General features: G+C 66.8%; 104 protein-coding genes and 2 tRNA genes (2 of these 106 only partly in view). 56 read left to right on the forward strand and 50 right to left on the reverse strand.

Annotated elements, in window-relative coordinates:
* The 8 genes from bglB to U1872_RS01355 all read right to left on the reverse strand — a co-directional run.
* A protein-coding gene (gene bglB, locus U1872_RS01320; protein WP_332791075.1) for a beta-galactosidase BglB crosses the window boundary here: on the reverse strand, positions 1 to 869 show its 5' portion. 247 nt of this gene lie to the left of the window's left edge; 869 of the gene's 1116 nt are visible here — the first part of the coding sequence; it begins with the start codon at positions 867 to 869; its stop codon lies beyond the left edge, outside the window.
* Entirely contained in the window at positions 870 to 2099 is a 1230-nt protein-coding gene (locus U1872_RS01325; RefSeq protein ID WP_332791076.1) for a glycosyl hydrolase 53 family protein, read from the reverse strand.
* Positions 2096 to 5113, reverse strand: coding sequence for a glycoside hydrolase family 35 protein (locus U1872_RS01330; RefSeq protein ID WP_332791077.1), 3018 nt, complete (start codon positions 5111 to 5113; stop codon positions 2096 to 2098). The genes U1872_RS01325 and U1872_RS01330 overlap by 4 nt, the downstream gene beginning before the upstream one ends.
* A complete protein-coding gene (locus U1872_RS01335) occupies positions 5106 to 5420 on the reverse strand; it encodes an L-rhamnose mutarotase (RefSeq protein WP_332791078.1) in 315 nt (104 codons plus the stop codon). Before U1872_RS01335 ends, U1872_RS01330 begins: the two co-directional genes overlap by 8 nt.
* A gap of 86 nt (positions 5421 to 5506) precedes the next feature.
* Entirely contained in the window at positions 5507 to 7012 is a 1506-nt protein-coding gene (locus U1872_RS01340; RefSeq protein WP_332791079.1) for a rhamnogalacturonidase, read from the reverse strand.
* Between the two features lies 1 nt (position 7013).
* Positions 7014 to 7775 (reverse strand): L-rhamnose 1-dehydrogenase Lra1, encoded by a 762-nt coding sequence (gene lra1 / locus U1872_RS01345; protein ID WP_332791080.1) that lies wholly within the window; start codon positions 7773 to 7775, stop codon positions 7014 to 7016.
* A 29-nt stretch (positions 7776 to 7804) separates the two neighbouring features.
* Positions 7805 to 8608: an IclR family transcriptional regulator gene (locus U1872_RS01350; protein ID WP_332791081.1), complete on the reverse strand. Its 804-nt coding sequence runs from the start codon at positions 8606 to 8608 to the stop codon at positions 7805 to 7807.
* Positions 8609 to 8749: 141 nt separating this feature from the next.
* Complete coding sequence (locus U1872_RS01355) at positions 8750 to 12046, reverse strand: TonB-dependent receptor (RefSeq protein WP_332791082.1); 3297 nt, start codon at positions 12044 to 12046, stop codon at positions 8750 to 8752.
* A 310-nt stretch (positions 12047 to 12356) separates the two neighbouring features.
* Here U1872_RS01355 and U1872_RS01360 point away from each other — a divergent pair, with 310 nt between their 5' ends.
* A complete protein-coding gene (locus tag U1872_RS01360; RefSeq protein ID WP_443025327.1) occupies positions 12357 to 14264 on the forward strand; it encodes a rhamnogalacturonan lyase in 1908 nt (635 codons plus the stop codon).
* A 5-nt stretch (positions 14265 to 14269) separates the two neighbouring features.
* On the opposite strand, the gene U1872_RS01365 is transcribed toward U1872_RS01360, so the two are convergent.
* From U1872_RS01365 to U1872_RS01380, 4 genes are read right to left on the reverse strand one after another with little or no spacing between them, the layout of a single operon-like run.
* Positions 14270 to 15574, reverse strand: coding sequence for an oligogalacturonate lyase family protein (locus tag U1872_RS01365; protein ID WP_332791083.1), 1305 nt, complete (start codon positions 15572 to 15574; stop codon positions 14270 to 14272).
* A 27-nt stretch (positions 15575 to 15601) separates the two neighbouring features.
* Positions 15602 to 16591, reverse strand: coding sequence for an alpha/beta hydrolase (locus U1872_RS01370; protein ID WP_332791084.1), 990 nt, complete (start codon positions 16589 to 16591; stop codon positions 15602 to 15604).
* Position 16592: 1 nt separating this feature from the next.
* The gene (locus U1872_RS01375; RefSeq protein ID WP_443025296.1) at positions 16593 to 17819 is read right to left on the reverse strand and encodes a rhamnogalacturonan acetylesterase; all 1227 of its coding nucleotides are present in this window, start codon (positions 17817 to 17819) and stop codon (positions 16593 to 16595) included.
* Complete coding sequence (locus tag U1872_RS01380; RefSeq protein WP_332791085.1) at positions 17810 to 18610, reverse strand: rhamnogalacturonan acetylesterase; 801 nt, start codon at positions 18608 to 18610, stop codon at positions 17810 to 17812. The genes U1872_RS01375 and U1872_RS01380 overlap by 10 nt, the downstream gene beginning before the upstream one ends.
* Positions 18611 to 18805: 195 nt before the next feature.
* Here U1872_RS01380 and U1872_RS01385 point away from each other — a divergent pair, with 195 nt between their 5' ends.
* Positions 18806 to 19456: a DUF6250 domain-containing protein gene (locus U1872_RS01385; protein ID WP_332791086.1), complete on the forward strand. Its 651-nt coding sequence runs from the start codon at positions 18806 to 18808 to the stop codon at positions 19454 to 19456.
* 11 nt (positions 19457 to 19467) lie between these two features.
* Positions 19468 to 22188: an exo-rhamnogalacturonan lyase family protein gene (locus U1872_RS01390; RefSeq protein ID WP_332791087.1), complete on the forward strand. Its 2721-nt coding sequence runs from the start codon at positions 19468 to 19470 to the stop codon at positions 22186 to 22188.
* 30 nt (positions 22189 to 22218) lie between these two features.
* Here the strand turns inward: U1872_RS01390 and U1872_RS01395 are convergent, their stop codons facing one another.
* From U1872_RS01395 to U1872_RS01410, 4 genes are all read right to left on the reverse strand, one after another.
* Positions 22219 to 23865, reverse strand: coding sequence for a TPM domain-containing protein (locus tag U1872_RS01395; RefSeq protein ID WP_332791088.1), 1647 nt, complete (start codon positions 23863 to 23865; stop codon positions 22219 to 22221).
* Between the two features lie 10 nt (positions 23866 to 23875).
* On the reverse strand, positions 23876 to 24646 hold the full coding sequence (locus U1872_RS01400; protein ID WP_332791089.1) for a DUF3667 domain-containing protein: 771 nt from the start codon (positions 24644 to 24646) through the stop codon (positions 23876 to 23878).
* A 293-nt stretch (positions 24647 to 24939) separates the two neighbouring features.
* Positions 24940 to 25025, reverse strand: a tRNA-Leu gene (locus U1872_RS01405).
* A gap of 9 nt (positions 25026 to 25034) precedes the next feature.
* The gene (locus U1872_RS01410; protein WP_332791090.1) at positions 25035 to 25172 is read right to left on the reverse strand and encodes a hypothetical protein; all 138 of its coding nucleotides are present in this window, start codon (positions 25170 to 25172) and stop codon (positions 25035 to 25037) included.
* A gap of 62 nt (positions 25173 to 25234) precedes the next feature.
* Here U1872_RS01410 and U1872_RS01415 point away from each other — a divergent pair, with 62 nt between their 5' ends.
* Positions 25235 to 27838, forward strand: coding sequence for an ATP-binding protein (locus U1872_RS01415; RefSeq protein WP_332791091.1), 2604 nt, complete (start codon positions 25235 to 25237; stop codon positions 27836 to 27838).
* Positions 27835 to 28143 (forward strand): hypothetical protein, encoded by a 309-nt coding sequence (locus U1872_RS01420; RefSeq protein WP_332791092.1) that lies wholly within the window; start codon positions 27835 to 27837, stop codon positions 28141 to 28143. Before U1872_RS01415 ends, U1872_RS01420 begins: the two co-directional genes overlap by 4 nt.
* Before the next feature lie 93 nt (positions 28144 to 28236).
* Here the strand turns inward: U1872_RS01420 and U1872_RS01425 are convergent, their stop codons facing one another.
* The 5 genes from U1872_RS01425 to aroA all read right to left on the reverse strand — a co-directional run bounded on the left by U1872_RS01425 (position 28237) and on the right by aroA (position 32893).
* Positions 28237 to 28515, reverse strand: coding sequence for an integration host factor subunit beta (locus U1872_RS01425; protein ID WP_332791093.1), 279 nt, complete (start codon positions 28513 to 28515; stop codon positions 28237 to 28239).
* A 166-nt stretch (positions 28516 to 28681) separates the two neighbouring features.
* Positions 28682 to 30415 (reverse strand): 30S ribosomal protein S1, encoded by a 1734-nt coding sequence (rpsA, locus tag U1872_RS01430; protein ID WP_133188650.1) that lies wholly within the window; start codon positions 30413 to 30415, stop codon positions 28682 to 28684.
* Positions 30416 to 30654: 239 nt separating this feature from the next.
* The gene (gene cmk, locus U1872_RS01435) at positions 30655 to 31302 is read right to left on the reverse strand and encodes a (d)CMP kinase (RefSeq protein ID WP_332791094.1); all 648 of its coding nucleotides are present in this window, start codon (positions 31300 to 31302) and stop codon (positions 30655 to 30657) included.
* A complete protein-coding gene (locus U1872_RS01440) occupies positions 31299 to 31547 on the reverse strand; it encodes a CBU_0592 family membrane protein (protein ID WP_332791095.1) in 249 nt (82 codons plus the stop codon). The genes cmk and U1872_RS01440 overlap by 4 nt, the downstream gene beginning before the upstream one ends.
* On the reverse strand, positions 31547 to 32893 hold the full coding sequence (gene aroA / locus U1872_RS01445) for a 3-phosphoshikimate 1-carboxyvinyltransferase (RefSeq protein WP_332791096.1): 1347 nt from the start codon (positions 32891 to 32893) through the stop codon (positions 31547 to 31549). The genes U1872_RS01440 and aroA overlap by 1 nt, the downstream gene beginning before the upstream one ends.
* A gap of 137 nt (positions 32894 to 33030) precedes the next feature.
* Here aroA and U1872_RS01450 point away from each other — a divergent pair, with 137 nt between their 5' ends.
* Both U1872_RS01450 and U1872_RS01455 read left to right on the forward strand, forming a co-directional pair.
* Positions 33031 to 33348 carry an FYDLN acid domain-containing protein gene (locus U1872_RS01450; RefSeq protein WP_133191968.1) on the forward strand — a complete coding sequence of 106 codons (318 nt, stop codon included), beginning with the start codon at positions 33031 to 33033 and terminating at the stop codon, positions 33346 to 33348.
* 122 nt (positions 33349 to 33470) lie between these two features.
* Positions 33471 to 33546: transfer RNA gene (locus tag U1872_RS01455), tRNA-Ala, on the forward strand.
* A gap of 96 nt (positions 33547 to 33642) precedes the next feature.
* Here the strand turns inward: U1872_RS01455 and U1872_RS01460 are convergent.
* Positions 33643 to 36213, reverse strand: coding sequence for a TonB-dependent receptor (locus U1872_RS01460; RefSeq protein WP_332791097.1), 2571 nt, complete (start codon positions 36211 to 36213; stop codon positions 33643 to 33645).
* Between the two features lie 200 nt (positions 36214 to 36413).
* Here U1872_RS01460 and U1872_RS01465 point away from each other — a divergent pair, with 200 nt between their 5' ends.
* Complete coding sequence (locus tag U1872_RS01465) at positions 36414 to 36581, forward strand: hypothetical protein (RefSeq protein ID WP_332791098.1); 168 nt, start codon at positions 36414 to 36416, stop codon at positions 36579 to 36581.
* A gap of 13 nt (positions 36582 to 36594) precedes the next feature.
* Here the strand turns inward: U1872_RS01465 and U1872_RS01470 are convergent, their stop codons facing one another.
* Positions 36595 to 37884 (reverse strand): MFS transporter, encoded by a 1290-nt coding sequence (locus tag U1872_RS01470; RefSeq protein WP_332791099.1) that lies wholly within the window; start codon positions 37882 to 37884, stop codon positions 36595 to 36597.
* Positions 37885 to 38019: 135 nt separating this feature from the next.
* Here U1872_RS01470 and pgsA point away from each other — a divergent pair, with 135 nt between their 5' ends.
* From pgsA to U1872_RS01485, 3 genes are read left to right on the forward strand one after another with little or no spacing between them, the layout of a single operon-like run.
* On the forward strand, positions 38020 to 38586 hold the full coding sequence (pgsA, locus tag U1872_RS01475) for a CDP-diacylglycerol--glycerol-3-phosphate 3-phosphatidyltransferase (RefSeq protein WP_332791100.1): 567 nt from the start codon (positions 38020 to 38022) through the stop codon (positions 38584 to 38586).
* A 3-nt stretch (positions 38587 to 38589) separates the two neighbouring features.
* Positions 38590 to 38847: a molybdopterin converting factor subunit 1 gene (gene moaD, locus U1872_RS01480; RefSeq protein ID WP_332791101.1), complete on the forward strand. Its 258-nt coding sequence runs from the start codon at positions 38590 to 38592 to the stop codon at positions 38845 to 38847.
* Positions 38844 to 39278, forward strand: coding sequence for a molybdenum cofactor biosynthesis protein MoaE (locus tag U1872_RS01485; protein ID WP_332791102.1), 435 nt, complete (start codon positions 38844 to 38846; stop codon positions 39276 to 39278). Before moaD ends, U1872_RS01485 begins: the two co-directional genes overlap by 4 nt.
* On the opposite strand, the gene U1872_RS01490 is transcribed toward U1872_RS01485, so the two are convergent.
* Together U1872_RS01490 and U1872_RS01495 are read right to left on the reverse strand one after the other, a co-directional pair.
* Positions 39275 to 39916 (reverse strand): fasciclin domain-containing protein, encoded by a 642-nt coding sequence (locus U1872_RS01490; RefSeq protein ID WP_332791103.1) that lies wholly within the window; start codon positions 39914 to 39916, stop codon positions 39275 to 39277. The genes U1872_RS01485 and U1872_RS01490 overlap by 4 nt on opposite strands.
* Before the next feature lie 77 nt (positions 39917 to 39993).
* On the reverse strand, positions 39994 to 40893 hold the full coding sequence (locus U1872_RS01495) for a hydrogen peroxide-inducible genes activator (RefSeq protein ID WP_332791104.1): 900 nt from the start codon (positions 40891 to 40893) through the stop codon (positions 39994 to 39996).
* Positions 40894 to 41037: 144 nt separating this feature from the next.
* Here U1872_RS01495 and U1872_RS01500 point away from each other — a divergent pair, with 144 nt between their 5' ends.
* Positions 41038 to 41580 carry a peroxiredoxin gene (locus U1872_RS01500; RefSeq protein WP_332791105.1) on the forward strand — a complete coding sequence of 181 codons (543 nt, stop codon included), beginning with the start codon at positions 41038 to 41040 and terminating at the stop codon, positions 41578 to 41580.
* A gap of 130 nt (positions 41581 to 41710) precedes the next feature.
* Positions 41711 to 42232 (forward strand): alkylhydroperoxidase, AhpD family, encoded by a 522-nt coding sequence (gene ahpD / locus U1872_RS01505; protein WP_332791106.1) that lies wholly within the window; start codon positions 41711 to 41713, stop codon positions 42230 to 42232.
* Between the two features lie 2 nt (positions 42233 to 42234).
* Here ahpD and U1872_RS01510 read toward each other — a convergent pair whose 3' ends face one another.
* Positions 42235 to 43017 (reverse strand): sulfite exporter TauE/SafE family protein, encoded by a 783-nt coding sequence (locus tag U1872_RS01510; RefSeq protein WP_332791107.1) that lies wholly within the window; start codon positions 43015 to 43017, stop codon positions 42235 to 42237.
* Positions 43018 to 43150: 133 nt separating this feature from the next.
* Between U1872_RS01510 and epsC the strand changes: the two genes are divergently transcribed.
* Both epsC and U1872_RS01520 read left to right on the forward strand, forming a co-directional pair.
* The gene (gene epsC / locus U1872_RS01515) at positions 43151 to 43831 is read left to right on the forward strand and encodes a serine O-acetyltransferase EpsC (RefSeq protein WP_332791108.1); all 681 of its coding nucleotides are present in this window, start codon (positions 43151 to 43153) and stop codon (positions 43829 to 43831) included.
* Positions 43831 to 44172 carry a DUF2794 domain-containing protein gene (locus tag U1872_RS01520; protein ID WP_332791109.1) on the forward strand — a complete coding sequence of 114 codons (342 nt, stop codon included), beginning with the start codon at positions 43831 to 43833 and terminating at the stop codon, positions 44170 to 44172. The genes epsC and U1872_RS01520 overlap by 1 nt, the downstream gene beginning before the upstream one ends.
* Before the next feature lie 75 nt (positions 44173 to 44247).
* Here the strand turns inward: U1872_RS01520 and U1872_RS01525 are convergent, their stop codons facing one another.
* The 9 genes from U1872_RS01525 to U1872_RS01565 form a co-directional block, all read right to left on the reverse strand.
* Positions 44248 to 45147 (reverse strand): SDR family NAD(P)-dependent oxidoreductase, encoded by a 900-nt coding sequence (locus U1872_RS01525; protein WP_332791110.1) that lies wholly within the window; start codon positions 45145 to 45147, stop codon positions 44248 to 44250.
* 173 nt (positions 45148 to 45320) lie between these two features.
* Positions 45321 to 45674 carry a hypothetical protein gene (locus U1872_RS01530; RefSeq protein WP_332791111.1) on the reverse strand — a complete coding sequence of 118 codons (354 nt, stop codon included), beginning with the start codon at positions 45672 to 45674 and terminating at the stop codon, positions 45321 to 45323.
* An 82-nt stretch (positions 45675 to 45756) separates the two neighbouring features.
* Positions 45757 to 46449, reverse strand: coding sequence for a phosphate regulon transcriptional regulator PhoB (gene phoB / locus U1872_RS01535; RefSeq protein ID WP_332791112.1), 693 nt, complete (start codon positions 46447 to 46449; stop codon positions 45757 to 45759).
* Positions 46450 to 46485: 36 nt separating this feature from the next.
* On the reverse strand, positions 46486 to 47178 hold the full coding sequence (gene phoU / locus U1872_RS01540; protein ID WP_332791113.1) for a phosphate signaling complex protein PhoU: 693 nt from the start codon (positions 47176 to 47178) through the stop codon (positions 46486 to 46488).
* Positions 47179 to 47183: 5 nt separating this feature from the next.
* On the reverse strand, positions 47184 to 47954 hold the full coding sequence (gene pstB, locus U1872_RS01545) for a phosphate ABC transporter ATP-binding protein PstB (RefSeq protein WP_332791114.1): 771 nt from the start codon (positions 47952 to 47954) through the stop codon (positions 47184 to 47186).
* Positions 47951 to 49165 carry a phosphate ABC transporter permease PstA gene (gene pstA / locus U1872_RS01550; protein ID WP_332791802.1) on the reverse strand — a complete coding sequence of 405 codons (1215 nt, stop codon included), beginning with the start codon at positions 49163 to 49165 and terminating at the stop codon, positions 47951 to 47953. The genes pstB and pstA overlap by 4 nt, the downstream gene beginning before the upstream one ends.
* A gap of 106 nt (positions 49166 to 49271) precedes the next feature.
* Positions 49272 to 50642, reverse strand: a complete 1371-nt coding sequence (gene pstC, locus U1872_RS01555; RefSeq protein WP_443025297.1) for a phosphate ABC transporter permease subunit PstC — start codon at positions 50640 to 50642, stop codon at positions 49272 to 49274.
* A 51-nt stretch (positions 50643 to 50693) separates the two neighbouring features.
* On the reverse strand, positions 50694 to 51710 hold the full coding sequence (locus tag U1872_RS01560) for a substrate-binding domain-containing protein (protein WP_332791803.1): 1017 nt from the start codon (positions 51708 to 51710) through the stop codon (positions 50694 to 50696).
* Positions 51711 to 51834: 124 nt separating this feature from the next.
* Positions 51835 to 53070, reverse strand: coding sequence for an ATP-binding protein (locus U1872_RS01565; protein WP_332791116.1), 1236 nt, complete (start codon positions 53068 to 53070; stop codon positions 51835 to 51837).
* 79 nt (positions 53071 to 53149) lie between these two features.
* Here U1872_RS01565 and U1872_RS01570 point away from each other — a divergent pair, with 79 nt between their 5' ends.
* From U1872_RS01570 to U1872_RS01585, 4 genes are read left to right on the forward strand one after another with little or no spacing between them, the layout of a single operon-like run.
* Positions 53150 to 53542 carry a hypothetical protein gene (locus U1872_RS01570; protein WP_332791117.1) on the forward strand — a complete coding sequence of 131 codons (393 nt, stop codon included), beginning with the start codon at positions 53150 to 53152 and terminating at the stop codon, positions 53540 to 53542.
* Between the two features lie 4 nt (positions 53543 to 53546).
* A complete protein-coding gene (locus tag U1872_RS01575; RefSeq protein WP_332791118.1) occupies positions 53547 to 53834 on the forward strand; it encodes an HPr-rel-A system PqqD family peptide chaperone in 288 nt (95 codons plus the stop codon).
* The gene (locus U1872_RS01580) at positions 53831 to 54691 is read left to right on the forward strand and encodes an HprK-related kinase A (RefSeq protein ID WP_332791119.1); all 861 of its coding nucleotides are present in this window, start codon (positions 53831 to 53833) and stop codon (positions 54689 to 54691) included. Before U1872_RS01575 ends, U1872_RS01580 begins: the two co-directional genes overlap by 4 nt.
* The gene (locus U1872_RS01585) at positions 54676 to 55752 is read left to right on the forward strand and encodes a nucleotidyltransferase domain-containing protein (RefSeq protein ID WP_332791120.1); all 1077 of its coding nucleotides are present in this window, start codon (positions 54676 to 54678) and stop codon (positions 55750 to 55752) included. The genes U1872_RS01580 and U1872_RS01585 overlap by 16 nt, the downstream gene beginning before the upstream one ends.
* Here U1872_RS01585 and U1872_RS01590 read toward each other — a convergent pair.
* Positions 55744 to 56418, reverse strand: coding sequence for an HAD-IA family hydrolase (locus U1872_RS01590; RefSeq protein ID WP_332791121.1), 675 nt, complete (start codon positions 56416 to 56418; stop codon positions 55744 to 55746). The two genes, U1872_RS01585 and U1872_RS01590, sit on opposite strands and share 9 nt — an antisense overlap.
* Before the next feature lie 62 nt (positions 56419 to 56480).
* Between U1872_RS01590 and glmU the strand changes: the two genes are divergently transcribed.
* From glmU to U1872_RS01625, 7 genes are all read left to right on the forward strand, one after another.
* Positions 56481 to 57830, forward strand: coding sequence for a bifunctional UDP-N-acetylglucosamine diphosphorylase/glucosamine-1-phosphate N-acetyltransferase GlmU (gene glmU / locus U1872_RS01595; protein ID WP_332791122.1), 1350 nt, complete (start codon positions 56481 to 56483; stop codon positions 57828 to 57830).
* A gap of 25 nt (positions 57831 to 57855) precedes the next feature.
* A complete protein-coding gene (locus U1872_RS01600) occupies positions 57856 to 58221 on the forward strand; it encodes a ribbon-helix-helix protein, CopG family (protein ID WP_332791123.1) in 366 nt (121 codons plus the stop codon).
* Complete coding sequence (locus U1872_RS01605) at positions 58218 to 58598, forward strand: type II toxin-antitoxin system VapC family toxin (protein WP_332791124.1); 381 nt, start codon at positions 58218 to 58220, stop codon at positions 58596 to 58598. Before U1872_RS01600 ends, U1872_RS01605 begins: the two co-directional genes overlap by 4 nt.
* Before the next feature lie 15 nt (positions 58599 to 58613).
* Positions 58614 to 60437 carry a glutamine--fructose-6-phosphate transaminase (isomerizing) gene (glmS, locus tag U1872_RS01610; protein ID WP_332791125.1) on the forward strand — a complete coding sequence of 608 codons (1824 nt, stop codon included), beginning with the start codon at positions 58614 to 58616 and terminating at the stop codon, positions 60435 to 60437.
* Entirely contained in the window at positions 60434 to 61324 is an 891-nt protein-coding gene (locus U1872_RS01615) for an ROK family protein (RefSeq protein WP_332791126.1), read from the forward strand. Before glmS ends, U1872_RS01615 begins: the two co-directional genes overlap by 4 nt.
* A gap of 92 nt (positions 61325 to 61416) precedes the next feature.
* On the forward strand, positions 61417 to 63321 hold the full coding sequence (locus U1872_RS01620; protein ID WP_332791127.1) for an EAL domain-containing protein: 1905 nt from the start codon (positions 61417 to 61419) through the stop codon (positions 63319 to 63321).
* Positions 63321 to 65198: a CHASE4 domain-containing protein gene (locus U1872_RS01625; protein ID WP_332791128.1), complete on the forward strand. Its 1878-nt coding sequence runs from the start codon at positions 63321 to 63323 to the stop codon at positions 65196 to 65198. The genes U1872_RS01620 and U1872_RS01625 overlap by 1 nt, the downstream gene beginning before the upstream one ends.
* Here the strand turns inward: U1872_RS01625 and U1872_RS01630 are convergent.
* Together U1872_RS01630 and U1872_RS01635 are read right to left on the reverse strand one after the other, a co-directional pair.
* Positions 65195 to 65644, reverse strand: coding sequence for a vgr related protein (locus tag U1872_RS01630; protein ID WP_332791129.1), 450 nt, complete (start codon positions 65642 to 65644; stop codon positions 65195 to 65197). The genes U1872_RS01625 and U1872_RS01630 overlap by 4 nt on opposite strands.
* A complete protein-coding gene (locus tag U1872_RS01635; protein ID WP_332791130.1) occupies positions 65641 to 66078 on the reverse strand; it encodes a copper chaperone PCu(A)C in 438 nt (145 codons plus the stop codon). The genes U1872_RS01630 and U1872_RS01635 overlap by 4 nt, the downstream gene beginning before the upstream one ends.
* 164 nt (positions 66079 to 66242) lie before the next feature.
* Between U1872_RS01635 and dnaK the strand changes: the two genes are divergently transcribed.
* A complete protein-coding gene (gene dnaK, locus U1872_RS01640; protein ID WP_332791131.1) occupies positions 66243 to 68141 on the forward strand; it encodes a molecular chaperone DnaK in 1899 nt (632 codons plus the stop codon).
* A 139-nt stretch (positions 68142 to 68280) separates the two neighbouring features.
* On the forward strand, positions 68281 to 69399 hold the full coding sequence (dnaJ, locus tag U1872_RS01645) for a molecular chaperone DnaJ (RefSeq protein WP_332791132.1): 1119 nt from the start codon (positions 68281 to 68283) through the stop codon (positions 69397 to 69399).
* Here dnaJ and U1872_RS01650 read toward each other — a convergent pair.
* Together U1872_RS01650 and purB are read right to left on the reverse strand one after the other, a co-directional pair.
* Positions 69396 to 70619, reverse strand: a complete 1224-nt coding sequence (locus U1872_RS01650; protein WP_332791133.1) for a cytochrome P450 — start codon at positions 70617 to 70619, stop codon at positions 69396 to 69398. The two genes, dnaJ and U1872_RS01650, sit on opposite strands and share 4 nt — an antisense overlap.
* Positions 70620 to 71011: 392 nt before the next feature.
* A complete protein-coding gene (gene purB / locus U1872_RS01655) occupies positions 71012 to 72328 on the reverse strand; it encodes an adenylosuccinate lyase (RefSeq protein WP_332791134.1) in 1317 nt (438 codons plus the stop codon).
* A 220-nt stretch (positions 72329 to 72548) separates the two neighbouring features.
* On the opposite strand from purB, the gene U1872_RS01660 reads away from it, so the two are divergent.
* The gene (locus tag U1872_RS01660; RefSeq protein ID WP_332791135.1) at positions 72549 to 72998 is read left to right on the forward strand and encodes an EF-hand domain-containing protein; all 450 of its coding nucleotides are present in this window, start codon (positions 72549 to 72551) and stop codon (positions 72996 to 72998) included.
* An 11-nt stretch (positions 72999 to 73009) separates the two neighbouring features.
* Here U1872_RS01660 and radC read toward each other — a convergent pair whose 3' ends face one another.
* Positions 73010 to 73693 carry a RadC family protein gene (radC, locus tag U1872_RS01665; RefSeq protein WP_332791136.1) on the reverse strand — a complete coding sequence of 228 codons (684 nt, stop codon included), beginning with the start codon at positions 73691 to 73693 and terminating at the stop codon, positions 73010 to 73012.
* Positions 73694 to 73880: 187 nt separating this feature from the next.
* Here radC and U1872_RS01670 point away from each other — a divergent pair, with 187 nt between their 5' ends.
* The 6 genes from U1872_RS01670 (at position 73881) to U1872_RS01695 (ending at position 76824) form a co-directional block, all read left to right on the forward strand.
* Entirely contained in the window at positions 73881 to 74165 is a 285-nt protein-coding gene (locus tag U1872_RS01670) for an AtpZ/AtpI family protein (protein WP_133188849.1), read from the forward strand.
* On the forward strand, positions 74162 to 74944 hold the full coding sequence (locus U1872_RS01675) for a F0F1 ATP synthase subunit A (RefSeq protein ID WP_332791137.1): 783 nt from the start codon (positions 74162 to 74164) through the stop codon (positions 74942 to 74944). Before U1872_RS01670 ends, U1872_RS01675 begins: the two co-directional genes overlap by 4 nt.
* Positions 74945 to 75004: 60 nt before the next feature.
* On the forward strand, positions 75005 to 75217 hold the full coding sequence (locus tag U1872_RS01680) for a F0F1 ATP synthase subunit C (RefSeq protein WP_010164404.1): 213 nt from the start codon (positions 75005 to 75007) through the stop codon (positions 75215 to 75217).
* A 16-nt stretch (positions 75218 to 75233) separates the two neighbouring features.
* A complete protein-coding gene (locus U1872_RS01685; RefSeq protein ID WP_332791138.1) occupies positions 75234 to 75728 on the forward strand; it encodes a F0F1 ATP synthase subunit B family protein in 495 nt (164 codons plus the stop codon).
* Entirely contained in the window at positions 75721 to 76275 is a 555-nt protein-coding gene (locus U1872_RS01690) for a F0F1 ATP synthase subunit B family protein (RefSeq protein ID WP_332791139.1), read from the forward strand. Before U1872_RS01685 ends, U1872_RS01690 begins: the two co-directional genes overlap by 8 nt.
* A 225-nt stretch (positions 76276 to 76500) precedes the next feature.
* Entirely contained in the window at positions 76501 to 76824 is a 324-nt protein-coding gene (locus U1872_RS01695) for a hypothetical protein (RefSeq protein ID WP_332791140.1), read from the forward strand.
* Positions 76825 to 76865: 41 nt separating this feature from the next.
* Here the strand turns inward: U1872_RS01695 and U1872_RS01700 are convergent, their stop codons facing one another.
* A complete protein-coding gene (locus U1872_RS01700; protein WP_332791141.1) occupies positions 76866 to 77195 on the reverse strand; it encodes a hypothetical protein in 330 nt (109 codons plus the stop codon).
* A gap of 92 nt (positions 77196 to 77287) precedes the next feature.
* Between U1872_RS01700 and uvrC the strand changes: the two genes are divergently transcribed.
* The gene (gene uvrC / locus U1872_RS01705; protein ID WP_332791142.1) at positions 77288 to 79213 is read left to right on the forward strand and encodes an excinuclease ABC subunit UvrC; all 1926 of its coding nucleotides are present in this window, start codon (positions 77288 to 77290) and stop codon (positions 79211 to 79213) included.
* 15 nt (positions 79214 to 79228) lie between these two features.
* On the opposite strand, the gene U1872_RS01710 is transcribed toward uvrC, so the two are convergent.
* Together U1872_RS01710 and U1872_RS01715 are read right to left on the reverse strand one after the other, a co-directional pair.
* Complete coding sequence (locus U1872_RS01710; protein WP_332791143.1) at positions 79229 to 80650, reverse strand: hypothetical protein; 1422 nt, start codon at positions 80648 to 80650, stop codon at positions 79229 to 79231.
* Positions 80651 to 80862: 212 nt separating this feature from the next.
* Complete coding sequence (locus tag U1872_RS01715) at positions 80863 to 81060, reverse strand: hypothetical protein (RefSeq protein ID WP_332791144.1); 198 nt, start codon at positions 81058 to 81060, stop codon at positions 80863 to 80865.
* Between the two features lie 359 nt (positions 81061 to 81419).
* Here U1872_RS01715 and U1872_RS01720 point away from each other — a divergent pair, with 359 nt between their 5' ends.
* Together U1872_RS01720 and U1872_RS01725 are read left to right on the forward strand one after the other, a co-directional pair.
* A complete protein-coding gene (locus U1872_RS01720) occupies positions 81420 to 81659 on the forward strand; it encodes a hypothetical protein (protein ID WP_332791145.1) in 240 nt (79 codons plus the stop codon).
* An 80-nt stretch (positions 81660 to 81739) separates the two neighbouring features.
* On the forward strand, positions 81740 to 82624 hold the full coding sequence (locus tag U1872_RS01725; protein ID WP_332791146.1) for a bestrophin family protein: 885 nt from the start codon (positions 81740 to 81742) through the stop codon (positions 82622 to 82624).
* A gap of 19 nt (positions 82625 to 82643) precedes the next feature.
* On the opposite strand, the gene U1872_RS01730 is transcribed toward U1872_RS01725, so the two are convergent.
* Positions 82644 to 83642: a 2-hydroxyacid dehydrogenase gene (locus U1872_RS01730; RefSeq protein ID WP_332791147.1), complete on the reverse strand. Its 999-nt coding sequence runs from the start codon at positions 83640 to 83642 to the stop codon at positions 82644 to 82646.
* 96 nt (positions 83643 to 83738) lie between these two features.
* Between U1872_RS01730 and U1872_RS01735 the strand changes: the two genes are divergently transcribed.
* From U1872_RS01735 to U1872_RS01755, 5 genes are read left to right on the forward strand one after another with little or no spacing between them, the layout of a single operon-like run.
* Entirely contained in the window at positions 83739 to 84242 is a 504-nt protein-coding gene (locus U1872_RS01735; protein ID WP_332791148.1) for an SH3 domain-containing protein, read from the forward strand.
* Positions 84239 to 84706, forward strand: a complete 468-nt coding sequence (locus tag U1872_RS01740) for a GNAT family N-acetyltransferase (protein WP_332791149.1) — start codon at positions 84239 to 84241, stop codon at positions 84704 to 84706. Before U1872_RS01735 ends, U1872_RS01740 begins: the two co-directional genes overlap by 4 nt.
* A gap of 42 nt (positions 84707 to 84748) precedes the next feature.
* Positions 84749 to 85504 carry a prepilin peptidase gene (locus U1872_RS01745; RefSeq protein ID WP_443025299.1) on the forward strand — a complete coding sequence of 252 codons (756 nt, stop codon included), beginning with the start codon at positions 84749 to 84751 and terminating at the stop codon, positions 85502 to 85504.
* Entirely contained in the window at positions 85501 to 85953 is a 453-nt protein-coding gene (locus U1872_RS01750; protein WP_332791151.1) for a hypothetical protein, read from the forward strand. The genes U1872_RS01745 and U1872_RS01750 overlap by 4 nt, the downstream gene beginning before the upstream one ends.
* 21 nt (positions 85954 to 85974) lie before the next feature.
* Positions 85975 to 87387, forward strand: a complete 1413-nt coding sequence (locus U1872_RS01755) for a coniferyl aldehyde dehydrogenase (RefSeq protein WP_332791152.1) — start codon at positions 85975 to 85977, stop codon at positions 87385 to 87387.
* Positions 87388 to 87518: 131 nt separating this feature from the next.
* Here the strand turns inward: U1872_RS01755 and U1872_RS01760 are convergent, their stop codons facing one another.
* From U1872_RS01760 to hppD, 4 genes are all read right to left on the reverse strand, one after another.
* Positions 87519 to 88127 carry a DUF1989 domain-containing protein gene (locus tag U1872_RS01760; protein ID WP_332791153.1) on the reverse strand — a complete coding sequence of 203 codons (609 nt, stop codon included), beginning with the start codon at positions 88125 to 88127 and terminating at the stop codon, positions 87519 to 87521.
* Positions 88124 to 88831, reverse strand: coding sequence for a guanitoxin biosynthesis heme-dependent pre-guanitoxin N-hydroxylase GntA (gntA, locus tag U1872_RS01765; protein ID WP_332791154.1), 708 nt, complete (start codon positions 88829 to 88831; stop codon positions 88124 to 88126). The genes U1872_RS01760 and gntA overlap by 4 nt, the downstream gene beginning before the upstream one ends.
* A 64-nt stretch (positions 88832 to 88895) precedes the next feature.
* Complete coding sequence (gene hmgA, locus U1872_RS01770; protein ID WP_332791155.1) at positions 88896 to 90179, reverse strand: homogentisate 1,2-dioxygenase; 1284 nt, start codon at positions 90177 to 90179, stop codon at positions 88896 to 88898.
* 193 nt (positions 90180 to 90372) lie between these two features.
* A complete protein-coding gene (gene hppD, locus U1872_RS01775) occupies positions 90373 to 91449 on the reverse strand; it encodes a 4-hydroxyphenylpyruvate dioxygenase (protein WP_332791156.1) in 1077 nt (358 codons plus the stop codon).
* A gap of 76 nt (positions 91450 to 91525) precedes the next feature.
* Here hppD and U1872_RS01780 point away from each other — a divergent pair, with 76 nt between their 5' ends.
* From U1872_RS01780 to U1872_RS01840, 13 genes are all read left to right on the forward strand, one after another.
* The gene (locus tag U1872_RS01780) at positions 91526 to 91978 is read left to right on the forward strand and encodes a MarR family winged helix-turn-helix transcriptional regulator (protein WP_332791157.1); all 453 of its coding nucleotides are present in this window, start codon (positions 91526 to 91528) and stop codon (positions 91976 to 91978) included.
* Between the two features lie 72 nt (positions 91979 to 92050).
* Positions 92051 to 94120 (forward strand): malate synthase G, encoded by a 2070-nt coding sequence (locus U1872_RS01785; RefSeq protein WP_332791158.1) that lies wholly within the window; start codon positions 92051 to 92053, stop codon positions 94118 to 94120.
* 136 nt (positions 94121 to 94256) lie between these two features.
* Positions 94257 to 96254, forward strand: coding sequence for an autotransporter assembly complex protein TamA (locus U1872_RS01790; RefSeq protein ID WP_332791159.1), 1998 nt, complete (start codon positions 94257 to 94259; stop codon positions 96252 to 96254).
* Positions 96254 to 100498: a translocation/assembly module TamB domain-containing protein gene (locus tag U1872_RS01795; RefSeq protein ID WP_332791160.1), complete on the forward strand. Its 4245-nt coding sequence runs from the start codon at positions 96254 to 96256 to the stop codon at positions 100496 to 100498. The genes U1872_RS01790 and U1872_RS01795 overlap by 1 nt, the downstream gene beginning before the upstream one ends.
* Before the next feature lie 114 nt (positions 100499 to 100612).
* The gene (locus U1872_RS01800; RefSeq protein ID WP_332791161.1) at positions 100613 to 102097 is read left to right on the forward strand and encodes a flavin-containing monooxygenase; all 1485 of its coding nucleotides are present in this window, start codon (positions 100613 to 100615) and stop codon (positions 102095 to 102097) included.
* Between the two features lie 150 nt (positions 102098 to 102247).
* Positions 102248 to 102883, forward strand: a complete 636-nt coding sequence (locus U1872_RS01805; RefSeq protein WP_332791162.1) for a CerR family C-terminal domain-containing protein — start codon at positions 102248 to 102250, stop codon at positions 102881 to 102883.
* Positions 102880 to 104085: an HlyD family secretion protein gene (locus U1872_RS01810; RefSeq protein WP_332791163.1), complete on the forward strand. Its 1206-nt coding sequence runs from the start codon at positions 102880 to 102882 to the stop codon at positions 104083 to 104085. The genes U1872_RS01805 and U1872_RS01810 overlap by 4 nt, the downstream gene beginning before the upstream one ends.
* 1 nt (position 104086) lies before the next feature.
* The gene (locus tag U1872_RS01815) at positions 104087 to 105703 is read left to right on the forward strand and encodes a DHA2 family efflux MFS transporter permease subunit (protein ID WP_332791164.1); all 1617 of its coding nucleotides are present in this window, start codon (positions 104087 to 104089) and stop codon (positions 105701 to 105703) included.
* Positions 105700 to 107175 (forward strand): efflux transporter outer membrane subunit, encoded by a 1476-nt coding sequence (locus tag U1872_RS01820; RefSeq protein ID WP_332791165.1) that lies wholly within the window; start codon positions 105700 to 105702, stop codon positions 107173 to 107175. Before U1872_RS01815 ends, U1872_RS01820 begins: the two co-directional genes overlap by 4 nt.
* A gap of 36 nt (positions 107176 to 107211) precedes the next feature.
* Positions 107212 to 108378 (forward strand): acetylornithine deacetylase, encoded by a 1167-nt coding sequence (gene argE, locus U1872_RS01825; RefSeq protein ID WP_332791166.1) that lies wholly within the window; start codon positions 107212 to 107214, stop codon positions 108376 to 108378.
* A gap of 626 nt (positions 108379 to 109004) precedes the next feature.
* Complete coding sequence (locus U1872_RS01830; protein ID WP_332791167.1) at positions 109005 to 110174, forward strand: EAL domain-containing protein; 1170 nt, start codon at positions 109005 to 109007, stop codon at positions 110172 to 110174.
* 202 nt (positions 110175 to 110376) lie between these two features.
* On the forward strand, positions 110377 to 112695 hold the full coding sequence (locus tag U1872_RS01835) for an ATP-binding protein (protein ID WP_332791168.1): 2319 nt from the start codon (positions 110377 to 110379) through the stop codon (positions 112693 to 112695).
* Positions 112696 to 112755: 60 nt separating this feature from the next.
* The gene (locus U1872_RS01840; RefSeq protein WP_332791169.1) at positions 112756 to 113145 is read left to right on the forward strand and encodes a response regulator; all 390 of its coding nucleotides are present in this window, start codon (positions 112756 to 112758) and stop codon (positions 113143 to 113145) included.
* Here the strand turns inward: U1872_RS01840 and U1872_RS01845 are convergent.
* Positions 113142 to 113391: the end of a class I SAM-dependent methyltransferase gene (locus tag U1872_RS01845; RefSeq protein WP_332791170.1), read on the reverse strand. Its footprint extends 599 nt past the window's final position; only the last 250 of its 849 coding nucleotides appear in the window; the start codon falls outside the window, past its right edge; its stop codon occupies positions 113142 to 113144. The two genes, U1872_RS01840 and U1872_RS01845, sit on opposite strands and share 4 nt — an antisense overlap.

Raw genomic sequence — 113391 nt, forward strand, 5'->3', positions numbered from 1 at the left:
AACCCAGCCGTCGCCGACGCCTCGAGATAGCTGGTCGGATCGACGATCAGCGTGTGCCACAGGCCCGTCGCGGGGTCCTGCGTCTCGGCGAGCGTCTTCACCTGTGCCGCGAGCGTGTCGATCAGGAAGGTGCGCAGCGCGTCGCCCTGCGGCAAATCGAGGATCTCGATGATCTCGGGGATCGCAATCGTCACCCAGCAATTGCCGCGCGCCCACAGCGCCTCGGCGAAATTGTGCCGGCCGTTGAAGTCCCAGCCGTGGAACCACAGCCCGGTCTTCTTGTCGAACAGATATTTGATGTGCACGAGGAACTGCCGCTTGGCTTCCTCGACATAGTGCGGGCGGCCGAGCAGCAGGCCGATCTTGGCGAGCGGCAGCACCGACATCATCAGCGTGTCGTCCCACATCTCGCCGGGATTCTCGTCATTGTAGACGATGTGCTGGAAGCCGCCTTCCTCGGTCTTGGGCAGGCCGTCGGGCGCCATCAGCCACTCGGCCCAGGTGTCGAGATAGGGGATGTAGCGCGGGTCGCGCTCGAGCTCGTACAAATAGGCGAGCGTGATGAACGGCGCCATCGTGTTGATGTTCTTGGTCGGCGTGCCTTCGACGAAGCGATCCTCGAACCATTGCTTGATGATCGCGAGCGCGGTGCTGTCGCCGGTCTGCTCGTAATAGCGCCACATCCCGAACAGGCCGACGCCGTGCGTCCATTCCCAGCCGGCCCAGCCCTTGGTGTCGATGATGCGCCCGTCTTCGAGATGGAGCAGGAACTCGCCGGTCTCGTCCTTAATGTTGACGAGATTGTCCATCAGTCGGGCGATCGCGGCGGTCACGTCTGCACGCGGCACGTCGTGGGTAAGGGCGGCCAATTAACTTCTCCTGGTGGGAAGGCGCACGGGCTTCAGACCGTAATCGTGCGCCATGGTGCGATAGAGGGTGCGGAACTGGGGATCCATGTCGTATCGGCCCTGATGGCCGTCGGGCGGCGTCTGGGTCGGCACGCCGGACGCGGCGCCGGGGGCTTCCGCGGCGTTGATGCCCTGGCTTAGCAGATCGGGGCGGGCGCCTTCGCCGGCGGGCTGGCCGTCGTGGCGGAAGATCGCTTCCTGGTGGCGCGTCGGCTCCCAGATATAGCTGCCCCAACCGTGCGGCGCGGCGTGGACGAGATCGTTGAGATAGCGTTTGCGCGCGGAATATTCCAACGCGAGGAAGCCGAGATCGGGATAGGCCTTGGCGAATTCGGCGAAGGTATGCTGCCAGTCGCCCTGCGCCGCTTGCTGGTAGCAGGAGAAGCCGATGGCATCGGGGCGGACGCCGCGCTGGAGCAGGTTGTCGGTCCAGTAGTGCGTGATCGGCCAGTGGCGGCCGAGATGGTTGTGCAGCACCACCTTGGCGCGCGGTGCCGCAGCGCGCGCGCCGGCGATACCCGCCTTCAGCAGCGCGGCGAACTGGTCATAGCCGCCCGCGCCGGCAGCATTGAGATGCACGCCATCGGTCTGCGGGTTGCCGGTCGGAATGGTCAGCGGCACGCGGCCATCGGGCCAGAGCATGCCGAAGGTGGTCTCGTTGCCGATCACCACCATGTCGGGCGCGGCCCCGCCGCGGACGAGCGCGGCGATCGTGTCGGCGGTATAGGCCCCGACGCGCTCGACCAACCGGGGAAACGGCAGGTCGGCCCAGGCGGCGGGTTTCGTCTGCTTCTGCGGATCGGCCCAGTCGTCCGAATAGTGCAGCGTCAGCGAGAAATGGAAGCCGGCGGCCTTGATGCGGCGGCCGAACGCCAGCGTCTGCTGCAGGTCGCACCATGGCCCGCCGGGCTTGCGCTTGCTGTAGCCGTTGGCGGGATCGACGAAGGTGCGCAGCTTGATCGCATTGAACCCGGCATCGGCGAGGATCGCGAGCGGGTCGCGTTGCCGCCCATCCTGCCAATAGGTCGCACCGACCGCCTCGTCTTCGGGGATCCACGAGACATCCGCGCCGATCAGATAGGGCCACGGCCGCGCCGCCCCGGCAGCGAAGGCCGGGCGCGCCATCGCCGCGAGCGCGGCTGCACCGGCGATGCCGCCGAAGCCCCGCCGGGTGACAAGCGCGTCGCTCACCGCAGCTGGTCCGGCCGGCTGGGCGCGGCGACCATCTGCACCGGCACGCCGCCCTTCACGCTGCGCAGCGTGACGAGCTTGACCTGTTCGAGCGCATTGCCCGCCGCGCCATCCGACGTGACGGCGAGCGCGATCGTGTTGGCGCCGTGATGGTTGAGGATGCCCTCGGGGATCGGGAAGACGCGCTGCGGGCCGACATGCGCGATGAACTGGCCCATGTTCCAGCCGTTGACGAACAGCAATGCACGATAGCGCGCGACCGAGCGCGGCGTGGTGGTGTCGCCGAACGTGACCGCGACGGTCGTGTCCTGCGCCTTGGGCACGTCGAGCGTGAAGCGTGTGCGGTACCAGGTGGTGCCAGCGGTCGTCGTGGCGGCGGGCAGCGTCGCCGTGGTCCAGCGCGCGTCGTCAAAGCCGGGCAGATGCCAGCCCATCCGCTCGCCATATTGGCCGCCATTGTTGGCGGCGCCGCGCGCGGGATCGGGGAGATCCTCGCCGCCTTGCTTGCCCTGGATCTTCCACGCGATCGGCACGGCGAAGCTGCGTCCGCCCGGCGCCTCGAGCGAGGCCGAAACGAGCCCGCGCGCTTCCTTGTGGAAATCGTCGGAGTCGAGGTCCCAATTGTGCCCGTTGTTGCGGACCATGATCGACAGCACATGCTCGCCCGGCGCCTGCGCGGCGGCGGGGAGGTCGAAGCGTGGCGCGGCGGTGGTGATCGGGCGCGGCAGGCCGCCGGGAAGCTCGTCCTGGCCGACCAGCTTCCCGTCGAGGAACACCTGCACCACGCCCGCGCCGCCGCCGCCGTAGAACAAGGCCAGCTGTCTGGCGTCGGGCGTGCCGCTGAAGCGGCCGCGATACCAGACATCGCCGTCGTGGAAGCCGTACGCGTCCATCACGAGCGTCGGCTCGCCGTCGGGCTTGGCGGTGGTGGTGGCGGAACCGCGCCGGTCGATCGCCTGCCACCCGCTGTCGTCGAAATCGGGGCGCGCTTCGGCCGTCCCCGCAGCAACGCGCCAGTTGGTGAGGACCGGGAGGGTAACCGGGGCGGGGCCGGCGAGCGGGCGCGCCGCGCGACGGCTGCCGATCGCGCTGGTCTCGAGCGGCACCGTGACGCCGTTCCAGCGCACCGAGGTGAGCCGTGCGGGCGTCCACAGTTCGAGCGGCGTGGCCTCCTTCGTATCGCCGCTCAGCGCGAGCGTGGCGCCGTTCGCATCGGCGCTACGAACGAGCGCGGGGCCGCGGACGAGCACCGGGCCGGCGGCGGTATCGCGGCGCCAGTAGCGCACGCCCTCGGCCTCGTCGGCGAGCAGCAGCGTTAGCGGCGGCCGGCCGCCACCGGTGATCCGCACGACGCTGCGCCCAGCGAGCGTGTAGGTCAGCTTGAGATCGCCCTTGGCGGCATCGAACGCGCTGGTGGCGGCGCCCTCGAGCACTTCCACCTTCGGCGCCGATGCATAGCGCAGCACGGTCTCGTTCGCTTCGCCCGCGCGACCGTAGAGCAGCAGCAGGTCGCGGCCATCTGCGGTCAGTGTCGCCTGCAGCTCGGAGGTCGAGTAAACGAGCCGCTGGCCGCCGAGCGTAACCCCCGCGAGCAGCCACTTCGCATCGAAGCCGTTGAGCCGCATCGGAAAGCTGTACGCGCCGTCGGGCAGGTTCGCGGCGACGGTGAAGCTGTCGTCGCCCTGGCCGTTCGACGGCTTGTGCGTGACCATCAGGAAGCGCGCGTCGGTCTGCGGGTTGCGGTCGTGATAGACCTGCACATTGGGCGACGAGACCGTCACGGCGCCGGCCGGGACCATGCCGGCGAGATCGGGCACCGCGGCGATCATCCCGCCGAGCTGCTTCATCTCCTCCGCCTTTTCGCGCAGCTCGCGCGCCTCGGAAATCGCCGAGCCGTAATCGTAGCTGGTGAACACGACGGGCGCGGGCAGCCAGCCCCAGCTCGTGCCGCCATAGCCCATGTAAAAGCTCTGGATGTCGATGCCGTTGGCGAGGTTGGTGCCGTAGAAAACCCGCTGGAAGCGCTTGCCGCGCTGGATCGCGTTGCAGTCGTAGCCGCCGTTCGACCCCCAATAATCGAACCAGCCGCCGCCGAATTCGGCGAGGAAGGCGGGGGTGTCGGGCGAGGCGGACGCGCCGCCCTTGGCGCCCCCCGGGCCGTAATAGCCCCAATCGGGCGCGGCCGACCCGCGTGTCGGCTTGCCCGCGACGGTGCAGGTGCCGCCGGGATAACCATCGAACGCGTAGAGATCGTTGGGGCCGTGGACGACGTTTTCGACCTTGGACGTTTCAGGCACCCAATAGCCGTTGCGGCCCTGGTCGTTGTGGAACAGCGGAACGGTGATGCCGTCGGCGCGTGCCTTGGCGGCGAGATGGTCCATGTAGCGGCGCTGCGCCGGCGTGGTCATCGCCAGCTCGTTCTCGATCTGGTGGAGGATGACGGTGCCACTATGGCCCTTGCCGTCGCCGTTGATCTGGTGCCGCGCGACGATCGCGTTGATCCGCGTCAGCCATTCGTCGGCCGCGGCGAGATAGGCGGGGTCGTCGGTGCGGGCGCGCCCCTTCTGGTTGACCAGCCAGCCGGGGAAGCCGCCGCGCGACAGTTCGGCATTCACATACGGCCCGGCGCGGGTGATGACGTAGAGCCCTTCCTCCGCCGCCATGTCGAGCACGCGATCCATGTCGCGGATACCACTGAAATCGTACACGCCCTGCTTGGGCGAGTGATAGCCCCAGTCGAAATAGAGCGCGACGGTGTTGAACCCGCTCGCCTTCATCTTCTGCAGCACGTCGCGCCACAGATCGGGCGAGGGCAGGCGGAACGGGTGGAACTCGCTCGACCAGATGATGCGGCGCTGGCCGTCGATCATCAGCGAGCGCGCGTCGTAGCTGACGCGGCCGAAGGTCTTGACGGGGGCCTGCAGGTTCTGCGTCGGGCGCGCGACTTGCGCTCCGGCAGGAGCGGCAAGCGCGATGGCGAGCGCGGCGATCGAGCGCGCGGGGCGCTTACGCATGATGGAAGATCAGCGGCAATGCCCATTCCTTGGGGCGATTGTCGGGCTCGACTTCCATCAGCGGCGCCATGTAATCCCACCAGCGCTTCATCACCGGATGATCGGGCAGCGCATCGCGCTTGCTGTCTGCGCGGACGCGCAGCACGGCGAACAGGCTCAGCGTCTGCTCGTCGAGGAAAATCGAATAATCGTAGATGCCGCTCTCGGTCAGCAGCGCGGAGAGCTCGGGCCAGATCTCGTCATGGCGCTTGCGATATTCGTCGAGAACGCCGGGCTTCAGCTGCATCTTGAACGCATGGATCGACACAGCCTTCTCCCTCTCCGGCCATTATATGGCACCGATTTGTATTATTTGGTACCGTCGAATGCGGGGAAGGTCAAACCCAAAGCGCGTCAGAGTGGGCTGTCGTGCACGCTCAGCCGTTCGACGTCGTCGGCGAGAAAACGCGGGCGGGCGTCGGGCGTGGCGGTGGCCAGCCGCATGCCGTCGATGGTGATGTCGCGCGCATGGCGCAGCCACAGGCCCCAGGCGGGCAAGGTCCCAAACATGCTCGGTTCGGGGTAGGCGGAGGCGTGTTCCTCCGGGCGGCGCGCGGCGTTCTCGGCGGTGCCGCCGCCGCGATAGGTGAGCGCGATGTTACGCAGCGTGACATGCTCGATCGGATGGCCGGGCAGGCCCGCGAGCGCGGCCGGGTAGCGGTGGTCGATGCCGGTCGCGGTGACGTCCTCGATCGTGACGTCGCGGATCGCGCCGATGCCGGTGCCGGCGGGCCCGCGCCGTCGATCGCCGAGCCGCAGGAACAGCGGCGCGGTGGTGACGTCGGTCATCGTCAGGCGGCGCGCGACGATCTGCTCCATCACCCCGCCGTCGACCGTCTCGAGCGCGAGACCGCGGCACTGCGTGAAGCTGCAATCCTCGATCCGCACGTTGCGATAGCCGCCATTGCTCTCGGTCCCGAGCTTGATCCGCCCGGTGACGCGGTCGCGATCGGGCGCGAGTTCCTGCGTGGTGCGGCGCGTGCCGTCGAGCAGCGTGCCGAGATCGAAGCCCGAGACGGCGCAGTGGCGGATGACGATGTTCTCGGCCGCGACGGCGTGGCCGAGCGCATAGCTGCTCTTGACCACGATCGCGTCGTCATTGGGGGTGTTGACGCGGCAGCGCTCGACCACGACGTCGCGCACGCAATCCAAGTCGATGCCGTCGCGATCGGTGTCGATCGTCAGGTCGCGGATCGCCAGCTTGCGCGTGCCGGTGGCGAGGATCGCGAAATGGCCGCACTGGCGCATTGTGAACCCCGACAGCACGATGTCGCGACCGTTCTTGAGCGCGATCGCCTTGTTGCCCTGGCCGTTCATCGCCGCGGTGGCGGGTTCGAACTGGTCGATCTGGCGCTGGCTCATGCCCTGCATCGACAGCGGGCGCTCGCCGGTTTGCGCCTTCCAGCGTGCGCCCGGGCCGTTTCTGGTAAGTCCAGCGCCGTCGATCAGCCCGGGACCGGTGATCGCCACCTCGGCAACGTCGTCGCCCCAGATGAGGCTGTTGTGCCAGTGGCTATGGCCGAAATCCTGGTAGAGCTGCTCGACCCCGGACTCGGGCAGGTCATAGCTGCCGGGGTGCCGTGCGGGATCCGCCGCTTCGATGATCGCGCCCTCGGCGAGCTGGAGCGTGACCTTGCTCTGCAGTCGGATCGAGAAGCAGAGATAGCGCCCCGGCGGGACGATCACGGTTCCGCCGCCCGCCGCCGCGACAATCGCGGCGTTGAAGGCAGCGGTGTCGAGCGTTCGCCCGTCGCCGCGCGCGCCGAAGCGGCGCACGTCGAACAGGCGCGCGGCATGCGCCGGGAAGGGGAGCGCGGCCGCCATCAGGCCCAAGGCCAGGTCGCGCCGCGTCCAGTTCATCTCACTGCAGGTTCACGTACGCGCCGCCATCGACCAGCAGCGAGGCGCCGGTGACATATTGCGCGAGGTCGGAGGCAAGGAACACCGTCGGCCCGACGAGATCGTCGGGCTGGCCGAGCCGGCCGAGCGGGATGCGGCTTTCCATATAGTCGCGCTTCTTGGTGTCGGCGAGATCGTCCTTGTTGATGTCGGTGAGGATCGTGCCGGGGAAGAGCGAGTTGCAGCGGATCTTGTGCTTGCCGAGCGCGATCGCGACCGACTGCATCAGCGAGTGGAGCCCGGCCTTGGTCGGCGTGTAGTGCGTCTGATACTCGCCGCCGACCAGCGCCGAGATCGACGACATCGCGATGATCGAGCCGCCATCGCCTTGCTTGACCATCTGGTTGGCGGCGGCCTGCACCATGAAATAGGCGCCGTGCAGATTGACCTGCATCGTCCGCTCGAAGGTCTCGACGGGCATGTCGAGAAAGGCGTGGAACGGGCAGATGCCGGCATTGTTGACGAACACGTCGACCCGCCCGAGCGCGGCGACCGCCTTGGTGACGAAGTCGTTCGCGGTCTTGGGATCGGCGACATCGCCCTGGATCGCCACGCCCTTGCGGCCGAGCGCCTCGATTTCGGCGACCGCGCTTTCGGCACCTGCCACATCGCGCGCGAAGTTGAGCGCGACGTCGGCGCCGTGCCGCGCACAGCCGATCGCCACTGCGCGGCCAATCCCGGCCGATGCACCGGTGACGAGCACCGTCTTGCCTGCGAGTAACATGCTGGTCTCCTGGGGGTACGAAGGAAGGGTCAGGCGTCGGCGGGGTCGAAGCCGAGTTCGCGGCTGATCGCCATCGCCACCGCGCAGACGTCGTCGGTTAGCGTCGTCATGCGGTCGTCGCTCATATATTGCGCGGCGCTCGACACGCTGATCGCGCCGACGATGTGCTTGCCGGCATCGCGGATCGGCGCGGCGACGCAGCGCACCTGATCCTCATTCTCCTCGAGATCGAACGCGCGACCGCGGCTGGCATAGCCCGACATGCGCTCGAACCACACGGCGGGGTCGACGTGCGGTGCGCCGTCGGCCTGGTCGGCGGCGAAACGCTCGCGCCAGTAAGCGGGCGTGTGGTCGATGATCAGCGCCTTGCCGAGGCCGGTCGACGTCAGCCGCTGGCGATCGCCGATCCGGCTCGAGATGGTGATGCGGCGGCGTCCGGGCACCTTGTCGAGATACAGCGCCGAGTCGCCGTCGAGGATGCCGAGATGGACCGTATCCTCGGTCGCCGCGGAAAGCTCCTCGAGATACGGCCGCGCGACCTGGACGAGATCGGCCTGCGCTTGCGCCAGCGTACCGAGCAGCAGCAGTTTCGGCCCCAGGCGATAGCCGGCGCGCGGGGTGAAGGCGAGGTAGCCACGATCGACCAGCGCCGACAGCAAGCGGTGCGTCGTGCTCTTGGTGAGGTCGAGCTTGACCGCGAGTTCGCTCAGCGTGAGCACTTCGTGGCTCACCGCTTCGATCAGGTCGAGCCCGCGCATCAGCGTCTGGCTGCCGGCGCCGACGGCGGGGCCTGCGGTTTCGGGCATTTCGGTGTCGATGATCGAGGCGTTCATGTCCATCCCTTAGAATGTCGCGCCGTATGTTGGCAATCGACCAGCCAGTGTCGGTCCGGGTCGGCTCCCCGTAAAAGGCGGCTGGCCAACCGCGAGGATAGCCAGCCGCAGGGGGGGAGGAAAGGTGCTCCGGCGTGCGGCCTAGAATTTCAGCTGGACGCCGGCGAACAGGCGCTGGCCGGGATAGTAGACTTCCGACGTGCCGATGCCCTTGATGTAAGAGCGCGAGTACGCCTTGTTGATGTTCTGCATCTCGAAGAACACGCTCGAATGGTATTTCGGCATGCGGATCGTGATCTTGCCGTCGAGATAGCCCTCGGCCTGGCGGTAGTTCGGCAGGTTGCCGTTGGTCGAATCCGCGATCGTGACGAGCCAGTCCGAACGGTAATTGTAGCTCAGTCGCGCGTTGAGGAAGCCCTTGTCGTAGAAAATGCTCGCATTGTACGTCCATTTCGACAGGCCGGGATATTCGTTGAGCGGCGCTCCGGTCGCCGCATTCGTCAGATTGGTCCGGATCGCGCGCGCCCAGGTGAGGTTGCCCGAAGCGCCCAACCCGCTGAAGATGCCCGGCAGGAAGGTGAAAGCGGTTTGCGCGCTCGCCTCGACGCCGTCGAGCAGCGCGCCGAAGCCGTTGATCGGCTGACGCACCGTGTAGAGCGTGCCGTCCTGGAACAGGTCGACGTTCGACTGCGTCACGTTGGGGATGACGAAGCTCGACTCATACTTCTTGTAATAGCCCAGGCTGAGCAGCGTATCCTTGTTGGGATACCAGGCGAGGTTGGCCTCCCACTGATCGGCGCGATACGGTTGCAGCCGCGGATTGCCCGCGGTGCAAACCTGCGCGCCGGCCGCGGCGAGCGTCTGGTCGTCGAGGCAGTTGATGTTGGGCACCAGATCAGTCGGCGCCGGACGCGCGAGGTTCTTCGCCCAGTTGGCGCGCAGCACCAGATTGGGCGTGAACTCGAGCGCCAGATTGAACGCCGGCAGGATGTCGGTGTAGCTGTTGCGCAGGGACAATTGCTGGGCGGCCAGCGTTACAGTCTCGGTCCCGCCGGTCGCGGTGCGGCGCGTGATCCGGCTGACGTTGGTGCCCGTCCCGGCGTCCTTCGTATGGAGATAGCGCACCCCGCCATTGCCGGTCAGGCGCATCCCGAACACCGTCGTGTCGAGGTTGTATTTCAGATAGCCCGCGAAGATCGTCTCGTCGATCTTGACGCTCGGGATCTGCGGCAGGCCGTCGGCGAAACGGACGGTCGCCTGGTTGAACTTCGACAGATCGTAATATTGCCCTAGCACCGCGGTGTTGAAATTAGGCACTGCGATCCGCCCCGGTGCGCTCGACGGCACGACGCTTAGCCCGGTGAACAGCGGTGCGCCGCCGCTCAGCCCAGTATTGCCGGTGACGAGCGTCTGATATTCGGCCTGGGTGATATAGAAGGTGTTGCCGTTGCGCCGGACGGGGACGGTAGAATTGACGCGGTCGATCACCGTGGTGAACGACTGGTTGTTGTCGGTCTGATACACCAGGGGCGTGGCGCCCGGCGCCGAGAGCAGGCGGAAGCCGCCGTTGGTGTAATTCAGGAACGCCTGCTTGCGATACTGGCCGCCGAATTCGATGCTCTTGATCGGCCCCAGATTGGTTTTCCAATCGACGTCGAGCTTGGCCTGGTTTTCGCTGTTGTTGAGGTCCGACGGACGATATTGCACGGTCGGGCCGGCCTGGCCGGTGTTCCCCGGGCGGCTGGTGTCGGTGTAGATGTTGGGATCCGCCGGGTTGATGTTGGTCGGATAGATGAACACCGGCAGGCCGAGATCGTTACGACGATCGACGCCGATGCCCGATACGCCGGTCGAATAGGCCACCAGGTTGGTGTTGTTGATCGTGCTCGCTTCGCTGCGCGACAGCAATAGATTGACCTGAAACCGGTCGAGCTTCCATTCCGCGCCGCCGAGGTAATATTTCGATTTCTGCTTATAATCGAAATCGCGGCGCTGGACGCCGAGGATGTTGCTCGAGCCGTTGTAGTTCGGCGCGGCGGCGGTGCCGATGTTCACCGAATTAAGTGCGTTGGTCCAGCTCGTGACGACATGGTTGGCGTCGACCGTTGACGTGCCGCGCGTGATCTGCGGGCGCGAGGCGCCACCCGCGGCGTTGGTCGCCAGCGCCGCGTCGGTCTGGAAACGCTCGAAGCGCGACGTGTCGATCGAGTAGTTGGTGTCGGACAGACGCTGGTCGCGGTTGTTGATCTGCGCTTCGCCGAACACCCGCAGATTGTGCGCGACTTCATATTGAACCGAGAAATCAGCCGAGATGCGTTTGTCGCGGCGGACGAGGTTGCGATAGCGGACTGAGGTCGGGATCCAGTCGAAGAACTGGTTCTCGCACGCCAGCCGGTTGGCCGTCGCGGCCGAGGCGGTGTTGCCGGTCACCCCGGCGCAGCTCGCATAGGTGTTGTTTGCGGCGTAGGTCGGGTTTGCGACGGTCTTGGTGTCGGTCCGGTCGAAATCGGCGAAGCGATTGAACTGGGTGTTGCTGATGTAATCCTGGCGCGTGGTCTTGTCGTCGTAGGTGACGTTGAGCAGAACGCCGAGCTTGTCGGTGAAGAGGTGCGGCGTGCCGAGCACGATCGTGCCCCGCGGCCGCCAGTCCTGCGTCGTGTCGAGATGTTGCTCGGAGAAGACGATCGTGCCCAGCGGCTTCTTGAGCTCGAGCGGCTTGCGCGTCTCGACCGATACGGTGCCGCCGATGCCGCCCTCGGTCAGATCGACCGAATAGCCCTTGTAGACGTCGATCGACTTGACGAGTTCGCTGGCGAGTTCGCGGAAGTCGCCCGCGCGCGTGCCGCCGGCCGAGGCCTGACTGACGCCGTTAATTTCGACGCGGTTGAGCTCGGGCTGGACGCCGCGGATCGACACCGCGACGCCTTCGCCGAAATCGCGCTGGAGCTGGACGCCGGTAATGCGCGACAGCGAGTCACCGATATTCTTGTCGGGGAAGCTGGCGATGTCATCGGCAACGATCGAGTCGACCACCGTGCCGGCGTTGCGCTTGCGGTTGATCGCCGACTGCAGCGAGGCGCGCGTGCCGACGACGACGATGTCCTGCGCGGTCGCGTCATCGGGGCTGGTGCGCCCGGCGATGGTGGGATTGTCCTGCGCCGACTGCGTCTCGACCGGCGGCGACACGTCGCCCGAGCGGCGGTCGGGCGTCGCCGGCTCGACCGTGGCGGAGGAGGGGGCGATGGTCTGGTCGTTCTGCGGCGCGGTCTGCGGCTGCGGCTGGACCGGGGGATTGGGCGTGGTGGACTGGGGCTTGGCAGTCTGGGGCTGCGCGGTCTGCGCCTGGGCGATCGCGGGCAGGACGCAGCCAAGCGTCAGCGCGACGACCGAGGTGGTGCGGAAAAGCTGGCGACGCGGTGCCGAACGAGTAGTGGTCATGATAATCCTCCCCCTGAGGCGTCCTGGCTTTTCGAGCCATTTGAACGTCCTGTTATGATCTGATGCTGCTTCAGGTATGCCGCGCGCTGCCGAGGCGGCGCGTATCGAACCGGCGTTCATGCATGCGTTGGCCGTGTCACGTCATCCCCTCTCGTGCGGCGCGGTTCTTGCCGTCGCCATCGCTTGTTCCGTCTAACATCCACATTGTGGATCGCTGTTCCGTTCTATGTTGCCATTTGGTGAAATGCAATCATAATTGTTGAGATATGGCGAGGCCGACCGTCGCCAATGGAGAGACAGGATGATCCGGATGCGCAGCTATTATTGGGCAAACGTGGCGCTTTGCGCCGTGGCTGCAACGGCAGCAGCGGCCCCGCCGCCACATGCGATGGAGAAGCTCGATCGCGGACTCGTCGCGACGCCCGCGAAGGGTGGCGGCTGGCTGGTCAGCTGGCGCCTGCTGTCGAGCGATCCGCGCGCGGTCGCGTTCGACGTCTATCGCGACGGCCGCAAGATCACGCCGCGCCCGGTGACCGATGCCACCGCCTTCGTCGACCCGCAGGGCAGCGCCGGCGCGCGCTACACGCTGGCGGTCGCGAACGGCGCCCCCGAGAAGCGGCCTGCCTTGATGGCGCCCAATGGCTATCTGTCGATCCCGCTCACCCCGCCGCCTGGCGGTACGACCCCGGCTGGCGAGGCGTATAGCTATACCGCCAACGATGCCGGCGTCGGCGATCTCGACGGTGACGGCCGCTATGAGATCGTGCTGAAGTGGGATCCGACCAACAGCCACGACAACAGCCAGGCTGGCTATACCGGCGATGTGTTCGTCGATGCCTATACGCTCGAGGGCAAGCGGCTGTGGCGGATCGACCTGGGCAAGAACATTCGCGCCGGTGCGCACTACACGCAGTTCCAGATCGCCGACTATGACGGCGACGGCCGCGCCGAGATTGCGATGAAGACCGCCGACGGGACCGTCGACGGCACCGGCGCGGTGATCGGCGACGCCACGGCCGACTGGCGCGAGCATGGCGGCGAAGTGCCGCAGCCCGACCACACCGGCGCGAAGGTGCTGGCCGACGGCAGCAAGGTCGCGCCGCTGGTCGGGCGGATCCTCAAGGGGCCCGAATATCTCACCGTGTTCGACGGCCGCAGCGGCCGCGCGCTCGACACCAAGCCCTATGATCCGCCGCGCTATCCCGGTGGCAACCCCACCTTCGAGCAGCTGCGCGACACGTGGGGCGACGGCTATGTCAACCGCGCCGACCGCTTCCTCGCCGGCACCGCCTATCTCGACGGGCAGCATCCCAGCATGGTGTTCGGCCGCGGCTATTATGCGCGAACCGTCGTCGCGACCTGGGATTTCCGCGCCGGCAAGCTGGTCAAGCGCTGGACCTTCGATTCGTCGGCGCCGGGCAATGGCGACTATGCCGATCGCGGCAATCACCAGCTCAGCATCGCCGATGTCGACGGCGATGGGCGCGACGAGGTGATCTACGGATCGATGGCGCTCGACGATGACGGAAAGGGGCTGTGGACCGATCCGCTGTTCCACGGCGATGCGATGCACGTCGCCGATCTCGACCCGACGCGGCCCGGCCTTGAGAAATGGGGCGTGCACGAGCAGGTCAAGACCAATGGCGGGATCGGCTCGGCGCTGCTCGACGCGCGGACCGGGCAAGTGCTGTGGAGCAAGCCCGCCGACACCGACACCGGCCGCGGGCTCGCCGCCGATATCGACCCACGGCATGTCGGGGCCGAATTGTGGGGCTCGAACAGCCGCGACCTGTTCGACGTGAAGGGCAATGCGATCGGCCCGGCGCCGCGCCAGACCAACTTCGCGCTCTATTGGGATGGCGATCTGCTGCAGGAACTGCTCGACAAGACGACGATCAGCAAATGGGACTGGAAGACCGCCACCGCCTTCCCGCTGCTGTCGCCCGAGGGACTCGCGTCGAACAACGGGACCAAGGCCACCCCGGCGTTGCAGGCCGACATATTGGGCGACTGGCGCGAGGAAGTGGTGTGGCGCACCGCCGACAATCGCGAATTGCGGATCTACGTCACGCCCTATCCGACCCAGCATCGGCTGGTCACGCTGATGCAGGATCCGGTCTATCGCGCCGGGGTGGCTTGGCAGAACACGGCGTATAACCAGCCGCCGCACCTCGGCTACTTCCCCGGCAGCCTGACGCCGTCCGAAACGGCGGAATAGGCCCGCTACCGCGCCTTGTCGGTGGCGACGGCGTAGATCGCCGCCTTGCCCTCGATATTGGCGCGGAAGAACAGCCAGCGGCCATCGGGCGAGAAGCGCCCGTTGGGCTCGAGCTTGTAATCCTGCTTGGCAAGATCGACGAGCTTTTCGGTCGCGAAGGTACCCGGCGCGATCAGCGCGCCGGCATTGTCGGCATGGATGCCCGCGACGTCGGCGATCGCGCGCGGGCGGAACAGGTACATATATTTGCCGTCGGGCGCGTGCGCGACCATCTCGGGATCGCCACCGTCACCCGAGAACAGCGTCTGGTCGGCGGACACGTTGTAATGCACCGACCATTCGTTGCGCTCGAGGTGGAACCAGCGGCGCTGGGCGGTGGCGACGTCGTAGCCGGCGAGCCAGAAATCCTCGCCGCGCGGGGTCTGCAGATCATACCAGATCGTCTTGCCGTCGGGTGACCAGAATTCGTGTCCGGCAATCTCCATGTTCATCGTGCGCGTGTGGATCTTGGTGTTGCGGCTACCGTCGGTGCGGACGGTCCAGATGCGGTCGACCTTGTGCCACGGGCCTTCGTGGCAATACATCAGCAGCGTCGGATCGGTCGGCGAGAATTGCAAATGGTTGAGCCAGTCGGTCGCGGTGACGATCGTGCGGCGCGCGCCGGTCTTCACGTCGAGCGTGAAGATCTCCATCGGGATTTTCGCCTCGAGCCGGTCGTTGAGGCGCACTTCCTTGGCCTCGGCATAGGGCAGCGGTTTGCCGTCGGGGCCATTGGCGGCATAGGCGGCCTGGTCGGTGCGCGGGTCGTGGCCGGCGGTGCCGGGCTGGAGCTCGACCGGGCGCGTGGTGAACTGCCCGGCGAGCAGCGTTTCATCGGCGTTGATCGTGTCGATCTGGCTGCCGCGCGGCACCTCGGCGATCTTGCGCACCACGCCTGTATCGATGTCGGCAGCCGAGATGGTGACGGGGGCGTCGGGCTTGCTGCGGTCGGTCTCGGAGAAATAGGCGCTGCGCGTCTTGTGGCCGGCGAACAGCAAGCGGATGCCGCGGCGCTTGAGCACGGTGCGCAGCGTCCACGTCTTGAGGTCCATCGCCTGGATCCCCTCGGTGGTCGAGTAGAGCATCGTGTCGCCGTTGGGCGTATAGGCGTTGTAATTGAAGTAGAGTGCGTAGTTCCCGGGTGCATCGGTGATGCGGACGATCTTGTGGCCGGTCTTGGCATCGACCCAGCTCTTCATATCGGCGGTCTGCGCGGCGGCGGGCGCGGCGAGCAGGGCGAGCGGCAGGAGCGCCGCGACGGTCATACGCATGGTCATTTCCTTGGTCGTGGCGTCGGGTCAGGCGGGCCAGCCATGCTCCCCGGCCCAGTCGGCGAACATCTGCTGCCATGGGACGATCGTCCCGTCGCGACGCTTGGCGGGCGGGCCGTGGCCGCCTTTTTCGAACACCATCAGCGATGCCGGGACCTTCGCGGCGTGCAGCGCCTCGATCATCAGCAGGCTGTTCTTGAACGGGACGGCCGGATCGTCCGCGTTGCAGGCAATGAAGGTCGGCGGCATGTCGGCGGGCAGGTCGATCTGCGCCGAGTAGCGGCGCTGAAAGTCGGCGCTGGTAGCGTTGGCGCCGAGCAATTCGCGGCGTGACTGCGCGTGGACGCCCTCGTCGAACATCGTGATGACGGGGTAGAACAGCCCGGCGACGGTCGGCGTCGCCGACAGCCGATCCGTGGCGTCCTGCGGATCGTAGACGGCGAGCGTCGAGCGTGCCGCGAGCCTGGCCGCCACATGGCCGCCCGCCGAAAAGCCGGTGATTGCGACGCGCGCGGGATCGACCGTCCAGCGCGTGCCCGCGCCCGCGCGGATCACGCGCATCGCGCGCTGCGCGTCCTGCAACGCGACATCGGCCCCCGCCGCCCAGCCATCGTGCGGCAACCGGTAGAGCAGTTCGAACGCGGTCACGCCGCGATCGGCGAACCATTGCGAGATCGCCCCGGGGTTGCGCCCGACCGCGACGCGGACATAGCCGCCGCCCGGGCAGATCAGCACAGCGGCGCCATTCGGCCGGGCAGGCTTGAGTACGCTCAGCATCGGCATCGCGACATGCGGCCAGGCGATGTCGTCGGGCCCTCCCGTCGGTGAGCGCTTGACCCAGGCGTCGGTCACCTTGGTCTGCGCGGCACCGGGTGGCGCTTTCGGCCAGAGCGGAAAGCGCTCGACCGTGCCGCTGCCGACGCGCGCGCCTGCGCCGACACCGGGATCCTGCGCGAAGGCGGGCAGGGGCAGGCTCGCGGCGAGTCCACAGGCGAGGAACGTGCGGCGTGAGGTCATGTCAGCTTCCGTCGGGTCGAGTGGTGTCGTGGGCGATACTGGGCGCAACGCGGAATGTCGCGGGATCGGGCGGCTGGACCGGATCGAACGCCCGCAAATCGGGCGCGAGATGCGCGGCGAGCGGGAGCCCGGCGTCGGCTATGCCCTTGGCGACGCTGCGTGCGAGTACCCAGGCGCCGTAATTGTCGTGATGCGTCGCGTCCTTTCCGCCGTCGTTGAACGCCAGCGGCGCGCGCTGAGGGCCGAGCGCTTCGTAGAAGGCGATGCTCGCGGTGTTGAGATCGATCACCGCGACCTGCTGCTCGGCACCGACCGCCTTCACCGCCGCGACATAGTCGGCGAGCGTCGACTTGATCTTGGTGCCGCTCCACATCCGGCGATCGGGCGAGGTGACGAGCACCGGCGTGACGCCGCGGCGACGGAACTCGGCGATCCAGGTGCGCAGATAGGCGCGATAGGTCGTCTCGGCCGCGGCATAGGTCTGCGGCCAGTTCGCCTTCTGGTCGTTATGGCCGAACTGGATGAACGCCCAATCGCCGGGCTTCACCGCTTCGAGCACCTTGGCGAAGCGCAGTTCGGCGATGAACGATTTGAGCGTCTCGCCGCTCTCGGCGTGGTTGGCGATCGCGATGTCGGGCTTGAAGAAAGCGGGCAGCATCTGCCCCCAGCTCGCGGCGGGTTCGGCGCCCTGATCGGTGACGGTCGAATCGCCGAGCAGGAAGATGGTCGGCACCTGCACCGGCGCGATCGCGATCGCGGTGACGCCGGGATGATCGCCGAGGATCTCGAGCGTGAGCTTGTCGTCCCAGCTGAACGAGCCCCGCTCGCGCGGCTTGAGGAGCAACGCAGTTCCGCCGGGCGCGTTGAGCGGCGGGGGGACGAGCGCGGCGTTGCGGACGTTGACGATGAAGCTGCGCGTGATGCTGCGCCCGGCAGGCACACGCACTGCATCGAGCATCAGCCGGCGCGACTCCGCCTTGATCGTCGTCTCGGTCGCCTGTTTTGGCAGGCCGAGCGTGACCGTGACTCTGTAGTTCCCCGGCGTGGCAGCGACCGAGAACAACCGCGTCGAACCGGGTTCGTAGCCGAAGCCGTCGGCATAAGCGTGATCGGGGGCGACGGACGTCGCGTCGGGCGCGGCCTTGCCGGCGAGCGTGAAGCTGCGCGTCTGCGCGTGCGCGGGAAGCGCCACGGCGAGGCTCAATGCGAGACCGGCGATCAGGCGCAAGACGGGCCGCCGGCGGGCGTCGTGCGGGTGAGCGCGGGGACGTGCGGCGTGACGTAGCGAGACACGGGCAGCTTGAGTGCGTGCAACTCGACCGCGATCAGGTCGGCGACATGGCGCGCGCCGAGTTCGCTGAAATGCGTGTTGTCGTGCACGCCGGTGGGATAGCCCGGCGCCCCGGCGCTGCCGTCATAATGAAGGTAATAGGCCGCTGCCGCCTGTTCCCCGAGCGCCTGCACCATCGCCTCGGACAGCTTGCCGAGATCGATCAGCGGCGTGCGCGTGTCGCGCGCGACCTGGCGCGCGGCATTGGCATAGAGTGGGTAGGTTTGCTGCTCGATCCCGTCCTTGAAGTCGCGGCGCGCGACGGGGGTGAGGATCACCGCTTTCGCGCCGGCCGTCTTCGCCACGGCGAGGAAGCGGTGGAGGTTGGCGATGTACTGGTCGACCGTCGTGTAGCGTTCGGGCTTGTCGGCGCTCTGATCGTTATGCCCGAACTGGATCATCAGCGTGTCGCCCTTCCGCAGGTCGGCAGCGATCTTGTCGAGGCGGCCTTCGCGGATGAAGCTGTTGGTGCTGCGCCCGCCGATCGCACGGTTCTCGACTGTGACATTGGGCGCGAGCGCACAGCGGAGCATCGTCCCCCAGCCCGATTGCGGATATTTGTCGGGCTTATAGTCCTGCGCGGTGGAATCGCTGGCGATGAAGATACGCAGCGGCGGCGGCGCTTTCGCACCGATCGCTGGCACCGTGGCGATGGCCAGCAGCGCGCTCAGCAGGACTCTTGCCTTCATGGCACCCTCTCACTTTCCTCTTTGTCCCGCATCATGCGATCTCATTCCACAAATCGCAATGACTCTTATAGTGCCGGATCGGGCTCGTATTTCCATAATATGACATAAGCCAATATAGTGCGGGACTGGCTTGGCAAACCAGCGCCCGCTGTCCTATGCTCGCGCGGACGCTACGCAAAGGCGGGGAGAGAGGATATGAGGAGCGCAAAGCTACTCGGCAGCATCGCCGCGCTGACGCTGCTCGGCGCCGCGCCCCAGACTTCGCTCGACAATTGGCGGATCGAGGCCGAATCGCCGGCTGCTCACGTCACCGAACGCGGCGGTGTGATCGACATCGACACGCCAAAGGGCCTCACCCTGTGGTGGACCCGGCCGATCACCGCGCCGACGACGATCCGGTTCGAGGCGATGGCGGTGTCCGCCGGCGGCGCCAACGACCAGGTCAGCGACCTCAACGCCTTCTGGATGGCGACCAACCGCGACGGATCGTCGGTACTGACCACGCCGCGCTCGGGCGCCTTCGCCGGCTATGACGACCTCATCACCTATTATGTCGGGATCGGCGGCAACCGGAACAGCACGACGCGCTTCCGCCGCTATATCGGCGTGCCCGGCAACCGCCCGATCCTGCCCGAGCATGACAAAGCCGCGCCCGCCGCGATGCTCGTCGCCAATCGCTGGACGCGGATCGCGCTGATCGCCGACGGCCGCACGGTCGCGGTCGAGCGCGACGGCAAGCGGCTGTTCACGCTCGACGACACCCGACCCTACACGCGCGGCCATTGGGGCCTGCGCACCACGTGGAGCCACCTGCGCATCCGGCGCGTGTCGGTGACGCACCGTTGATGGAGAAAGACATGCTGAATCGACGCGAGACGCTCAAGGCGGCTTTGCTCGGGAGCGGCGTCGCGCTGCTGCCGGCGCGGTTGGGCGCGGCCCCGGTTGCGGCGTTTCAGGTAGCGCCGGTGCGCTGGATCGACGGCGCGACGCCCGCGCTCCAGCCGGGGCAGACCTTCGGCGTCGCCTGGCCGCGCGGCGCGGTCAAGCGCGGCACGGCGCTGAGCGTGACGGCGCGAGACGGCACGCCGGTCCCGTCGCAGGGCTGGACCACCGCGAGCTGGCCTGACGGCTCGATCAAATGGAGCGCGCATGCGATCCCCGCCGACATCGCGCCCGAAGGGCTGAGCGTCACGCGCGGCCGCCCCGCGATGCCAGCCCGCCCCGTCCGCGTGACCGAGAGCGCCAATGCGGTGATAATCAGCGTCGGCGATCTGCAATGGCGCATCGGCAAGTCCGGCGCGGCATTGGTCCAGCAGGCGAGTGTTGCCGGTCGGGCGGTGCTCGGCCCCGTCACCCTCATCGGCGCAGCGCGGACCGAGCCGCTGCACGGCACCGACCTGCCCTTCGCGGGCCGGATCGAGCGCGTTACCGTCGAGCAGACCGGCCCGGTACGCGCGGTCGTGAAGATCGAAGGCGCGCACATATCGGGCGAGCGCCGCTGGTTGCCGTTCGTCGTGCGGCTCTATGCCTATGCCGGGTCGACCGGGTTGAGGATGGTGCACAGCGTGGTGTTCGATGGCAGCGCGTCGAAGGACTTCGTCTCGGCGCTGGGCGTGCGCGCGAGCGTGCCGGTGAAGGACGCCGCGCTCCACGATCGCCACGTGCGCTTCGCCACCGACGCGCAATTCTTCGCCGAAGGGGTACGCCCGCTTACCGGGTTGCGGCGTGACCCCGGAATGGCGTTCAAGGCGGCGCAGATCGCTGGCCGCGCGGTCCCGCCGCTCGACACGATGGCCAAGGCCGTGCGCGCGACGCTCGAGCGGATCCCCGCCTGGGGCGACTTCCGGCTCGAGCAGCCGACCGCCAATGGCTGGGCGATCACCAAGCGGACCGCGCCCGAGCAGGGCTGGATCGACGCCGACGAAGGGCGTCGTGCACCGGGGCTGGCGTATGTCGGCTCGCCGCAGGGCGGCGCGGCGCTCGGCGTGCGCTATTTTTGGCAGCGGCATCCGACCGCGCTGCACATCGACGGCGCGACCGGCGACGCCGCCGCGCTGACGGCGTGGCTTTGGTCGCCCGAGGCGGCGGCGATGGACATGCGGCCGTATCACGGCACGATGGGGATGGAGCGCTTCGACGCGCAGAACGAAGGCCTGGCGGTCACCTACGAAGATTACGAACCCGGCTGGGACGATGCCGCGGGGATCGCGCGGACCAGCGAGCTGATGCTGTGGGCGTTCCCGGCAACGCCCGACAGCGCACTGCTGCGCGGGCTCGCGACGATGCAGGCCGAGCCGCCGCAGTTGATGGTCGCACCCGCCCACCTCCACGCCGCGCAGGTGTTCGGCGACTGGGGCCTGCCCGACCGGTCGACCCCCAACCGCGCCGCGATCGAGAACCAGCTGAGCAATCTCGTCGATTTCTACGCCGGCGAAGTCGATCGCCGCGCCTGGTACGGTTTCTGGAATCACGGCGACGTGATGCACACTTATGACAGCGACCGGCATCGCTGGCGCTACGACATTGGCGGCTTCGCGTGGGACAATAGCGAGCTCTCGCCCGATTTGTGGCTGTGGTACCAGGTGCTGCGCACCGGCGACGCGAAGACCTGGCGCTTCGCCGAGGCGATGACGCGCCACACCGGCGAGGTCGACGTCTATCATAGCGGCCGCTTCAAAGGGATGGGGACGCGCCACGGCGTGCAGCATTGGAGCGACAGCTCGAAGCAGCCGCGCGTCAGCAATGCGAGCTATCGCCGGCCGTTTTACTACCTCACCGCCGACGAGCGGGTCGGCGACCTCCTCCACGATCTGGTCACCTCGGACCAGACGCTGACCACGGTCGAGATCGGGCGCAAGGTGCCGAACGGGGCGAAGAAGCCCGCGCTGCCGGCGGGGACGATCGAGATGACCTTCGGCACCACCTGGTGCCCGCTCGCCGCCGCGTGGCTGACCGAATGGGAGCGGACCGGCGACGTGCGCTGGCGCGATCGCGTGACGGCGGGGCTCGACAGCATCGGGCGGCTGCCCAAGGGCTGGATGACGGGGAGCGCGCCCTTCGACATGGCGAGCGGACGCTTCCTCGATCAGGGGCGCGGCATCCAGTTCTCGCATCTCAACGCCGTGTTTGGCGCGGTCGAGGTCAGTTCGGAGCTGATCCGCCTGTTTGACGTGCCGCGTTATCGCGCCGCATGGCTCGACTATTGCCGTTGGTACAATGCGCCGCAGGGCGATTATCTTGCCAAGTTCGGCGCCCCGTTCGGCCCGCGCAACCTGCGCGAGGGGCATTCGCGGCTCACCGCTTATGCGGCGTTCGAGGAGAAGGATGCGGCGCTCGCGACGCGCGCCGCGGACGAGTTCTTGTCGGGGGATGCCGGGCTCGGTACCTGGCCAGCCGATCCGCGGCATCGCGTCGACGGAATACTCGAATGGCCGGGGGTTTCGACCAACGCCGCGGCGCAATGGGGGCTCGCGGCGATCCAGAATCTCGCACTGGTGCCCGAAGCACTCGATCGCGCGACGATCACCGCCCCCGACGCGCCGGGGCGGCGGCGGCACGGCGACGCCGGGCGGGATTGAACGTGCAGCGGATACCGCCGCACCGCCGGATCAAAGCGGGTCGTAGCTGAAGGTCCATAGCGCCGACGCCTGCCGGTCCCGGTCGCCGCGCCGCTGCAGCCGACCGACCACCGTGTAGCGCTGGTTCAGCCGGATCGCGCCCGACGGCATCAGCCCGGCGGTTTGCGGGGCGATGTACAGGATCATCGGGTAGCCATCGTCGGTTCGCAGGCTGACCGCTTTGTAGCGCAGCGGGCCGTTGACGATCGCGGGGGTGACCTGGCCGATTCCCTGTGGCGGGTCGAGGCTGGTCACCTTCCCGCTGATCCGCAACAGATTGCCGAGCGGTTGATCCACTGCGTCGTTCCACGGGCGCTTGGTTCGCGCGCGCTCGGCCGCGATCTGGTCGAAATGCTGGCTCAGTTGGCCAAGCGTCTGATATTGGATCGTCCACTTGGTGTTGCGCACGTTGGCCAGCGTCAGATTGAAGACGTTGAACAGAGTGTCGGTCCAGCCCTTGCAGCCATCGGCATCATCGCAATAGCCCCAGCCCTGGTCGATCCAATCGAGCAGCATCTTCTTCGGATTGGAGAATTCGGCTTCCTTGGCGAACCCAGGCCCGAACGCGACGGCCGCTTGATGCTGGCGCGGCGCGACCACGGCGACGGCGCCGTTGCCGACATCGAGCTTGCCGACGCGCAACTGGCGCATCATCGCCCAGGCATAGTCTTCCGCCGATAAGCCATGCAGGTCGTTGACGACGAGGATGGTGAATTCTGCGCCGACATCCTTGGCCAGCGCGTACAGCTGCTGGTCCATCGCGCGTGCGCGGGTCGGGTCGAGCTTGCCGGTCTCGTCGACGATGAAGCGACCATATTTGAACGGTGTCGAACCGGGCGCGGGCAAGGTCTGGCTGATTGCGCTGGCTACCGCTGGTGACGGTGCTGGGGTTGAAACAGGGGTTGGCGCGGCCGGGGATGCGGCCGGCGGCGCAGCCGGGGATGCGGTGCCGGCACCACTGCCGCAATCGCGCCGCCCCTGTTGCTGGCAAGCCTGGTTCCAGCCATCGCGGATCGCGTTTGCGCGGGTATTCTTGTCGGGATGCGTCGGGGTCCCGTGCGCCGTGCCAACCGCCAGGATCATCTCGGTGGCGGCAGTTTCGGGCGCGCCCATCTTGGCCAGGATGAAACCCGAGAATTTGTCGGCCTCGAGCTCGATCTCCGGCCGGCTGCCGCCCGCCACGATCGTGTGGCCCGACAGATGATGCGCGATCTCGTGCGCCAGGATGCTGGTCGGGCCCCACGGATCGCCCCCGACGAGCTTCATCGCGGTCCGCATGAAGTCCGGGTTGAAGGCGATCACGCGGCGCGGGACGCGGTTCTGGTCGAGCATGATCAGCGCCGCGGCGTTCGGCACCGGTCCGGACACGACGACGAAGTTCGCCGGCAGGCCGGTGAAATCCATGATCCGCTTGACCGCGACCTGGCATTCCTGTGGTGCGCCGTCGCTGATCGCCGCAGGATCGGCGGTGACGGGACGTCCGTCGTAGGAACAGGCCTGCAGCGTCGAGGCGATCGCCTCGACCTTTTGTCCGCCGGACAATTGGGTCGTGCTCGCCGACGTCTGCGCGGGCTTGCCGCACCCGGCGAGCATAGCGGGCATTAGCAGGGCGGTAGTCGCAAGAAAACCTTTGCGCATGGCACACTCCTCAGGCTGATCGAGTGACGATCCACAGAATCGCCGCGGCGTAGAGGCGCAGCAGCGACCAGCTGGTGACGCCATAGACAAGGCAGGCCAGCCCGAGGCGCGGCCAATCGTGGCGAAGCCGCAGCTGGAAAAACTGGACGTAGGCGAGGCCGACGATGCCGAATTTGACAGCATAAAGATAATAAGACGACATCCGTTTGTGCAGCAGGATGAAGTCCGGCGTGTGCCAGATGAGCGTCGGCAGCAGGTTGAGGATGACGAACGCCAGGATCAAATTCTGGCAGCAGACCGCCAGCACCGCGTGCTCGGTCGGGTTGTAGCCGAGACGACGGCCGAACCCGATCCAGCTCCCCACGAAAATCGCGACGATGCCGAGCGTGAAGCTCCAATTGCCATAGGCGATCACCCGCGCCGCCATGCGATCGACGTCGCCGTTCCGGCCGGCGAACAGAAAATGCTGAAAGTATTGGCTGGCCGCAAGGACGACGAGCAGGATGGCGACCAGCGCCACCAGCAGTTTCAACGGGTGCATCTGCGACGACCGCTTGCCGCGCACATAATCGCGCGCGACACGTCCGGGCGAGGCGATTAGCCGCCAGAGCGTCGTGACGCTGTCTTTTTCGAACAACCGCAGTCGCTCCCAGCTCTCCTTCGCGATGTCCTTTAGGGTCAGCCGCCGCGCCGCCTTCTGGCCGCAGTGTGCGCAATAGCGGGTCGATCGGGGCCGCTCGCAATTACGGCAGATCTGCGCGTCGAACCAGGCCGTCGACATCGGAACGTCGAGCGTCGATTTCCGATCTGCTGATCCTGCTCCCCGCATTTGCGCTCCCGACCTTCCGGTCATCAACGCTCTTCTCGCGCGCGAGTTGCCAGCTACGCGCAAGGAGCGCGCGGTGGATCGGAGAGCAGGGAGGTGCGGTGTCGAAGGGCCGAACGGACCTGGCCACTTGTTCGCGAGCCTTAGCGGTGTCGCGCCCCGCCGCCGTTTACGGTTCTGTCGGAACGAGCCGGACCACAGGCGCCGCCTGCGCGAAGACGCTCGGGATCGATCACGGTTTGCCCGAGTGGTGCGGACGGCGGGACTCGAACCCGCACACCCTGAGGGCGAGGGATTTTAAGTCCCGTGCGTCTACCAATTTCGCCACGTCCGCCAACCACAATCACGCTGTCATGCGGATCTGGGCCGCGTGATACGGGCTGGCGATCGCGCAGACAAGACCCAGCGCCATGCCGTCGGCGCGTGCGGTTTCGTACTCGCCGACGGCATGGCGCAAGATGGGTAGCAGCGTCCGCGCCAAATATGGCCGATCTGGACTAAAAGCGCTATGGTCCGCGCTCTGCCGGTTCGAGGGGTACCGTCGTGGAAGAAACCGATCGCGATGCGGTCCGTGCGATCGATCCTGCGGCGAAGGCGCCGCGGGCGTCGTCGCTTGACCTGCTGCCGCAAAGCCAGGCTGCGTTTCTGCAGATGGCCGAGCTTACCAGCGATCTGATCGGGCTTTGCGATGCGGACGGGAGGCTGCTGTACCTCAATCCAGCCGGGCGGCAACTGATCGGGGTCGCGGACGCCGATATCTTTCCAATGCGGTTGAGCGATTATGTCGTGCCGGAGCAACGCGCGCTCGTGGCGGCGACGATCATCCCGACCGCCCGCCGCGACGGCATGTGGGCGGGCCCGATGCAAATCGTCAATCGAACCACCAACCGGATCGTCGATGTCGCGCGTTCGACCTTCGTCACCCGCGACGAGAGCGGGTCGGTGGTTGGGTTCGTATCGGTGATGCGCGACGTAACACAGGCGAGCGAAGCGCAGGAGCGCTTGCGGCGGCAGGGCGAGATGTTCGAGGCGCTGATCGCCAACAACCCGTTCGGTGTCTATCTCGTCGATGCCGACTTCACCTTGCGGGTCATCAGCCGTGGTGCGCGGCGGGTGTTCGAAAACATCGCCGACCCGATCGGCCGCAATTTCGAGGACGTGCTGCGAGCGCTCTGGACCGAACCGTTCGTCAGCGAGGCTATCGGCCACTTTCGCGACACCTTGCACAGCGGCAGGCCCTATGAGTCGCGCCCGACGGTCCAGCAGCGCTCCGATATCGAAGCGCGCGAAGCCTATGACTGGCGGATCGAACGCATCACGCTGCCCGACGATCGGCACGGCGTCGTCTGCTATTTCTACGACCTGACCGAACGCGACGAATGGAGCCGGAAACTGGCCCACCGCGAAGCGCAACTGCGGGACCTCGCCGTCGATCTGGAACGTCGTGTCCGGGCGCGAACCGCTTCGCTCAATCAGGCTAACGAGCGCCTGACCGCCGAGATCGAGCGCCGCGAGGCGCTGCAGGCCGCGCAGCTGCAGAGCCAGAAGCTGGAGGCGGTCGGCCAGCTGACCTCGGGGATCGCGCACGATTTCAACAATATCCTCGGTGCCGCGATCGGTGCTTTCATCGTCATCCAGAACCGCAGCGCCGATCCGCGCGTCCAGCAGGTGGCGCAGATGGGCAATCGCGCGATCGAGCGGGGTGCCGCGCTGGTGCGTCAACTGCTCGCGTTCGCGCGGCAGCAGGACGTCGTGCCACAGTCCGTCGACCTCGCCGCGGCGATTCGCGAGATTTCGGATCTGATCGCGCACGGCGTGCGGGGCAATGTCGAACTGACCGTCACCTGCGCGCCGAATGTCTGGCCCGCGCTTGCCGATCCGGCACAGCTGCAATCCGCGCTGCTCAACCTCGCCAGCAATGCCAGCGACGCGATGAATGGAACGGGGCATTTGCGGATCACCGTCACACGCAGTCCCGCGTCTGCGCCGGAGCATCCCGTCGAACTGGCTGGGCGGGACGCTGTGCTGGTCTTGGTGGCGGATGACGGGCCGGGGATGGACAGCCGCACGCTGCAGCGCATCACCGAACCCTTCTTCACGACCAAGGCACGCGGCAAGGGCACCGGTCTCGGGCTGGCGATGGTGCAGCGGTTCGTCCAGCAATCGCTCGGGGCGTTGCGGATCGAAAGCCGGGTCGGGCAGGGAACGACATTCTCGATCTATTTGCCGCGCGCCAACGACGTGGCAGACGGCGCGGCGGGTGGGCCCGCTAGCGCTGAAGACGCGATGGTCGGACCCGGCCGATCGCACGAGACCGTGCTGATCGTCGATGCCGACAGCGATCTCTGCGCGGTGCTCGCCGAGGGTCTGTCCGACGACGGGTTCGAGGTTATCGTCGCGACCGATCCGGCGGGCGCGCGCGATGCACTGCGGACCCGGGCGATCGACGCGGTCGTCGCCGACGTCGATATGGTCGCACCCGATAATCGAGCGGCGGTCCTTTGGCTCCGTGCCGAGCGACCCGATCTGGCGTGCCTGTTCACCTCCGCGAACGGCACTGCGGCGACGCTCGAGAGCGAGGCCGTATTGCCCAAACCCTTCACCCCGGCGCTGCTGCGCACGGCGCTTCGCAGCCTGCTGGTCGCGCGCGATCGGCGCGCGACCGATGCCGAGCGGCTCGATCGTCTGGCACGTCGTCTGCAATCGGAGTGCACCCGGTCGCTGCTCGCACATTGGCGCGCGATTCGGTCGAAGGACGACGTACCGCCGTTCGCCACGTTCGCGATCGACGCCTGCAGTGAACCGCACCGTATCGTGGTGCTGGACGTCGATCTGGGACGCGTGCCGATCGACTTCACGGTCACCGCGGTCGGCGACGCACTGTCCGCCGCGGCACCGGGCGGCGCCACCGGCGCTTCCGAGCTGGCGATCAGCGGCAGTGACGATCTGGCCGCGCAGGAGGCGGCCTATCGCCGCTGCGCGCTGACCGGCAAGCCGTCCTACGAATATGCACGGATCGACTTGGGTGACGGCAGCCCCGAAACGTTCGAGCGGTTGCTGCTGCCCTTTTCCTCGGATGGATCGGCGGTCGATCGCATCGTCGGCGCCGTCGTCTTCGACCAATCCCCACTGGAGTCGCCGTCATGATCGAGAACGATGTCGCGGCGCCCGGGTTCGACGATCCGCGGCTGGCAGAGCGGATGGAAGCGCTACCCCATGCGGTGGTCGATACGCTGCCGTACGGCGCGATCCGGCTGCGCGCCGATGCGACGGTCGCTTATTACAGCGAAGCCGAACGTCGCCTGTCGGGCTCGGGCGAGCGGCGTCGACTGGGCCTTGATTTCTTCAGCAAGATCGCACCGTGCATGGATACGCCGGCCTTCCGCGGCCGCGTCGAGCGCGCGCGCGGCAGGCCACGTAAATCTCGAATTCACCCATGTCGGGGATTTTGAGGACCGCGACCGCATGCTGAGCGTCCGCGTTCAATCTGCCAGCGACGGCGGCTATTGGATATTCCTGCGCCGCGAGGACTAAGTCCCTCGACCTCACACGTTGAGATTTGCGCGCATTTCCTTGCCGGGCTTGAAATAGGGAACACGCTTGGCCTCGACATCGACGAGTTCGCCGGTACGCGGATTGCGGCCGGTGCGGGCATCGCGCGCGCGGGTTGAGAAAGCGCCGAAGCCGCGCAGCTCGACACGGCCACCCTCGGCGAGGCGTTTGGTAATCTCATCGAAAAAGGTCGTGACCAGAGCCTCGATGTCGCGCAGCGACAAGTCGGGATGTTCGGCCGCCAATGTCTGCACAAGTTCTGATCGGATCATCGTACGCTTCCTTAAACCCAACGGAGATCATCCAAAACGCAGGATGATACGTCCACATCGGCTTGATCTACAGCAAGTCTAGCATGGAGATAGGCAGGAAACGACGGAAAAAAGGCGGCGGAGCGATCAACTTAACCTCGATCGCTCCGCCAGTTACCCATAATGGTTATTTCTTGGCGTCGGCGCCCTGCGCCTTGAGCGCTGCACCCAGGATGTCGCCCAGCGACGCGCCCGAGTCGGACGAGCCATACTGTGCAACGGCCTGCTTCTCTTCGGAGATCTGCATGGCCTTGATCGAGAAGGTCGGCTTCTTCGAACGATCGAAGCCGGTGACCATCGCATCGAACTTCTGGCCGGTCTGGAACCGCTCCGGACGCTGCTCGTCGCGATCGCGGCCGAGGTCGGTGCGCTTGATGAAGCCCGTCGCGCCGTCGTCGCCGACCTGCACTTCGAGACCCGCATCGCGGACTTCGAGCACGGTGACCGTGACGATGGCGTTCTTGTTGAGGCCCGATGCCGCTGCCGAGATGCCGCCGGCTGCAACGCCGCCTGCTGCCGGTGCGCCACGCTCGAGCTGCTTCATGCCGAGCGAGATACGCTCCTTCTCGGCGTCGATGTCGAGCACGATGGCCTGAACCATCTCGCCCTTGCGATGCAGGTTGAGCGCGTCCTCGCCCGAAACGCCCCAGGCGATGTCGGACATGTGGACCATGCCGTCGACGTCGTTGTCGAGGCCGATGAACAGACCGAATTCGGTCGCGTTCTTGACTTCGCCTTCAACGGTCGAACCGATCGGATGCGCTTCTGCGAAGGCCTCCCACGGGTTGCTGATCGCCTGCTTGAGGCCGAGCGAGATGCGGCGCTTGTCGGGATCGACCTCGATGACCACGACGTCGACTTCCTGCGAAGTGGAGACGATCTTGCCGGGATGGACGTTCTTCTTGGTCCACGACATTTCCGAAACGTGCACCAGGCCTTCGATGCCCGGCTCGAGCTCGACGAACGCACCATATTCGGTGATGTTCGTGACGCGGCCGGTGAGCTTGGCACCAACCGGGTACTTCGCGGCTGCACCTTCCCACGGATCGCTCTCGAGCTGCTTCATGCCGAGCGAGATACGCTGCGTGTCCTTGTTGATGCGGATGATCTGAACCTTGACGGTATCGCCAATGTTGAGAACTTCCGAAGGATGGCCGACGCGCTTGTAGCTGAGATCGGTGACGTGGAGCAGGCCGTCGATGCCGCCGAGGTCAACGAATGCACCATAATCGGTGATGTTCTTGACGACGCCGTCGATGATCTGGCCCTCGGCGAGCGACAGGATGAGGCCCGAACGCTGCTCGGCGCGGGTCTCTTCGAGGATCGCGCGACGCGACACGACGATGTTGCCGCGCTTGCGGTCCATCTTGAGGATCTGGAAGGGCTGGGGGATGTCCATCAGCGGGGTGACGTCGCGCACCGGGCGGATGTCGACCTGCGAACCCGGCAGGAAGGCCACGGCGCCGTTGAGGTCGACCGTGAAGCCGCCCTTGACGCGGCCGAAGATGACGCCCTCGACGCGTGCCGTCTTGGCGAATTCGGTTTCGAGCGTGTCCCATGCGGCTTCGCGGCGAGCGCGGTCGCGCGACAGCATCGCTTCGCCGTGCACGTTCTCGACGCGGTCGACGAACACTTCGACTTCGTCACCAACCTTGAGATCGGCCTTCTGGCCCGGCATCGCGAATTCGCGAAGCGGAACGCGGCCTTCGGACTTCAGACCGACGTCGATGACGGCCAGGTCGTTCTCGATTGCGGTGACGGTGCCCTTGACGACGCGGCCTTCGAAGCTGTCGGCACCGCCGAGAGTCATTTCGAGGAGGGCGGCGAAATCGTCGCGGGTTGGGTTTGGCTGAGTGGCCATAAAGAGATGGGATCCTAAATCATTGTTCCGGCCAGCCGGTTGTCTCCGGCGGTCTTGGCCTATGTGTCGGAACAGCCGAATGCCGGGCCGACATCCGCCGATTGCTGCGGGCGGAGGGGCAAATCGCGTGAATGCGAAAAGGGCGCGAGAGGACATGCCTGTCGCGCCAGCCTCCGCGAGCACCGCTCGCCGGACGGACGGTCCTTAGCGCAAGCGCGGGAAGGGGGCAAGGTGGGGCGCTAGGATGTGCGCCCGGATTCGACCCTCGATTCGACCCTGGATTCGACGATGTCGATCGCGCGCTGGACCGATGCCTCGATCGACAGGAAGCTCGTATCGAGAAATGCCGAATCGTTGGCGGGAACCAGCGGCGCGTTCGAGCGGGTCGAATCGCGCAGATCGCGCGCGCGGATGTCGGCGAGCACCTTGTCGATGCTGATCATCGATCCGTTCGCGCGCAACTCGGCGTGGCGGCGCTTGGCGCGGATGTTGGGCGTCGCGCGGATAAACAGTTTGGCGTCGGCATCGGGCGCGATCACCGTGCCGATGTCGCGCCCGTCTAGCACCGCGCCGCCCGGCTGATAGGCGAAGCGCTTCTGGCGGTGGAACAAGGCGGCCCGCACCAGCGGATGCGCCGAGACGACCGACGCAAGCGAGCCGATCGCATCGCTGCGCAGCACGGGATTGTCGAGCAGCGAATCGTCGAAATCGCACGCGGCGACCGCATCGGCCTCGATCGCGGGGTCGAGTTCGAGCTTTGCGACATTGGCGGCGACCGCACGATACAGCAGCCCGGTGTCGAGGTGCGGCAGGCCATAATGCCGCGCCAGCGCGCGGGCGATCGTGCCCTTGCCCGACGCGGCGGGTCCGTCGACGGCAATGATCATCGGCGTGTGCCCAACGTGCGTACCAATCCTATGAGGGCGATCGCGGCCCAGGCGAGTTCCAGGGCGAGCGCAGGCAGATTGTAGTTGACCATCAGCGACACCGCCAGCAGCGATGCGCCGAGAAAATTCAATCCGTTCGACAGCAGGTTCGGCGCCGCGTTGCGCAGCGTCTGATAGGCGAAGCCGGCGAGGATCGTCACCGCACCGACGAAGCCGATGATGTCGGCGCTTTGCGAATCGATCATCACGCGCCGCCCTGCAAATGGGCGATCTGATCGAAGAAGGCGGGATAGCTGGTCGCTACCGGCGAGGCATCGTCGAGCGTGATCCCGCCGCCGGCATTCCCCTTGCGGCAATGCAGCGCGGCGACCGCCAAGCTCATCGCGATACGGTGATCGAGCAGCGTCGCGATCGTCGCACCACCGGGCAGCGGGTCACCGCCGGTGCCGTCGATGATCATGCCGTCCTCGACCTCCTCGACGCGCGCGCCGATCGCGCCGAGCGCGGCAGCCATCGCGGCGATGCGATCCGATTCCTTGACGCGCAGCTCGTCGGCGCCGCGTGCGACCGTTCGCCCGCTGGCGAAGGCCGCGGCGACGAACAGCACGGGATATTCGTCGATCATGCTCGGCGCGAGGTCGGGCGGGATATCGATGCCGGTGAGCGCGGCGTGGCGGACGCGCAAATCGGCGACCGGCTCGCCGCCGACTTCACGCGGGTCGAGCTCCTCGATGCTCGCGCCCATCAGGCGGAGCGCAGTGAACAGCCCGGCGCGCGTTGGGTTGAGGCCGACATTCTCGACCACCACGTCCGATCCCGGCACGATCGTCGCAGCGACGACGAGGAAGGCGGCCGACGAGGGGTCGCCCGGCACCACGATCTGTTGTGGCTTGAGTTCGGCCTCGCCGGTGATTTCGATGATGCGGCCCTGCGGCGAGGGTTCGACCGTCACGGTCGCGCCGAACCCGCGCAGCATCCGCTCGCTATGGTCGCGCGTCGCGATCGGCTCGATCACGCGGGTGATGCCCGGCGTGTTGAGCCCGGCGAGCAGCACGGCCGACTTCACCTGCGCCGAGGCGACGGGGAGCGTGTAGGTGATCGGGATGGCGGGGCACAGGCCGCGCAGCATCAGCGGGAGGCGCCCGCCCGGGCTCGCGGTCACGTCGGCGCCCATTTGCGACAGCGGCGTGATGACGCGCCCCATCGGCCGCTTCGACAGCGAGGCGTCGCCGATGAAGGTCGCGGTGATCGGGTGGCTCGCGACCAAGCCCATCAGCAGCCGCGTCGAGGTGCCCGAATTGCCCATGTCGAGCGCCGTTGCCGGCTGCAGCAGCCCGCCGACGCCGACGCCGTCGACGCTCCACACGGCATCGTTGCCGCGCGTGATCGTCGCGCCCATCGCGCGCATCGCGGCCGCGGTTGCGAGCACGTCCTCGCCTTCGAGCAGCCCTTCGATCCGGCTGGTGCCGACCGCCAGCGCGGAGAGCATCAGCGAGCGGTGGCTGATCGACTTGTCGCCCGGCACGCGGACGCGGCCGGTAAGCGGGCCGGACGGTTGGATTTCGCGGCGGTCAGGGGTAGGGTGTGTCATCGGGCGTGCGCTTTGACAGTGCGCTTGCGCTATGGCAAGGCGCGCACCACTTTGCGGCCCAACGGGTTGCGAGACCCCAATTCCTATCAGCCCATGGCCGCGAGGCCTGCCGGCTCAACAAAAAGGTCTATCGGCATATGATCCAGCCGGAATGGGGCACGAAGCGTACGTGCCCGAAATGCGCCACCCGTTTCTATGACCTCGGCAAGGACGATCCCGTCACCTGCATCAATTGCGGTGCGCATTGGGAGCCCGAGCCGATCCTGAAGTCGAAGCAGCCGCTGCCGTTCGAGCAGGCCAAGCCCGAGCTGGTCAAGAAGGATGACGATCTCGCCGGCGACGATGAGGATATCGACACCGGTGAGGACGAGGAGCCCTCGCCCGACGACGAGGTCGATCTCGGTGGCGACGACGATCTCGGCGTGGAAGCGCCGCAGAGCGAAGACGAGCATTGATCCACAGCTAATTGAAGTTTTTATGGCAAGCGGCTCTCAGATCGCTTGCCAAGGGTGCGTCGCCTCGGTAGGGGCGACGCCTTCCCGCAGAGAACCCGGTTTCGGGTCTCTACAAAATCGATGGGGCCGTAGCTCAGCTGGGAGAGCGTTCGCATGGCATGCGAAAGGTCAGGGGTTCGATCCCCCTCGGCTCCACCATTTTGCAAAGGCGACGACAGGTCGCTCTTCACGCCATAATTTGGATCTCGTCGATGGTGGCGCTGGCTCCGTCGGACGCAATCCCCGCTTGAAACCTCAGAACAGTTTGCGTGCGCCGAACCGGATCGAGCGTCCGAGCGGATCGAGATAGGCGGACTGGAAGCGATTGGGCGTCGTGCCGGTCGCGTCGCGCACCGCGATCCGATCGTTGAGCAGATTCTCGACCGTGAAATGCAGCGTCATCTGCTTGCTCCACGGACGCGCCACGACCTTTGCCAGATCGAGCGTCGTGTAGAACACCAGCCAAGTGCGACCAGAGAAGCGCAGGTCGGAGGCAGCCAGCGTGCTGCGAATCCGCGTGGGCCCTTGCAGGCGGCTGTACACCCCCAGATTGAAGGCGCCGTAACTCCCGCCGATCGTGCCGTCGACATCCCAGCGCGGACGCCCACCGGTGCCGTCGATCGTCGCGCCATCGAGCAGGTCGAGCGCCGGCGTGCCATCGCGTAGCACCAGCCGATCTTGCAGCCGGTAATTGCCGGTCAGGCTGACGAACAGCATCGGGCGCGGTTTTGGCGGTGGCGGCGGCGGTGAGGTCTTCGTCGGTGCCGGCGCAGGCGGCGGTGCGCGGCCGAGTGCGGTCTGCAGGTTGAGTGTCATACGCAATTTCCGATCGGTCTCGCGCGCGAGATTGACCGGGCGGAGATCGACGCTGACCAGCGCCCCGCCGGAGTCGCGCACGTACAGCCCCGGAAAGGCGGCCTGGAAGGCTGGCGTCAGGCTACCGAGCATCGCCGACTGGTTGTCAATCTTCACATCGAGATAATCGACGCCGAGGCGCAGTTCCTTGCTCTTGATCGGCTTGATCGCGATGCCGATCGTCGCCGTCTGGCGCCGCTCGGGCCGCAGCGCGGCATTGCCGCCGACGATGCTGGATACCAGCACGCTCGTTCCGGCCGTAAAATCGAAGAACGGCGTGTTCGGCGTCGTGAAAGTCGGGCTGACGAGCAAGGCGATCGCGGGCGGCGTCCGCGTGTCGGTGATCGATCCGGTGATCTGCAGTGGCGCGACGGGCGCCCAGGTGAAGCCGTAATTGGAACTGAGCAGGCGCCCGAACCGCGAGACGGCGGAAACGCCGATCATCCCGCTCAGCGACATCTGCCCGAGAAAGGGCAGCACGCCCTCGCTGGCGGAGGCGAGCGGGACGACGGTGTTGACACTGGCCCCGCCGATCGCGCGGTTGAGCGACGTGCCGTCGGGCGAAGCGCCGCTACCCCGCACGCTGCTCGAGGATCGGGTGTAGTCGGCCGAGACCGTGAGTTGCGCATCGCCGGCCGGAAGCCGGGCGAGCGGGCCGTTGACGACCGCCTTGGTCGCGACCGTATTGGTCGACGTCCGGCTGTTCGCGACGAGCCGTTGCCGCGCGCTGGCGGCATCGAGCGGGGTGAGCGGATCGCTCCCCGCGGTTACGACAGCCTGGAGTGCATCGAGCGGAACGCCATTTTCGGACCGCGCACGGCTCGCCACCCGGTCGTAGCCGGTGGTCACGCTCCACGACCAGCGCCGCATGCTGCCCTGGAGCGTCGTCCCGGCGTGCAGCGTGAGCGCGCTGGTAGCTTGATGGAGCACGACGCCCGGAAAGGCGCGATACAGCAGTACCGGGCTCGAAAAGGGCAACACGCCCGTGCCGGCGGGAACGTCGAGCACGCCGCTCGCCAGGCCGCTGAGGCCGCTGCTGCGGTCGGCCTGGAAGGAGAGGTTGATCGAACCGTCGAGCTTGCGGCCGAGCGGCGAGGCGAGCGTGCCTTCTGCCTGCACGGTGTCGGTGCGGTTCTGCAGGCTGCGATAGGCGCCAATGTCGGTGATCGCCTGGCCCGGGCCGACATAGCTGGCGAGCTGCTGGCGTGCGGCCGCATCCTGGGGCAGCGCGGCGACCGTGACGGGGCGGCCGGCGAGCCGGTCGAGCGCGGGATCGATGCTCGCGCCGGTTCGTCCGCCGACATTGCCCGCGGCGGCGAAGAGTGTGTCGGGATCGGGCACGATCGCGCGCTGACTTTGCAGCAGCGGGTCGAGGTGCAGATAGGAGGCGCGGACCGCGGCGCGCCGCGGCCCTTCGATTCGGGTCGCGCTGAGCTCGGCATATTGGGTGCCGCCACCGCCCTCGGTGGTCGAGCCGCCGTTTTGCTGCAGCGTCAGCGAGCGGAAATGCTTCTTGGTGATGAAGTTCATCACGCGCATCGTGGCCGGATAGCCGAAGCGCGCGGCTTCCTGTTCGGGCAGGATCTCGACACGCTCGATGGCTTCTGGCGGTAAGCTCCAGATGTCACCGCCACCCGAAGTGCGGCGCCCGTTGAGCAGCATGACGGGTTCGCTGCCATTTCCCGCGGTCGTCAGGCCCTTCAAGCGCTTGACGAGGTCCCCCATGTTGGTCACGCCGAGCGACGACAGGGTCGTGCTGTCGAGCACGGCGAGCGGCTCGACCGTGCCGATCGCGGTGCCTGCGACGCGCTGCGCGGTGATGACGATATCGGGGCCGTCGGCTTTGGTAGGCGCGGGCGCTTCGCCCGGCGGGACGTCCTCGCGAACGCTGGTCTGCGTCAGGCATGCTCCGGCGGGGCTGGTGGCGAGGGCAAGAAGGAGCGAGGGCCAGCGTAAGGTTGAACTTTGCACGCACGTCCCCCGGTTGCGCGCCGAGATGGACAGCGACTGGCCAGGCCAAGTCTGGCCATAAAACCTTGACCTAATTGTGACAATTTGTGCTGACGTCGCGGGTGACGTCGCGGGTGACGTCGCGCCGCCGTCCCGAAATTAGACGGAGCGGCGACAAGAAGGACGCAGCGAAATCGTGAACGTGGCGTTAACCTGTTGCTATGATTCGTACCGCAACGCTCGCCGCGCCCAGCGCCCGCCATCCCTTTCGTCAGGCGTTCGTCGAGTCGACGATCGAGCGCGCGCGCGTTCGCGACGACAGCGACGTGCGGCTGTTCGCGCTGAGCTTCGCTGCGTTCTTCATCTGCTTCTACACCTTCATCTTCTGAAGGCCGACGCGGCTCAGTCGCAGGCGAGGTGGAGCTTGTAGGCGAGCCACGCCGAGATCGGGCACATCGCCGCGACCACCAGCAGCGTATTCTCGGGCGAGACACCAGCGATGGCGAGGCCCTGCACGCCGATCGCGCCCACCGTCATCGCGCCGGCATTGACGACATTGTTGGCAGCGACCGTCCGCGCGGTCTGGTCCTTGGCCACCGTGGTGGTGAGGAAGGCATAGAGCGGCACGACGAACATGCCGCCCGTCACCGCGATCCCGACCAGAGAGAGGATGACCAGCGCCGCCCGCGGCGTCTGGATGAAGGTCATCACGTCGTAGAGCGTGCCGACCGGCGCCGCCGGCCACGAGCGGCACAGGAACGAGAAGGCGACGATGAAGCCGCCCATCGCCAGCACCGAGGCGGGGCCGTATTTGGCCGAGGTATGCCCCTTGAGCAGCGCGTTGATCAGCACCGAGCCGACCGCGACACCGACCGAGAACAGCGCAATCATCAGCGTCAGCACATGCTTGTCGGCGGTCAGCACGTTCTTGGCGAGCGGGTTGAACACGATGATCAGCACCGCGCCCATCGTCCAGAAGAAGCTGATCGCGCAGATCGCGAGGAACAGCCGGCGGATGTGCATCGTCCCCGAGATCAGCCGCCACGACGAGGTGAACGGATTGTAGCTGATCACCAGCTCCTTGCCTTCGCGCAAGGCGGGCGGAACCTGCAGCGAGACGACCCAGCCGATCCCGGCGATCACCAGCACGGCGATCGCGGCATGCTGCACCGCCATGAAGCCACCGAGTACGGTGCCGAGCAGAATCGCGAGATAGGTCGCCGATTCGACCAGGCCGGTGCCGCCGAGCACTTCATCCTCGTGCAGATGCTGCGGCAGGATCGCATATTTGATCGGACCGAAGAACGCCGAGTGGACGCCGAGCAGCAGCACCGCTGCCAGCATCAGGATCAGGCCGGCGGTGGTATAGCCGTTCCACGCGATCATCAGGCCCGCAGCACCGAGGATCATGATCCCGATTTCGGCGGTCTTCACCAGCCGTATGATCTTCGCCTTGTCGTGCGTATCGGCCAATTGCCCGGCCAATGCGGACAGCAGGAAGAAGGGCAGAATCCCGATCGCGGTGGCGAACGCGGTAAAATTCTGTTCGAGTTTGGGGTCTGCGAAAATCTTGTAGATCGCGAACTGGACCATCACGGTCTTGAAGAGATTGTCGTTGAGCGCGCCCAGAAACTGAGTGACGAATAACGGCAAAAATCGGCGCTCTTTCAGCAAGCCGAGCGCATTGAGCATGGTGTGTTCACGGCCTCGATATGGCAGAATGAAGGCTGCCATAGACTAGGCGGTATGGCACCAGCAACCCGCTTGTCGCCGCAAGCGGCCCGCAGCGGGCTTTCGCCGGGGCGATCAGGCGGGTAGAGCGGTGCCGTGCTGACCCTGCCCAACCTGCTCACCTTGTCGCGGATCGTCGCGGTGCCCCTGCTGGCCTGGTTCCTGTGGTGGCCCGGCTGGTCCGATGGCTACGCCGTCGGATTCATCCTCTATTGCCTGATGGGGATCACCGATTATTTCGACGGCTATCTCGCGCGGGCGCAGGGCACGGTGTCGAAACTCGGGGTTTTCCTCGATCCGATCGCCGACAAGATCATGGTCGCCGCGGTCATCCTGTTGCTCGTCGGCACGCGCGACGGCGAGCCGGCGGTGATCCAGGGCGTCCACCAGATCGCGGCGCTGGTCATCCTGCTGCGCGAGATCGCCGTCTCGGGACTGCGCGAATTCCTGGCGCAGCTGCAGGTTTCGGTTCCGGTCTCGCGCCTCGCGAAATGGAAGACGACGCTGCAACTCGTCTCGCTCGGCGCGCTGATCCTCGGTGGTGCGGTGCCCTATGCGCCGTGGGTCGGGCAAGTCGGGATCGGCACGCTCTGGCTCGCCGCTGCGCTCACGCTGATCACCGGGTGGGATTATCTGCGCGTCGGCCTCAAGCATATGGACTGACCCGTGACGATCGAGATGCTCTATTTCGCCTGGGTGCGCGAACGGATCGGCGTCGGCGCCGAGCGCGTGACGCCCCCCGCCAGCGTCGTGACCGTTGCCGACCTGGTCGACTGGCTGGGGGCCGACAGCGCGCCACACGCCGACGCCTTTGCCGACCGCACGCGGCTGCGCGCCGCGCTCGACCAGACCTTCGTGCCGCTCGACACTCCGCTCGGCGCCGCACGCGAAGTCGCGATCTTTCCGCCGGTGACGGGCGGATGATCACCGTATCGCCAGCGCGAATCGACGTCGCACAGGAATATGCCGCGATCATGACGAGCGGGGTGGGGGGGATCGCGACCTTCGTCGGTCTGGTCCGCGCCGACGACGGGGTCGCGACGCTCGAGCTCGAACATTATCCGGGGGCGACCGAGGCAGCGCTCGTGGCGCTGGCCGACGAGGCGATTCGGCGCTGGTCGTTGATCGACGCGCGGATCACGCACCGGGTCGGGGTGATGGTGCCGGGCGATATCGTGGTGTTCGTCGCGACGGCGTCGGCGCATCGGGCGCCCGCGCTGGAGGCCTGCGCCTTCCTGATCGATCGGTTGAAGACCGAAGCGCCGTTCTGGAAGAAGGAAACGCGCGACGGCGCGCCGCGCTGGGTAGAGCCGCGCGGCAGCGACGATGCCGCCGCCGCGCGGTGGAAGGATTAGCCGAGCTTCGGCAGAACCACGCCGTTGACGACGTGGACGACGCCGTTCGACTGCTTGACGTCGGGCGTCTCGACATAGCTCTTGTTGCCGTTGACGTCGGTCAGCTGCACGCCGCCGCCGACCAGTTCGACGATCAGCGGCTCGCCCTCGACCGTGGTCAGCGAGAGCTTGCCGCCGGGGGCCGCCTTCACCTTGGTCTGGATGTCGGCGAGCGTCAGCGTGCCCGGCACGACATGATAGGTCAGCACCTTGGCGAGCGTCGCCTTGTTCTCGGGCTTGAGCAACGTGTCGACCGTGCCGGGCGCGAGGCGCGTGAAGGCGTCGTTGGTCGGCGCGAAGACGGTGAACGGACCCGGGCCCGACAGCGTCGTGGCGAGGCCAGCTGCCTTCACCGCGGTGACGAGCGTGCTGAGGTTGGGCGCGGCCGATGCGTTGACGGCGATCGGCTTGGTCGCGTCCATCGCGACGCCGCCGACCATCGGATTGGCGCCCGGTGCGGTCGCGGCCGGTGCTGCCGTGGCCGGCATCTGCGCGGCGGGGGCTGCCGGAGCGGCTGGCGTGGTCTGGGCGGTCGCTGCGGCACCGAGCGCGAGGGCGCCGGCCATCGCCGACAGATACAGGTTGGTCTTGAAGGTCATCCCGGTTCTCCATTGGATTGGGGCAAACCCTGAACGGGCAAGCTCCCTAAATACGGTTCAGGAGCGAAATGGTTTCGTTACACGGCGTCGGCCAGCGCGGTGGCGAGCAACTGGAAGTCTTTCTCGCGCGGCGAACCGCGCCGCCAGACCAAGGCGATCTTGCGCGACGGATTGGCGGCGTCGAGCGGCCGGGCGACGAGACTGGTGTGGTCGAGAATGCCCGCATTGAGCGCCATTTCGGGTAGCATCGTCAGCCCGAGGCCGTTGTCGATCATCTGCACGATGGTGTGGAGCGAGGTGCCGAGCATCGTCGCCTCGGCGCGCAGTTCGGGGCGCGCGCAGGCCGACAGGGCGTGGTCCTTGAGGCAATGGCCGTCCTCGAGCAGCAACAGCCGCGTCTCGTCGATCTCGGACGGCGGCATCGCGCGATCGACATTGCCCATCTCCCCGGGCTGGCCGGCGACGAACAGGCGATCGTCGAACAGCGTCTGCGATGCCACTTCGCCGCACGCGTAGGGGAGGGCGAGCAGCACGCAATCGGCGCGGCCGTGGTGCAGGCCCTCGCACGCCGCACCGCTTGGCTCCTCGCGCAGGAACAGCTTGAGGTCGGGATAGTCGCGGCGCAGGCGCGGCAGGATACGCGGCAGCATGAAGGGGGCGATCGTCGGGATGACGCTCATTCGCATCTCGCCCGACAGCGGGCGTCCAGCGGCGCGCGCCATGTCGCCGAGTTCCTCGGCCTCACGCAGCACGCGCCGCGCCTTGTCGGCGATCCGGTCGCCGAGCGGGGTGAAGCGCACGACGCGGCGGGTGCGCTCGACCAGCGTCACGCCGATCAGCGTCTCGAGCTCGCGAATCCCCGCCGACAGCGTCGATTGCGTGACGAAACACGCCTCCGCCGCACGGCCGAAATGCCCGTGGTCCTGCAGCGCCGCGAGATACTGTAATTGCTTCAGGGTCGGCAGGTAGGTGGCCATTTATCGCTCCACTCGATCACCCGGCGACAAATAACCCATTGGATCGATAAGAACAGTCCCTATATGGAGCCTGCAACGAGACGGCGTTCAGCGCCGCGCATGAGGATGTCCGACGAGGCCCCAATTTTTCAGGAGGCCCACGACATGTTGACCATCGGCGACAAGCTCCCCGACTTTACCGTTCCCGTCCAGCAGGGCGTATCCGCGCTCCCCGCCGGTGAGACGCTCAGCCAGGATGCCTTCCCGGGCAAGTGGAAGGTGCTGTTCTACTGGCCGAAGGATTTCACCTTCGTCTGCCCGACGGAGATCGTCGGCTATGCCGGCCTCAAGGGTGACTTCGAGGATCGCGACGCCGTGCTGATCGGCGCGTCGACCGACACCGCACACGTCCACCTCGCCTGGCGCAAGTCGGACCCCGATCTCGCGGCGGCCGATTTCCCGTGGCTCGCCGACAATGGCGGCGTGCTCGCGGCACAGCTCGGCATTCTCGACAAGGACGAGCATGTCGCGTTCCGTGCGACTTTCATCATCGATCCGGACAACATCATCCAGGCGGTGCAGGTCAACGGCCTGAACGTCGGCCGCAACCCCGCCGAGACGCTGCGCGTGCTCGACGCGCTGCAGACCGACGAGCTGTGCCCGTGCAACTGGAACAAGGGCGACGACGTCCTCCAGGTCGCGGCGTAAGCGAAGTCCCCCTCCCGCTTGCGGGAGGGGCTAGGGGAGGGCGTGTCAGCAGACGCGCCCTCCCTTTCTATGTCAGGCCCTCCCCCAACCCCTCCCGCAAGCGGGAGGGGAGCTAGAAAGTAGACCCCCCATGTCGCTCAAGGATTTTGCCGGGACGCTCCCGGATTTCGCCAAGGATATTCGCCTCAACGTCGGCTCGCTGCTCAACGAAGCGCATCTGCCCGACCAGCAGAAGTTCGGCCTGTTCCTGTCTTGCGCGCACGCCACCGGCTACAAGCCGCTGGTCGATGCGACCGAGGCCGAAGTCGCCGCCAAGCTGACGCCCGAGGCCGCAAATGCCGCGCGTGCGGCCGCTGCCGTGATGGCGATGAACAACGTCTATTATCGCTTCACGCATCTGGCCGCGAATGCCGAATATCAGACGATGCCGGCCAAGCTGCGGATGAACGTGATTGGCCAGCCGGGGATCGACAAGGTCGATTTCGAGCTGTTCAGCCTCGCCGTCAGCGCGATGAACGGCTGCGGCATGTGCATCGACAGCCATGAGCAGATCCTCAAGAAGGCCGGCGCCAAGGCCGAGGCGATCCAGACCGCGGTGCGGATCGGCGCCGTGATGAAGGCCGTCGCGACGGTCCACGCCGCGCTCAACTGACGCTATTTGGCGAGCGCCGCCCAGATCGAGTAGGCGCTCGTCACCGTCAGCAGCACGCCGACCATCGCCATCAGCAGCCGGGCGGGCACGCGCTTGGCGATCACCGCGCCGAAGGGGGCGGCGAGCAGCCCGCCCAGCAGGAGGCCGAGCGTCTGCAGCGTGAACGCGCCGAGCCCGAGCGTCGCGATGAAGGTCGCCGAGATCGTCGCGGTGAGGAAGAATTCCGACGTGTTGACCGTGCCGATCGTGGTGCGCGGCACCGATCCCTGCGCGAGCAGGTTCGACGTCACCACCGGCCCCCAGCCGCCGCCGCCGACCGCATCGAGGAAGCCGCCGACCAGGCCGAGCGGTTCGATGATCGTGGGCTGCCGGGGCTTCACCGTGCCGCGATAGGCGCGGTAGAGCAGGTACAGCCCCATCAGCGAGAGATAGGCCATCACGAACGGCCGCGCGACCGACCCGTCGATGTTGCTCAGCACATAGGCACCGAGCACGCCGCCGAGCATGCCGGGGATGACCAGCCGGCGAAACAGTCGCCAATCGACGTTGCGATGCGCGATATGGCTGATCCCCGAGGCGGCGGTGGTGAAGGTTTCGACCGCATGGACGCTGGCCGAGGCGAGCGCGGGCGGCATGCCGAGGAACACGACGAGCAATGTGTTGTTGATCACCCCGAAGGCCATGCCGAGCGCGCCGTCGACGATCTGCGCGGCAAAACCGATCGCGATGAACGGCAGCATGACCGCGAAGATCGCGGCGAAATCGAGGGTCGCAAGGTTCGGCATGGCTCCGGAATTGCCGGTTCGTCCTTATCCTACAAGAAAGATCGGGTTTGTTCTTGCAAAGTTCGCGGCGGGACGCGCCTTTAATTCGCCGGGCCGAGGGCCTAGATAAGCGCCCAGATAAAGGGGACACCGCATGATGGGACGATTGGTCGCCTATCTCGATTCGATCAAGGCCCGCGATCCGGCACCGCGTTCGCGGCTCGAGATCCTGACCTATCCGGGCGTCTGGGCGCTCGGCTATCACCGCATCGCGCACCGGCTGTTCAAGGCGCGGCTGTTCTTCCTGGCGCGCGCGGTGAACCATTTCTCGCGGCTGATGACGGCGATCGACATTCATCCCGGCGCGACGATCGGCCGCAATTTCTTCATCGACCATGGCTTCGTCGTGATCGGCGAGACGGCGGACATCGGCAACAATGTGACGATCTACCAATGCGTCACGCTCGGCGGCACCAGCCCCGACAATGGCGTGGCGGGCAAGCGCCATCCGACGCTGTGCGACAATGTCATCATCGGCTCGGGCGCGCAGGTGCTGGGGCCGATCACGCTCGGCAAGGGATCGCGCGTCGGTGCCAATGCGGTCGTGACGCGCGACGTCGTCGAGGGCGCGGTGATGGTCGGCATCCCGGCGCGCGCGACGATGGTCGAGGGCGGGCAGAAGCCGGTCGAATTCCTGGCGTACGGGACGCCGTGCAGCGAGATGTTCGATCCCGCGACGCAGAAGGTCGAACTGCTGCGCTGCGAGCTCGAGACGATGCGCAAGCGGCTCGATGCGTTGCTCGCCGAGCCCCGCGAGGAGCGCGACCGCGCCTGATGGGGACGGTTACCCCTTTCCCCAGTCCGCGCGGCGTGACGACCCAGATCGGGTTCGAGCGGCTCGAGCTCAACCGGATCCTCGATCTTTACGGTCGGATGGTCGCGGCGGGGATGTGGCGCGACTATGCGATCGACCTCGGTGCCGACGCGGCGGTGTTCGCGGCGTTCCGGCGCGCGGCCGAGCGGCCTGAGTTTCGTGTCGAGAAACGCCCGGCGCTGCGCAACAAGCAGGGGCAATGGGCGCTGATCGGCGAGCATGGCGTCGTGCTCAAGCGCGGGCATGAGCTCGGGCCGGTGCTGGCGCCGGTCGAGCGGCGGTTGATGAAGCTGGTCGACTGAGCGCTCGATACAGAAAATATGCTTCCCCGGCTTTCGCCGGGGAAGGGTCTAGGATCGCGCCAGCCCGCGCTCGGCTCAGCCGCCCTGCAGCTTCTTGAGGATGCTCATCGACTGCTCGGCGCCGTTCTGCGGGGTCATCTCGCCAGTGCGGTCGGTGATCTCGGCCCAGTGCGCGGCGATGCCCTCGGGCGAGAGATCGTCGCCGCTGAGCAGCTTGCCCTGCGTCAGCGTGACATAGGCGGCCTGGAATACGCCCGCACCCGCGCCGATGATCATGTTGGTCGGCGCGTCGTCCGACACGAGGTACAGCGCGGCGGGTGCGACCTTCTCGGGCGCGAAGGCGGCGAACGCCTCAGCCGGGAACAGGTCCTCGGTCATCCGCGTGCCGGCGGTCGGCGCGATCGTGTTGACCTTGATGTTGTTCTTGGCGCCCTCGATCGCGAGCGTCTTGGTGAGGCCGGCGAGGCCGAGCTTGGCCGCGCCGTAATTGGCCTGGCCGAAATTGCCGTAGAGCCCGGTCGACGAGGCGGTCATCAGGATGCGGCCGTAATTCTGCGCGCGCATCGTCTCCCACACCGCCTTGGTGCAATTGGCCGAGCCATTGAGGTGCACGTCGACCACGAACTTGAAGTCGGTCGGCTCCATCTTGGCGAAGCTCTTGTCGCGCAGCACGCCGGCGTTGTTGATCAGGATGTGGACGCCGCCCCAGGCTTCCCTGGCCTTGGCGACCATCTCGACCATCTGCTCATATTCGGTGACGCTGCCGCCATTCGACATCGCATCGCCGCCTGCCGCCTTGATTTCCTCGACGACCTTCAGCGCCGCATCGGAATGGCCGGTGCCATCGCGCGATCCGCCGAGATCGTTGACCACGACCTTCGCGCCACGTCGCGCCAGCTCGAGCGCATAGGCGCGGCCGAGGCCGCCGCCGGCACCGGTGACGATCGCGACCTGATCATCGAAACGAATGGACATGGTGGCTTCTCCTACTGCTTTGCTCCGCGTCGTAGGCGATTGCGGGGGCGGTGCAAGAGGGGGCGACGGCGGCGATCCGGCGCCATCCGGGCGCGAAAAAGCCGACGCAGCGAGATTCCGCTACGTCGGCCTTGGTCGAGGGAGGCGGCGGCGCCTGTGCGCCGCCGTCCGCATTATTTGCGCTTGTGGCGCGTCATCTTCTTCGAGCCGCCCATGCCGCCCTTGTCGATGCACTGATCCTTCACGGTGCGCGAGCAGGGGGGATATTCGCCGGTCGCCGGCATCGGTGCCGACGGCGTTGCCGCCGAGGCGTTTGCGGCGGGCGTCGTCGTCGGCTGCGCCATCGCCGGAGCGGCCGGCTGCGCCATCGCGGGATCGGCAGCAGGTGCAGGCTGCGCCATCGCGGGATCTGCGGCCGGGGCCGGCTGCGTCATGGTCTGGTCGGGGGTCGCCGGGGCGGGCGTGGTCTGGGCAAGGGCCGGCATTGCGACGGCAGCGGCGAGCGCCGCAAACATCATGACTTTCATACGGGGTCTCCTGCAAACGGGCAGCTTTGCGTGCTGCTCGGGTCGTCCAACGCACGTTTCCCCGCATGGGTCCAAAATTTCTTTACGCTCCCGAATCGAGTGCGTAGCCGGCCGAACGCACCGTGCGGATGATGTCGGGCTTGTCGCCGATGTTGATCGCCTTGCGCAGCCGGCGGATGTGGACGTCGACCGTCCGGCTCTCGATGTCGCTGTCATGCCCCCATACCGCGTCGAGCAGCCGCTCGCGCGAGAACACCCAGCCGGGATGTTCGAGGAAGTGCTTGAGCAAGCGGAATTCGGTCGGCCCGAGCGGGATGACCTCGCCCGAACGGCGGACCTTGTGGCCGACGGTGTCCATCTCGATGTCCGAATAGGTCAGCTGCTCGCCCGCCAGCGCGGGGCGGACGCGGCGCAGCACCGCGCCGACGCGCGCGACGAGCTCGCGCGGGGAGAAGGGCTTGGTGACATAATCGTCGGCGCCGGTCTCGAGCCCGCGCACGCGATCCTCTTCCTCGCCGCGCGCGGTGAGCATGATGATCGGCACGTTCGCGGTCTCGGGCATGCGGCGCAGGCGGCGGCACACCTCGATCCCCGACAGACCCTCGACCATCCAGTCGAGCAGGACGATGTCGGGGGTCTTCTCCTTGGCGAGCAGCAACGCTTCCTCGCCGTCCGGGGTCTGCGTGACCTCGAAATCCTCGCGCTTGAAGTGCCAGATCAGCAGCTCCGCGAGCGCCGCATCATCTTCCACCAGCAACATTTTGGCCCGGGCCATATCGTTCACTCCGTACAAAGGCAGTCAGGTAGAGACTCAGGTCGTGGGTAGGGCGCCGCGGTCGCGCTCGGCCATGTGGCGGCCGGTCGCTGCGAAATGGACCATCTCGGCGATGTTGGTCGCGTGATCGCCGACGCGTTCGAGATTCTTGGCGATGAACAGCAATTGCGTGACCTGGCCGATAGTCTTGGGATTTTCCATCATGTGGGTGACCAAGACGCGGAACAGGCTGTTGTAGAAATCGTCGACCTGGCGGTCGCGCTCGCACACTTCGATCGCGGCGTGCGGGTCGCGCGCGGCAAAGGCATCGAGCGCGTCGCGCACCATCTGCACCGCCAGCGCGGACATCGCGGGGAGCACCGAAAGCGGTTCGATCTCGCCGTGATTCTCGATCATCGGCACGCGCTTGGCGATGTTCTTGGCATAATCGCCGATCCGTTCGACCACGCCGGCCATCTTGAGCGCGGCGACGACCTCGCGCAGATCGTCGGCGAGCGGCGCGCGCAAGGCGATGATCCGGACCGCGAGCGCCTCGACCTCGAGCTCGAGCGCGTCGATCGCCTTGTCGCCCGCGACGATTGCGCGCGCGCCCTCGAGATCATGGTGGCGCAGCGCATCCATCGCGGCGGCGACGGCATGCTCGGCCAGGCCGCCCATCTGCGCGATGAGCCCGCGCAGCTGGCCGATGTCCTGATCGAAGGCAGTGACGGTGTGGGTGTTCACGGGCATGTCCTTTAGCCGTAGCGGCCGGTGATATAATCCTTGGTGCGTTCCTGCCGAGGATTGGTGAAGATGTCGGACGTCGCGCCATATTCGACGAGGCTACCGAGGTGGAAGAAGGCGGTGCGCTGCGACACGCGCGCCGCCTGCTGCATGTTGTGCGTGACGATGACGATCGCGTAGCGGCCCTTCAGCTCGTGGATCAGTTCCTCGATCTTGGCGGTGGCGATCGGATCGAGCGCCGAGCAGGGCTCGTCCATCAGGATCACCTCGGGATCGACCGCGATCGCGCGCGCGATGCACAGCCGCTGCTGCTGGCCGCCCGACAAAGCGGTGCCGCTGTCGGTCAGCCGATCCTTGACCTCATCCCACAGCCCGGCGCGGCGCAGCGATTGCTCGACGATCTCGGCGAGCTGCGCCTTGCTGCCGGCGAGGCCGTGGATGCGCGGGCCGTAGGCGACATTCTCGAAGATCGACTTGGGGAACGGATTGGGCTTCTGGAACACCATCCCGACGCGCGCGCGCAGCTGCACCACGTCCATCGCGGCATCGTAGATATTCTCGCCGTCGAGCGTGATGTCGCCCTCGACCCGCGCCGAGGCGATCGTGTCGTTCATGCGGTTGAGGGTGCGCAGGAAGGTCGATTTGCCGCAGCCCGACGGGCCGATCAGCGAGGTGACATGGTCCTGCCCGAAATCGAGCGAGACGTCGTCGATCGCCTGCTTGGCGCCATACCAGACGTTGACGTGATGCGCGGAGATTTTGGACGAATTGGGAATGCTCACCAGCGGGTCTCGAATCTGTTGCGGAGGTAGATCGCGAAGCCGTTCATCGCGAGCAGGAAGACGAGCAGGACGATGATCGCCGCGCTGGTCTTCTCGACGAAGCCGCGATCGATCTGATCGGACCACAGGAAGATCTGCACCGGCAGCACCGTCGACGGGTCGCTCAGCCGGTCGGGGGGCGAGGCGATGAAGGCGCGCATCCCGATCATCAGCAGCGGCGCGGTCTCGCCGAGTGCGCGCGCCATGCCGATGATCGTGCCGGTCAGGATGCCGGGAAGCGCCAGCGGCAGGACGTGGTGGAAGACGACCTGGATCGGGCTCGCGCCGACCCCCAGCGCGGCATCGCGGATCGACGGCGGCACTGCCTTGATCGCGTTGCGTCCGGCGATGACGATCACCGGCATCGTCATCAGCGCGAGCGTCAGCCCGCCGACGATCGACGCCGAACGCGGCAGCCCGAAGGTGCCGAGGAACACCGCGAGCCCGAGCAGGCCGAAGATGATCGAGGGGACCGCCGCGAGATTGTTGATCGAGACCTCGATCAGGTCGGTCCAACGGTTCCGCGGCGCATATTCCTCGAGATAGAGCGCGGAGAGCACGCCGACCGGGAAGGCGATCAGCAGCGTCACCAGCATCGTGAACAGCGACCCCTTGAACGCCCCCCAGATCCCGGCGCGGGTCGGATCGTTCGAATCGGACGCGGTCAGGAACGGCATGTTGAACGCGGTCGAGATCGCGCCGCGCGCACCGAGTTTGGCGACGATCGCTTCGGACAGCGGGTCGCCCTGGCGCTTGGCGGCGACGTCGATGATGTCGGCGGCGGGCACCCACAGCGTCGTGCGGCTGCCCAGCAGTGCGGGATCCTGCTTCAGCGCCGCGCGCAGCGTGAGCCATGCGCCGTCCGACAGCCAGCGGTCGCCGTCGCGACCGAAGGCGGCGCGCGCGGCATCGTCGGTCAGCCCTTGGATATTGGCGTTCGAAAGCGCGAGATCGGCACCCGGACCGCGCAGTTCGGCTGGGGTCAGCCCGAGCCGGGCATGGGCGAAATCGACCGGGAGCGCGATCCGCGTCTGCAGGAACCCGCTCGCGCCATTGTAGACCATCGTTACCAGCAGCACGGCGAGGAACCCCGCCGACAACACGACCGCGGCGAGCCCGAGCAGGCGAAAACGGCGCTCGGACGCATAGCGGCGGCGAATGCGGCGCTGCATCGACTGCGTCCGCCAATCGGTCGGCGCACGCTCGGCCTTGCCGCTGGCGGTGGTCGCGACACCGGGGACGAGCCCGCTCAGGGTGGGCCCAGCCTGTCCTGAAACGTCACTCATAGGCTTCGCGATACCGTTTCACGACCGTCAGCGCGACGATGTTGAGGAGCAGGGTGATGACGAACAGCGTGAGCCCGAGCGCGAAGGCAGCGAGCGTCTTGGGGCTGTCGAACTCGGCCTCGCCGGTCAGCAGGTCGACGATCTGCTTGGTGACCGTGGTCGCGCTGGCGAAGGGATTGAGCGTGAGCGTGGCGACGCCGCTGGCCGCCATCACCACGATCATCGTCTCGCCGATCGCGCGGGACACCGCGAGCAAGACGCCGCCGACGACGCCCGGCAGCGCGGCGGGGAGCAGCACGCGGCGGATCGTCTCGGACGAGGTCGCGCCCATCGCCAGGCTGCCGTCGCGCATCGCGCCGGGCACCGCGGCGAGCGAATCGTCGGCCATCGAGGAGACGAACGGGATGATCATCACCCCCATCACCAGCCCCGCCGCGAGCGCGCTTTCCGAACTCGCCCAGGTCACCCCGATCGACACCGCGAAATCGCGCACCGCCGGCGCGACCGTCAGCGCGGCGAAATAGCCGTAGACAACGGTCGGCACACCGGCGAGCACCTCGAGGATCGGCTTCATCCAGCGGCGTGCGCGCGGCGTGGCATATTGCGTGAGGTAGACCGCGCTCATCAGCCCGAACGGGATCGCGACGAGCATCGCGATCACCGCGCCGATGAAGAAGGTGCCCCAGAACAACGGCACTGCGCCGAGCGTCTTGCCCGGGTCGGCCGGGTCGATCACCTGCGGGCTCCAATGCGTGCCCAGCAGGAAGTCGCCGATCGGGACGACACTGAAGAAGCGCCACGATTCGAACAGCAGCGACGCGACGATCCCCATCGTCGTCACGATCGCGATCAGCGAGGCGGCGAGCAGGCACGCCATGGCCACGCGCTCGATCCTGCTGCGCGCGCGGAAATCGGGGCGGACGCGCGTATAGGCATAGCCGCCGGTCGCGAAGACGAGCAGCAAGGCGACGACGGTGCCGATCCAGTCGTTGCGCGCCTGCGCCGCGGCATAGGCCGGCGCGAGCTTCTGCGAGAGCGGGTTGAACGCGCCATAGCTGTTGCCCGCCGCGAGGCTGCGCGCCTCGGACAGCACCGCCGCGCGATCGAAGCCGGGCGGGGGCAGCTGCGCGGCGGCGGGGTCGCGCAGCACGCGGTCGGTGACCAGCGCGGGCGAGGTCGTTGCCCAGACGCACAGGAACAGGGCGGCGGGGAGCACCGTCCACAGCGCGACGAAGCCGCCGAAATGCGACGGCAGCGAACTGAAGCGCGCGGTGCTGCCGCGCCGGAAGCTGACGGCGCGCATCCGTGCCGTCAGCCAGCCGATCAGGCCGAGCCCCACGATGACCAGGGAAAGAGCGAGCATGGACAAGAAGAGGGTTTCGACTTCGCGTTCGAGGTAGGAAAAAGGCTTTGGTCAGAGCAGCTTGGACGGATCCAGCGAGATTTCGTCCTTGACGATCCTGGCGCTGCGCGTGCGGACGTCGTCGGGCGCGGCGATCAGCCCCTTGGCGACGAGCGGCCCCTTGGCGTCCCACGACGCGGCGTAGAGCGATAGGAACTCGCGCAGGCCCTTGATCGCGCCAAGATGCGCCTTCTTGACGTAGAGGTAGAGCGGCCGCGAGCCCGGATAGGCGCCGCGCGCGATCGTCTCGTAGGTCGGCTCGACCCCGTTGATCGGCACGCCGTTGAGCTTGTCCTTATTCTCCTCGAGATAGGAATAGCCGAAGATGCCGATCGCATTGGGGTTGGACTGGAGCTTCTGGACGATCAGATTGTCATTCTCGCCGGCGTCGACATAGGCGCCGTCCTCGCGGATCGCGGTGCACGCCTTGGCATAGCCGGCGGCATCCTTTTCCTTCATGTCGGCGAGCGCCGGCGTGATCGCATCGCACCCCTTGGCGAGGATCAGCTCGGCGAGCGCGTCGCGCGTGCCGCTGGTCGAGGGTGGCCCGTAGACCTGGATCGGGATCGCCGGGAGTGCCGGATTGACGTCCTGCCAGGTCTTGGCGGTGTTGGGCCGGCCCAGCGGCGCGGCGGCGAGCGCCTTGTAGAGATCGACCGCGGTCAGCTGGAGCTTGGGCCCGTTCTTCGATTCGGCGAAGGCGATGCCGTCGAGGCCGACCTGCACCTCGAGGATGGCGTCGACGCCATGCTGCTTGCAGGAGACATATTCGCTCGCCTTCATCCGGCGCGAGGCGTCCTCGATGTCGGGATGCGCCGCGCCGACGCCGGCGCAGAACAATTTCATGCCGGCGCCCGTGCCGGTCGATTCGATCGCGGGCGACTTCATCCCCGGCGTCTTGTTGATGAGCTGTTCGGCGATGAGCGTGGTGAACGGGAAGACGGTCGAGGAGCCGACCACGGTGATATGATCGCGCGCGCCGGCGCCGCCGCCATTGGCCTGGTCATGGCATGCCGAGAGCGCGAGCATGGCCGCGCCGCTTGCCGCAAGGACGCGTATCGTATCGATCCGGATCACTCGATTCTCCCGTCGGGCACTGGGCGGCCCCCAGTTCCGCTACCACCCCGACCGAACCGCCTGTGTGACACTCACGTTACCGTTTGATGACAGCGCCTCCCGGGGCGTGCACCGGCAGCATCACGGTCACGGTCGTCCCCGTGCCGACGACGCTGGCGACATCGAGCCGGCCGCGATGGCGCTCGACGATGTGCTTGACGATCGCGAGCCCGAGGCCGGTGCCGCCGGCGGCGCGGCTACGGCCGGGGTCGACGCGGTAGAAGCGCTCGGTCAGCCGCGGGAGATGTTCGGGCGCGATGCCGTCGCCTTCGTCGGTCACGCTGATCCGCACCATCCCGGCCGGATCGCGCCACAGCCGGATCGCGACGGGCGTGCCGGCGCGGCCGTATTTCATCGCATTGCCGACGAGGTTGTGGAGCACCTGACTGAGCTGGGCACGATCGCCGGTCACCGACGGCACGCCGAGATCGACGTCGGCGACGATGTCGGCGCTGCGCGCATGCTGCGCATCGAGCAGTTCGGAACGGACCTCGCCGATCAGCGCGCCGAGATCGACCGCGGTCGCGGGGAGGCGATATTTCTCGGCCTCGATCCGGCTGAGCGAGATGAGGTCCTCGACGAGCCGCTGCATCCGGCGGGCCTCGTCGAACATGATCTTGAGGAAGCGCCCGCGCACCTGCGGATCCTCGCCGGCCTTGTCGTCGCCGAGCGTCTCGATGTAGCCGAGGATCGAGGCGAGCGGGGTGCGCAGCTCGTGGCTGGCGTTGGCGACGAAATCGACGCGCATCCGCTCGGCGGCATAATTGCCGGTGCGATCGATCAGCTGGACGATGCGCTGCCCGCCCGAGGCGCCGCGCACGTGCATCTCCCAATGCTGGTCGAGCGTGCCGACGCCGACCAGCGTGGTCGGCTCCGATGGCGTGAGGGGGAGCGGGCTGGCGAGCCGCTCGGCGGCGCCAGGGTGGCGGATCGCCACGCGCACGTCCTCGCCGACGATATGCTTGCCGAGCAGGCCCAGCGCGACGGCATTGGCGTGGGTGACGCGCCCGTCGGCGACGATCAGCACGGGTTCGACGATCGCTTCGATCACGTCCTGCAGATCGGGTAGCGCCGAGGCGGCGAGGGTCTCGACGTGGCGCGGCGTCTCGATCGGCCCGTCGCCGGTGCCCGTCGCGACCAGCGCCGCGGCGATCCCGCCGACCAGCGTGATGAGCGCGGGCTGGAGGTCCGACTGGAGGAAAAAGACCGCGATGGCCGCCACGACGACGAGGCCGATGGCAGTGATCGTGCGAGAACCGAAACCCTGGAGCATGGCGCCGCCATAGCCTAAAGATCCTTAACCCTGATAGCGTTGCTTGCCAGCGATTTGCGAATGTGAAAGAGCGGTGACGATGAGCGACGATACGCCCGAAATGCCTAATGCGACGCGCCGCCGGGCATTGATGCTCGGTGCCGTCGGCGCCGCCGCGGTGGTGTCGATCCGCCCGGCGCTCGCCGCGACCACCGCGTCGATCTCGACCTGCGAGATTCCCGTGCCCGATCCGGGTCGCGCGGGCAGCTTCATCGCCGCCGATGGCAGCGTCGTCGCGTCGGGCACGCGCGGGGCGTTCGCGCCGCCGGGGCGGCCGTTCAAGGGCGAGGAAGTCAAGACCGCACTCGCCGGGGGGCAATTGCCGGGCACCACCTACCAGCAGAGCCGCGCCTACACCAATTACATCCGGCGGCTGCAGACGGGAACGAGCGGCTTCACCTGCTTCGCGTCGTTGCAGATGCCGCGCGGCTGAGGCCGTGGCCGCCACGGATGGCGCGCTCCGCTATCGCATGGCGCGCCCGGAAAGCCTGAAGATCGTCGCGCTCGACGCGTTCACCGCCGTCTATCATCGCAGCTCTGGCATCACCCATCTGCTCACCGCGCCTGCGCCCGAGATCCTCGCGATGCTGGGCGAGGCGGGGATGACGCGCGCGATGCTGCTCGATCGGCTCGCGACCGACTATGCGCTGGGCGATGCCGACGAGGCAGCGCTGGCCGAGCGGCTCGAGGAACTCGTCGCGACCGGGCTGGTCTGCGCGACATGAAGCATGGCTACAGCGTGCGGATCGGGCCGGTCGGGTTTCGCATCGGCTCGGACTGGCGCGCGCCGATCGCGCAGCTCGAGCAGCTCTACGCCGCCTATCCCAAGCCCGCCGATGGCGTTCCCGATTTCACCGTGCGGCTGTTCGCGGCGCGGCCGTGGCGGCGGATCGTGCGGCCGGCGGTGATGATCGGGGGCGACTACGTGCTGCCCGAGGCGGCGCCGCTGCCGCTCGCGCAGGGGCTGCTCGCCGCCGAGATGGGGATGAACCTGCAGATGGCGCTTGGGCAGCGGCGCTATCTGCTGCTCCACGCCGCAGTAGTCGAGCGCGACGGGCAGGCGCTGGTGATGACGGGCGTTTCGGGGGCCGGCAAATCGACGCTGGCGGCGTTGCTTGGGGAGCGCGGCTGGCGACTGATGGGCGACGAGTTTGCTTTGCTCGACCCCGCGACCGGGCTGATCCACGCCTTTCCGCGGCTCGTCAGCCTCAAGAATGCGAGCATCGCGACGGTCGCTGCGGAGGTCGGCGCGGAACGCTTCGGGCCGCTGCTCGAGGGCACGCCCAAGGGCACGATCCGCCATCTCGTTCCCGACGCGGCTACGGTCGCGGCGATGGACGTGCCGGCGCGTCCTGCGCTGATCCTGTTCCCGAGCTTCGGGTTCGAGGCGGCCGCGCGCGCGATGGCGCCGAGCGAGGTGTTCGTGCGGCTGACGCAGGCCTCGACCAACTATGTCGCGCTTGGCGAGCGCGGATTCGATGCGCTGACACGGCTGGTCACCACCGTGCCCGCGCGCGCGATCGACTATCCCGATACGGCGAGCGCGGTCGCGCAGGTGGAGGCGGCATGGGCGGCGCGCTAGGCGACCGCGCGCCCGACGGGCATTTGCTCGCGCGGGTTCTGCGCGTGCCCGACAGCGTGCGCGGCTTCGATGCGGCGGCGTGGACCGCCCTGCTGGCGATCGCGCGGGCCGAGCAGATGATCGGAACGCTGGCGTGGCGGCTGGGCGGCGTCGCGGTGCCGGCGGGCGTGGCGCGGATCCTCGCCGATGCGTGCGCGTCGGCCGAGCAGGGGCGGATCGCCGCTTTGTGGGAGGCCGAGGCGGCGCGCCGTGCGCTCGCGCCGCTCGGGGAGCGGCTGGTGCTGCTCAAGGGCACCGCCTTCGTTGCGGCGGGTTTGCGCGCAGGCGAGGGGCGGTCGATCGGCGATCTCGACATTCTCGTACCGCAGTCCGCGCTCGACGGCGTGGAAACGGCGTTGCTCGGGGCCGGGTGGGAGTGGGTCAAGCCCGACCCGTATGACGACGATTATTATCGCGAGTGGATGCACGAGCTCCCGCCGCTGATCCACCGCGACCGCGACCGGATGATCGACGTCCACCACACGATCCTGCCGCTGACCGCGCGCGTCACGCCCGACGCGGCGGCGTTGCTCGCCGACGCAGTAGAGGTCGCGCCGGGGCTGTGGACGTTGTCGCCCGAAGACATGATCGTCCACGCCGCCGCGCACCTGTTCGCCGATGGCGACTTGGCCGGCGGGATGCGCAACCTGTGGGACATCGATCAACTTTGCCGCGAATTCGCTGCGCAACAGTCCGATTTCTATCTTTGCGTCTACGAGCGCGCCGCGCACCATGGCTTGTCCGACGCGGTCGAGCGCGCGCTGCGCCTGTGCCACCGGCTCTACGATACGCCTGCGGTCGGTTACACGGTGCCGATCACGGTCGATCTGAACCCGCGCCGCTCGGACGCGCTGTATCTGCGCCGCATCACCGCGCGCGATGGCTGGGGCCGGGCAACGCGTCCGGTCGCGCGGATGGCCTTCTACATCCGCTCGCACTGGCTGCGGATGCCGCCGGCGATGCTCGCGCGGCATCTGTGGACCAAGTGGCGCAAGGGCGGGGCAGGGCCCGCGTCAGGCTGAGAGGCGCTCGAGCGTCGGGACAAGTTCGTCGAACGAATCGATCACCGCATCGGCGCCCATCTGCTCGACCGGTTCGAGCAGGAAGCCGAAGCTGACCGCGATGCCGGGGATCTCGGCATTCTTCGCTGCCATGATGTCATAGATCGAATCGCCGACGAAGGCGGCGGTTCCGCCGCCGCAGCGCCGGATCATCTCGTCGATCGGTGCGCGGTTGGGCTTGGACAGGCCGGGCCCCATCGTGTCGCCACCGATGATGCAGGCGAAGCGCTCGGTCAGCCCGAGATCGGCGAGCAGCGTCAGCGCGAGGCTCTCGAACTTGTTGGTTACCACCGCGCTCCTGATGCCGAGCGCGTCGAGCCGGTCGAGCGCTTCGATCACGCCGGGGAAGGGACGGGTGTGGACCGAGATGTGCGCCGCATAATAGGCCAGCATGTGCTTGTAGATCGGTCGGAAGTCTTCGGGGCTACAGCCGCCGGTCGCCTCGAGGCCCTGCGCCAGCATATGCTTTGCGCCGCCGCCGATCATGGTGCGGACCTGCGCGACTTCGAGCTGTGGGCGTCCGGCCGCCGCCAGGGCGTCGTTGACCGCCGCGGTGAGATCGCCGCTGCTGTCGACCAGCGTGCCGTCGAGGTCGAAGCCTACGAGATCGAATGAAATGTTGGTCATGTCGGCCTGTCTGTCAGCGTTGCTCTGGAAAAGGAAAGACGCTCGTGGCAGGGCATGGGTCCATGAACCGTCCCGTAGCCGCAATCGTCCTTGCCGCCGGCAAGGGCACCCGCATGAAAAGCGACCTGCACAAGGTGCTCCACCCGATCGCGGGGCGGCCGATGCTGCTCCACCTGGTCGACAGCATCGCGCAGCTCTCGCCGGCGCACACCGTCGTCGTCACCGGCGCGGGGCGCGAGCAGGTCGAGGCGGCGGTCGCGCCGCTCGGCATCGCCACCGCGCTGCAGGCCGAACAGCTCGGCACCGGCCATGCGGTGGCGCAGGCCGAGGCGGCGCTTGCCGGGTTCGATGGCGACGTGCTGATCCTGTATGGCGATGTGCCGCTGGTTTCGACCGAGACGCTGCGCGCGATGCTCGACCGGCTGAATGCGGGCGATGCGCCTGCGACGGTGGTGCTCGGCTTCCGCCCGGCGGATGCGGGCGCCTACGGCCGGATCATCGCGCATGACGGCGTGATCGAGAAGATGGTCGAGTTCAAGGATGCGACCGAGGCCGAACGCGCGGTCGACCTGTGCAATTCGGGGCTGATGGCGGTGCGCAGTGCCGATCTGTTCGCGCTGCTGGCGCGCGTCGGCAACGACAATGCGGCGGGTGAATATTATCTGCCCGACATCGTCATGCTCGCCGCCGCCGACGGCCGCCGCTCGGCAGTGATCGAGACCGACGCGCGCGAGGTCGCCGGCGTCAACAGCCGCGCCGAGCTCGCCGTGGTCGAGGCGGACTGGCAGGCGCAGCGCCGCGCGCGGGCGATGGCCGATGGCGCGACGCTGATCGCGCCCGAGACCGTCTGGTTCGCGCACGACACGCAGATCGGCCGCGACGTGCTGATCGAGCCAAACGTCGTGTTCGGCCCCGGCGTGACCGTCGCCGACGGCGTGGTCCTCCACGCCTTCAGCCATATCGAAGGCGCGAAAATCGGCGCCAAGGCAGAAGTCGGCCCGTTCGCACGCCTGCGCCCGGGCGCGGTGATGGGCGAGAAGTCGAAGATCGGCAATTTCGTCGAGATGAAGAAGGCCGTGCTCGGCGCGGGCGCGAAGGCGAGCCACCTGACCTATCTCGGCGATGCCGAGGTCGGCGCGGGCGCGAATATCGGCGCGGGGACGATCACCTGCAATTACGACGGCTTCTTCAAATACAGGACGATCATCGGCGAAGGCGCGTTCATCGGCTCCAACTCCGCGCTGGTCGCTCCGGTGACGATCGGGGCTGGCGCGATTGTCGCCGCGGGATCGGTAATCACCGCCGATGTCGCAGCCGATGCGCTGGCGCTGGTGCGGCCGCCGCAAGTCGCCAAGCCCGGATGGGCCAAGCGCTTTCGCGACGCGATGACGGCGAAGAAAGCTGGCAAGTGATATCACGATATGATATCGTAACCTCATGACCCGCATTCTTGCTGATTTGCCGGATGAAGACATCAAATGGCTCGACGCGCGCGCCGCTGAGCAAGGCAAATCGCGCGCGTCGATCCTGCGCGATGCGGTATCGGCGTATAAGGTTGAGCCGCCGGCGGCGGATTGGCTGGAGGCGGGATTCGGTCTCTGGGCCAAGCAGGGCATCGTCGTCGATCCCAAGGAATATGAGCGGCAGCGACGGGCCGAATGGACCCGCCCTTGGGATGACGATTATGAGGCGGTGAGGGCAGAGTCGCCCGACCTGTTCGATGCCGAGGATGACCGCCAGCGGCAGATCTATCTCGATATGGTCGCCGGGCGATACCCCGAACCCAAGTACCCGCCGCGGTGAGCGGCTACGCGTTCGATGCGAACATCATTATCGACGCGCTTGCCGGATACCCGCCAGCGAGCGCGGAGATACGCCGCGCGACGGAGTCCGGTTCACGGGCGTGGATGAGCCGGATGGCCTGGCTGGAAGTCCTGTCGAAAGGATCGGCCGAGTCCTTGTCGCGCGCGCGCTTGTTCCTGTCCGGTTTCGCGGTCGATGAGCTCGATATGCATATCGCGGACCGGGCCGCGGCCTTGCGCCGGGATCGTCCGACGCTGAAGTCCCTTGACGCCATCATCCTCGCGTCAGCGCAAGTTCACGGTCGCGTGCTAGTGACCCGCAACACCAAGGATTTTCCGGCGAACATGCCGGGGGTCCGTGTACCCTACACCCTCTAATTCGGACGACATTCCATGTGTGGTATCGTTGGCATCCTGAGCACCCAAGACGTTGCGGACCGTCTGCTCGACGGCCTGAAGCGGCTCGAATATCGCGGCTATGATTCGGCTGGCATCGCCACCGATTTCGACGGCGCGATCGAGCGGAGGCGCGCGTCGGGCAAGCTGATAAATCTCGCCAACGAACTCGCCGCGCATCCGCTGCCGGGCAAGACCGGCATCGCGCACACGCGCTGGGCGACGCATGGCGGGCCGACCACCAACAACGCCCACCCGCATGCGACCGGCGAGGTCGCGGTCGTCCACAATGGCATCATCGAGAATTTCAAGCCGCTGCGCGACGAACTCATCGCGCGCGGGCGAACCTTCACCAGCGAGACCGATACCGAAGTCGTCGCGCATCTTATCAGCGAGAAGGTCGAGGCCGGGCTTGCCCCCGAGGACGCGGTGCGTGACGTGCTTCCGCGCCTCCACGGCGCGTTCGCGCTCGCCATCCTGTTCCGCCAGCATCCCGACCTGCTGATCGGCGCGCGGCTCGGTTCGCCGCTTGTCGTCGGTTACGGCGAGGGCGAGATGTATCTCGGCTCCGACGCGCTCGCGCTCGCGCCGCTGACACAGCGCATCGCCTATCTCGACGAAGGCGACTGGGTCGTCCTCACCCGCGAGGGCGCGCAAGTCTATGACCGTGCCAACACGCCGGTCGAACGCGCGATCACGATCTCGGGCGTCACCGGCGACCTCGTGTCGAAGGGCAACCACAAGCATTACATGCTCAAGGAGATCTACGAGCAGCCGATCGTCGTCGCGCAGACGCTGCGCTCGTACCTCCAGCGGATGGAAGAGCGCGTCACGCTGCCGATCCCCGAGTTCGACCTGTCGACGATCAAGCGCGTTACGATCGTCGCCTGCGGGACGAGCTTCTATGCCGGCATGGTCGCCAAATACTGGTTCGAGCAGTTCGCGCGCGTGCCGGTCGACCTCGATGTCGCGTCCGAATTCCGTTACCGCGCGCCGGTGATGGAGGAGGGCGGGCTCGCGCTCTTCATCAGCCAGTCTGGCGAGACCGCCGATACGCTCGCCGCGCTGCGCCATGCCCGCGCCGAGGGGCAGATCATCGCGGTCGTCGTCAACGTGCCGACCAGCTCGATGGCGCGCGAGGCCGATCTGCTGCTGCCGACGCATGCCGGCCCCGAGATCGGCGTCGCCTCGACCAAGGCGTTCACCTGCCAGCTCGCGGTGCTGGCCGCCCTCGCCGCCAACCTCGCGCGCGCCAAGGGCAAGCTCAGCCCGGCCGAGGAGAAGATGATCGTCAAGCATCTCGCCGAAGCCCCCGCCGCGCTCAACGGCGCGCTCGCCTATGACGAGGCGATCGAGGCGATGGCGCACCACATCGCGGGTGCGCGCGACGTGCTCTATCTCGGCCGCGGCACCGACTATCCGCTGGCGCTCGAGGGGGCGCTGAAGCTCAAGGAAATCAGCTACATCCATGCCGAAGGCTATGCCGCAGGCGAGATGAAGCACGGGCCGATCGCGCTGATCGACGAGAACGTCCCCGTCATCGTCATCGCACCCTCAGGACCGCTGTTCGACAAGACCGTCAGCAACATGCAGGAAGTCCAGGCGCGCGGCGGCAAGGTCGTTTTGATCTCGGATTATGACGGCATCCAGGCGGCGGGCGACGGCTGCATGGCGACGATCACGATGCCCAAGGTCCACCCGCTGATCGCGCCGCTCGTCTATGCGGTGCCGGTGCAGCTGCTGGCGTACCATGTCGCGGTGATCAAGGGCACCGACGTCGACCAGCCGCGCAACCTCGCGAAGTCGGTGACGGTCGAGTGAGCCCACCGCTGATCGCCGGCGTCGAGCTCGGCGGGACCAAGGTCATCTGCGTTCTGGCAAGCGGCCCCAACGATGTCCGCGAGCGCGTCCAGATCCCGACGACCACGCCCGAGGAGACGCTCGGCGCGGTCGAGGACGTGCTGCGCCGGTGGTCGGGCTATGACGCGCTCGGCGTCGCCAGCTTCGGCCCGGTGTCGCTCGACCGCAGCGCTGCCGATTATGGCTTTATCACCGCGACGCCCAAGCCGGGCTGGTCCGATACCGATGTCGGGATGCGGCTGGCGAAGATCGCGGGCGTCCCGCTCGGCTTCGACAGCGACGTCAACGGTGCCGCGCTCGGCGAGGGGCGGTGGGGCGCCGCGCATGACGTCGACGATCACGCCTACATCACCGTCGGCACCGGGGTCGGCGTCGGGCTGGTGCTCGGCGGGGCGCCTGTGTCGGGGCTTACCCACAGCGAGCTTGGCCATATCCGGACGATGCGGATGGCGGGTGACAGCTGGGCGGGAAGCTGCCCGTTCCACGGCGATTGCGTCGAAGGGCTCGTATCGGGCCCGGCGATCCACGCGCGTACCGGCACGGCAGGGCAAGATTTGGCGGCGACCGACCCGGCGTGGGATACCGTCGCGCACACGCTGGCCCAGCTTTGCCATACGCTCGTCCTGACGGGAATCCCGCGGCGGATCGTGATGGGCGGCGGCGTGATCGTCGGCGTGCCGCACTTGCTGCCCGAAATCCGCAGCCGGCTGGTGGCGAGCCTCGGTGGCTATGTGGCCGCTCCGGGGCTGCTGCCGATCGACAGCTTCGTGATGCCCGCCGGACTGGGCGCGATGGCGGGGCCGCTCGGTGCAGTCCAGTTGGGTATCCTGGCACTGCCGCACGACTGAGCTTCGAGACCGTCGTTTACGACGGATTAACCACCTTGGCATACCAGTTCGCAACGGGCCTGAGCGCCCGAATGCAACGGGCGGGTGTGGACATGCGAATTATGATCGTCGACGACGAACCGGCCATGCACGACAGCTATCGGCGCAGCTTTGCGCCGGCGGCTGCCGCAGCCGGTGCGCTCGATGCGATGGCCGCAGAGCTGTTCGGCACCGCCGAAGCCATTGAACCAGCGCCCGACGCCACGATGCATTTCGCGCTGACGCATGCGATGCAGGGGCTCGACGGCGTGGCGGCGATCGAGGCGTCGATCCGCGATGGGGACCCCTATGCGGTCGCGTTCATCGACGTGCGCATGCCACCCGGGATCGACGGCAAGGAAACCGCGACGCGGATCCGCAAGCTCGACCCCGACATCAACCTCGTCATCGTCACCGGCTATTCCGATTTCTCGCCGGTCGAGATTTCCAAGGCGGCCGGGCCGGCCGACAAGATCTTCTACATCGCCAAGCCGTTCGAGGTCGCCGAGGTGACGCAGATGGCGACCGCGCTGGCGCACCGCTGGCAGGGCGACCGTGATCTCGCCGAGGCGCGCGAGACGCTCGCCGCGCAAGTCGTTCAGCTGCAGGAACAGGGCCATGAGCTCGCTGCGAACGAAAGCCGCGCGATACACATGGCGAACCACGATTCGCTGACCGAGGCGCCGAACCGGCTCGCCTTCCGCCGTGCGCTGACCGATCGGGCGCAGCGGCCCGGCCAGTTCGCGGTGGCGATGGTCGATCTCGATCGCTTCAAGCTGGTCAACGATACGCTCGGCCATCTCGCCGGCGACGAACTGATCCGCACGATCTGCGGCATTCTGCAAGACGCGGTTCCCGACGGCGGGCTGGTCGCGCGGCTCGGCGGCGACGAGTTCGGGCTGCTGTTCGACACGCCCGGTGCCGAGGCGGCGGCGATGGAATGTGCGCGGATTCTGCGTGCCTGCACCGGTACCTTCAAGGTGCTCGGCAATTCGGTCCAAGGCGGCGCCTCGTTCGGCCTGATCGTCACTGAGCACGGCGAGACGCGCGACCCGACCGATCTGATGCGCCGCGCCGATCTCGCGCTCAACGATGCCAAGCGTGACGGGCGTGGCGTCGTGCGGGTGTTCGACGAGGGGATGGACGAGAATATCCGGCTGCGCCGCGCGATCGAGGGGGGGCTCTCGCAGGCGATCGCCAAGGGCGAGCTGAGCCTGGTCTACCAGCCGATCGTCGCGCGCGGCGAGCTCGAGGTGGTCGGGTTCGAGGCGCTGCTGCGCTGGAACACCGACGCGCACGGCCCGATCAGCCCGGCGGTGTTCATCCCGATCGCCGAGGAGACCAACCTGATCCACGAGCTCGGCGACTGGGTGCTCGGCGAATCGCTCAAGGTGCTCGGCGAATGGCCCGGCCAATATGTCTCGGTCAATTTCTCGCCACGCCAGTTCCGCCGCCACAATTTCGTGGCACGGCTGGTCGAGACGGTGCAGCGCGCCGGGATCGACCCGCGCCGCGTCCAGATCGAAATCACCGAGACCGCGATCTTCGACGATGCCGACCGTGCTGCCGACACGCTCTACAAATTGCGCCAGATGGGCTTCCGCATCGCGCTCGATGATTTCGGGACGGGCTATTCGAGCCTCTACAACATTCGCAAGTTCGCGCTCGATTGCCTCAAGATCGACCGCAGCTTCATCGACGGGATGGGCCGTGAGCGCGAGAGCGCGGCGATCGTCCATTCGATCATCCATCTCGGCCATGCGCTAGGGCTCGGCGTGATAGCCGAAGGCGTCGAGACCTTGGCCCAACTCCAGGCGCTGCGCGTCGCCGGGTGCAGCCACATGCAGGGCTATTTCTTCTCGCGCCCGGTGACTCAGGCGGTGGCGCGCGACATTGCGCAGGCGCGCTACATGATCAATCCCGCCGATCCCGAAGTTGCCGACGGGGTGCTCGAACCGGGTAACGGGACACACGGCTGATGCTTGCCGGCTTCCGCGCCGCCGGATCCAGCGCTGCGTCGGGCCGGATCAGCGCGTTGCGCAATCCCAGTTCGCTGGGCGCCAAGCTCGTCCTGATCCTGATGGGCATCGGCCTGATTGGATCGGTCGCGCTGACCGCCTTGCTCGCCGCGCTGATCGTCCCGAGCTTCAACCAGCTCGAGCAGAAATCGGTCGCCGCGCATGTCGAGCGGACGCGCGCCGCGCTCGGCGATTTCGCGAGCAAGGTCGAGGGCGCGGTGCGCGATTATGGCGACTGGACGTCGAGCTACGACTATATGGCCAAGCCGACGCCCGAGTTCGAGCGCGAGAGCTTTTCGCCGCTCGCGATGGCCAATCTCAACGTCGACGGCATGGCCTATGTCGCCAATGATGGACACATCGTGATCGCGCGCTGGCGTGCCGGCCCGTCGGGCGCCGAGACGCGCGCGCGCTTCGTGACGGCGCTGGCGCGTACCGATTTCCGGCGCGTGCTCGGTCGCGCGAGCTCGGGCCATTATTATCTGCGGCTTGGGGCTGACCTGGTCGCGGTCGGCGTCGCGGTGGTGCGGCGCAGCGACGGCACGGGCGATCCGCGCGGCTATGTCCTGATGGCGCGGCAATTCACTTCGCGCGCGCTGACCGACGTGCTGCAGCTTCCCGCGACGATCGATCTCGTCAACCGGCCCGACACCGACGCGATCGTGTCGCAGCGCGAGACGATGCGGATCGCGGTGCCGATCCGCGGCGCCGATGGCCATGCCGTCGCCAGCGCGACCTTCTCGGTGCCGCGCGACCTGTCGCTGCTCGGCCAGCGCATGCTGCTGCTCGCGGTGGCGGGGTCGACGGTGTTGCTGCTGCTCGTGCTGATCATGCTGCGGCGGATGATCGCGATGCTGGTGCTGCGCCCGCTCGCCAGCGTCGAGCGCCACATGCAGGTGGTGCGCAGCTCGGGCTCGCTGGGGTTGCTCGCCGGCGAACCGCGCAAGGACGAGATCGGCTCGTTGCGCAACAGCTTCAACGCGATGCTCCAGCAGCTCAAGGATTTGCGCGAACAGCTCGAGGTGCAGAGCTTCGCGCTCGGCAAGAGCGAGAGCGCGGTCGCGGTGATGCACAATGTGCGCAACGCGCTCAACCCGATCAGCACGATCCTGAGCAAGGGGATCGCGCAGCCGCCACCGATCGATCGCACCGTGCTCGACCGTGCCGTCGCAGAGCTCGGCAGGGACGACCTGCCGGCACCACGCCGCGCCAAGCTGCTCGCCTTCATCGCCGCTGCGATCGATGCCGAGAGCAAGGACCGCGCCGATCGCCGCACCGAACTTGCGATCGGACGCGAGGCGATGAGCCATGTGCTCGAGATCATCGGCGCACAGCAGAGCGCGGCGCACGAGCGGCCCGAGGTCGAGGCGTGCGACATAACCGAGATCATCGCCAAGAATGCGACGATCGCGCGCTATTCGGGCAGCGTCTCGATCGCGTTCAGCTTCCCGGCGCATCCCTGCCATGTGCTGGCGAGCCGGATCATCCTCAGCCAGGTGATCGGCAACCTCTTCTCCAACGCCGCCGACGCGATCGCGGCGACCGGGACGGCGAGCGGCTCGATCAGCGTGACGATCGAGGAGCATGGCGAGCAGGCGGTGATCGCGATCCGCGACGATGGCGAGGGCTTTGCCGCGACCAATGCGCCGACGCTGTTCCAGCGCGGTTTCTCGACCCGGCGGCACAAGTCGGGCGGGCTCGGGCTGCACTGGTGCGCCAATTCGATGGCGGCGATGCACGGGTCGCTGCGGCTCGAAAGCGAAGGGGTGGGCAAGGGCGCGATGGCGGTGCTTACGCTGGGGCTGGCGCCGCAGCTGGGGCAGGTGCTGGCCGCCTAGAAGGGCAACAGGCTCTCATAGGTCGCCAGCGGCAGCGCGCCACGGATGAAGCCGCCACGCCGCAACACGAAGGTGTGGCGCACGATCTCGGCCTGCTGCTCGATGCCGTAGCGGTGGAGCGGGAGCCCCGGCCGGATCGCATAATCGTAGCGGCAGAACGGGTGGCGCCGCAGCGGCAGGAACAGCCCGCGCTGCGTCTGCCAGATATGCGTCAGTTCGTGGATCAGCAGGGCTTGCCCGTCGAGCGACCCGCAGGCGAAATCGTCGCGGTACAGCGTTCCCTTAGGATGAAAGTGGATGCAGCCGGTCGGCGCCATCACCGTCTCGCGCGGCTGGAAGAAGGCCCATTTTCGCTGGACGATCCGTACCGGGCGATAGTCGATCGCATCGCCGAAGATGCTGCGGGCGAGCTCGATCTCGCCCGCGGTCAAGGCGCGACCGCTCATTTTGGAGCCGGTGCGCCCGCCGCTATCGTCGGCGCGTCGAACAGGATGCGCTGATTGTTCGCGAAGGTGAAGGTCAGCGTCACCGCGCGGCCGGGCTTGATCCCGGGGTTCATGTCGAACAGCATCAGATGCTTGCCGCCGGGCGCGAAGGCGACGGTCGAGCCGGCGGGAATCGGCACGTCCTCGATCGGCTTCATCGCCGTCATGGCGCCCTCCTTCATCGATTCATGCAGTTCGTTCTTGATCGAGACCTCGCTGCTCACCGCGATCAGCGTCGTATCGGCGGTGCCGCCATGGATCGTGAAATAGGCGACCGCCGGGTGGCGCGGCACGGCGGCGAGACGGATATAGCCCTTCTCGACGGAGAGCTGCGGCGGACCGCTGCTGCAGCCGGCCAAAGCCAGGGCGGCTGCCAGAACCAACGAAATGCGCACGCAACCTTCTCCCGGTTTGGGAACAACTTGTACGCCTGTACGTGCGCGGCAATCTTGCGACAAGCGAAAGCCCCCCTATATCGCCGGAGTGAAGTGTCGCGTCGCTTATCCTAAGGGCGCGGCTGAATGGCAATTTTTTGACAGACGGGGGCCCCAGAGGACCAATGGCAAAAGTAATCGGAATCGATCTCGGCACGACCAACAGCTGCGTCTCCGTGATGGAGGGTGGCAAGCCGAAGGTGATCGAGAATGCAGAAGGCGCGCGCACCACGCCGTCGATCGTCGCGTTCGCCAAGGATGGCGAGCGGCTCGTCGGCCAGCCGGCCAAGCGCCAGGCCGTGACCAACCCTGAGAACACGATCTTCGCGGTGAAGCGCCTGATCGGCCGTCGTTTCGACGACCCGATCACCAAGAAGGACACCGAGCTGGTCCCGTACAACATCGTGCGCGGCAACAATGGCGACGCATGGGTCGGCGCCGGCGGCAAGGAATATTCGCCTTCGCAGATCTCGGCGTTCACGCTGCAGAAGATGAAGGAAACCGCCGAAGCCTATCTCGGCGAGACGGTCACGCAGGCGGTCATCACCGTTCCGGCCTACTTCAACGACGCGCAGCGCCAGGCGACCAAGGACGCCGGGCAGATCGCCGGTCTCGAAGTGCTCCGCATCATCAACGAGCCGACGGCGGCAGCGCTCGCTTATGGTCTCGACAAGGACACCAACAAGACGATCGCGGTCTATGACCTCGGCGGTGGCACCTTCGACATCTCGATCCTCGAGATCGGCGACGGCGTGTTCGAAGTGAAGGCGACCAACGGCGACACCTTCCTCGGCGGTGAGGATTTCGACAACAAGCTGCTCAACTTCCTGTCGGAAGACTTCAAGAAGGCCGAGGGCATCGACCTCACCAAGGACAAGCTGGCGCTCCAGCGTCTGAAGGAAGCGGCCGAGAAGGCGAAGATCGAGCTGTCGTCGGCTGCCACGACCGAGGTCAACCTGCCGTTCATCACGGCCGATGCGACCGGTCCGAAGCATCTCGTCAAGGCGATCTCGCGCGCCGATCTCGAGCGTCTGGTCGAGGATCTCATCCAGCGCACGCTCGAGCCGTGCAAGAAGGCGATGAAGGACGCCGGCGTCCAGGCGAGCGACATCAGCGAAGTCGTCTTGGTCGGCGGCATGACGCGCATGCCCAAGGTCCGTCAGGTCGTGAAGGACTTCTTCGGCAAGGAGCCGCATTCGGGCGTCAACCCCGATGAGGTCGTGGCGATGGGTGCGGCGATCCAGGCCGGCGTGCTGCAGGGCGACGTCAAGGACGTGCTGCTGCTCGACGTGACCCCGCTGTCGCTCGGCATCGAGACGCTGGGTGGCGTGTTCACCCGGATGATCGATCGCAACACGACGATCCCGACCAAGAAGTCGCAGACCTATTCGACCGCGGACGACAACCAGCAGGCCGTCACCATCCGCGTGTTCCAGGGCGAGCGCGAAATGGCGGCGGACAATAAGATGCTCGGCCAGTTCGATCTGGTCGGCATCCCGTCGGCGCCGCGCGGCGTGCCGCAGATCGAAGTCACCTTCGACATCGACGCCAACGGTCTCGTCAACGTGTCGGCCAAGGACAAGGGCACCGGCAAGGAGCAGCAAATCCGCATCCAGGCCTCGGGTGGCCTGTCGGATCGCGACATCGAGCAGATGGTGCGCGATGCCGAGCAGTTCGCCGAGGACGACAAGGCGCGTCGTGCAGCGGCCGAGGCGAAGAACAACGCCGAATCGCTGATCCACACGACCGAGCGTCAGCTCGCCGACAATGCCGATAAGGTCGATGCATCGCTCAAGGGCGAGATCGAAGCGGCGATCGCCGAGACAAAGACGGCTGTCGAAGGTGGCGATCCGGAGGCGATGAAGACCAAGTCGGAGGCGCTCGCGCAGGTCGCGATGAAGCTGGGCCAGGCGATCTACGAGAAGCAGGCCCAGGCCGACGCCTCGCCGGCCGCCGAAGCCGAAGCGCCCAAGGAAGACGTGGTCGACGCGGAATTCTCCGAGGTCGACGACCACAAGGCGTAAGCTAAAGTCTCCCTCTCCCCGCTGGCGGGGAGAGGGTCGGGGAGAGGGGCCGTGTCGCGCTGCAAGGCGCAACGCGGCCTCCTCATCATTCCCCTCTCCCAAACCTCTCCCGCATGTGGACGAGGCCTAGAGGCGCAAGATGAGCACCGACATCGATTTCTACGAGCTTCTGGAGTGCGAGCGGACTGCCGACGACGGCACGCTCAAATCCTCCTATCGCCGTCTCGCGATGCGCTATCACCCCGACAAGAATCCGGGCTGCGGCGACTCCGAAGAGCGTTTCAAGGCGATCAGCGAGGCGTATGACTGCCTCAAGGACCCGCAGAAGCGCGCGGCCTATGATCGCTACGGCCACGCCGCGTTCAAGCAGCAGGGCGGCGGCGGCGGTGGCGGCGCGCAGGATTTCAGCGGCTTCTCCGACATTTTCGAGAACATCTTCGGCGAATTCATGGGTGGCCAGCGCGGTGGATCGCGCGGACCCCAGCGCGGCGCGGACTTGCGCTACGACATGGAGATCACGCTCGAAGAGGCGTTCCACGGCAAGGCCAGCGACATCACGATCGATGTGTCGGGCGTGTGCGAGGTGTGCGACGGTTCGGGCGCGACCAAGGGCACGGCCGCCAAGACCTGCCAGATGTGCAAAGGCCACGGCAAGGTCCGCGCGCAGCAGGGTTTCTTCGTGGTCGAGCGGACTTGCCCGACCTGCCACGGCGCCGGCCAGACGATCGCCGATCCGTGCGGCAATTGTCACGGCGAGGGGCGCGTCGAGAAGACCAAGACGCGCACCGTCAACATCCCGCCCGGCGTCGACGAGGGCACGCGCGTGCGCCTGACCGGCGAAGGCGAGGCCGGCCTGCGCGGGGCGCCTGCGGGCGATCTCTACATTTTCCTCCATGTCGCGCGGCATCCGCTGTTCGACCGCGAGGGCACGACGTTGTTCGCGCGCACGCCGATCAGCTTCACCACCGCGGCGCTCGGTGGCGAAATCCATATCGCCGGGCCGGACGGCGTCGACCATGCGATCAAGATCCCGGCGGGCACGCAGAGCGGGCGCGAGCTGCGCCAGCGCGGCGCGGGCATGCCCGTGCTGCAGGGCCGCGGGCGCGGTGACCTGGTCATCCGCATCGAGGTCGAGACGCCGACGAGCCTGACCGCCCGCCAGCGCGAACTGCTCGAGGAGTTCCGCGCGACCGAAACCGGCAAGGAATGCCCGCAGACGAGTGGATTCTTCGCCAAGATGAAGAGCGCCTGGGGTTAAGCGACGGGCTGCGCGGTGACGTGCAGCCCGGTCGTCGAATGCGTCGAGACTTTCATGCTGACGATTGGTGCGGCGCCCGAGGCGGTAAACGCCAGGTAGCGGACCAGCCCCGAGACGATCGTCGTGATCTCGGCGGTAGCGAACCCGGCAGCGATGCACAGCCGTGGGCCCGCGCCGAACGGCAGATAGGCGCCGCGCGGGGTGGTTTGCCCGGCTTGGAAGCGGTTGGGATCGAACGTATCGGGACGGCCCCATAGCTGACGGTGGCGGTGGATCGCGAAGACCGCGATGATCACCGCCTGTCCCCGGTAGATCCGGTGCCCGAGCAACTCGGTGTCACGCGTCGCGGCGCGGACGAGCAGCGGGCCCGGCGGATAGAGCCGCAGCGCCTCCTGCACCACGGCGCGAGCGATCGGGCGGGTCGTCTGATCCTGCGCGGCCCTCGCTTCCGCGCGCACCGCCGCTTGCCATTCGGGATGGAGCGCCAGCAGGTAGAGCGCCCACGCCGCGCCGAGCGCGCTCGTTTCGAATCCTGCGATCATGAAGCCAAAGATATTGTCGGCGAGCGGGCCGCTATTCCTGAGCAAGGCAGCCAGCTGATGGTCCTCCGCCGTACCATCCGCCGCGATGTCGCGGGCGATGTGCCGAAGCCGCGCTTCGGCCTTGCTCCGTCCGGTCCGGCGCAGCCGATCCAGCCAGACGGCGGGGATGGGGGCGACTTCGAGGAGGCCGAACTTTGCGACGTCGCGCATCACCTCCGGGATGTCGGCGGCGATCGCGTCGGTATCGAAACGCTGCGCGCCCGACAGCAACGTCTCGAGCACGATTTTGACGACGACCTTGCCGATCGTTGGCTGCAGGTCGACGCTATCCCCGCACGGCCATCGCTCGGCGGCGCGGCGCACGGCGGTCGCCATGATGGGGGTATCGGCGTCGATAGCCTTCGGGCGAAAGGCCGGCGCGGCGGCACGGCGCTGTGCGGCCCAGGATTCGCCTTCGGCCGCGGCAAGGCCCGTGCCCCAGGCCCGCCGCATCAACGTCTGCAATGGGCGGTTGCGACCGAACGTCTCGCCAGTATCGAGCAAGACGTGGCGGACGGCATCGGGCTCGGCGATCACGATCGGTAAGCGCGGGCCGGGCAGTGCGTAGGACCAGTCGTCAAAGATGCTGGCCGGGATTACCCGCGCGGGGTCGGAGATCGCGTAGCGGAGCATCGCCATGACGGATGGCGCTCCGGAAGGAGATTCCAAGATCGGCACTCGGGACGGCGCGGCGATGCAGGCTTCCATAACGTCCTCACGGCTTGGGATGACGCCGGAATACGCAACTGGGCAACGCTGTACGCTAGAACCCCCACAGCCCTGGCCGCCCCGTCGTAACGAAGGGGCGGGTGGGCCGATGGGTCAGAGGATGAGAACCTCGACCACCAGCGCGACGCCTGCAACGGCAAAGAGGCCGCCAGCAAGGCTCTGAAGAATGCGCATGGTAGGTGTCTCCGATACCGGGCTTGTCCCGGCGAGGAGGCATGTGGAGATTGTTGCTTATGCGCGCAATTTTATTACGCGCATTCGCAGGTGCAGCATTTGCACGTTGAAGCGTGCAGTTTCGTCGATCAGCTGTTGCCGAACACGCGCGCGAAGATCGTGTCGATATGTTTGAGGTGATAGCCGAGGTCGAACTTGTCCTCGATCTCTGCGACCGACAGCGCTGCGGTGACCTCGGGGTCGGCCTTGAGCAGCTCCATCAGCGACAGCGCCCCGTCCGAATCCCACACCTTCATCGCGTTGCGCTGGACGAGGCGATACGAATCCTCGCGGCTGACGCCGGCCTGCGTGAGCGCGAGCAGGACGCGCTGCGAATGGACGAGGCCGCCCATCTTGTTGAGGTTCTTCTCCATCCGCGCCGGATAGATGACGAGCTTGTCCATCACGCCGGTGAGGCGCTGCAGCGCGAAGTCGAGCGTGATCGTCGCGTCGGGGCCGATGTAGCGCTCGACCGAGGAATGCGAGATGTCGCGCTCATGCCACAAGGCGACATTCTCGAGCGCGGGGGTGACGTAGCCGCGCACCATGCGGGCGAGGCCGGTGAGGTTCTCGGTCAGCACCGGGTTGCGCTTGTGCGGCATCGCCGAGGAGCCCTTCTGGCCGGGCGAGAAGAACTCTTCCGCCTCGAGCACTTCGGTGCGCTGCAGATGGCGGACTTCGGTGGCCAGTCGCTCGATCGACGAGGCGATCACGCCGAGCGTCGCGAAGAACATCGCGTGCCGGTCGCGCGGGATGACCTGCGTCGAGACGGGCTCGACGGTGAGGCCGAGCTTCTCAGCGACATGCGCTTCGACCACCGGGTCGATATTGGCGAACGTACCGACCGCGCCGGAGATCGCGCAGGTCGCGACATCCTCGCGCGCCGCCACCAGCCGCGCGCGGTTGCGCGCGAATTCGGCATGCGCCTGCGCCATCTTGAGGCCGAAGGTGACCGGCTCGGCATGGATGCCGTGGCTGCGGCCGATCGTCGGGGTCATCTTGTGCTCGCGCGCGCGGCGCTCGAGCACGACGAGCAGCGCGTCGATGTCGGCGATCAGCAGGTCGCTCGCCTGCGCCAGCTGCACCGCCAGCGCGGTGTCGAGCACGTCCGAGCTCGTCATGCCCTGGTGCATGAATCGCGCCTGGTCGCCGACATTGTCCGCGACCCAGGTGAGGAAGGCGATCACGTCATGCTTGGTCACCGCCTCGATCGCGTCGATCGCGGCGACGTCGATCACCGGGTTGGTGTTCCACCACGCCCACAGCGCCGCGGCGGCGTCCTTCGGCACGACGCCGAGCTCGGCGAGCGCGTCGGTCGCGTGCGCTTCGATCTCGAACCAGATGCGGAAGCGATTCTCCGGGGTCCAGATCGCGGTCATGTCGGGGCGGGAATAGCGGGGGACCATGGGGTTTCCTTGGAAAGCTTGAGTCGGGCAATGCTGGGTCGGGCGAGCACGGAATCGACGCGATCGTCGTCGCCGGGGGGCGTTAGCAGGGACGGGGCGCCCCTTCAAATCGACGGGCGGTGGAGCCTCGCGCGGACCGAGACGTTCTCTCTCCGAGCGTTGGTCCGCGGCGGCATGTCGTGTCCGCGTCCCGCGCTGTGCATCTTACAGGAGACGAACGATGCCGAAATTTGCTCTTCTTGCCGGCACGCTGCTGCTCGCGACGCCGGCGTTCGCCCAAGCCGCGCCGACGTCGCTGAGCGAATCGCTGTCGGCGCCGACTACGGTCGACCAGGCCGGCGCCGCGACATCGACCGATTCGGCGCTGCCCGCGACGCTGGTCGCGAAGGACGCCGCCGCCGCGACGCAGCCGATCACGGACACGAAGCAGGTCGCCGCGGTCGTGGACAAGGAGTTCACCAGCTACGACAAGGATGGCGACGGCGTGCTGAGTGCGGCCGAGTTCGACGCCTGGATGGTGGCGCTCAAGACCGCGACCGAGCCGAAGACCGAGGCGTCGTCACCCGCGACCAAGACGTGGCTCGACACCGCCTTCGCGCAGGCCGACACCGACCAGAACAGCAAGGTGTCGAAAACCGAGCTGACCGGCTTCCTGTCGCAGCCGGCGTAACGCGTGCGCCGCTACAGCAAGCCCAGTGCGCGCAGGCTCGAATGGCCGTTCGCGCCGATGATGATGTGATCGTGGAGCGCGATGTTGAGCCGCTTGCCGGCCTCCGCCACCTTGCGGGTGATGTCGATGTCGGCGCGGCTCGGGCTGGGATCGCCGCTCGGATGGTTGTGCACCAGGATGATCGCCGCCGAGCCGAGATCGATCGCGCGGCGGATCACCTCGCGGACATAAAGCGCGGCTTCGTCGATCGAGCCGTCGCTCATCACCTCGTCGCGGATCAGCATGTTGCGGGTGTTGAGGTGCAGCACGCGCACCCGCTCGGTTCCGCGGTGCGCCATGTCGGCGTGGAGATAGTCGATCAGCGCCTGCCAACTCGCGAGCACCGGTTGTGCCCTGGCCTCGACCTGAAGCAGCCGCAACGCGGTCGCCTGGACGATCTTGATCGCCGCTGCGGTCGTCTCGCCCATGCCCGACACTCGCATCAGGGCCGCCGCATCGGCGCTGAACACGCCGCCGACCCCGCCGAATTCGGCGAGCAGTGCCTTGGCCAGCGGCTTGGTGTCGCGCCGCGGAATCGCCAGCGCGAGCAGATATTCGACGAGCTCATGGTCGAGCAGCGCGTCGCCGCCCTGATCGATCAGCCGCTGGCGAAGCCGCGCGCGATGACCGGTATGGTCGGGAAGAGGCGAGCTCATCGCATAGGAATAGGGCGTGGCCTGCGGCCGCGCAACGCTCGACCATGGCCATGACGGCCACAAGAGTTGACACCCTCAAGCCACCTTCCTAAACGGCGCGTGAAGCGGGGCATGCTTCACATTCCCCGCCGTTCATCGTCGCGGTGCTGCAAGCACGGCGGCGTTTTCTTATCAGGATACACGCCGCTTGGCCGAGAACCGCCCTAACGACGATCTGGACGCCCGCATTGCTTCGGCAAAGGCGGCTGGTCAGGCGCGTGGGTCTGGTCCGCTGCCGCAGGCGAAGGGTTATGGCCAGGGATCGAAGGTCCTTGCGCTGTTGCTCGGCGCCTTGTTCGGTGGCGGGATCATGGGCTGGGCGCTTGATCAGTGGCTCGGCACGTCGCCCTGGGCGCTGTTGATCGTGCTTACGCTTGCGATCATCGGGGCGTTCCTCAACATCATGAAGATTTCGAAGGAGCGCGCAGAGTGAGCGCCGGCAAAATCGATCCGATGGAACAGTTCATGGTGGAGCCCGTCCTGGGCCGCCATTTGAATCTGTTCGGCTATGACGTGTCCTTCACCAACTCGGCGCTCTTCATGGTCGTCGTGTTCGTGCTGCTCGCGCTCTTCATCTCGGGCGGCCTCAAGCGCCAGCTCGTGCCGGGCCGCTGGCAGGTTGCTGCCGAGGACGCGGTGAGCTTCATCGACAACATGGTGTCGGTGAACATCGGAAGCGGCGGCAAGAAGTTCGCGCCGTACATCTTCTCGCTCTTCTACTTCATCCTGTTCGCCAACCTGATCGGCGTGATGCCGCTGGCGATCCTGCCGGGGCTGCACACCTTCGCGGTGACGAGCCACATCACGGTGACGGCGATCCTCGCCTTCCTGTCGTTCGCGATCGTGCTGGCGGTCGGCTTCTGGAAGCATGGCCTCAAATTCTTCACGCTGTTCGTGCCGCACGGCGCGCCGGCGTGGCTGATGCCGGTGATCATCCCGGTCGAGTTCGTCTCGTTCATGGTGCGGCCTTTCTCGCTGGCCCTTCGACTTTTCGTTGCGATGACCGCGGGGCACATCCTGCTCGAAGTGTTCGGCAGCTTCGTCGTCCAGGGCTTCACCGCCGGCGGCGGTCTCGGCTCGGTGGTCGGCGTGCTCAGCTTCGTCATGATCATCGGCGTCAGCGCGCTCGAGCTGCTGGTGTGCGCGATCCAGGCCTATGTGTTTGCGCTGCTGACGTCGCTGTACCTGCACGATGCAGTGCATCTGCACTAGAATTTTCAACCACTTAACTACCGTATTCCTAGGGAGCTTATCATGACTGATCTTGGTGCAATGTACATCGGTGCCGGCCTGGCAGCGATCGGTGTCGGCCTGGCCGCACTCGGCGTGGGTAACGTCTTCGGCTCGTTCCTCGAAGGCGCACTCCGTAACCCCGGCGCAGCAGATGGCCAGCAGGGTCGCCTGTTCATCGGCTTCGCAGCATCGGAGCTGCTCGGCCTGATCGCGTTCGTCGTCGCGATCCTCATCCTCTTCGTCGTCAAGTAAGAAGAGAAACCAGCCAATGCCGCAGCTATCCCAAATTGGCGAGATCTACGCGTCGCAGCTGTTCTGGCTCGCGATCGTCTTCGCGCTGATCTATTTCGGGATCGGCAAGGCGATGGTCCCCAAGATCGAGGCGACGATCGAAGATCGTAACGGCCGGATCGCGGGCGACCTCGCCGCGGCGGAGGCGGCGCGGGCGACCGCGCTGGCGTCCGAGCGCGATTATCAGGCCGGGCTCGAAGCCGCCCGGTCGCAGGCGATGATCGCGGTCGGCGAAGCCAAGGCGCAGGCAACCGCCAGCACCGAGGCGCAGCTCAAGACGAGCGACGCAGGTCTGGCCGCGCAATTGCACGCGGCCACCGGACGGATCGAATCCTCCAAGACCGCGGCGCTCGCCGAAATCGAGACCGCGACCACCGACGCGGTCGAGCAGATCGTCGCCAAGCTTTCGGGCGTGGCGGTCGATCGTGCGACGATCGAAACACGCGTAAAGGCGGAATTGGCGCATGGCTGAGTCCTCGACAGTCAACACCGTGGCGCATACCGGCGTCGCCGAACTGCATCACGAACCGTCGGTGTTCGGGATTACCGCTCCGGGCTTCGTCGCCCTGTCGATGCTGGTCGTGATCGGCATCATGATCTGGCAGAAGGTTCCCAAGATGATCGCGGGCGCGCTCGACAGCCGCATCGCGACCATCCGCACCCAGCTCGATGAAGCGTCACAGCTGCGTGCCGAAGCCGAGGCGCAGCTCGCCGAAGCCAAGGCCCGCAACGCGGCGAGCGCAGGCGACGCTGCCGCAATCGTCGCGCACGCCCAAGCCGAAGCGGCGGCCATGCTGGCCAAGGCGGAGGCCGACCTCGCCGACCTGGTCGCGCGGCGTCAGACGATGGCCGAAGACAAGATCGCTGCTGCCGAGCGCGGCGCGATCGCCGAAGTCCGCGCGCTGGCAGCCGATGCCGCGACCCGCGCTGCGGCAAGCATTCTGGCGGAGCGCCACGGCGCCGATGCCGACAAGGCGCTGGTCGATCGTACGATCGCCGGGCTGGGGCGGCTCAACTAGAACACGCATTAGGTGTCGCAAGACACCCTCCACCGTTTGTTCAGACCATAGTCGGGGAACCCGCGCACCGTTTGGTGGCGGTTCCTCGACTACGCTCGAATAGAACGGTTGGCGTTTTCGGTGCGGGCCCGCACTTGATCCAACACATTTCCCTTCGCAACTGATCGCGGTACACCGCGTCGGCGGCGATTCGCGCCGTTTTCGTCTTTCGAAAGAGGCCCTCCCATGAAGTCTGTTCTTCTCGCCGCGATCGCCCTGACCGCTGCGCCGCTCGCCGCCCAGACGACGCCCGCTGCCACCATCACGACCACGACGACCACGACGGCTGCCACCAGCGCCAAGTTCACGCTCGACACGCCGATCGAGACGATCGCGGCCGACCCCAAGGGCAAGGCGGTGCTCGATACCGACCTCCAGAACATCACCGCGCACCCGATGTACGACCAGTTCAAGTCGATGTCGCTCGCGCAGGTTCAGCCGATGTCGCAGGGTGCGCTGAGCGATGCGGCGCTCGCCAAGGTGAAGGCCGACCTCGAAGCCATCAAGTAAACCGCGTGCGGTGGCGGTGCGAACGCACCGCCACCGCCGCCTCAGATGATCCGGCCATGCGCCGTGAGCAAAGCGGGTAGATCCGCCCAGTCGGGCGCCGCGTCGCTCTCATAGCCATGGACCGCGCCCGTACCGATGCTGCGCGACGCGCGCATCGCGTCCAGATGCGCGCCGGCGGCGAGATAGGCGCGCATGGCCGCACGATCCTCCCACAGCGACATCGTGTGGTGCGTGCCGTCGATCGTCCGCGCCTCAACCGAAAGATTGCCGGGCGCGCGCTGCGCCTGCTGCATCGAACGGATCGCGTGCCACCAGAAGCGCGGCACCTGGAACAGGCTTTTCGGCTTCAGGCCGGTGATCGAGACATACATTGCGGATCTTCTCCATCGCGGGCGCGCGCGCGGCGTGCGCGTGTATGCGCATAACCGTGGCATCCGCCGCGCGGACTCCCTAGATCAATTGCATGTCCTCGCCCAATGCGCCTGATCGTTTCAACGAAGAGAAATCCACCTTTGCCGTCCGCGGTGGCGGCGATACGCCCGATCTCGCGGCCGGGGTCGCCGCGATCCGCAACGTGCTCGCCACGTTGCCGATCCGTCCTGGCGTCTACCGCATGCAGGATGCGCGCGGCGACGTGCTGTATGTCGGCAAAGCCAAGGCGCTCAAGAACCGCGTGACCAATTACACGCAGGTTGATCGCCTGTCGAAGCGGCTGCAGCGGATGGTCGCGCAGACGCGGTCGATGACGATCGTCACGACCAACAACGAGGCCGAGGCGCTGCTGCTCGAGGCGCAGCTGATCAAGCGCTATCGCCCGGCGTACAATGTGCTGCTGCGCGACGACAAGAGCTTCCCGTTCATCCTGCTGCGCGCCGATCATGAATTCCCGCGGATCCAGAAGCATCGCGGGGCGCGGCGCGCGAAGGGCGACTATTACGGCCCGTTCGCCAGCGCCGGATCGGTCAACAACACGCTCAATGCACTGCAGAAGCTGTTCCTGCTGCGCTCGTGCACCGACAGCTTCTTCCGCAATCGCGACCGGCCATGCCTGCTCTACCAGATCAAGCGCTGCTCGGCGCCGTGCGTCGGGCGGATCGACGAGGCGGGCTATGCCGAGCTGGTCGGCGACGCCAAGGCGTTTCTCGGCGGCAAGTCGACGCAGGTGCAGACCAAGCTCGGCGGCCAGATGGAGGCCGCGGCGCAGGCGATGGATTTCGAGCTCGCCGCGATCCTGCGCGACCGGTTGCGTGCGCTGACCTTTATCCAGGGCAGCCAGGCGATCAACGCCGAAGGGCTTGGCGACGCCGACATCTTCGCGATGGCGAACAAGAATGGCGTGATCGGCATCCAGGCCTTCTTCATCCGAGGCGGGCAGAATTGGGGGCATCGCAGCTTCTTCCCGGCGCACACCGCGGATGTTCCCGAGGACGAGATCCTCACCGGCTTCCTCGCACAATTTTACGAGGAGGTGCCGCCGCCCAAGACGATCTTCCTCGATCGCGAGCTCGAGGAGGGCGAATTGCTCGGCGAAGCGCTGGGGGCCGGGGTCGGTTTCAAGGTGTCGTTGTCGATGCCGCAGCGCGGCACGCGGCGGCGGTTGCTCGACCAGGCCAAGCGCAACGCCGAGGAAGCGCTCGACCGGCGGCTGGCGGAGAGCACGACGCAGGCGAAGCTGCTGCGCGAGGTCGCCGAACTGTTCGATCTGGCCGAACCGCCAGACCGGATCGAGGTGTACGACAACAGCCACATCCAGGGGACCAACGCCGTCGGCGCGATGGTCGTCGCGGGGCCCGAGGGCTTCCGCAAGGGCCAGTATCGCAAGTTCAACATCAAGAACCCCGAAACCAAGGCGGGCGACGATTTCGGCATGATGCGCGAGGTGTTCCAGCGCCGCTTCGCGCGCGCGCAGAACGAGGACCCGGATCGCGATGCGGGCGACTGGCCCGATCTCGTATTGATCGATGGCGGGCGCGGCCAGCTCAACGCTGCCAAGGCGGTGCTCGAGGAAATGGGGATCGAGGACGTGTGCCTGGTCGGCGTCGCGAAGGGGCCGATGCACGGCCGCGACGGGCGCGAGGTGTTCCACTTGCTCGACGGGCGCGAGTTCCAGTTGCCCGTCAACGCGCCGGTGCTGTTCTACCTCCAGCGGCTGCGCGACGAGGTCCACCGCTTCGTGATCGGCGCGCATCGCGACAAGCGCTCGAAGGCGATCGGTGCATCACCGCTCGATGACGTCCCGGGGATCGGTCCCGCGCGCAAGAAGGCCTTGCTGATGCATTTCGGCACCGCCCGCGCGGTGCGGGGTGCCAGCCTCGCCGACCTGCAGAAAGCACCGGGGGTGAGCGCGGCGGTGGCGCAGCAGCTCTACGATTTCTTCCACGCGCGCTGATCTCGCGCGCCGGGATCAATTGCGCTGGTAGCCCAAGACGACGCTCGTCCCGGCGCGATGGCGGAAGACCAGGTGATAGTCCCGCCGCAGCGTGCCGCGCATGATCGCCCAGGCCTGTGGCAGCGCCTCGACCGGCGGCCGCTCGTGGGTGAAGATGTAGGCGGGGCGCGCGCGCAGGATTCGCTGCAGTTCGGCAATCGGATCGATACCGAGCGATACGCTGTCCTGCGTCTCGCTCAGGAAGGTCGGGAACAGGAATGCGGTCGGCAGGCAGCTGTTCGTCAGGTGATAGAGAATCGGGTCGCCGCTGAACACGAAGATGCAGCCCAGCGGCGCAGTGCCGACGCGCTGCGCCGCGGCATAGACCGCCGCACCGGTGCCGCGGCTGTGCCGCGTGCCGATCATCGTCGCGAGGCCGAGCACGCCGCCGACCAGCAGCACGAGCGCGCCGAGCGACAGATGGCGGCGCCCCAATCTCAGCCCGGCGGCGCGGTTGCCATAGAGCGGCGCGCCCGCTGCCGCGAGCGGGACGAACAGCGGCAGCGCATAATGCGCGTGGTATGTCCCGAACACGGCGACGCCGGCCAGTGCGGCGAGCAGCCAGGCGCAGACGAGCCACTGCGCCGGTCGATTGGGCGAACGGACCCGCATCGCCCATCCGGCGACCACGGCCGGCAGCGCGATATGCAGCGCGATCCTCAAGATCCGCGCCGGCAGGTTCAGCCCGTGCGGCGAGCGCTGGAACACCGAGAGGAAATTGGCGAAGACCAATTGGTCGAGCACACCGCGCTGCCAATAGAAACCGAGGACGAGCGCGGTGGGTAGCAGGGCGATCGCGCACCAGAGCAAGGCGAGCAGCGCAACCGGCACCAGCCGTGCACCGCGTCGCCAGGCCAGCACGAGCAGGCACAGCCCGAAGAACAGGCCTTCGAACAGGACGGTATATTTGATCTGTACCGCGACGCCGACCAGTGCCATCGCCAGGCACCCCCAACCGACGGCGCGCCGGTCGATCGTCGTGCATTCCTGTAGCTTGAGGACGGCAAGCGCCGCGAGAGCAACCGGAAGGTTGTAGAAGACCGGCGCCTGCCCGCCGTCTCCGCCGCTCGACAGGATGAAGAGCAGATAGACGAGACCGGCGATCGTCGCGCCGCGCGGCCCCGACAGGCGAAGCGCGATCTGCGCGATTGCCGTAGCGGTGGCCGCCGCGAAGAGCGTAGCGACGATCTGATATTGCAGGATGCCCGATCCGCCGAGCGCGCGGATCGCGGCATAGAGCGCGAACAGCCCGAACGGCTTTCGATCCCAGATGTCGACGAACGGGAGCGCGCCGTGCAGCAGTCGATCACCGGCGAGCAGGTAGAATTGCTCGTCGATCTGGATGACCGGATTGCCGAACTGCAGCGCCCGGCACGCGAACGCAACGAACCAGATCACCGCGACCGCCTTCGCGCTCAGCGTTCCCGGGAGGAGCGGGGCGGGGGCGTGGTGTCCGAGGTGCGTCGGAGCCGCTGCAGCGAGTGTCATCCGCGCCGGTTAGCGGTGCGCGCGGGGCTCGGCAACGTGTGCGGAGGCATTGCACGCCGCACCATCCGGCACGGCCCTCCCGATCCTGCCGCGCGGGGGCGGATCGGGACGCCGCGTCCGCGTCAGGCTTCGACCGCCGGCGCGAGCTCGTCGGTCAGCGACACGGTCGCAGCGCCACGTTTCATGACGATACGGACGATGCCGACGACAAGCAGAATGGCGGGGACGATGTTCAGCAGGTCTGGCGCACTCACGATGTGCAAAGCCGACGCCAATACCAGCGCGGCGACCACCGCGAACGACCCAAATCGGTCCATCATCACCCTCCGTCTTTATTATTGTGTCCAAGCTGCAATGCACGACGACGCGCGTCAATGCGAAACTGCAACAGGGATGCGCGGCGCGAAGCGCGGGAATTTCAAGCAGCGCGCGAAGTTTCCTTCGATCATCTCCGGATCGCGATGCGATGGCAGCGAAGATCGCATCGCGCGATCGAAACTTTTACTGTGTTTCCGACTGTTACGTCATGCCAACCACGCTTGAGCCGGCTGCCTGAGGGCATGATAGGGCACGACTTCAAATGATATGCTGCGTTGCAGCAACGAAATCTTACAGATCACTAACACGCCGGACCGCTCGATTTCCCAGCTTGGGGTTGTTGGAAAAAAGGAGATGTTCGTTGCAAGAGTCCACCCCATCGCACCGCCCGAGCACGCGCGACCGGCTGCGCGCCTCGTTCACTTTGCTCGGGTTCGGGATCATGTTGCTCGCCTTCCTGGTCGCGATCGAGCGGCCGCAATGGTTCAAGCTGCGCCCGGCATCGGGGACCGCCGCCGCGCTGTCGAAGGCGTCGATCCCGCCCGCGACTCATTCCGCGCCCGCCCAGGTTGCCAGCCAGGCGGTGGTCAAGACGTCGTGACCCGGCGGATTGCCGCGTCGCGTATTCACCTCTATCCCGCCTGAAGGCGCCCGCATGACCCCCGAGACCCCCGAGACCCAATGATCGTCACGACCACCCCCGGCTACAAGCATATCTTCCGCGAAATCTGGCGGCCTGCGGCCTTGCTGTTCGTGTGGGACGTGATCGTCACGGTGACCTATTATGTGGTGCCGTTCACCGCGCCGTCGCTGCCGCTGACGCTGTTCGGCTCGGCGCTGGCGCTGTTCCTCGGGTTTCGCTCCAACTCGGCCTACCAGCGCTGGTGGGAAGGGCGCGTGCTGTGGGGGCAGATGATCAACGCCAGCCGCAGCCTCGCCCGGCAGGCGCGCAACTATCTGCCCGACGAGGGGCGTGACCTGAAGCGGACGATCGTCCTGCGGCAGATCGCCTACGTCAACGCGCTGCGCTGCCAGCTGCGCCGCCAGACCCCCGACGGCGAAGTGCTGCGCTTCCTGTCGCGGGGCGAGGCGGACTTCGCGCTGGGCCGCGTCAACGTCGCCAACGGCATCGTCGACGGCACCGGGCGGCGCATCAACGGCGCGCGGGCGTCGGGCTGGATCGATTCGATTCAGCAGGCGTCGATGGAGGGAATCCTGGTCGACATCGCCAATGCGCAGGGCGGAATGGAGCGGCTCAAGAACATGCCGCTGCCGAGCCAGTATCGCTTCTTCCCGACGATCTTCACGCATCTGCTGTGCCTGCTGCTGCCGATCGGGTTGGTCGAGACGCTGGGCGTCGCGACGCCGCTCGGCTCGAGCATCGCCGGGCTGATGTTCCTGGTGGTGCTCGCGATCGGCGACGATCTGGTCGATCCGTTCGCCAACACCGTCCACGACGTGCCGCTGTCGGCGATGTGCCGGACGATCGAGATCGACCTGTTGCAGGCGATCGGCGATCCGGCGCCCGAGCCGTTGCGTCCCGATCCGCAAGGCGTGCTGTGGTGAGACCTTCTGGCCTGCGCTGCTAGGCCCAGCCCTCGAGCACCTGGTCGGGCGGGCGGTGGCCGTCGGCCCACATGCGGATGTTGGTGATGACCTTCTCGCCGGTCGCCATCCGTCCTTCGTAGGTGGCCGATCCCATATGCGGGGTCATCACGACGTTGGGCAAAGCGAGCAGTCGCGGATCGATCTGTGGCTCGTGCTTCCAAACGTCGAGCCCGGCGCCGGCCAAGCGCTTATGTTCGAGCGCGTCGATCAGCGCATCCTCGTCGACGATCCCGCCGCGCGCGGCGTTGATGAGATGGACGTGCGGGCGCAGCAGGGCGATGCGGCGCGCATCGATCAACCCCTCGCTATCGGCATTGCGCGGCGTGTGGATCGTCAGGATGTCGATCGCGCCGAGCATCTCGTCGAGGTTGGGGTGCCACTGCGCCTGGAACTCGGCCTCGACCACTTTGGGCAGGCGGTGGCGGTTGTGATAATGGATCGACAGCCCGAAGGCGCGCGCGCGCCGCGCGACCGCCTGGCCGATCCGCCCCATGCCGACGATGCCAAGCGCCTTGCCGCCGATGCGATGACCGAGCATCCCGCCCGGCGTCCAGCCCTGCCATGCGCCCGAGCGCACCAGTTTCTCGCCCTCGGCCAGCCGCCGCGGGACCGAGACGATCAGCGCCATCGTCATGTCGGCGGTGTCCTCGGTGAGCACGCCGGGGGTGTTGGTGACGATGATGCCGCGCGCGCGTGCGGCCTTCAGCGCGATATGGTTCACGCCTGCACCGAAATTGGCGATCAGCTTGAGCCGGTCGCCCGCGCCGGCGATCAGCTCGGCATCGATCTCGTCGGTGACGGTGGGGACGAGCACGTCGCACTCCGCCATCGCCGTGGCGAGTTGCTCGCGCGTCATCGCGACGGGGCCGCGGTGGATAGTCGCCTCGAACAATTGCGTCATGCGCGTCATCACCGCGTCGGGCAATTCGCGCGTGACGGCAACGTTCGGGTTCGGCACGCGTCTCGTTTCGGGCATGACAATGGCTTGGCGGACCGCTTTGGCGGCGTCAACGGTGTTGAAGAGCCCGGTCGAAACACGATAGACGAAGCGCATCGTTTACGGGGAAGTGTCATGCGTATTGGGGTCAAATCGCTGCTGGTGGCAGCGGGTTTCGCGCTCGGCGCGAGCGCGATGGCGCCGTCGATCGCGGGGCTCGTCCAGAAGAAGCCGCCCTTTTTCGCCTCGATCTCGGCGGGCAAGGCGCGGATGCGGACCGGGCCGGCGCGGAGCTATCCGGCCAGCTGGTTGTACCAGCGTGCCGACCTGCCGGTGAAGGTGCTCGACGTCTACGACAAGGGGCAGTGGTACAAGGTCGAGGATCCCGGCGGGACGCAAGGCTGGATGATGGGGACGCTGGTCAGCGAGAACCGCACCGCGGTCGTGCTCGGCACTGTCGCGGACTTGCGCGATTCGCCGCGCGACGGCGGTCGCATCTTGTGGCGCGCGGCGCCGGGGGTGATCGGGCGGTTGAGCAAGTGCAGCCGCGGCTGGTGCCATCTCGACGTGCGCGGGCGGGGTGGCTTCGTCGAGGCGAACCATCTGTGGGGCGTCGAGCCGGGCGAAGAGCTGCCGTGACCGCGTGGCGCATCGTGCACGACGATCTGACGTATCCCGCGGTGGAAGCGCTGGTCACGCTGCATCTGCGTGCCGCGCACGACAATTCGCCGCCCGGCAGCGTCTTCGCGCTCGACCTGAGCGGGCTGCGCGATCCGTCCGTCACGCTGTGGACGATCTGGGAGGGGCAGGCATTGCTCGGCATGGGCGCGCTCAAGCAGCTCGAGGCAGGGCATGGCGAGATCAAGTCGATGCGCACCGCGCCCGATCAGCTGCGGCGCGGCGTCGCGGCGGCGATGCTCGCGCATATCGTCGGCACCGCGCGCGCGCAGGGCTATCGCCAGCTGAGCCTCGAGACCGGATCCAACGCGCCGTTTGCCGCGGCGCATGCGCTGTACGAACGCGCCGGCTTCATCGAATGCGAGCCCTTCGCCGACTATAGCGACCGCGCGTTCAGCCGCTATTACCGGCTGGCGCTGGCTTGAGCGGCGCGCCGCGATGCCGGGGCGGCAGCGGACGGACGCGGCGTGGTGGCTGAGCTGCTCTGGCCCGCCTTGCTCGCCGGGCTTGGCCTGATCGTCGGCAGCTTTCTCGCGACACTGGTGATCCGCTGGCCACAGGGACGCTCGATCGTGCACGGCCGCTCGCATTGCGATGGCTGCGGCACGGTCCTGGTGGCGCGCGATCTCGTGCCGTTGCTGAGCGCGGCCCTGGCGCGCGGGAAATGCCGCCAGTGCCAACGCGCGATCGATCCGCGGCACTGGCAGATCGAGCTCGGCTGCCTCGTCATCGGGATGGTCGCCGGGATCGCGGTGCCCGGACCGGTCGGGGTGGCGGGGGCGGTGTTCGGCTGGCTGCTGCTGACGCTCGCCGCGCTCGACATCGCCGACTATTGGCTGCCCGATGCGCTGACTGCGACGCTGGCCGGGGCGGGGGTGGTGACCGGCCTTCTCGGCGTCGAGCCGTCGCTGGTCGACCGGCTGATCGGGGGCGGCGGCGGATTTGCCGCTTTGTGGGCGATCGGGGCTGGCTACCAGCGGCTGCGGCACCGCGAAGGGCTTGGCGGGGGCGACCCCAAACTGTTCGGCGCGATCGGGCTGTGGCTCGGGTGGCGGCTGCTGCCCGCGGTGCTGTTGCTTGCGGCGCTGACCGGGCTCGCGGTGGTGCTGGTCGCGATGCTGCGGGGCAGGCAGGCGGCGCTCGGCGACAGGATGCCGTTCGGCGCGCTGCTCGCGATCGCGGCTTACCCGGCGTGGCTGTTCCTGTTAGGCTCGGCGCCATGAAAGCGCTTCTCTTCGCTGCGCCGTTGCTTCTGGCGGCCGCCCCGCAGGCGGCGCCTGTCGCCGCCTTAGCCTCGATCGACGGCCTGCCGATCGGCGCGATCCCGCGGCAGGAGCTCCCCGCCAAGGGCTGTGCCGCCTATCTCTGGACCGCCAGCGGGACGCGCACTTTGGTCGCGATGGCGGGGGCCGATCCTGCGCGGCTGCGGCTCGCTGTCGACGGCAAGATCACCGATCTCGACCGCACGGCGCAGGTCGGCGCTGGGGGCTTCGGCTTTGCGGAAAAGAACGACTATGGCGCCGGGAGCATCGCCGCCAAGCTCACGATGCGGATCGAGACGCGCGAGTCGATCCGCGACGGCGCGGTCGTCCCCGAGGGTTTGCTCGAGATCGACCGCAGCGGGCAGGATAGCATCATGGTGCCGGTGGCGGGGATCATCGGCTGCGCCTGAAATGGCCTGAGGGGGATTGATATGACGATGAAGCAGGTGCTCGACGCGCAACGTGCCGCGTTCATGGACGAGCTGCCGGTGACGCTCGATCGGCGCAAGGATCGCCTCAAGCGCGCCGCTGCGATGATCCGCGACCATGCCGACGGCTTTTGCGACGCGCTGAGCGAGGATTTCGGGCATCGCAGCCGCGAGCAATCGATGCTCACCGACATCGCCGCATCGATCGCCCCGATCTCGCACGCGCTCAAATCGCTCGATCGCTGGGCACGGCCCGACAAGCGTGCGGTGCAGTTCCCGCTCGGCCTGCTCGGCGCGCGCGCCTGGGTCGAATATCAGCCCAAGGGCGTCGTCGGCGTGATCGCGCCGTGGAATTTTCCGGTCAATCTGGTGATGGGGCCGATCGCTGGCATCTTCGCCGCGGGCAATCGCGCGATGGTCAAGACGAGCGAGTTCACGCCGCGCACCGCTGCGCTGTTCGAGGAGGTCTGCCCGCACTATTTCGCGGCGGACGAGCTCGCTTTCTTCAGCGGTGGCGCCGAGGTGGGGAAGGCGTTTTCCGAGCTGCCGTTCGATCACCTGATCTTCACCGGCGCGACCGGGATCGGGCGGCATATCCTCCATGCAGCGGCCGACAACCTGACGCCGGTGACGCTCGAGCTCGGCGGCAAGTCGCCGGTGATCGTCGGCAAGGATGCCGACATCGCCAAGACGACCGAGCGCGTCGCGATCGGCAAGATGCTCAACGCCGGGCAGATCTGCCTCGCGCCCGATTACATGCTCGTGCCCGAAGCGCAGGAGCAAGCGGTGGTCGATGGGCTCAAGGCGGCGGTGTCGGCGATGTATCCGACCTTGCTCGCCAACCCCGATTACACCGCGATCATCAACGATCGGCATCATCAGCGGCTGCAGGACTGGGTCGCCGATGCGCGCGCCAAGGGGGCGACGGTCGAGACGGTCAATCCGGCGGGCGAGGATTTCGCCGGGTCGAACGCGCGCAAGATGCCGCTGCACATCGTCCGCAACGCGACCGACGACATGATCGTGATGCAGGAGGAGTTGTTCGGCCCGATCCTGCCGGTGCGGCGCTATAGCGGGATCGACGCGGCGATCGCCGAGGTCAATCGGCGCGACCGGCCGCTCGGCCTCTATTATTTCGGGCCCGACGCCGACGAACGGCGGCGCGTGCTCGACCGGACGATCTCGGGCGGGGTGACGCTCGACGACGTGGTGTTCCACGTCTCGATGGAAGAATTGCCATTCGGCGGGGTCGGGCCGTCGGGGATGGGTTCCTATCACGGTCCTGACGGCTTCAAGACCTTCAGCCACGCCAAGGCGGTGTTCAAGCAGGCCAAGCTCGACGTGGCGAAGCTGGCCGGGCTCAAGCCGCCTTATGGCAAGGCGACGTGGAGCAGCGTGAAGCGGCAGATGAAATAAGGTGGGGGATACTTCCTCCAACCGTCACCCCGGGCTCGTCCCGGGGCCCACCGGGCCGCAAGCGCTGCGGCCGTAGCGCGCGCGGGACGGTGGGCCCCGGCACAAGGCCGGGGTGACGAAGGGGGGTGCCTTCAGACCGTGCCCTGGTCGGCCGCATCAACCCGGTAGTGGATCGGCTTGAAGCTCCCGCCATTGCTCGCCGGCGCCGAGCAGGCAGTGAGGCCGATCACCAGGTTCATCGCGGCGCGGAAGACGATGTGGTCGCCGGCCTGGCTAAGCGGCGGCAACACCGACAGTTTGCCCGTTGCAGCATCGACCGGCACGTTCATGAAGCAGTTGAACGCGACCGGGATCCGGTCGGGCGAGATGCCATAGGGCTCGAGCGCCGCCGCGAGATTGCCGAAGCAGCCGCGATGCGGCGGCAGATCGGGATAGAAATGGTGGAAGGTGTCGTAGGAGCACGGCGTCAGCAGGAAATCGTGCCGTCCGACAGTGTCCGCGACGATCTCGAGCATCGGCGCCGAGCGGTTCGAATAGAGCAGGTGACCGGTCGTCAGGAAGATCGTCTCGGCATAATCGAGCGTCCGCCCCGACGAGATGACCTCGTCGAGATCCTCGGCATTGAAGGCGAGCAGATCGGCGACCTGCCGCCCGCGCGGGTCGATCACCGTCAGCGTCTCGCCCTTGGCGAGGCGGAAGGCGGTGCCGCTGCGCTCGGGGATTTCGATCGTTTCGCTCATTCGGCGCTGCCGGCGTAGCTGAACGGGCACTTCCATTCGGCGTCGACGACGCGACCGCTATACTGGCGCGCCTCGCTGACCTCGCCGTGGCGTGCGAGCATCGGATTGCGGCTGCCAGCGAGCGCTTCGTCGCGCACCAGGATCTTCTCGCGCATGCCCTCGTAGCGGCCCTGGTCGCGCAGCGTGGTGAACTGGTCGTGCAGGTTGAACACCATCGTCGGCTGCGCAAAGCGCCGCGCCGGACGGCTGGCATTGGGGTGCAGCCCGACGATGAAGAACGCCTCGCCGCCGAAGCTCAGCGAGAAATGCGGGCTGTCGGGGTCGGCACTGACGCCTTTGTCATAGCCCTGGCCGCGCCACACATCCTTGTCCGAGATCGACTGCGCGCGCTGCCACAAGGCGGTCTCGAACGCGTCTTCGCTGAGGCCGTGGGGGCCGTCGAAGATCACCGCGAAGCTGCGGAACAGCCCGGGATCGGCGCGATAGTCCGCGGCGAAGTGCATCAGTCCGTCATGGATGCGCAGATCGTCCCACGCGCTGTCGATCCGGTCGCAGGCGAGCACCGATAGCGTCCCCTTGGCGAGCGCGGCCTTCGCCCCGACGCACGGAAAATCCGCTGCCGCGACATGCGCGTCGAGCAGGGCCTGGAAATCGCCCTGCGCGCGGTGGCGCCAGGGGAAGAGCGGGGTCGCGGGCATCGGCATGACCATCAAGACGACTTTGCCCCGCCCAAGGTTCCCGGAAATCTAGTTGATCGCAATCAACCACTTACGGCAGTTGCGCTTTGGGGAAACCGTCCCACGCCTGATCATAGTCGGGATCGAGTGCGCTGCTTTGCAACGCAAATTCGGTTGGATGGAACACCCAGCGGCTCTCGATCATGAACGCCATCGTGCCGTCGACCTTATGCGGCTTGAGGTCGGCGGCGCTGGCGCCCTGCCAGCTTGCGACGTCGGGGCCGTGGCCGCTCATCTGATTGTGCAGCGACAGCGCGCCGGGCGAGAAGCCGTCCGCCTTGGCGTCGTATGCGCCGTAGAGCAGCCCCATGCACTCGCTCATCGTGTTGCGGTGGAACCAGGGCGGGCGGAAGGTGTCCTCGGCCACCAGCCAGCGCGGCGGGAAGATGACGAAATCGACGTTGGCGGTGCCGGGCACGTCACTCGGGGAGGTCAGCACGGTGAAGATCGACGGATCGGGATGATCGAAGCTGATGCTGCCGATCGTGTTGAAGCGCGCGAGATCATATTTCCACGGCACATAGTTGCCGTGCCACGCGACGACATCGAGCGGTGAGCGGCCGAGGTCGGTGCTCCACAGGCTGCCGAGGAATTTCTGGACGAGCTGATAGTCGCCCGCGACATCCTCGAAACAGGCGACCGGCGTCTCGAAATCGCGCGGGTTGGCGAGGCCGTTGGCGCCGATCGGGCCGAGGTCGGGCAGGCGGAAGGGCTGGCCGTGATTTTCGGCGACATAGCCGCGTGCGCTGCCGTCGGGGAGCGTGACGCGGAGGCGCACGCCGCGCGGGATCAGCGCGACTTCGCCGGGCTTGATGTCGATCCGTCCGAATTCGGTGAGGAGGGTGAGTGCGCCTTGCTCAGGCAGGATCAGCAGTTCGCCATCGGCCGAGGCGAAGGCGCGGTTTTCCATGTCCCTGGTCGCGCGGTAGACGTGCATCGCGACGCCGGTCTGCGTCTTGGGGCCATCGCCCGCGACGAGCATCGTCGTCAGGCTGTCGAGCCAGTCGGCATCGGGCGTGGCGTCGAGCGGACCCCAGCGCAGGCGGTTGGGGGCGAGCGGCGCTTTGGCGATGCCGGGCGCGAACAGCGGGGCGCCATCATAGCGGGTGAACGCGGGATGCGCTGCCGACGGGCGCAGGCGGTAGAGCCAGGAGCGCTTGTTCTCGTGGCGTGGCGCCGTGAAGGCGGTGCCGCTGAGCTGCTCGGCGTAAAGGCCGAAGGCGGGCTTCTGGGGGGAATTGCGGCCGACGGGGAGCGCGCCGGGGACGGCTTCGCTGGCGAAGTGGTTGCCGAAGCCGGTCATATAGTCGGTCATCGTGTCCCTTTCTCCCTCGCCCCGGCGGGGAGAGGGTAGCGTAGCTTGGCAGCTTGCTGCCTAGCGAAGCTGGGGAGAGGGGCGGCAGCGCGCGCACGGTCGACCCCTCTCCCAACCTCCGCTAGGCCCCGCAGAAGATGCGGGACCAAGCTGTGGTATCCCTCTCCCCTGTCCAGGGGCGAGGGAGAAGGATTCAGGCTTCGACCGCGCCCGGCACCACGCCACGGCGGATCTGGTCGAGCTCGATGCTCTCGAACAGTGCCTTGAAATTGCCCTCGCCGAAGCCGTCATTGCCCTTGCGCTGGATAATCTCGAAGAAGATCGGCCCGACCATATTCTCGGTGAAGATCTGCAGCAGCAGCCCGCCGCCGGTTTCGGGCGCGCCGTCGATCAGGATGTCGCGCTTGCGCATTTCCTCGACGTCGTGGTTATGGCCCGGCAGGCGCTTGTCGATCAGGTCGAAATAGGTCTGCGGCGTCGTCTGGAAGCGGATGCCGTTGGCGCGCAGCGTGTCGACGGTCTTGAAAATGTCGTCGGTCGCCAGCGCCAGATGCTGGATGCCTTCGCCCTTATAGTCCTTGATGAACTCCTCGATCTGCGAATGCTCGTCCTGGCTCTCGTTCAACGGGATGCGGATCTTGTCATCGGGCGCGGTCATCGCCTTGGAGAAGAGGCCGGTCGACTGACCCTCGATGTCGAAATAGCGGATCTGGCGGAAGTTAAAGATCCGCTCGTAATAATCCGCCCAATAGCTCATCCGTCCGCGCTGCAGATTGTGCGTCAGATGGTCGAGTGTGTGGAGGCCGACGCTGTGGTCGTCCACGCCAGCGCCGTCGACGGGGGTAAAGTCGGTCTCGTAGATGCGCGACTTCTCGTCGACCAGATACAGGTTCGCGCCGCCGATGCCCTCGATCGCGGGAAGGTCGAGCTCGTCCGGGCCGACTGCGCCCTTGACCGCAACCGCGCCGCGTTCGACCGCCATTTTCAGCGCGTCTTCGCCGTCAGCGACGCGGAACGCCATCGCATTGGCCGAGGGCCCGTGCGTGTCGCGGAAGCCCGCGACCTGGCCGGCATCGTCCATGTTGAGCAGGAAGTTGATGTCACCCTGCGCATAGCGGCGGACGTTCTTCGACTTGTGGTTGCCGACATGGGTGAAGCCCATCTTGACGAACAGGTCGGCCATCGCCTCGGGGCTGGGCGAGGTGAATTCGACGAATTCGAAGCCGTTGAGGCCCATCGGATTCTCAGGCTTGGTGTCTGGCGCGGTCATCGGTCGGCTCCAACTGGTTTCAGATGAAACGATATAGCGGGCTTGCGCGGGGCGGTCCATCCCGTATCGATTGTCCATGGCAACGCTCAAGCTCGACGAGTTCCTTCCCTATCGCCTGTCGATCGCGTCGAACCGCGTCTCGGCGGCGATCGCGAGCGCGTATCGCACGCTGTTCGGGCTGCGGATTCCCGAGTGGCGGCTGGTCGCGGTAATCGCCGAGGGGCCAGGCCTGACGCAGCAGGCGCTGGGGGTAGCGACGCGGATGGACAAGGTCACGGTCAGCCGTGCGGCCGCCACGCTGGTCGAACGCGGGCTGGTCGAGCGGTGCCCCAACCCGGGCGATCAGCGCTCGCATCTGCTCGTGCTGACCGCTGCCGGTCGCGCGCTGTACGACGATGTCGCGCCCAAGGCGCTCGAACTGGAAGGGCGCGTGTTCGCGGGGTTTTCGCTCGAGGAAATCGCGACCTTTCGCGCGATGCTCGACCGGATCGAGGCGTCGGCCGCGCCGTTCGATCCCGAACGGGGTTGATGCGGGTCGCGCTACTGGCCTAAGCCAGCGGCTGACCTCCCCAGGCCGATCGTGATTTCCAGGAGGACCTTCATGCCCGATATGCTCGACCGCGCCGGCCTTTCCGTCGCCACGCCGCTCGCGACCTTCGTCGAGAAGCGCGTGCTGCCGGGGCTCGATATCGCGGCGGATGCATGGTGGGCCGGGGTCGCGGCGATCTTCGCGCGGTTCGGCCCGGAAAACGCGGCTTTGCTCGAGGTTCGCGACGAACTGCAGAGCAAGATCGATGCGCGCTACCAGGCCGGCGAGGCGGTCGACGAGGCCTATCTGCGCGAGATCGGCTATCTCGTGCCCGAGCCCGCACCCTTCACGATCGGCACCGAGCATGTCGATGCCGAAGTCGCGACGATGGCGGGGCCGCAGCTCGTCGTGCCGATCCTCAACGCGCGCTTCCTGCTCAACGCCGCCAATGCGCGCTGGGGCAGCCTGTACGATGCCTATTACGGCACCGATGCGCTGCCCGGAATGGCGGTGCCGGGCGGTTACGATCCGGTGCGCGGGCAGCAGGTCGTCGCCGCGGCGAAGGCGTTCCTCGACCAGGCCGTCCCGCTGGCACACGGATCGTGGAGCGACCTGGGCGAGCACGAACCCGAGCTGCGCGATCCGGCACAGCTCGTTGCGCGCAAGGGCGCGTCGTGGCTGTTCGTCCATCACGGCCTGCATTTCGAGGTGGTGGTCGACCGCGAGCATCCGATCGGCCGCGACGATCCGTCGGGGATCGCCGACGTCATTCTCGAATCGGCGCTGACGACGATCTGCGATCTCGAGGATTCGATCGCGGCGGTCGACGCCGACGACAAGGTCGCCGCCTACGCCAACTGGCTGGGGCTGATGAAGGGCGATCTCGCGGAATCGTTCGAGAAGGGCGGCAAGACGGTCTCGCGCCGGCTCAACCCCGACCGCGTCTATGACAACGGGCTGACGCTCGCCGGGCGCAGCCTGCTGTTCGTGCGCAATGTCGGCCATCTGATGACGACGCCCGCGCTTCGGCTCGCCGACGGCAGCGACGCGCCCGAGGGGATCCTCGATGCAATCCTGACCAGCACGATCGCGCTGTACGACCTGCGCGAACACGGCGCCTATCGCAACAGCCGCGCCGGCTCGGTCTATATCGTCAAGCCCAAGATGCATGGCCCGGCCGAATGCGCCTTCACCAACGCGCTGTTCGACGCGGTCGAGGATCTGCTCGGCCTGGCGCGCAACACGATCAAGGTCGGCGTGATGGACGAGGAGCGCCGCACCTCGGCCAATCTCGCCGCCTGCATCGAAGCGGTGAAGGACCGCATCGTCTTCATCAACACCGGCTTCCTCGATCGCACCGGCGACGAGATGCACACCGCGATGCGCGCCGGGCCGATGGTGCCGAAGGGCGAGATGAAGACCAGCGACTGGATCAAGGCGTATGAGGACCGCAACGTCCGCATCGGCCTCGCTGCGGGTCTCTCGGGCAAGGCGCAGATCGGCAAGGGGATGTGGGCCGCGCCCGACCGGATGGGCGACATGATGACGCAGAAGATCGGCCATCCGCAGGCCGGAGCCAACACCGCCTGGGTGCCGTCGCCGACCGCGGCGACGCTGCACGCGATGCATTATCACCAGGTCGACGTGTTCGCGCGGCAGAAGGAGATCGCGAAGGAGGCGGTCCCCGGGCTCGATCGCCTGCTTGCGGTGCCGGTCGCGGACAAGGGGCGCAACTGGACGCCCGACGAGATCCGCGCCGAGCTCGACAACAATGCGCAGGGCATCCTCGGCTATGTCGTGCGCTGGATCGATCAGGGGGTCGGCTGCTCGAAGGTGCCCGACATCCACGACATCGGGCTGATGGAAGATCGCGCGACGCTGCGCATCTCGTCGCAGCACATCGCCAATTGGCTGCTCCACGGCGTAGCGACCACGGCTGAAGTCGATGCGGCGTTCGAGCGGATGGCGGCGAAGGTCGATGTCCAAAATGCCGGCGACCCGCTTTATCGCCCGATGAGCGGCCATCCGGAGAGCCTCGCCTGGCAGGCGGCCCGTGCGCTGGTGTTCGACGGGATTGCCCAGCCCAATGGCTATACCGAGCCGCTGCTCCACACCTATCGGCGCATGCTCAAACAAAGTTAGGGAAACCAACGCCGTTTCGTGCGTTCGGGGGTTGAGCGGGAGCAGTATACGCGCGAATCCTGCCGCGAAGCGGGGAAGTTGGTCTTTGAGCGTATCGGGGTTTTCAAGTGGGTTGATCGCTGTGGCTGCTGCAGGAATGCAACAGGCGCAGCCTCAGGTTGTGCCGGTCGTGCCGCAGGCGATCGAGCAGCAGGCGGCGGAGAAGCCGATCGTCCCCGACGCGGAGTTCAACACCGCACTGCCGCCTTTGTCGAACGACATCAACGCGCCGCTCGAGCCGATGACGCCGGTCGCGCAGATGCCTGCCGAGACCGCGCCTCCCGAACTCGCGCAACCTTTGCCCACGTTGCAGGGGTTCGATTCGACCCCGTTGGTCGACGTTACCGTCAAGGACGAGAAAGCGCCGCAGATCCGTTATGATACGGTGTTGCGCGGACTCGATGAACTGGGCCTCAAGGGGCAGTTCAACGGTCTGTCCGCACTCAAGAATGGTGGCGGCAAGGCCGGCAATGCGACGGTCGTCTCGGCGCGCGGCCGCGAGGATGAAGCGCTTGCGGTGCGGCTGATGAAGTCGCTCGGCTATTATGACGGGACGGCGGTCTCAACGATCGAGCAGGTTCCGGGCGATGCGACCCGCGTCCGCGCGATCGTCTCGGCGACGCCGGGCAAGCAGTATAAATTCGGCAGCATCACGGTAAAGGCGCAGCCGACCACGCCGCCGGGGCTGGTCGAGAGCCAGTTGCCCCTCAAGGTCGGCGATGCGATCGAGGCAGAGCGCGTGCAGGGCGCCGAGGCGAACGTCGCGTTGATCCTGCCGCAGCGCGGCTACCCCTTCGCCAAGGTCGGCCAGCGCGACATCCTCCTCGACGATGCCGTCGGTACGGGCGACTATACGCTGCCGGTCGACACCGGCCCGCGGTCGTCGTTCGGGACCTTCACCACCGAGGGTCGGCTCGCCTTCGGTGCCGAACATGTCAGCGTGCTGACGCGCTTCAAGCCCGGCCAACTCTACGACAACCGCCTGACCGACGATCTGCGCGCCGCGCTCGTCGCGACCGGCCTGTTCTCGACCGTTTCGGTCGAGCCGGTGCGGACCGGCAACATCAACCCCGACGGGACCGAGCAGGTCAATCTGCTGGTCAAGCAGGAGCGCGGCAAGCCGCGCTCGCTCGCGGTGAGCGGCGGCTACAGCACCGGGCAGGGCATCCGGCTCGAAGGATCGTACACCGATCGCAACCGCTTCCCCGCCGAGGGCGCCTTGATCCTCACCGCGGTCGGCGGCACGCAGGAGCAGGGCGCGAGCGCGACCTTCCGCCGCTCGAATGCCGGCAAGCGCGACAAGACGGTGACCTTCACCGCCGCGGCCGATCGCACCAGCTACGACGCGTACAACGCGCTGACCGCGACGCTGTCGGGCAAGGTGTCGTACGATTCGACCCCGCTGTGGCAGAAGAAATTCACCTACGCCTATGGCTTCGAATTGGTCGGCACCAATGAGAGCGTCTATGATTTCGGCTTGGGCGACCGCAAGCGTGGCACCTACTTCATCGTCGCGCTGCCGGGGCAGGTGCTGTTCGATCGCTCGGACAGCCTGCTCAACCCGACCAAGGGCTATCGCCTCAAGCTGAGCGTCAGCCCGGAAACCTCGGTGCGCGGCGCGGTGCGGCCTTATGCCCGCACGCTGATCGAGGCGAGCGGCTATTATCCGATCGGCGACAAGATCGTGCTGGCGGGGCGCGTCCGTGCGGGCTCGATCGCCGGCACAGGGCGCGACGATCTGGCGCCCTCGCGGCGCTATTATGGCGGCGGCGGCGGATCGGTGCGCGGTTATGGCTATCAGCGGCTCGGGCCGCTCGATCCGCAGGGCAATCCGGTCGGCGGTCGCTCGCTCAACGAATTCGCGCTCGAGGCGCGCTATCGCTTCGGCAATTACGGCATCGTGCCGTTCTTCGACGGTGGCAACGCCTATGAAGGGCCGATCCCGAAGGGGACCGACCTGCGCTACGGCGCGGGCATCGGCGGGCGCTTCTACACCAATTTCGGGCCGCTGCGCGTCGACGTCGCGACCCCGCTCAACCCCCGTAAGGGCGACGGCAAGGTCGCGCTCTACATCTCGATCGGACAAGCTTTCTGATGGCCGAAGAAGAGGTCGTCGTCGTGCGCCGTCCGCTGTGGCAGCGTATCGCAAAGTGGTTCGGCATCACGCTGATCGCGCTGGTCGCGCTGGTCGGCCTGGTCGTGCTCGGGCTCAACACCGCGCCCGGGCGTCGGGTGATCGCCGACTATCTCGGCGGCTACAAGACCGCCTCCGGGCTCAACATCAAGGTCGGGCGGATCGAGGGTTCGCTATACGGTGCGATGGTGCTGACCGACGTCCGCGTCAGCGACCCCAAGGGCGTGTTCCTGACCTCGCCGCGGATCGCGGTCGACTGGCGGCCGTTCGCCTATGCCAGCAACCATATCGACGTCCGCTCGGCGCAGGCCGCGCTGGTGACGATGACGCGCTCGCCGGCCTTCACGCCGACGCCGACCGATCCCAACGCGCCGATCCTGCCCGATCTCGATGTCGATATCGGCAAGCTGACGATTGACCGCTTCATCATCGGCAAGGCGGTCTCGGGCCAGCCGCACATCATCCGCATCGATGGCGCGACGCACATCGCCGACAAGCGCGCGCAGGTCACCGCCGATGTCGCGGCGCTGACCGGACCCGGCATCGCCGGCGGCGACCGGATGACGGTCAAGCTCGACGCGGTGCCTGATCAGGACAAACTCGATCTCGACGCACGCGTGACCGCGCCGGCGAATGGCGTCGTCGCGAGCATGAGTGGGCTCAAGGCCCCGCTCGATGTCACCATCGGTGGCAAGGGCGGCTGGAAGGCCTGGACCGGCAAGGCCGTCGGCACGCTCGGCGGCGCCTCGCTCGCCGACCTGACGCTCGAAGCACATAGCGGCACCTTCAAAGTGCGCGGCACGACCAATCCCGGACTCTATCCCGGCGGCGCGCCCAAGGATAAGGCGACCCCGGTCAACCCGATCGCGCGGCTGACCGCGCCTGCGCTCCAGGTTGCGATCGATGCGACGCTCGACCAGCGCAAGGTCAACCTGACGACGACGCTGCGCTCGGACGCGCTCGCGCTCGACGCCAAGGGCCTGCTCGATTTCGCGCAGAGCAGCTTCGGCCAGTTCGCGGTCAACGCCAAATTGCTGACCCCCGGCGCGATCGCCCCCAACCTCAACGGGCGCGATGTCGCCGCACGCGTCGTGCTCGACGGCAAATTCGCGACCCCGGTCGTCAATTATGTCGTGACGGCGGGCGTGCTCGGCTTCGGCGAGACGCGCGTCGAGCAGCTCTATGCCTCGGGCCTCGCGCGGGTGAATGCCGACCATATCATCGTGCCGGTCGCGGCGCGGGCGGCTCGGGTCACCGGGCTCAATGCGGCGGCGGGTGGATTGCTCGACAATGTCGCGATCAACGGCGATTTCGCGATCGCCAAGGGCAAATTACTGTCCGACAATCTGCGGATCCGCTCGCGCAAGATCGATGCGACCGCGGTCGTCGTCGCTGACCTCGCGACCGGCCTGTATCGCGGCGCGATCAACGGCCGCGTCAACGATTACAAGGTCGACGGCTTCGGCATCCTGTCGCTGCGTACCGACGCCAAGCTGGTGACGGTCGGCGGCGGTGGCTTCGGCATCACCGCGCATGTCGCCGCCAAGACGTCGCAGATCTTCAACGAAGGCGCGCGCACCTTCCTCGGCGGCAATGCCGCGGTCACCGCCGATGTCGGCTACGATCCCAACGGCATCATCACCTTCCGCAACCTGCGGCTGAACGCGCCGCAGTTCCGCGTGACGCGCGGGCAGGGGCGCTATGACCCCAAGGGCCCGCTGCTGGTCGATGCCGACGCCTATTCGACGCAATATGGCCCGCTCACCGCGCGCGTCACCGGGACCGCGACCAAGCCGGTCGTCCTGCTGCGCGCCGCGCGGCCCGGCGTCGGGATCGGCCTCGTCAATCTCGAGGCGCAGGTGCGCGGCAACGGCACCTCGTATGCGGTGCTCGCCAAGGGCGGAACCAATTACGGGCCGTTCACCGCCGACGTGCTAGTGACGCCGTCGCCGCGGCTGACCGCTGACATCCACAATGCGCGCTTCGCCGGCGTCGATTTCAAGGGCCGCGTCCAGCAGCTCGCGGCAGGGCCGTTCGGCGGGCGGATCACCTTTGCCGGGTCGGGCATCAGTGGTACGGCCCTGCTCGGGGCGCAGGGCAAGGTCCAGCGCGTCGACGTCGCCGCGCGGGCGAGCAACGCAAAGATTCCGGGCGCGACCGACTTCACGATCGGGCGTGCGATCATCAACGCGCAGGCGGTGCTCTACCCGAATGCGCCGCAGATCATCGCCGACGCGCAGGTCGCCGACCTCCGCTATGGCGCGGCCGTGCTGTCGGCGGCGCGGGCCAAGATCAATTACGTCAACGGCAGCGGGACCGCGCAGGCGCTGGCGACGGGGTCGAACGGCGTTCCGTTCCGCATCGCCGCCAATGCGCGGCTGAGCCCCAAGCTGTGGCTGGTCGCAACACAGGGCCAGGCCAACGGGATCAATTTCAAGACCGGCAACGTCGCGCGGATCGAGATCGATCGCGGCGCCTATCGCCTGCAGCCGACGCGGATCGACTTCGGCGCGGGCGCGAACAGCGCGGGCGGCAGCGCACGCGTCGCCGGCGAATATGGCAAGGGCCTGTCGGCCAAGCTGCGGCTCGACTCGCTCGACGTGTCGGTCGCCAACGCGATCGTGCCCGATCTCGGGCTCGGCGGCACCGCGACGGGGTCGCTCGACTATACCCAGCCGCAGGGCGCCTCGGTGCCGCAGATCGCCGGTCAGTTCCGCGTCAAGAACTTCACGCGGTCGAGCCTGGCGAGTGTGTCGGACCCGGTCGACCTGATCGCGCAGGTCGGGCTGACCGATGCCGGCGGCGATGCCCGCGCGCTGATCCAGCGCGGCGGCACGACCGTCGGACGGATCGTCGCAACGCTGCGGCCGCTCGGTGGCGGCAGCAGCTGGACGCAGCGCCTGCTCGCGGCGCCGCTGTCGGGCGGGATCCGCTATAACGGCCCGTCGAGCGTGCTCTTCTCGTTCGCCGGGCAGGCCAAGCAGCAGCTGTCGGGGCCGATCGCGGTCGCGGCGGACTTTGGCGGGCGCGTCGATGCACCGCAGCTGTCGGGGCTGATCCGCGCCGATGCGCTGACCTATGACAACGAAACCTATGGCACGCGGCTGACGCAGATGAAGATTGCGGGGCGCTTCACCAACGATCGCCTCGAGATCACGCAGCTGTCGGCCAAGGCCGGCGACGGTACGGTGCAGGCGCAGGGCTCGGTCGGCTTCTCGTCGGCGGCGGGCTTCCCGATCGATATCAAGGCGACGCTGCGCAACGCGCGGCTCGCCAGCAGCGATGCGCTCGGCGCGACGGCTACTGGCACGATCGCGGTCACCAACAGCAAGGCCAATGGCGGGCTGATCACCGGCGATATCCGCATCCCCAATGCGCGCTACGAGATCATCCGCCAGGGCCAGGCCGAGGTTGCCGAGCTCACCGGGGTGCGCCGCAAGAGCGATCTGGTGAAGGCGGCGACTCAGCCCGTCGCGGCGGCACCGGTCGGCCTGTTCAAGCTCGACCTGCGCGTCCGTGCCGAGAACCAGCTGTTCGTCTCAGGGATGGGGCTCGAGTCCGAGTGGGAGGCCGACATGCGCGTGGCGGGCACCTCGGCCGCGCCGCGAATTCTCGGGCGGTTGCAGATCGTGCGCGGTACCTATTCGTTCGCGGGCAAGAAGTTCGAGGTCACCAAGGGCGACGTCCGTTTCGACGGTGGCGCCTTGGTCGACCCCGAGATCAACATCAGCGCGACGACGACGACCAACGACATCACCGTCGAGATCGACATCACCGGCACCGGCCAGCGGCCGCAGATCGCGTTCACCTCGACCCCGGCACTGCCGCAGGACGAAGTGCTCAGCCGCCTGCTGTTCGGCAGCTCTGTGACCAACCTGTCGGCAATCCAGGCGATCCAGCTGGCAGCGGCGCTCAACTCGCTGCGCGGGTCGGGCGGCGGGCTCAACCCGCTCGGCAAGCTGCGCAGCGTCGCCGGGATCGACCGGTTGCGCATCCTGGGGGCCGACTCGGCGACCGGGCAGAGCACGTCGCTGGCCGCTGGCAAGTACATCACCAACAACATCTATGTCGAAGTGATCACCGATGCGCGCGGCTTCACCGCGACGCAGCTCGAGATTTCGCTGACCAAGGCGCTCAGCGTGCTGTCGCAGGCCGGGTCGTTCGGCGGATCTAACGTTACGGTACGCTACAAGAAGGACTTCTGAGGCGGGGTTGGCTGTCGGCATCGTCCGTGAAGGGGCGATGCCGGCGCCGAATTTGCGCGCTGGCCACTTCCCGTCGCTCAGAAAATCGAATATCCGGTATCCCGGAGAACGATCATGGGCCGTGAGCATTTCGACGTCGTGGTGGTGGGAGCAGGGCTGTCGGGGATCGGCGCCGGATACCATCTGCAAACGCTGTGTCCCGATCGCAGCTACACGATTCTCGAAGGGCGCAAAGCGCTTGGCGGGACGTGGGATCTGTTCCGCTACCCCGGCATCCGTTCCGACTCCGACATGTACACGCTCGGCTACGCGTTCAAGCCGTGGACCGAGGCCAAGGCGATCGCCGACGGCCCGTCGATCCTGCAGTATGTCGGCGAGACCGCGAGGGAGCACGGCATCGACCGGCACATCCGCTTCGGCCACCACGTCAAGCGCGCCGCCTGGTCGACCGCCGACGCGTGCTGGACGGTCGAGGCCGACGGCCCCGACGGGCCGGTCACGCTGACCTGCAACTTCCTTTTCATGTGCAGCGGCTATTACAATTACGCCCGCGGCCACACGCCCGAATGGGCCGGCGCCGAGCAGTTCGCCGGCCGCATCGTCCATCCGCAATTCTGGCCCGCCGATCTCGATTATGCCGGCAAGCGCGTCGTCGTGATCGGCAGCGGCGCGACCGCGGTGACGCTGGTCCCGGCGATGGCGAAGACTGCGGCGCATGTGACGATGCTCCAGCGCTCGCCGACCTACGTCGTCTCGCGTCCGGCCGAGGACAAGACGGCGAACTGGCTGCGCACCAAGCTGCCGGCGATGCTCGCCTATCGGCTGGTGCGGTGGCGCAATGTCCTGCTCGGCATGCTGTTCTTCAATCTTGCGCGCAAGCGACCGGCGCAGACCAAGGAGCGGCTGGTCGGGATGGTGCAGGAGCAACTCGGCGCCGACTATGACGTCGCGACGCACTTCACCCCCAAATACAATCCGTGGGACCAGCGGCTGTGCCTCGTCCCCGACGCCGATTTGTTCGAGGCGGTACGCGGCGGGACGGCCTCGGTCGTCACCGATACGATCAAGCACTTCACGCCGACCGGCATCGCGCTCGACTCGGGCGCGGAGATCGCGGCCGACGTCGTCGTCACCGCGACCGGGCTCGAGCTGCAACTGCTCAGCGACGTCGCCTTCAGCGTCGACGGCCGGCCGGTCGATCTTGCCGAAACCTACAATTACAAGGGCATGATGTATTCGGGGGTGCCGAACATGGCGTCGTCGTTCGGCTACACCAATGCGTCGTGGACGCTCAAGGCCGACCTGACGTGCGGCTACGTCTGCCGCCTGCTCAACACGATGCGCAAGCGCGGGCTGCGCCAGGCGACGCCGACGATGGGTGACACCGTCCAAGTGCCCAAGCCGTTCCTCGATTTCACCTCGGGCTATGTCACGCGCGCGATGGAGAAATTTCCGAAGCAGGGCAGCAAGGCGCCGTGGCGCGTCCATCAGAATTATGCCCGCGACCTGCTCGCGCTGCGCTACGGGTCGGTCGACGACGGGATGGTCTTTTCCAGCCCGGTGGGCGCGACCGTCGGACGGGTGAGAGTCGCGGCCTAACGTTTCTGCTGACTCTCCGCGCGCAAACCTCCGTGTAGCGCGACCAACGATTCTTCCAGATCTCGGCGGAACCCGGCGAAGGCCGCCTCGTTCACGCGTCACTGTAACGAACTGTTGCTATGTTCGTTCGAACGAACTAGTGGCGGATTCGTGATCCACCAGCGCCTCCTCGATATCGCGATTTCGGAATTCGCGGCCAAAGGCCTCGATGGCGCGAGCACGCGCACGATTGCCGCCAAGGCGGGCACTGCGATGTCGTCGATCACCTATCATTTTGGTGGCAAGGAGGGGCTTTACCTCGCTGCTGCCGACCATATCGCGACGCAGATCGGTGACCATGTCGCGCCGGAGATTCGCGACGCCGGCATTCCGGCGGGCACCACCGCCGAACAGGCACGGGTGCTGATCCACGAGATGCTCGCACGCTTCATCGAGACGATGGCGGGAGAGAAGAGCGCCGCTTTCTCCTTGTTCATCATGCGCGAACAGATGGAGCCGACCGAGGCGTTCGAGCGCATCTACGGCGGGCTGATGGGCCGGATGCTGAGCGTCCTCGTCGAGCTCGTGTGCCTCGCCACAGGAGGCAGCGCCGAGACGGCGCGCGTCGTGGTCATCACGCTGATGGGGCAGGTCACCGTGCTGCGCGCCTCGCGCGCGACGGTGCTCAAGCTGATGCAGTGCACCGAATTCGACGCGCAGGCCGCCGCAACGCTGTCCGCGCGGATCGTCGCCAATACCAACGCCATTCTCGACCAGCTGATCGCCGAACGACAGGAGCTTCCATGAGCGAAGACCACAGCAACGCCGCCACGACCGATGATTCCGACGACCACAAGACCCAGACCAAAGCGGACGGTGCGCAGGATCAGAAGGGCGGCAAGGCGCAGGATAGCGACGACCAGGACGACGCAACGGACGGCGACGATTCGGACGATGCGCCGAAGAAGCCGTCGATCTTCAGCAAGCCGCTGTTCTGGATCATCCTGGTCGTCGTGGTCGCGGCGGTCGCAATCGGTGGCACGCTCTATTATCTCGATGCGCGGCAATATGAGACGACCGACGATGCCTTCGTCGACGCGCATATCGTGCGGATTTCGCCCAAGGTCGCGGGCACGTTGAAGTCGGTAGCGGACATCGACAACCGCCATGTCGAGGCCGGTCGTTTGCTCGCAACCATTGAGCCGTCGGGCCCTGAGGCGCAGGTCGCCGAAGCAACCGCGAACGTCAAGCAGGCCGAGGCGCAGGTCGAGCAGGCGCTCGCGCAGGTTGCCGCGGCGCAGGCGACGCGCGACCAGGCGGCCGCACAGGCGCGCGCTCCGCTCGCCACGGCGGCCAAGGCGCAGCAGGATCTCGCGCGCTATCAGGCGTTGCTGCGGATCGATCCCGCCGCCGTCGCCGGGCAGCAGCTCGATGCCGCACGCGCGACCGCGCGTTCGACCGCGGCCGATGCCGCCGCCGCCCGCCAGCAGATCGACAGCGCCAACGCCAACATCGTCGTCGCCCGCCGTCAGGTCACCGCCGCGCAGGCCGTGATCGAGGCGCGGCGCGCGTCGGTGCGGCAGGCCAACGTCACGCTCGGCGACAACCGCCTGGTCGCCCCGGTCTCAGGCCAGGTGGTCAACCGCTCGGTCAATGTCGGCTCCTACGTCGGGCCGGGCACGCAGCTGATGGCGATCGTCCCCGATCACATCTGGGTCACCGCCAATTTCAAGGAAACCCAGCTGCAGCTGATGACGATCGGCCGCCCGGTCGAGATCAAAGTCGACGCCTATCCCGACGTGAAGTTCAAGGGCCATGTCGATTCGATCCAGCGCGGGGCGGGGCAGGCGTTCGCTTTGCTGCCGCCACAGAATGCGACCGGCAATTACGTCAAGGTCGTCCAGCGCGTGCCGGTGCGGATCGAGTTCGATCTCAAGAACGGCCCCGATCCGCGCAAATATCCGCTGGGGCCCGGCATGTCGGTCGTGCCGACGGTCAAGGTCCGCTGAGATGGCCGCCGCCCCGGCCAAGACCGGGAAACGCGCGGACGGGTGGGATCCGACGCGATCAGCCGCGGGCAGCTACAGCCCTTGGCTGATCGTCGCGATCATCTCGATCCCGACCTTCATGGAGGTGCTCGACACCTCGATCGCCAACGTCGCGCTCGATCATATCGCCGGCGGCCTGTCGGTTTCCGGCGATCAGGCGACGTGGGTGCTGACCAGCTATCTCGTCGCCAATGCGATCATCATTCCGATCAGCGGCTGGCTGTCCGACGTCATCGGGCGGAAACGCTATTTCATGATCTCGATCGCGCTGTTCACGCTGTCATCGCTGATGTGCGGCCTGGCGCCCAACCTGTCGACTCTGGTCATCGCGCGCGTGCTGCAGGGCATAGGCGGCGGCGGGCTGGCGCCGGTCGAGCAGTCGATGCTTGCCGATACCTTCCCCCCGCGCCTGCGCGGCATGGCGTTCGCGGCGTTTGCCATCGTGGTGGTGGTTGGCCCCGTGCTCGGGCCGACGCTCGGTGGCTACATCACCGAAAATTCGAGCTGGCACTGGGTGTTCCTGATCAACGTGCCGATCGGCATCGCGTCGTTGTTCCTCGTCAATATCTTCGTCGACGAGCCCAAGGCGATCAAGGATGATCGCGCCAAGCTGCTCAAGCGCGGCATTCGCGTCGACTATATCGGGATCATCCTGATCGCGCTGGGGCTCGGCTTCTTCGAACTCACGCTCGACCGGGGCGAGCGCGAGGACTGGTTTTCGAGCGGGCTGATCATCACCACGGCGGCGATTTCCGCGCTGTCGCTGATCGCGCTCGGATTTTGGGAGACCAATCACAAGGAGCCGGTGATCGATCTCAAACTCCTCAAGAACCGCAATTTCTCGCTCACGCTGCTGGTGATGGGTGTGACCGGCATGATCCTGTTCGGCACGACGCAGCTGATCCCGCAGATGCTGCAGCAGGTGCTCGGCTATACCTCGTTTCAGGCGGGGCTCGCGCTGACCTTCGGCGGCGTCGCCACGCTCGTCGCGGTGCCGTTCGCGGGACGGCTGTCGGGGGTGGTCGACGTCCGGCTGCTGCTGTTCCCGGCGCTGCTGGTCCAGGCGTTCGCGCTGTGGAACATGACGCACCTCAACGCCGAGATCACTTTCCTCGATGCCGGCATCGCGCGGCTGTATCAGGCGATGGCGCTGCCGTTCCTGTTCGTTCCGATCAGTGCGGTCGCCTATGTCGGGCTGCCGCAGAACAAGACCGCGCAGGCGTCGAGCATGCTCAACGTCGCGCGCAACCTTGGTGGGTCGATCGGCATCTCGGCGTCGCAGACGATGCTCGCATCGGGGTTGCAGCGCCATCAGTCCGAACTCGTCAATGGCCTCAGCCCGCTCAACCCCAATTACAACGAGTGGCTGGCCAAGGCTGGCGGTGCGTTCGGCGGGGTGGGCGACGCCGTCACGACGCCGCTCGCGGTGTTGTATCAGACTGTCCAACGGCAGGCGGCGATGCTCGCTTTCCTCGACGTGTTTCATTCGCTGATGATCGTGGTGCTGTGCGTTGCCCCGGTCGTTTTCTTTATGCGCTCCGGCAAGACCGGTGGCGCCGGTGGAGGCATGGCCCATTGACCCGCTCTCTCGTCACGACGGCGCTGCTCGGCGCAACCCTGCTCGCGGGGTGCACCGTCGGCCCCAACTATCACGCGCCCGAAATGGCGGTGCCGCCGGCCTTCGCCGAGCCGCAGGTCGCAGCACCCGGTGCTGCGATCGATCCGGCGCGGTGGTGGACCGCATTCGGTGATGCCATGCTCACTTCGCTGGTCGAGCGCGCGCTGAAGGATAGTCCTACCATCGCGATCGCCGGGTCGCGGGTTCGCCAAGCACGGCTCCAGGAGATCGCTGCGCATGCGATCGGCAAGCCGACAGTCGACGCGACGGGCAACGTATCGCATGTCGAATTCAGCAAGAATGCCGGCTTCTCCTCGCTTGCAAGCCTGTTTTCGGGTGGCTCTTCGGGTGGATCGGGGAGCTCGGGCGGTGTCGCGCTTCCCGGCAGCGGTATCACCACTTACGCCGCCGGCTTCGATGCGAGCTGGGAGATCGACCTGTTCGGGGGCGGCCGGCGAAGCGTCGAGGGGGCCGTTGCACGGAGCGATGCAGCGGTGTGGTCGCAACGCGACGCCGCGGTCACGCTCAGCGCCGAGGTCGCGCAAGCCTATTTCGCGCTGCGGCTGGACCAGGCACAGGTCGCAGTGGTCGAGGACGAAATCGCGCGCGAGCGGCGGTCGCTGCAGATCGCGGGCAACGTCGCCGAGGTCGGCCTGTCCCCGCAGATCGACGTGACGCGGCAACGGCAGCAGATCACCTCGCTCGAGGCACGGCTGGAGCCGTTGCGCGCCGACGCCCGCGTGCGGATGCATGCGCTCGGCATCCTGCTCGGAACCCAGCCCGAGAGCCTGACCGCCGAACTCTCCGCGCCGTTGCCGCCGTTGCAGGCGGTGCCGGTGGTGCCCGCCGGACTGCCGTCGGACTTGCTGCGGCGGCGTCCCGATATCCGGATGGCGGAGCGCACGCTCGCGGCCTCGACCGCCGATATCGGCGTCGCGGTCGCCGATCTGTATCCCAAGTTCAAGCTGACCGGCATGGCGGAGTTTCTGTCGACTTCGCTCGCTTCGCTCATTTCGCGCGACAGTATCCAGGCGACGGGAGTCGCCGGCGTGACCTTCCCGCTGCTCGACTGGGGCCGCCGCCGCGCGACCGTGGGGCTGCGCAAGGAGGACCGCGAGCAGGCCTATCTGCAATATCAGGCGACCGTGCTCGGCGCGTTGCGCGATGTCGAGGATCCACTCGCGCGGCTCGATGCCGAGCGGCGGCGCAACGCGGTGCTGCGCCGCGCGGTGTCGGATGCCGAGGCGACCGCACACGCCGTCGACGGGCAATATCGGACCGGCTTCGTCGCGCAGAATGCCCTGATCGACGCGCAGGTGACCGTGCTCAGCGCCCGCGAGCAATTGGTCGCCAGCGACTCGCAATTGCGGCAGGACACCGCGGCGCTGTTCAAGGCGATCGGCGGCGGTTGGGACGAAGCGAAGACGGGATGATTGGCAAGCGGGGCGTGTGCTGACTAGGGTGACGGCATGGATTTGACGCACGATCTGCAAACCGCCGCGCTGACGCATCTCGAAACGCTGATCGGGTTCGACACGACGTCGCGCGATTCGAACCTCGCGCTGATCGCCTATGTCGAGGGTTTCCTCGGCGCGCATGGCGTGACGGGGCGGCGGGTCAGCAATGCCGACGGGTCGAAGGCGAACCTCTACGCGACGATCGGCCCGGCGGTGGCGGGCGGGGTGGTGCTGTCGGGCCATACCGACGTCGTGCCGGTCGACGGGCAGGCATGGAGCAGCGACCCCTTCGTCCTGACGCGCCGCGGCGACCGGCTGTTCGGGCGCGGGACGTGCGACATGAAGGGCTTCCTTGCGCTCGCCCTGGCGACGGTGCCGGCGTTTGCGCGCGGGGCGTCGCGTCCGCTGCATCTCGCTTTTTCCTATGACGAGGAGGTCGGGTGCCTTGGCGCGCCCTCGATGATTCGCGAGCTCGTGTCCGAACTGCCGGCGCCGATCGCGGTGATCGTCGGCGAGCCGACCAACATGGAAGTGGTCAGCGGGCACAAGGGCATTTCGACCTGGCGCGTCACCGTGAAGGGGCATGAGGCGCATTCGAGCCTGACGCATCTCGGGGTGTCGGCCAACATGGTCGCGGTCGGGCTGATGGCCCAGCTACGCCGCCTCGCAGAGTCGCTCGAGCAGCATCCCGCTGCCGGATCGCTCTACCATCCGCCGCATGCGACGTTGACGATCGGGCTGATCCACGGCGGCACCGCCGTCAACATCCTGGCGGGCGATTGCGAATTCACCTTCGACCTGCGGACGCCGCCGGGGCAGGACCCCGACGCGATCATGGCGCCGTTTCTCGCCGCCTGTGCCGTAGAGGATGCCCGGCTGCGGCGGGCTTTTGCCGATGCCGGCGTCCAGATCACGCGGCGCTCGGCGACCCCCTCCTTCGCACCCGAGCCCGACGGCGCGGCTGAAACGCTCGCCCGACGGCTGGCCGGCGACAACGGCCCCGCACGGGTCGTGCCCTATGCGGCAGAGGCCGGGCAGTTTCAGGGGGCGGGATTTTCGACGATCATCTGCGGGCCAGGCTCGATCGAGCAGGCGCATCAGGCGGATGAATATTTACAAATTACGCAATTGGAGCGCGGTGCGCTGTTCATGCACAGGTTGGTTGAGGCTTTGGCGTGAGCCGAAGCGCGCGCTCACTGAATTCTCTGCTGGATTTGACCGCGGTCGGCGAGCCCGGACCTTCGATGCTTGAAGCGCTTTTAAGGCCCGTCATTTGCGACCTGATCAGTTTGACAGCATCTGTCGCCCTGCGTTGGAATATCGGTCCGGTGTGCCGGTAAACTATTAATAGTCAATAATTTTCATGCGCACCGGGCCGACGTCAGGTGTCAGAACGGGCGGGTGGATTCGCCGTAGATCAAAGACAGGACAAAACGCAGCATTACTTTTCTCCCTTGCTGCACTCAGTTGAGTGCAAACATCCCTTAAGGCTTTGTTAACCATCTAGCAATCGGTTTTCCGAGGGATGCGGGATGTGTGGGTGCCTCCTTAACGGTTCTTTCAGGCGAAGCCGGTAGTGAGGAGGCATGGCGCCCGCTCTGCAACCCCAGGCACACCTTCGGCCAACCGCCGACGATCAGCCGCAAACGCCCGCGGCCTATAATTTGGCAGAAGCCGGTGTTCGGCGCAGGCCGATAGCGGCAGAAGGCGGCAACGGCTGCATTGTGGAACATTGCGACGCATGGCTGTTCATAGGCTTGGTGCAGATCGCAAATTTCGTTGCGCTCCGTCGCCATCTTGGACCGATGCGCTCCGATCGCCTCGCGGGGGACCTCGAGCATCGGTTGATCACCGCGCTGCCATCGGCGGCAACGCGTGCCATCGGCCGAGCCACGATCGAGCTTTCGTTTACCGGGACCGGGTTTGGCGACCTCGAGGCGGCAATCGCTGCGGTGCATGCCGTGACCAGCAAGCCGTTCGACATCGACGGTGAACTGCACGGTTTCGAGGTGTTGGTTGGTGCGGCCGGTGCGCCGCGCGGAACAACCGACGACGTGCGTCTGGTCGAGGAAGCCGAGGGCGCGCTCGATGACGCGCACGCCGAACAGCGTAGCATAGGACGCGACCTTTCGGTCGGGACTGCGGCGTTCGATCGGCTGACGTTGACGCGTGAGTTGCCGCTGGCGATCGCCAATGGCGAGATGTTCTTGCAGTATCAGCCCAAGGTGCACGTTCGTAAGCAGGAAATCGGCAGCGCCGAGGCGCTGGTGCGGTGGCAGCATCCGACGCGGGGACTGATCCTGCCGGGGGATTTCATTACCGTTGCCGAGGAAGCGCGTCAGATTTCCGCGTTGACGCTGTGGACGCTCGACGAGGTTATTCGCGACCAGGAGGTGCTTGCACAGGACGGCCACGACCTCACGATCTTCATTAATATTTCGGGGCAGTTGCTCGGCGACAAAGACTTCGTCGACACCGCATGCGCCAAGGTTCGCGAAGGGGGCGTGAAGATCGGCTTCGAGATCACGGAGACCGCGGTCATTCGCGATCCAGAGTCGGCGATCGCCAATCTCCAGATCCTCGCCGATCAAGGCATCGTGATCGCGATCGACGATTATGGCGCGGGCCTGTCGTCGCTGGCCTATCTCAAGCAGTTGCCGGCGCGCGAGTTGAAAATCGACAAGATGTTCGTGCTGCAATTGACCAGCAGCAATCGCGACCCGCTGATCGTACGTTCGACGATCGATCTGGCACACGCGCTCGACATGGAAGTGACGGCTGAAGGGGTCGAGACGCAGGCGGCAATGGCGTTGCTCTCGGTCATGGGGTGCGACATGATCCAGGGATATCTGATCAGCCGACCGATCTCGATCGATGCGTTCCGTGCCTTCCTGAAAGACTATCTGGCGCGTCCGGCCGATGACCCGCGCCAAGTGATGTTCAGGCGGCCAGCGACCTTCTGGAAAAGCTCCTGACCAAGCGAGGCTACCGGATTAGCTTCGCTTTAAGAGATTGTGCTGCAGGGATGCCATGATGCGGCCGTGTTTCCTCCGCGCGTTTGCGATCTTCGTGCTTGCTGTTGTGGCAGCAGGCTTGCCTGTGCTTGTCTCCGCCGCCCCAACCGGGGTGGCCGCCCCCATTTCCTATGATATGTTGGTCGCGGATGCCAGATCGAAGATGCTTGTCGATCCGGCGCGAGCGATCGTCCAGGCGAAAGCGGCCGAACGTCTCACTGCACGCATGACCGGCCGCGCCAAGATCATCGCCATTGCCACTGCGCAATGGTTGCAGGGCGAAGCCTATGTTCAGCTAAACGACCCCGCGAGCGCAGCGCCGCTGATCGACCATGCAATTGGCCTGATTTCTACGGGCGGGCCGCCAACCAAGCTTTACGGCGACCTCTTGCTGTCGCGAGGGGGGTTGAAGACCGCGAAAGCCGACGTGGCGGGCGCGCTGGCGGCGTACCAACAAGCGCACGATGTATTCCGCGATGTCGGCGAGGTTCGCAGCCGAGCCATCGCCATGATCATGATTGGCGTCCTATACCAGGAGGCGGGTGATCATGACAACGCGTTGAAATATTTCGCAAAGTCTCTGGACATCTATCAGGGTGACCCGCAGATTGCGTTTTCGGTCTACAGCAATCGCGGCGTGTCGTTGCAGGAACTGCATCGTATTCCGGAGGCCCAGATCGAGTTTCGCAAAGCGTTGGCGATCGCGGGAACGTTGAAAAGCCCCTTGCTCGCCTCTCGTACGCTTCGCAATATCGCGCGCGGACAGTTGATCGAGGGACAGCTCGACGATGCCGACCGGTCGGTGGCGCGTGGCCTTGCAGTATTGGGTGGCGAGCAGGGTGTATCGTCGCGTAACCATTTTGTCGTGTTGGCGGCTTGGTCCGCACGGTTGCGTGGCAATCTCTCGCAAGCCGAAAACCTGATCGAACACGCGCTCGTCAAGGTTGATCGTGACTCGCCCACCCTTGAGATGCGTGAGGCCCATCAGACCGCATACGATATTTTCAAACAGGCCGGAAACGACGCGCAGGCTCTCGTGCATCTCGAGGCGTTGAAGCAGCTCGACGACAAGACCTCGAAGCTCGCCGCGTCCGCCAACACCGCGCTCGCCGCGGCCCGCTTCGACTTTGCGAGCCAGGAACTCAACATCGAAAAGCTCAAGCGCGCCGAGTTGCAGCGCAATATCGCGGATGCCAAGCTGCGCGCGCAAACGCAGCTGACGATCTTCGGCGGGCTGGCGGTGGCGACGCTGATCATCGTGGCGATGCTCGCGGTCGGCTTGATCACGATCTTCCGTAGCCGCAACGAGGTGCGCGCCGCCAACGTCGACCTGGGGACGACCAACGCTGCGCTCGCCAAGGCGCTTGCCGCCAAGACCGAATTCCTCGCGACGACCAGTCACGAGATCCGTACCCCGCTCAACGGTATTCTCGGCATGACGCAGGTAATGCTCGCCGACGCCACGCTCGAGGCAAAGCTGCGCGATCGGATCGGCGTCGTGCACGGCGCCGGCATCACCATGCGTGCGCTGGTCGACGACATTCTCGACGTCGCCAAGATGGAAACCGGCAATCTGACGATCGAGCAGGCACCGTTCGATCTGACTGCGATGCTTCGCGACGTCTCGCGGTTGTGGGAAGAGCAGGCGCGCGCCAAGGGGCTGACCTTCGTGCTCGACCTCGACGCATGCCCCGGCTTCATCGTCGGGGATGCCGCGCGGCTTCGGCAAATCGCCTTCAACCTGCTGTCGAACGCGCTCAAGTTTACGGCATCGGGGAGCCTGACGCTGCGGGCCACGGCGAACGAAACGACGCTGTCGATCGCGGTGTGCGATAGCGGCATCGGCATCCCGCCCGACAAGCTCGGGCTGATCTTCGAATCGTTCCGCCAGGTCGATGCCGGGACCACGCGCCAGTTCGGCGGCACAGGGCTGGGGCTGGCGATCTGCCAGAATCTGGCGCGCGCGATGGACGGCGACGTCGTCGTCGCAAGCGCGATCGGGCAGGGTTCGACCTTTACGCTCGAAGTGCCGCTGGTGCTGGCCACGCGGCCGGAGGCGCTGGTGCCGGAGACCGCGATCATGCCGCGCGCGCTGCTGATCCTCGATCGCAACCCGATCTCGCGCAGCATGTTGCGCGCGGTGCTCGAGCCGCGCGCCGGTGCGGTCGTGTTTGCCGGCACGCCCGACGAAGTGCTCGCGCTGATTGCCGAAGGCGGCGTGGCGCGCATGCTGATCGATCAGGCGACGATCAGTGCCACGGCGGACGTCGACGCTGCGCTGGCCGTGCTCGGCGCGAGTGCTGTAGGCTCGGCCTTGCTCTGGGCGTCGCCGACCGAAGACGATCTTGCGCGTTTCGCCGCCGCAGGAATCGATCAGGTCATCGCCAAACCGATTGCAGGTGTTGCGCTCGCGGCGCTGCTGTTCGACAGGGATGGCGCCGATTGTGTTGGCGCTTTCCAACTTGTTCCCCAGGCGGCATGATCTAAATATGGCCGGAATGTCCAACTTGTCCTATGTATCTCGCGGTCCGATGGCCGCGCAATGAACATCCTGTTTATCGAAGACGATCCGATGAATCGTCGTGTTGTAAAAGACATGCTCGACGTTGCCGGCGCGGCGATGACCGGCGCCGAGAGCGGCGAGGAGGGCCTGGCGCTGATCGAATCGGACGACTTCGTGATCGTGCTGCTCGATTTGCGCATGCCTGGGATGGATGGATTCGAGACCTTGCGCCGGATCCGCGCGCGCGGCGACGCAAAAGCCGGCCTTCCGGTGATCGTGCTGACAGCCGATACCGCGATCGATCTGCGCGAGCGTTGCCTCGCCGAAGGCGCCGACGAAGTACTGTTCAAGCCGGTCGCGATGGATTCGTTGTTCGACGCGATCGGGCGGATGCTGGCCAAGGGCGCCGGCGACGGAATGATCGCTTAGCTTTCCGTCGGATCGGTGCGGTCGAGCAAGGCGGCGAGCGAGGTTTTGCCGCTGCCCCGTCGCGCCGGTTTGGGTTGCGACGGGGCAGGGGCCCAGCCGGTCAGGAAGATGATGTCGAAACGCTCGGCAGTCTTGCCATCAGGATCGGCACGTTGCGCGAACAGGTCGGCGGCGCGGGCGAGCGTGTCGCGGCGCAGCGGGGTGCGCTCGCGCAGGATGTTGCTCGCCCCCATCCCGCGCAGATCG

Source organism: Parasphingomonas frigoris (assembly GCF_036663815.1).
In the GTDB taxonomy this organism is placed as follows: Bacteria; Pseudomonadota; Alphaproteobacteria; order Sphingomonadales; family Sphingomonadaceae; genus Sphingomonas.

Excerpts from the sequence above, each read along its gene's own strand:
- U1872_RS01330 (WP_332791077.1), bottom strand. The coding sequence starts at position 5,113 with ATGCGTAAGCGCCCCGCGCGCTCGATCGCCGCGCTCGCCATCGCGCTT.
- U1872_RS01340 (WP_332791079.1), bottom strand. The coding sequence starts at position 7,012 with ATGAACTGGACGCGGCGCGACCTGGCCTTGGGCCTGATGGCGGCCGCG.
- lra1 (WP_332791080.1), bottom strand. The coding sequence starts at position 7,775 with ATGTTACTCGCAGGCAAGACGGTGCTCGTCACCGGTGCATCGGCCGGG.
- U1872_RS01350 (WP_332791081.1), bottom strand. The coding sequence starts at position 8,608 with ATGAACGCCTCGATCATCGACACCGAAATGCCCGAAACCGCAGGCCCC.
- U1872_RS01355 (WP_332791082.1), bottom strand. The coding sequence starts at position 12,046 with ATGACCACTACTCGTTCGGCACCGCGTCGCCAGCTTTTCCGCACCACC.
- U1872_RS01360 (WP_443025327.1), top strand. The coding sequence starts at position 12,357 with ATGCGCAGCTATTATTGGGCAAACGTGGCGCTTTGCGCCGTGGCTGCA.
- U1872_RS01365 (WP_332791083.1), bottom strand. The coding sequence starts at position 15,574 with ATGCGTATGACCGTCGCGGCGCTCCTGCCGCTCGCCCTGCTCGCCGCG.
- U1872_RS01370 (WP_332791084.1), bottom strand. The coding sequence starts at position 16,591 with ATGACCTCACGCCGCACGTTCCTCGCCTGTGGACTCGCCGCGAGCCTG.
- U1872_RS01380 (WP_332791085.1), bottom strand. The coding sequence starts at position 18,610 with ATGAAGGCAAGAGTCCTGCTGAGCGCGCTGCTGGCCATCGCCACGGTG.
- U1872_RS01385 (WP_332791086.1), top strand. The coding sequence starts at position 18,806 with ATGAGGAGCGCAAAGCTACTCGGCAGCATCGCCGCGCTGACGCTGCTC.
- U1872_RS01390 (WP_332791087.1), top strand. The coding sequence starts at position 19,468 with ATGCTGAATCGACGCGAGACGCTCAAGGCGGCTTTGCTCGGGAGCGGC.
- U1872_RS01395 (WP_332791088.1), bottom strand. The coding sequence starts at position 23,865 with ATGCGCAAAGGTTTTCTTGCGACTACCGCCCTGCTAATGCCCGCTATG.
- U1872_RS01400 (WP_332791089.1), bottom strand. The coding sequence starts at position 24,646 with ATGTCGACGGCCTGGTTCGACGCGCAGATCTGCCGTAATTGCGAGCGG.
- U1872_RS01420 (WP_332791092.1), top strand. The coding sequence starts at position 27,835 with ATGATCGAGAACGATGTCGCGGCGCCCGGGTTCGACGATCCGCGGCTG.
- U1872_RS01425 (WP_332791093.1), bottom strand. The coding sequence starts at position 28,515 with ATGATCCGATCAGAACTTGTGCAGACATTGGCGGCCGAACATCCCGAC.
- rpsA (WP_133188650.1), bottom strand. The coding sequence starts at position 30,415 with ATGGCCACTCAGCCAAACCCAACCCGCGACGATTTCGCCGCCCTCCTC.
- cmk (WP_332791094.1), bottom strand. The coding sequence starts at position 31,302 with ATGATCATTGCCGTCGACGGACCCGCCGCGTCGGGCAAGGGCACGATC.
- U1872_RS01440 (WP_332791095.1), bottom strand. The coding sequence starts at position 31,547 with ATGATCGATTCGCAAAGCGCCGACATCATCGGCTTCGTCGGTGCGGTG.
- aroA (WP_332791096.1), bottom strand. The coding sequence starts at position 32,893 with ATGACACACCCTACCCCTGACCGCCGCGAAATCCAACCGTCCGGCCCG.
- U1872_RS01450 (WP_133191968.1), top strand. The coding sequence starts at position 33,031 with ATGATCCAGCCGGAATGGGGCACGAAGCGTACGTGCCCGAAATGCGCC.
- U1872_RS01465 (WP_332791098.1), top strand. The coding sequence starts at position 36,414 with ATGATTCGTACCGCAACGCTCGCCGCGCCCAGCGCCCGCCATCCCTTT.
- U1872_RS01470 (WP_332791099.1), bottom strand. The coding sequence starts at position 37,884 with ATGCTCAATGCGCTCGGCTTGCTGAAAGAGCGCCGATTTTTGCCGTTA.
- U1872_RS01485 (WP_332791102.1), top strand. The coding sequence starts at position 38,844 with ATGATCACCGTATCGCCAGCGCGAATCGACGTCGCACAGGAATATGCC.
- U1872_RS01490 (WP_332791103.1), bottom strand. The coding sequence starts at position 39,916 with ATGACCTTCAAGACCAACCTGTATCTGTCGGCGATGGCCGGCGCCCTC.
- U1872_RS01495 (WP_332791104.1), bottom strand. The coding sequence starts at position 40,893 with ATGGCCACCTACCTGCCGACCCTGAAGCAATTACAGTATCTCGCGGCG.
- U1872_RS01500 (WP_332791105.1), top strand. The coding sequence starts at position 41,038 with ATGTTGACCATCGGCGACAAGCTCCCCGACTTTACCGTTCCCGTCCAG.
- ahpD (WP_332791106.1), top strand. The coding sequence starts at position 41,711 with ATGTCGCTCAAGGATTTTGCCGGGACGCTCCCGGATTTCGCCAAGGAT.
- U1872_RS01510 (WP_332791107.1), bottom strand. The coding sequence starts at position 43,017 with ATGCCGAACCTTGCGACCCTCGATTTCGCCGCGATCTTCGCGGTCATG.
- epsC (WP_332791108.1), top strand. The coding sequence starts at position 43,151 with ATGATGGGACGATTGGTCGCCTATCTCGATTCGATCAAGGCCCGCGAT.
- U1872_RS01520 (WP_332791109.1), top strand. The coding sequence starts at position 43,831 with ATGGGGACGGTTACCCCTTTCCCCAGTCCGCGCGGCGTGACGACCCAG.
- U1872_RS01525 (WP_332791110.1), bottom strand. The coding sequence starts at position 45,147 with ATGTCCATTCGTTTCGATGATCAGGTCGCGATCGTCACCGGTGCCGGC.
- U1872_RS01530 (WP_332791111.1), bottom strand. The coding sequence starts at position 45,674 with ATGAAAGTCATGATGTTTGCGGCGCTCGCCGCTGCCGTCGCAATGCCG.
- phoB (WP_332791112.1), bottom strand. The coding sequence starts at position 46,449 with ATGGCCCGGGCCAAAATGTTGCTGGTGGAAGATGATGCGGCGCTCGCG.
- phoU (WP_332791113.1), bottom strand. The coding sequence starts at position 47,178 with ATGCCCGTGAACACCCACACCGTCACTGCCTTCGATCAGGACATCGGC.
- pstA (WP_332791802.1), bottom strand. The coding sequence starts at position 49,165 with ATGCAGCGCCGCATTCGCCGCCGCTATGCGTCCGAGCGCCGTTTTCGC.
- pstC (WP_443025297.1), bottom strand. The coding sequence starts at position 50,642 with ATGCTCGCTCTTTCCCTGGTCATCGTGGGGCTCGGCCTGATCGGCTGG.
- U1872_RS01560 (WP_332791803.1), bottom strand. The coding sequence starts at position 51,710 with ATGCTCGCGCTCTCGGCATGCCATGACCAGGCCAATGGCGGCGGCGCC.
- U1872_RS01565 (WP_332791116.1), bottom strand. The coding sequence starts at position 53,070 with ATGCTCCAGGGTTTCGGTTCTCGCACGATCACTGCCATCGGCCTCGTC.
- U1872_RS01570 (WP_332791117.1), top strand. The coding sequence starts at position 53,150 with ATGAGCGACGATACGCCCGAAATGCCTAATGCGACGCGCCGCCGGGCA.
- U1872_RS01580 (WP_332791119.1), top strand. The coding sequence starts at position 53,831 with ATGAAGCATGGCTACAGCGTGCGGATCGGGCCGGTCGGGTTTCGCATC.
- U1872_RS01585 (WP_332791120.1), top strand. The coding sequence starts at position 54,676 with ATGGGCGGCGCGCTAGGCGACCGCGCGCCCGACGGGCATTTGCTCGCG.
- U1872_RS01590 (WP_332791121.1), bottom strand. The coding sequence starts at position 56,418 with ATGACCAACATTTCATTCGATCTCGTAGGCTTCGACCTCGACGGCACG.
- glmU (WP_332791122.1), top strand. The coding sequence starts at position 56,481 with ATGAACCGTCCCGTAGCCGCAATCGTCCTTGCCGCCGGCAAGGGCACC.
- U1872_RS01600 (WP_332791123.1), top strand. The coding sequence starts at position 57,856 with ATGACCCGCATTCTTGCTGATTTGCCGGATGAAGACATCAAATGGCTC.
- glmS (WP_332791125.1), top strand. The coding sequence starts at position 58,614 with ATGTGTGGTATCGTTGGCATCCTGAGCACCCAAGACGTTGCGGACCGT.
- U1872_RS01620 (WP_332791127.1), top strand. The coding sequence starts at position 61,417 with ATGCGAATTATGATCGTCGACGACGAACCGGCCATGCACGACAGCTAT.
- U1872_RS01625 (WP_332791128.1), top strand. The coding sequence starts at position 63,321 with ATGCTTGCCGGCTTCCGCGCCGCCGGATCCAGCGCTGCGTCGGGCCGG.
- U1872_RS01630 (WP_332791129.1), bottom strand. The coding sequence starts at position 65,644 with ATGAGCGGTCGCGCCTTGACCGCGGGCGAGATCGAGCTCGCCCGCAGC.
- dnaK (WP_332791131.1), top strand. The coding sequence starts at position 66,243 with ATGGCAAAAGTAATCGGAATCGATCTCGGCACGACCAACAGCTGCGTC.
- dnaJ (WP_332791132.1), top strand. The coding sequence starts at position 68,281 with ATGAGCACCGACATCGATTTCTACGAGCTTCTGGAGTGCGAGCGGACT.
- U1872_RS01650 (WP_332791133.1), bottom strand. The coding sequence starts at position 70,619 with ATGGCGATGCTCCGCTACGCGATCTCCGACCCCGCGCGGGTAATCCCG.
- purB (WP_332791134.1), bottom strand. The coding sequence starts at position 72,328 with ATGGTCCCCCGCTATTCCCGCCCCGACATGACCGCGATCTGGACCCCG.
- U1872_RS01660 (WP_332791135.1), top strand. The coding sequence starts at position 72,549 with ATGCCGAAATTTGCTCTTCTTGCCGGCACGCTGCTGCTCGCGACGCCG.
- radC (WP_332791136.1), bottom strand. The coding sequence starts at position 73,693 with ATGAGCTCGCCTCTTCCCGACCATACCGGTCATCGCGCGCGGCTTCGC.
- U1872_RS01680 (WP_010164404.1), top strand. The coding sequence starts at position 75,005 with ATGTACATCGGTGCCGGCCTGGCAGCGATCGGTGTCGGCCTGGCCGCA.
- U1872_RS01685 (WP_332791138.1), top strand. The coding sequence starts at position 75,234 with ATGCCGCAGCTATCCCAAATTGGCGAGATCTACGCGTCGCAGCTGTTC.
- U1872_RS01690 (WP_332791139.1), top strand. The coding sequence starts at position 75,721 with ATGGCTGAGTCCTCGACAGTCAACACCGTGGCGCATACCGGCGTCGCC.
- U1872_RS01695 (WP_332791140.1), top strand. The coding sequence starts at position 76,501 with ATGAAGTCTGTTCTTCTCGCCGCGATCGCCCTGACCGCTGCGCCGCTC.
- U1872_RS01700 (WP_332791141.1), bottom strand. The coding sequence starts at position 77,195 with ATGTATGTCTCGATCACCGGCCTGAAGCCGAAAAGCCTGTTCCAGGTG.
- uvrC (WP_332791142.1), top strand. The coding sequence starts at position 77,288 with ATGTCCTCGCCCAATGCGCCTGATCGTTTCAACGAAGAGAAATCCACC.
- U1872_RS01715 (WP_332791144.1), bottom strand. The coding sequence starts at position 81,060 with ATGATGGACCGATTTGGGTCGTTCGCGGTGGTCGCCGCGCTGGTATTG.
- U1872_RS01725 (WP_332791146.1), top strand. The coding sequence starts at position 81,740 with ATGATCGTCACGACCACCCCCGGCTACAAGCATATCTTCCGCGAAATC.
- U1872_RS01730 (WP_332791147.1), bottom strand. The coding sequence starts at position 83,642 with ATGCCCGAAACGAGACGCGTGCCGAACCCGAACGTTGCCGTCACGCGC.
- U1872_RS01735 (WP_332791148.1), top strand. The coding sequence starts at position 83,739 with ATGCGTATTGGGGTCAAATCGCTGCTGGTGGCAGCGGGTTTCGCGCTC.
- U1872_RS01750 (WP_332791151.1), top strand. The coding sequence starts at position 85,501 with ATGAAAGCGCTTCTCTTCGCTGCGCCGTTGCTTCTGGCGGCCGCCCCG.
- U1872_RS01755 (WP_332791152.1), top strand. The coding sequence starts at position 85,975 with ATGACGATGAAGCAGGTGCTCGACGCGCAACGTGCCGCGTTCATGGAC.
- U1872_RS01760 (WP_332791153.1), bottom strand. The coding sequence starts at position 88,127 with ATGAGCGAAACGATCGAAATCCCCGAGCGCAGCGGCACCGCCTTCCGC.
- gntA (WP_332791154.1), bottom strand. The coding sequence starts at position 88,831 with ATGCCGATGCCCGCGACCCCGCTCTTCCCCTGGCGCCACCGCGCGCAG.
- hmgA (WP_332791155.1), bottom strand. The coding sequence starts at position 90,179 with ATGACCGACTATATGACCGGCTTCGGCAACCACTTCGCCAGCGAAGCC.
- hppD (WP_332791156.1), bottom strand. The coding sequence starts at position 91,449 with ATGACCGCGCCAGACACCAAGCCTGAGAATCCGATGGGCCTCAACGGC.
- U1872_RS01780 (WP_332791157.1), top strand. The coding sequence starts at position 91,526 with ATGGCAACGCTCAAGCTCGACGAGTTCCTTCCCTATCGCCTGTCGATC.
- U1872_RS01785 (WP_332791158.1), top strand. The coding sequence starts at position 92,051 with ATGCCCGATATGCTCGACCGCGCCGGCCTTTCCGTCGCCACGCCGCTC.
- U1872_RS01790 (WP_332791159.1), top strand. The coding sequence starts at position 94,257 with ATGCAACAGGCGCAGCCTCAGGTTGTGCCGGTCGTGCCGCAGGCGATC.
- U1872_RS01795 (WP_332791160.1), top strand. The coding sequence starts at position 96,254 with ATGGCCGAAGAAGAGGTCGTCGTCGTGCGCCGTCCGCTGTGGCAGCGT.
- U1872_RS01800 (WP_332791161.1), top strand. The coding sequence starts at position 100,613 with ATGGGCCGTGAGCATTTCGACGTCGTGGTGGTGGGAGCAGGGCTGTCG.
- U1872_RS01810 (WP_332791163.1), top strand. The coding sequence starts at position 102,880 with ATGAGCGAAGACCACAGCAACGCCGCCACGACCGATGATTCCGACGAC.
- U1872_RS01815 (WP_332791164.1), top strand. The coding sequence starts at position 104,087 with ATGGCCGCCGCCCCGGCCAAGACCGGGAAACGCGCGGACGGGTGGGAT.
- argE (WP_332791166.1), top strand. The coding sequence starts at position 107,212 with ATGGATTTGACGCACGATCTGCAAACCGCCGCGCTGACGCATCTCGAA.
- U1872_RS01830 (WP_332791167.1), top strand. The coding sequence starts at position 109,005 with ATGCGCTCCGATCGCCTCGCGGGGGACCTCGAGCATCGGTTGATCACC.
- U1872_RS01835 (WP_332791168.1), top strand. The coding sequence starts at position 110,377 with ATGCTTGTCGATCCGGCGCGAGCGATCGTCCAGGCGAAAGCGGCCGAA.
- U1872_RS01840 (WP_332791169.1), top strand. The coding sequence starts at position 112,756 with ATGAACATCCTGTTTATCGAAGACGATCCGATGAATCGTCGTGTTGTA.